This window comes from Enterococcus sp. AZ071, from assembly GCF_050499065.1.
Lineage (GTDB): Bacteria > Bacillota > Bacilli > Lactobacillales > Enterococcaceae > Enterococcus_A > Enterococcus_A ferrettii.
In genome coordinates this window covers 3098186-3213528 of record NZ_JBIPAS010000001.1, presented here as the reverse complement: position 1 = coordinate 3213528, position 115343 = coordinate 3098186, and the positions used below count along the sequence as shown (strand labels likewise).

123 protein-coding genes, 1 pseudogene and 2 other annotated features (1 of these 126 cut by a window edge) are annotated in these 115343 nt (G+C 40.0%); of the genes and pseudogenes, 22 read left to right on the top strand and 102 right to left on the bottom strand.

Features of this window, described 5'->3' with window-relative positions; translation table 11 throughout:
• The first annotated feature begins 750 nt into the window (after window positions 1–750).
• Together IGI49_RS15795 and IGI49_RS15790 are read left to right on the top strand one after the other, a co-directional pair.
• The gene (locus tag IGI49_RS15795) at window positions 751–1512 is read left to right on the top strand and encodes an AzlC family ABC transporter permease (RefSeq protein WP_429962447.1); all 762 of its coding nucleotides are present in this window, start codon (window positions 751–753) and stop codon (window positions 1510–1512) included.
• Window positions 1505–1810 (top strand): AzlD domain-containing protein, encoded by a 306-nt coding sequence (locus IGI49_RS15790; RefSeq protein WP_429962446.1) that lies wholly within the window; start codon window positions 1505–1507, stop codon window positions 1808–1810. Before IGI49_RS15795 ends, IGI49_RS15790 begins: the two co-directional genes overlap by 8 nt.
• A 51-nt stretch (window positions 1811–1861) precedes the next feature.
• On the opposite strand, the gene ftsY is transcribed toward IGI49_RS15790, so the two are convergent.
• The 4 genes from ftsY to rnc are packed head-to-tail and all read right to left on the bottom strand — an operon-like array spanning window position 1862 to window position 8276.
• Window positions 1862–3160: a signal recognition particle-docking protein FtsY gene (gene ftsY / locus IGI49_RS15785; protein ID WP_429962445.1), complete on the bottom strand. Its 1299-nt coding sequence runs from the start codon at window positions 3158–3160 to the stop codon at window positions 1862–1864.
• A gap of 9 nt (window positions 3161–3169) precedes the next feature.
• Window positions 3170–3979 carry a Cof-type HAD-IIB family hydrolase gene (locus IGI49_RS15780; protein ID WP_429962444.1) on the bottom strand — a complete coding sequence of 270 codons (810 nt, stop codon included), beginning with the start codon at window positions 3977–3979 and terminating at the stop codon, window positions 3170–3172.
• Window positions 3957–7565: a chromosome segregation protein SMC gene (gene smc, locus IGI49_RS15775; RefSeq protein WP_429962443.1), complete on the bottom strand. Its 3609-nt coding sequence runs from the start codon at window positions 7563–7565 to the stop codon at window positions 3957–3959. The genes IGI49_RS15780 and smc overlap by 23 nt, the downstream gene beginning before the upstream one ends.
• An 18-nt stretch (window positions 7566–7583) precedes the next feature.
• Entirely contained in the window at window positions 7584–8276 is a 693-nt protein-coding gene (gene rnc, locus IGI49_RS15770) for a ribonuclease III (protein ID WP_207702487.1), read from the bottom strand.
• A gap of 225 nt (window positions 8277–8501) precedes the next feature.
• On the opposite strand from rnc, the gene IGI49_RS15765 reads away from it, so the two are divergent.
• Window positions 8502–9563 (top strand): LPXTG cell wall anchor domain-containing protein, encoded by a 1062-nt coding sequence (locus IGI49_RS15765; protein WP_429962442.1) that lies wholly within the window; start codon window positions 8502–8504, stop codon window positions 9561–9563.
• Window positions 9564–9642: 79 nt separating this feature from the next.
• Here IGI49_RS15765 and IGI49_RS15760 read toward each other — a convergent pair whose 3' ends face one another.
• The 6 genes from IGI49_RS15760 to IGI49_RS15735 all read right to left on the bottom strand — a co-directional run bounded on the left by IGI49_RS15760 (window position 9643) and on the right by IGI49_RS15735 (window position 16241).
• Window positions 9643–10611 carry a dipeptidase gene (locus tag IGI49_RS15760; protein WP_429962441.1) on the bottom strand — a complete coding sequence of 323 codons (969 nt, stop codon included), beginning with the start codon at window positions 10609–10611 and terminating at the stop codon, window positions 9643–9645.
• Window positions 10612–10663: 52 nt separating this feature from the next.
• Window positions 10664–10906 (bottom strand): acyl carrier protein, encoded by a 243-nt coding sequence (gene acpP, locus IGI49_RS15755; RefSeq protein WP_207702484.1) that lies wholly within the window; start codon window positions 10904–10906, stop codon window positions 10664–10666.
• 122 nt (window positions 10907–11028) lie between these two features.
• The gene (gene plsX, locus IGI49_RS15750; protein ID WP_207702483.1) at window positions 11029–12024 is read right to left on the bottom strand and encodes a phosphate acyltransferase PlsX; all 996 of its coding nucleotides are present in this window, start codon (window positions 12022–12024) and stop codon (window positions 11029–11031) included.
• 40 nt (window positions 12025–12064) lie between these two features.
• Window positions 12065–14098 (bottom strand): ATP-dependent DNA helicase RecG, encoded by a 2034-nt coding sequence (gene recG, locus IGI49_RS15745; protein ID WP_429962440.1) that lies wholly within the window; start codon window positions 14096–14098, stop codon window positions 12065–12067.
• A 70-nt stretch (window positions 14099–14168) separates the two neighbouring features.
• A complete protein-coding gene (locus IGI49_RS15740) occupies window positions 14169–15851 on the bottom strand; it encodes a DAK2 domain-containing protein (RefSeq protein WP_429962439.1) in 1683 nt (560 codons plus the stop codon).
• 27 nt (window positions 15852–15878) lie between these two features.
• On the bottom strand, window positions 15879–16241 hold the full coding sequence (locus tag IGI49_RS15735) for an Asp23/Gls24 family envelope stress response protein (RefSeq protein ID WP_207702480.1): 363 nt from the start codon (window positions 16239–16241) through the stop codon (window positions 15879–15881).
• 279 nt (window positions 16242–16520) lie between these two features.
• Here IGI49_RS15735 and rpmB point away from each other — a divergent pair, with 279 nt between their 5' ends.
• Window positions 16521–16709 carry a 50S ribosomal protein L28 gene (rpmB, locus tag IGI49_RS15730; protein WP_010756473.1) on the top strand — a complete coding sequence of 63 codons (189 nt, stop codon included), beginning with the start codon at window positions 16521–16523 and terminating at the stop codon, window positions 16707–16709.
• A 214-nt stretch (window positions 16710–16923) separates the two neighbouring features.
• Window positions 16924–19551 (top strand): YfhO family protein, encoded by a 2628-nt coding sequence (locus tag IGI49_RS15725; protein ID WP_429962438.1) that lies wholly within the window; start codon window positions 16924–16926, stop codon window positions 19549–19551.
• 52 nt (window positions 19552–19603) lie between these two features.
• On the opposite strand, the gene IGI49_RS15720 is transcribed toward IGI49_RS15725, so the two are convergent.
• From IGI49_RS15720 to rpsL, 41 genes and pseudogenes are all read right to left on the bottom strand, one after another.
• A complete protein-coding gene (locus IGI49_RS15720; protein WP_429962437.1) occupies window positions 19604–20185 on the bottom strand; it encodes a hypothetical protein in 582 nt (193 codons plus the stop codon).
• 45 nt (window positions 20186–20230) lie between these two features.
• Window positions 20231–21295, bottom strand: coding sequence for an RnfABCDGE type electron transport complex subunit D (locus IGI49_RS15715; RefSeq protein ID WP_429962436.1), 1065 nt, complete (start codon window positions 21293–21295; stop codon window positions 20231–20233).
• Window positions 21296–21297: 2 nt separating this feature from the next.
• Complete coding sequence (rsxC, locus tag IGI49_RS15710) at window positions 21298–22635, bottom strand: electron transport complex subunit RsxC (protein WP_429962435.1); 1338 nt, start codon at window positions 22633–22635, stop codon at window positions 21298–21300.
• Between the two features lie 199 nt (window positions 22636–22834).
• Window positions 22835–23826: pseudogene (locus IGI49_RS15705) on the bottom strand (hypothetical protein).
• Between the two features lie 228 nt (window positions 23827–24054).
• Complete coding sequence (gene truA / locus IGI49_RS15700; RefSeq protein ID WP_207702474.1) at window positions 24055–24810, bottom strand: tRNA pseudouridine(38-40) synthase TruA; 756 nt, start codon at window positions 24808–24810, stop codon at window positions 24055–24057.
• Window positions 24811–24860: 50 nt separating this feature from the next.
• Window positions 24861–25658 (bottom strand): energy-coupling factor transporter transmembrane component T family protein, encoded by a 798-nt coding sequence (locus IGI49_RS15695; RefSeq protein ID WP_429962434.1) that lies wholly within the window; start codon window positions 25656–25658, stop codon window positions 24861–24863.
• The gene (locus IGI49_RS15690) at window positions 25648–26517 is read right to left on the bottom strand and encodes an energy-coupling factor ABC transporter ATP-binding protein (protein ID WP_429962433.1); all 870 of its coding nucleotides are present in this window, start codon (window positions 26515–26517) and stop codon (window positions 25648–25650) included. The genes IGI49_RS15695 and IGI49_RS15690 overlap by 11 nt, the downstream gene beginning before the upstream one ends.
• Entirely contained in the window at window positions 26493–27329 is an 837-nt protein-coding gene (locus tag IGI49_RS15685) for an energy-coupling factor ABC transporter ATP-binding protein (protein ID WP_429962432.1), read from the bottom strand. The genes IGI49_RS15690 and IGI49_RS15685 overlap by 25 nt, the downstream gene beginning before the upstream one ends.
• A 262-nt stretch (window positions 27330–27591) precedes the next feature.
• Window positions 27592–27975, bottom strand: a complete 384-nt coding sequence (gene rplQ / locus IGI49_RS15680) for a 50S ribosomal protein L17 (protein ID WP_207702470.1) — start codon at window positions 27973–27975, stop codon at window positions 27592–27594.
• Window positions 27976–28002: 27 nt separating this feature from the next.
• A complete protein-coding gene (locus IGI49_RS15675; RefSeq protein ID WP_207702469.1) occupies window positions 28003–28941 on the bottom strand; it encodes a DNA-directed RNA polymerase subunit alpha in 939 nt (312 codons plus the stop codon).
• An 81-nt stretch (window positions 28942–29022) separates the two neighbouring features.
• Complete coding sequence (rpsK, locus tag IGI49_RS15670; RefSeq protein ID WP_207702468.1) at window positions 29023–29412, bottom strand: 30S ribosomal protein S11; 390 nt, start codon at window positions 29410–29412, stop codon at window positions 29023–29025.
• 23 nt (window positions 29413–29435) lie between these two features.
• Window positions 29436–29801 (bottom strand): 30S ribosomal protein S13, encoded by a 366-nt coding sequence (gene rpsM, locus IGI49_RS15665; RefSeq protein ID WP_010756461.1) that lies wholly within the window; start codon window positions 29799–29801, stop codon window positions 29436–29438.
• Window positions 29802–29819: 18 nt separating this feature from the next.
• The gene (gene rpmJ / locus IGI49_RS15660) at window positions 29820–29936 is read right to left on the bottom strand and encodes a 50S ribosomal protein L36 (RefSeq protein ID WP_010742772.1); all 117 of its coding nucleotides are present in this window, start codon (window positions 29934–29936) and stop codon (window positions 29820–29822) included.
• A 33-nt stretch (window positions 29937–29969) separates the two neighbouring features.
• A complete protein-coding gene (gene infA, locus IGI49_RS15655; RefSeq protein ID WP_010756460.1) occupies window positions 29970–30188 on the bottom strand; it encodes a translation initiation factor IF-1 in 219 nt (72 codons plus the stop codon).
• Window positions 30189–30361: 173 nt separating this feature from the next.
• Window positions 30362–31009 carry an adenylate kinase gene (locus IGI49_RS15650; protein ID WP_429962431.1) on the bottom strand — a complete coding sequence of 216 codons (648 nt, stop codon included), beginning with the start codon at window positions 31007–31009 and terminating at the stop codon, window positions 30362–30364.
• Window positions 31010–31068: 59 nt separating this feature from the next.
• Window positions 31069–32370, bottom strand: coding sequence for a preprotein translocase subunit SecY (gene secY, locus IGI49_RS15645; RefSeq protein WP_429962430.1), 1302 nt, complete (start codon window positions 32368–32370; stop codon window positions 31069–31071).
• Window positions 32370–32810 carry a 50S ribosomal protein L15 gene (rplO, locus tag IGI49_RS15640; protein ID WP_010756457.1) on the bottom strand — a complete coding sequence of 147 codons (441 nt, stop codon included), beginning with the start codon at window positions 32808–32810 and terminating at the stop codon, window positions 32370–32372. Before rplO ends, secY begins: the two co-directional genes overlap by 1 nt.
• A 35-nt stretch (window positions 32811–32845) precedes the next feature.
• Window positions 32846–33025, bottom strand: a complete 180-nt coding sequence (rpmD, locus tag IGI49_RS15635; RefSeq protein WP_010756456.1) for a 50S ribosomal protein L30 — start codon at window positions 33023–33025, stop codon at window positions 32846–32848.
• A 14-nt stretch (window positions 33026–33039) separates the two neighbouring features.
• Window positions 33040–33537, bottom strand: coding sequence for a 30S ribosomal protein S5 (rpsE, locus tag IGI49_RS15630; protein ID WP_207702465.1), 498 nt, complete (start codon window positions 33535–33537; stop codon window positions 33040–33042).
• Between the two features lie 20 nt (window positions 33538–33557).
• A complete protein-coding gene (gene rplR / locus IGI49_RS15625) occupies window positions 33558–33914 on the bottom strand; it encodes a 50S ribosomal protein L18 (protein WP_207702464.1) in 357 nt (118 codons plus the stop codon).
• 52 nt (window positions 33915–33966) lie between these two features.
• Complete coding sequence (gene rplF / locus IGI49_RS15620) at window positions 33967–34503, bottom strand: 50S ribosomal protein L6 (protein WP_207702463.1); 537 nt, start codon at window positions 34501–34503, stop codon at window positions 33967–33969.
• A 31-nt stretch (window positions 34504–34534) separates the two neighbouring features.
• Complete coding sequence (gene rpsH / locus IGI49_RS15615) at window positions 34535–34933, bottom strand: 30S ribosomal protein S8 (protein WP_010756452.1); 399 nt, start codon at window positions 34931–34933, stop codon at window positions 34535–34537.
• Window positions 34934–34966: 33 nt separating this feature from the next.
• A complete protein-coding gene (locus IGI49_RS15610) occupies window positions 34967–35152 on the bottom strand; it encodes a type Z 30S ribosomal protein S14 (protein WP_003128010.1) in 186 nt (61 codons plus the stop codon).
• Between the two features lie 18 nt (window positions 35153–35170).
• The gene (gene rplE / locus IGI49_RS15605) at window positions 35171–35710 is read right to left on the bottom strand and encodes a 50S ribosomal protein L5 (RefSeq protein WP_207672743.1); all 540 of its coding nucleotides are present in this window, start codon (window positions 35708–35710) and stop codon (window positions 35171–35173) included.
• Window positions 35711–35735: 25 nt separating this feature from the next.
• Window positions 35736–36047, bottom strand: a complete 312-nt coding sequence (gene rplX, locus IGI49_RS15600) for a 50S ribosomal protein L24 (protein WP_010756450.1) — start codon at window positions 36045–36047, stop codon at window positions 35736–35738.
• A 36-nt stretch (window positions 36048–36083) separates the two neighbouring features.
• The gene (rplN, locus tag IGI49_RS15595) at window positions 36084–36452 is read right to left on the bottom strand and encodes a 50S ribosomal protein L14 (RefSeq protein WP_010756449.1); all 369 of its coding nucleotides are present in this window, start codon (window positions 36450–36452) and stop codon (window positions 36084–36086) included.
• Between the two features lie 75 nt (window positions 36453–36527).
• Window positions 36528–36791, bottom strand: coding sequence for a 30S ribosomal protein S17 (rpsQ, locus tag IGI49_RS15590; protein ID WP_010756448.1), 264 nt, complete (start codon window positions 36789–36791; stop codon window positions 36528–36530).
• Between the two features lie 21 nt (window positions 36792–36812).
• The gene (gene rpmC, locus IGI49_RS15585) at window positions 36813–37004 is read right to left on the bottom strand and encodes a 50S ribosomal protein L29 (protein ID WP_207702462.1); all 192 of its coding nucleotides are present in this window, start codon (window positions 37002–37004) and stop codon (window positions 36813–36815) included.
• Window positions 36994–37428 (bottom strand): 50S ribosomal protein L16, encoded by a 435-nt coding sequence (rplP, locus tag IGI49_RS15580; protein ID WP_010756446.1) that lies wholly within the window; start codon window positions 37426–37428, stop codon window positions 36994–36996. Before rplP ends, rpmC begins: the two co-directional genes overlap by 11 nt.
• A gap of 2 nt (window positions 37429–37430) precedes the next feature.
• Window positions 37431–38087, bottom strand: a complete 657-nt coding sequence (gene rpsC, locus IGI49_RS15575; RefSeq protein ID WP_207702461.1) for a 30S ribosomal protein S3 — start codon at window positions 38085–38087, stop codon at window positions 37431–37433.
• 13 nt (window positions 38088–38100) lie between these two features.
• Window positions 38101–38451, bottom strand: a complete 351-nt coding sequence (gene rplV, locus IGI49_RS15570; protein ID WP_207702460.1) for a 50S ribosomal protein L22 — start codon at window positions 38449–38451, stop codon at window positions 38101–38103.
• Window positions 38452–38472: 21 nt separating this feature from the next.
• A complete protein-coding gene (gene rpsS, locus IGI49_RS15565; protein WP_010756443.1) occupies window positions 38473–38751 on the bottom strand; it encodes a 30S ribosomal protein S19 in 279 nt (92 codons plus the stop codon).
• Window positions 38752–38793: 42 nt separating this feature from the next.
• Window positions 38794–39627, bottom strand: a complete 834-nt coding sequence (rplB, locus tag IGI49_RS15560) for a 50S ribosomal protein L2 (RefSeq protein ID WP_429962429.1) — start codon at window positions 39625–39627, stop codon at window positions 38794–38796.
• Between the two features lie 38 nt (window positions 39628–39665).
• Window positions 39666–39956, bottom strand: a complete 291-nt coding sequence (locus tag IGI49_RS15555; RefSeq protein WP_010756441.1) for a 50S ribosomal protein L23 — start codon at window positions 39954–39956, stop codon at window positions 39666–39668.
• Window positions 39956–40579 (bottom strand): 50S ribosomal protein L4, encoded by a 624-nt coding sequence (rplD, locus tag IGI49_RS15550; RefSeq protein ID WP_207702458.1) that lies wholly within the window; start codon window positions 40577–40579, stop codon window positions 39956–39958. The genes IGI49_RS15555 and rplD overlap by 1 nt, the downstream gene beginning before the upstream one ends.
• A gap of 28 nt (window positions 40580–40607) precedes the next feature.
• A complete protein-coding gene (gene rplC / locus IGI49_RS15545) occupies window positions 40608–41237 on the bottom strand; it encodes a 50S ribosomal protein L3 (protein WP_429962428.1) in 630 nt (209 codons plus the stop codon).
• Between the two features lie 21 nt (window positions 41238–41258).
• Window positions 41259–41567, bottom strand: coding sequence for a 30S ribosomal protein S10 (gene rpsJ / locus IGI49_RS15540; protein ID WP_010742749.1), 309 nt, complete (start codon window positions 41565–41567; stop codon window positions 41259–41261).
• A 416-nt stretch (window positions 41568–41983) separates the two neighbouring features.
• Window positions 41984–43171, bottom strand: coding sequence for an elongation factor Tu (gene tuf / locus IGI49_RS15535; protein WP_207702456.1), 1188 nt, complete (start codon window positions 43169–43171; stop codon window positions 41984–41986).
• A gap of 158 nt (window positions 43172–43329) precedes the next feature.
• Window positions 43330–45417: an elongation factor G gene (fusA, locus tag IGI49_RS15530; protein WP_429962427.1), complete on the bottom strand. Its 2088-nt coding sequence runs from the start codon at window positions 45415–45417 to the stop codon at window positions 43330–43332.
• Window positions 45418–45497: 80 nt separating this feature from the next.
• A complete protein-coding gene (gene rpsG / locus IGI49_RS15525; RefSeq protein ID WP_207672731.1) occupies window positions 45498–45968 on the bottom strand; it encodes a 30S ribosomal protein S7 in 471 nt (156 codons plus the stop codon).
• A 46-nt stretch (window positions 45969–46014) separates the two neighbouring features.
• Entirely contained in the window at window positions 46015–46428 is a 414-nt protein-coding gene (gene rpsL, locus IGI49_RS15520) for a 30S ribosomal protein S12 (RefSeq protein WP_207702454.1), read from the bottom strand.
• A gap of 358 nt (window positions 46429–46786) precedes the next feature.
• Here rpsL and rpiA point away from each other — a divergent pair, with 358 nt between their 5' ends.
• Together rpiA and gpmA are read left to right on the top strand one after the other, a co-directional pair.
• Window positions 46787–47467, top strand: a complete 681-nt coding sequence (gene rpiA, locus IGI49_RS15515) for a ribose-5-phosphate isomerase RpiA (protein ID WP_429962426.1) — start codon at window positions 46787–46789, stop codon at window positions 47465–47467.
• A 115-nt stretch (window positions 47468–47582) separates the two neighbouring features.
• Window positions 47583–48269: a 2,3-diphosphoglycerate-dependent phosphoglycerate mutase gene (gpmA, locus tag IGI49_RS15510; RefSeq protein ID WP_207702452.1), complete on the top strand. Its 687-nt coding sequence runs from the start codon at window positions 47583–47585 to the stop codon at window positions 48267–48269.
• A gap of 43 nt (window positions 48270–48312) precedes the next feature.
• Here gpmA and IGI49_RS15505 read toward each other — a convergent pair whose 3' ends face one another.
• Window positions 48313–49254, bottom strand: coding sequence for an NAD(P)H-binding protein (locus IGI49_RS15505; protein ID WP_429962425.1), 942 nt, complete (start codon window positions 49252–49254; stop codon window positions 48313–48315).
• A gap of 91 nt (window positions 49255–49345) precedes the next feature.
• The gene (locus tag IGI49_RS15500) at window positions 49346–50230 is read right to left on the bottom strand and encodes a LysR family transcriptional regulator (protein WP_429962424.1); all 885 of its coding nucleotides are present in this window, start codon (window positions 50228–50230) and stop codon (window positions 49346–49348) included.
• A gap of 1009 nt (window positions 50231–51239) precedes the next feature.
• On the opposite strand from IGI49_RS15500, the gene IGI49_RS15495 reads away from it, so the two are divergent.
• Together IGI49_RS15495 and IGI49_RS15490 are read left to right on the top strand one after the other, a co-directional pair.
• Window positions 51240–51497, top strand: a complete 258-nt coding sequence (locus tag IGI49_RS15495; protein WP_429962423.1) for a hypothetical protein — start codon at window positions 51240–51242, stop codon at window positions 51495–51497.
• Between the two features lie 154 nt (window positions 51498–51651).
• On the top strand, window positions 51652–51903 hold the full coding sequence (locus IGI49_RS15490; protein WP_429962422.1) for a hypothetical protein: 252 nt from the start codon (window positions 51652–51654) through the stop codon (window positions 51901–51903).
• 678 nt (window positions 51904–52581) lie between these two features.
• Here the strand turns inward: IGI49_RS15490 and udk are convergent.
• The 3 genes from udk to IGI49_RS15475 all read right to left on the bottom strand — a co-directional run bounded on the left by udk (window position 52582) and on the right by IGI49_RS15475 (window position 54685).
• Window positions 52582–53202 (bottom strand): uridine kinase, encoded by a 621-nt coding sequence (gene udk, locus IGI49_RS15485; RefSeq protein ID WP_429962421.1) that lies wholly within the window; start codon window positions 53200–53202, stop codon window positions 52582–52584.
• Window positions 53203–53273: 71 nt separating this feature from the next.
• Window positions 53274–53957: a YjjG family noncanonical pyrimidine nucleotidase gene (locus IGI49_RS15480; RefSeq protein ID WP_429962420.1), complete on the bottom strand. Its 684-nt coding sequence runs from the start codon at window positions 53955–53957 to the stop codon at window positions 53274–53276.
• 11 nt (window positions 53958–53968) lie between these two features.
• Window positions 53969–54685, bottom strand: a complete 717-nt coding sequence (locus IGI49_RS15475; RefSeq protein ID WP_429962419.1) for a 16S rRNA pseudouridine(516) synthase — start codon at window positions 54683–54685, stop codon at window positions 53969–53971.
• 294 nt (window positions 54686–54979) lie between these two features.
• Here IGI49_RS15475 and IGI49_RS15470 point away from each other — a divergent pair, with 294 nt between their 5' ends.
• The gene (locus IGI49_RS15470) at window positions 54980–55783 is read left to right on the top strand and encodes a TraX family protein (protein WP_429962418.1); all 804 of its coding nucleotides are present in this window, start codon (window positions 54980–54982) and stop codon (window positions 55781–55783) included.
• A gap of 177 nt (window positions 55784–55960) precedes the next feature.
• On the top strand, window positions 55961–57322 hold the full coding sequence (locus tag IGI49_RS15465; RefSeq protein WP_429962417.1) for an MFS transporter: 1362 nt from the start codon (window positions 55961–55963) through the stop codon (window positions 57320–57322).
• Window positions 57323–57363: 41 nt separating this feature from the next.
• Here the strand turns inward: IGI49_RS15465 and IGI49_RS15460 are convergent, their stop codons facing one another.
• On the bottom strand, window positions 57364–57891 hold the full coding sequence (locus tag IGI49_RS15460; RefSeq protein WP_429962416.1) for an HdeD family acid-resistance protein: 528 nt from the start codon (window positions 57889–57891) through the stop codon (window positions 57364–57366).
• A gap of 386 nt (window positions 57892–58277) precedes the next feature.
• Here IGI49_RS15460 and IGI49_RS15455 point away from each other — a divergent pair, with 386 nt between their 5' ends.
• The 3 genes from IGI49_RS15455 to IGI49_RS15445 all read left to right on the top strand — a co-directional run bounded on the left by IGI49_RS15455 (window position 58278) and on the right by IGI49_RS15445 (window position 61078).
• Window positions 58278–58895, top strand: a complete 618-nt coding sequence (locus IGI49_RS15455) for a 50S ribosomal protein L25/general stress protein Ctc (RefSeq protein WP_429962415.1) — start codon at window positions 58278–58280, stop codon at window positions 58893–58895.
• Between the two features lie 215 nt (window positions 58896–59110).
• Entirely contained in the window at window positions 59111–59434 is a 324-nt protein-coding gene (locus IGI49_RS15450) for a DUF960 domain-containing protein (RefSeq protein ID WP_010756414.1), read from the top strand.
• 246 nt (window positions 59435–59680) lie between these two features.
• Window positions 59681–61078, top strand: coding sequence for an MATE family efflux transporter (locus IGI49_RS15445; protein WP_429962414.1), 1398 nt, complete (start codon window positions 59681–59683; stop codon window positions 61076–61078).
• A gap of 78 nt (window positions 61079–61156) precedes the next feature.
• On the opposite strand, the gene IGI49_RS15440 is transcribed toward IGI49_RS15445, so the two are convergent.
• The 10 genes from IGI49_RS15440 to rpsO all read right to left on the bottom strand — a co-directional run bounded on the left by IGI49_RS15440 (window position 61157) and on the right by rpsO (window position 73822).
• Window positions 61157–62437, bottom strand: a complete 1281-nt coding sequence (locus IGI49_RS15440) for a PTS ascorbate transporter subunit IIC (RefSeq protein WP_429962413.1) — start codon at window positions 62435–62437, stop codon at window positions 61157–61159.
• 12 nt (window positions 62438–62449) lie between these two features.
• A complete protein-coding gene (locus IGI49_RS15435) occupies window positions 62450–62722 on the bottom strand; it encodes a PTS sugar transporter subunit IIB (protein ID WP_429962412.1) in 273 nt (90 codons plus the stop codon).
• Complete coding sequence (locus IGI49_RS15430) at window positions 62719–63171, bottom strand: PTS sugar transporter subunit IIA (RefSeq protein ID WP_429962411.1); 453 nt, start codon at window positions 63169–63171, stop codon at window positions 62719–62721. Before IGI49_RS15430 ends, IGI49_RS15435 begins: the two co-directional genes overlap by 4 nt.
• Window positions 63172–63286: 115 nt before the next feature.
• Window positions 63287–63517, bottom strand: a binding site (T-box leader).
• 35 nt (window positions 63518–63552) lie between these two features.
• Window positions 63553–63781, bottom strand: a binding site (T-box leader).
• 111 nt (window positions 63782–63892) lie between these two features.
• The gene (locus IGI49_RS15425) at window positions 63893–64597 is read right to left on the bottom strand and encodes a tryptophan synthase subunit alpha (protein ID WP_429962410.1); all 705 of its coding nucleotides are present in this window, start codon (window positions 64595–64597) and stop codon (window positions 63893–63895) included.
• Window positions 64597–65877, bottom strand: a complete 1281-nt coding sequence (locus IGI49_RS15420) for a PTS ascorbate transporter subunit IIC (RefSeq protein ID WP_207702437.1) — start codon at window positions 65875–65877, stop codon at window positions 64597–64599. Before IGI49_RS15420 ends, IGI49_RS15425 begins: the two co-directional genes overlap by 1 nt.
• Before the next feature lie 12 nt (window positions 65878–65889).
• Complete coding sequence (locus tag IGI49_RS15415) at window positions 65890–66162, bottom strand: PTS sugar transporter subunit IIB (RefSeq protein WP_429962409.1); 273 nt, start codon at window positions 66160–66162, stop codon at window positions 65890–65892.
• Window positions 66156–68192, bottom strand: coding sequence for a BglG family transcription antiterminator (locus IGI49_RS15410; protein ID WP_429962408.1), 2037 nt, complete (start codon window positions 68190–68192; stop codon window positions 66156–66158). Before IGI49_RS15410 ends, IGI49_RS15415 begins: the two co-directional genes overlap by 7 nt.
• A 408-nt stretch (window positions 68193–68600) precedes the next feature.
• Window positions 68601–70592, bottom strand: a complete 1992-nt coding sequence (locus IGI49_RS15405; protein WP_429962407.1) for a KUP/HAK/KT family potassium transporter — start codon at window positions 70590–70592, stop codon at window positions 68601–68603.
• Between the two features lie 592 nt (window positions 70593–71184).
• Window positions 71185–73308, bottom strand: a complete 2124-nt coding sequence (gene pnp / locus IGI49_RS15400) for a polyribonucleotide nucleotidyltransferase (protein WP_429962406.1) — start codon at window positions 73306–73308, stop codon at window positions 71185–71187.
• 244 nt (window positions 73309–73552) lie between these two features.
• Window positions 73553–73822: a 30S ribosomal protein S15 gene (gene rpsO / locus IGI49_RS15395; RefSeq protein ID WP_207702427.1), complete on the bottom strand. Its 270-nt coding sequence runs from the start codon at window positions 73820–73822 to the stop codon at window positions 73553–73555.
• Window positions 73823–74092: 270 nt separating this feature from the next.
• Here rpsO and def point away from each other — a divergent pair, with 270 nt between their 5' ends.
• Entirely contained in the window at window positions 74093–74656 is a 564-nt protein-coding gene (gene def / locus IGI49_RS15390; RefSeq protein WP_429962405.1) for a peptide deformylase, read from the top strand.
• A 71-nt stretch (window positions 74657–74727) separates the two neighbouring features.
• Here the strand turns inward: def and IGI49_RS15385 are convergent, their stop codons facing one another.
• The 18 genes from IGI49_RS15385 to IGI49_RS15300 all read right to left on the bottom strand — a co-directional run bounded on the left by IGI49_RS15385 (window position 74728) and on the right by IGI49_RS15300 (window position 93363).
• Complete coding sequence (locus tag IGI49_RS15385) at window positions 74728–75444, bottom strand: GntR family transcriptional regulator (protein WP_207702421.1); 717 nt, start codon at window positions 75442–75444, stop codon at window positions 74728–74730.
• On the bottom strand, window positions 75425–76474 hold the full coding sequence (locus IGI49_RS15380) for an ADP-ribosylglycohydrolase family protein (RefSeq protein WP_429962404.1): 1050 nt from the start codon (window positions 76472–76474) through the stop codon (window positions 75425–75427). The genes IGI49_RS15385 and IGI49_RS15380 overlap by 20 nt, the downstream gene beginning before the upstream one ends.
• Before the next feature lie 2 nt (window positions 76475–76476).
• On the bottom strand, window positions 76477–77877 hold the full coding sequence (locus tag IGI49_RS15375; RefSeq protein ID WP_429962403.1) for a PTS transporter subunit EIIC: 1401 nt from the start codon (window positions 77875–77877) through the stop codon (window positions 76477–76479).
• Between the two features lie 209 nt (window positions 77878–78086).
• The gene (locus IGI49_RS15370) at window positions 78087–78602 is read right to left on the bottom strand and encodes a transcription repressor NadR (protein ID WP_429962402.1); all 516 of its coding nucleotides are present in this window, start codon (window positions 78600–78602) and stop codon (window positions 78087–78089) included.
• Window position 78603: 1 nt separating this feature from the next.
• A complete protein-coding gene (locus IGI49_RS15365) occupies window positions 78604–79440 on the bottom strand; it encodes a chorismate mutase (protein ID WP_429962401.1) in 837 nt (278 codons plus the stop codon).
• Window positions 79441–79450: 10 nt separating this feature from the next.
• Window positions 79451–80149 (bottom strand): NAD-dependent protein deacylase, encoded by a 699-nt coding sequence (locus IGI49_RS15360; protein ID WP_429962400.1) that lies wholly within the window; start codon window positions 80147–80149, stop codon window positions 79451–79453.
• Window positions 80150–80394: 245 nt separating this feature from the next.
• Window positions 80395–80586 carry a hypothetical protein gene (locus IGI49_RS15355; protein WP_429962399.1) on the bottom strand — a complete coding sequence of 64 codons (192 nt, stop codon included), beginning with the start codon at window positions 80584–80586 and terminating at the stop codon, window positions 80395–80397.
• Window positions 80587–80698: 112 nt separating this feature from the next.
• Window positions 80699–81622, bottom strand: a complete 924-nt coding sequence (locus tag IGI49_RS15350) for an Rpn family recombination-promoting nuclease/putative transposase (RefSeq protein WP_429962398.1) — start codon at window positions 81620–81622, stop codon at window positions 80699–80701.
• A gap of 318 nt (window positions 81623–81940) precedes the next feature.
• The gene (gene prdB / locus IGI49_RS15345; protein WP_429962397.1) at window positions 81941–82666 is read right to left on the bottom strand and encodes a D-proline reductase (dithiol) protein PrdB; all 726 of its coding nucleotides are present in this window, start codon (window positions 82664–82666) and stop codon (window positions 81941–81943) included.
• A gap of 23 nt (window positions 82667–82689) precedes the next feature.
• Window positions 82690–83097 (bottom strand): CBO2463/CBO2479 domain-containing protein, encoded by a 408-nt coding sequence (locus IGI49_RS15340; RefSeq protein WP_429962396.1) that lies wholly within the window; start codon window positions 83095–83097, stop codon window positions 82690–82692.
• Window positions 83098–83119: 22 nt separating this feature from the next.
• Entirely contained in the window at window positions 83120–84883 is a 1764-nt protein-coding gene (gene prdA / locus IGI49_RS15335; protein WP_429962395.1) for a D-proline reductase (dithiol) proprotein PrdA, read from the bottom strand.
• Window positions 84884–84925: 42 nt separating this feature from the next.
• Complete coding sequence (gene prdC, locus IGI49_RS15330) at window positions 84926–86224, bottom strand: proline reductase-associated electron transfer protein PrdC (protein ID WP_429962394.1); 1299 nt, start codon at window positions 86222–86224, stop codon at window positions 84926–84928.
• A 67-nt stretch (window positions 86225–86291) separates the two neighbouring features.
• Entirely contained in the window at window positions 86292–87530 is a 1239-nt protein-coding gene (locus IGI49_RS15325) for a glycine/sarcosine/betaine reductase component B subunit (RefSeq protein WP_429962393.1), read from the bottom strand.
• Window positions 87531–88401: 871 nt separating this feature from the next.
• Entirely contained in the window at window positions 88402–88668 is a 267-nt protein-coding gene (locus IGI49_RS15320; protein ID WP_429962392.1) for a type II toxin-antitoxin system RelB/DinJ family antitoxin, read from the bottom strand.
• A gap of 102 nt (window positions 88669–88770) precedes the next feature.
• The gene (locus tag IGI49_RS15315; protein ID WP_429962391.1) at window positions 88771–89436 is read right to left on the bottom strand and encodes an HAD family hydrolase; all 666 of its coding nucleotides are present in this window, start codon (window positions 89434–89436) and stop codon (window positions 88771–88773) included.
• Window positions 89433–90587 (bottom strand): mannitol dehydrogenase, encoded by a 1155-nt coding sequence (locus tag IGI49_RS15310; protein WP_429962390.1) that lies wholly within the window; start codon window positions 90585–90587, stop codon window positions 89433–89435. The genes IGI49_RS15315 and IGI49_RS15310 overlap by 4 nt, the downstream gene beginning before the upstream one ends.
• A gap of 23 nt (window positions 90588–90610) precedes the next feature.
• Window positions 90611–92533 (bottom strand): PTS mannitol transporter subunit IICBA, encoded by a 1923-nt coding sequence (locus tag IGI49_RS15305; RefSeq protein ID WP_429964930.1) that lies wholly within the window; start codon window positions 92531–92533, stop codon window positions 90611–90613.
• 14 nt (window positions 92534–92547) lie between these two features.
• Complete coding sequence (locus IGI49_RS15300; protein ID WP_429962389.1) at window positions 92548–93363, bottom strand: sorbitol-6-phosphate dehydrogenase subunit; 816 nt, start codon at window positions 93361–93363, stop codon at window positions 92548–92550.
• A gap of 229 nt (window positions 93364–93592) precedes the next feature.
• On the opposite strand from IGI49_RS15300, the gene IGI49_RS15295 reads away from it, so the two are divergent.
• On the top strand, window positions 93593–94351 hold the full coding sequence (locus IGI49_RS15295) for a DeoR/GlpR family DNA-binding transcription regulator (RefSeq protein ID WP_207702410.1): 759 nt from the start codon (window positions 93593–93595) through the stop codon (window positions 94349–94351).
• A gap of 100 nt (window positions 94352–94451) precedes the next feature.
• On the opposite strand, the gene IGI49_RS15290 is transcribed toward IGI49_RS15295, so the two are convergent.
• The 15 genes from IGI49_RS15290 to IGI49_RS15220 form a co-directional block, all read right to left on the bottom strand.
• On the bottom strand, window positions 94452–95204 hold the full coding sequence (locus IGI49_RS15290; RefSeq protein ID WP_242704386.1) for a cell division ATP-binding protein FtsE: 753 nt from the start codon (window positions 95202–95204) through the stop codon (window positions 94452–94454).
• Window positions 95205–95670: 466 nt separating this feature from the next.
• Complete coding sequence (locus tag IGI49_RS15285; protein ID WP_429962388.1) at window positions 95671–96438, bottom strand: winged helix-turn-helix domain-containing protein; 768 nt, start codon at window positions 96436–96438, stop codon at window positions 95671–95673.
• 17 nt (window positions 96439–96455) lie between these two features.
• Window positions 96456–97199: a recombinase family protein gene (locus IGI49_RS15280; RefSeq protein ID WP_429962387.1), complete on the bottom strand. Its 744-nt coding sequence runs from the start codon at window positions 97197–97199 to the stop codon at window positions 96456–96458.
• A 197-nt stretch (window positions 97200–97396) separates the two neighbouring features.
• A complete protein-coding gene (locus tag IGI49_RS15275; protein WP_429962386.1) occupies window positions 97397–100657 on the bottom strand; it encodes a hypothetical protein in 3261 nt (1086 codons plus the stop codon).
• 105 nt (window positions 100658–100762) lie between these two features.
• On the bottom strand, window positions 100763–101404 hold the full coding sequence (locus tag IGI49_RS15270) for a TasA family protein (protein WP_429962385.1): 642 nt from the start codon (window positions 101402–101404) through the stop codon (window positions 100763–100765).
• Window positions 101405–101419: 15 nt separating this feature from the next.
• Window positions 101420–102304, bottom strand: a complete 885-nt coding sequence (locus IGI49_RS15265; RefSeq protein ID WP_429962384.1) for a BsaA family SipW-dependent biofilm matrix protein — start codon at window positions 102302–102304, stop codon at window positions 101420–101422.
• Window positions 102301–103059 (bottom strand): LPXTG cell wall anchor domain-containing protein, encoded by a 759-nt coding sequence (locus IGI49_RS15260; protein ID WP_429964929.1) that lies wholly within the window; start codon window positions 103057–103059, stop codon window positions 102301–102303. Before IGI49_RS15260 ends, IGI49_RS15265 begins: the two co-directional genes overlap by 4 nt.
• Before the next feature lie 56 nt (window positions 103060–103115).
• Complete coding sequence (locus tag IGI49_RS15255) at window positions 103116–104387, bottom strand: hypothetical protein (protein WP_429962383.1); 1272 nt, start codon at window positions 104385–104387, stop codon at window positions 103116–103118.
• Window positions 104388–104449: 62 nt separating this feature from the next.
• Complete coding sequence (locus IGI49_RS15250; RefSeq protein ID WP_429962382.1) at window positions 104450–105418, bottom strand: signal peptidase I; 969 nt, start codon at window positions 105416–105418, stop codon at window positions 104450–104452.
• A 13-nt stretch (window positions 105419–105431) separates the two neighbouring features.
• On the bottom strand, window positions 105432–106538 hold the full coding sequence (locus IGI49_RS15245) for a glucosaminidase domain-containing protein (protein WP_429962381.1): 1107 nt from the start codon (window positions 106536–106538) through the stop codon (window positions 105432–105434).
• Window positions 106528–106842 carry a hypothetical protein gene (locus tag IGI49_RS15240; protein ID WP_429962380.1) on the bottom strand — a complete coding sequence of 105 codons (315 nt, stop codon included), beginning with the start codon at window positions 106840–106842 and terminating at the stop codon, window positions 106528–106530. The genes IGI49_RS15245 and IGI49_RS15240 overlap by 11 nt, the downstream gene beginning before the upstream one ends.
• Complete coding sequence (gene lepB / locus IGI49_RS15235) at window positions 106839–107282, bottom strand: signal peptidase I (RefSeq protein ID WP_429964928.1); 444 nt, start codon at window positions 107280–107282, stop codon at window positions 106839–106841. The genes IGI49_RS15240 and lepB overlap by 4 nt, the downstream gene beginning before the upstream one ends.
• A 72-nt stretch (window positions 107283–107354) precedes the next feature.
• Complete coding sequence (locus IGI49_RS15230) at window positions 107355–108509, bottom strand: hypothetical protein (RefSeq protein WP_429962379.1); 1155 nt, start codon at window positions 108507–108509, stop codon at window positions 107355–107357.
• 14 nt (window positions 108510–108523) lie between these two features.
• A complete protein-coding gene (locus IGI49_RS15225; protein ID WP_429962378.1) occupies window positions 108524–109441 on the bottom strand; it encodes a hypothetical protein in 918 nt (305 codons plus the stop codon).
• Window positions 109442–109854: 413 nt separating this feature from the next.
• Window positions 109855–110961, bottom strand: a complete 1107-nt coding sequence (locus tag IGI49_RS15220) for a tyrosine-type recombinase/integrase (RefSeq protein ID WP_429962377.1) — start codon at window positions 110959–110961, stop codon at window positions 109855–109857.
• A 742-nt stretch (window positions 110962–111703) separates the two neighbouring features.
• Here IGI49_RS15220 and IGI49_RS15215 point away from each other — a divergent pair.
• The 6 genes from IGI49_RS15215 to IGI49_RS15190 all read left to right on the top strand — a co-directional run bounded on the left by IGI49_RS15215 (window position 111704) and on the right by IGI49_RS15190 (window position 114587).
• On the top strand, window positions 111704–112438 hold the full coding sequence (locus IGI49_RS15215; protein WP_429962376.1) for a hypothetical protein: 735 nt from the start codon (window positions 111704–111706) through the stop codon (window positions 112436–112438).
• Window positions 112439–112831: 393 nt separating this feature from the next.
• Window positions 112832–113047, top strand: a complete 216-nt coding sequence (locus IGI49_RS15210) for a hypothetical protein (RefSeq protein ID WP_207700555.1) — start codon at window positions 112832–112834, stop codon at window positions 113045–113047.
• A gap of 2 nt (window positions 113048–113049) precedes the next feature.
• Window positions 113050–113292 (top strand): DUF2922 domain-containing protein, encoded by a 243-nt coding sequence (locus IGI49_RS15205; RefSeq protein ID WP_429962375.1) that lies wholly within the window; start codon window positions 113050–113052, stop codon window positions 113290–113292.
• 110 nt (window positions 113293–113402) lie between these two features.
• On the top strand, window positions 113403–113789 hold the full coding sequence (locus tag IGI49_RS15200) for a hypothetical protein (RefSeq protein WP_207700553.1): 387 nt from the start codon (window positions 113403–113405) through the stop codon (window positions 113787–113789).
• A gap of 57 nt (window positions 113790–113846) precedes the next feature.
• Window positions 113847–114416, top strand: a complete 570-nt coding sequence (locus tag IGI49_RS15195) for a DUF2922 domain-containing protein (protein WP_429962374.1) — start codon at window positions 113847–113849, stop codon at window positions 114414–114416.
• Between the two features lie 78 nt (window positions 114417–114494).
• Entirely contained in the window at window positions 114495–114587 is a 93-nt protein-coding gene (locus tag IGI49_RS15190; protein WP_207700551.1) for a type I toxin-antitoxin system Fst family toxin, read from the top strand.
• A gap of 138 nt (window positions 114588–114725) precedes the next feature.
• Here IGI49_RS15190 and mazE read toward each other — a convergent pair whose 3' ends face one another.
• A complete protein-coding gene (gene mazE / locus IGI49_RS15185; RefSeq protein WP_429962373.1) occupies window positions 114726–114956 on the bottom strand; it encodes a type II toxin-antitoxin system PemI/MazE family antitoxin in 231 nt (76 codons plus the stop codon).
• 248 nt (window positions 114957–115204) lie between these two features.
• Window positions 115205–115343 carry the 3' portion of a transketolase family protein gene (locus IGI49_RS15180; protein ID WP_429962372.1) on the bottom strand. 818 nt of this gene lie beyond the right edge of the window, so the window shows 139 of its 957 coding nt (coding positions 819–957); its start codon lies off the right edge, out of view; its stop codon occupies window positions 115205–115207.

Below are 115343 nucleotides of genomic sequence, written 5' to 3'. Positions count from 1 at the left end.
ACCTTTAATATCATTTCACTGATAGGATAGTCCCCTGCACCCAATCTCAAACTTAAACTCCTACTACTTGTATATAACTACGATCACACTGGACGGTTCTTCATCTTAAATAAAATTTGCGATTCATTGTTTGTCTACGATGATAGGACATCCCTTCGTTTCACTAGTGGATGTCTCTTAAGAAAAGTGCTCCCTTACATCGTTAGTTCACAGCTTGAATCTTAATTTCAGATGCTACTGATGTACGAACAAATCTCCAAATAATACATTAATTCCTATACACACAATAATACTTGTGTGTATAGCTAATCCAATTACAAAATTCACTTCTGAAATTCCAATTTTGAGGCTTTAATCATTTGGTGAAAGCAGTGTCTGACTCGCGTCCTACTGTGAATAAAACTATTTCTTAACTCTTTTACCTCTTATTTTTCCTCTGCAAGGTCTGTCCAACTATTGAAATATCTTGTAATTAAGGATTATCATTGGTTAATGTCTATCCATCTTTCTTACGATGCATTAGATCATTCTTAAATCTTGTTCTAGTACTTATGTTCTGTTTTGAGAACAACCACTCTCCTTAATCTGCTGCATAAAGCGACCAACCTTTATGATCCAACAAAATTAGTATAAAAGGAATTGGCTCTCTTCCATTACATTTACTTATGTATCCATAATAATCATTCGTTTTACTAATATAAATGCTATTGATATAATACGTACAATAAAAAATGAAGGGTTCTAGTAGAGATGGAAGAAAAAGAATGGGTATCACAACAAGAAAATATGCGAACGCTTGCTAACAAAACTGTATTTAAAGATGGGGTTAAAGATGGAATACCTATCGGAATTGGGTATTTTGCTGTTGCATTTTCATTGGGGATTACCGTTAGAAATGCTGGGATGTCCGCTTTTCAAGGCTTTTTGATGAGTCTGTTAAATAATGCTTCTGCTGGACAATATGCCGCTTTGGTTGTGATTGCAGCTAAAAGCTCTTATTTAGAATTGGCATTGGTTACATTGATTACCAATGCTCGCTATTTATTAATGGGCTGTGCTTTAAGTCAACGTTTATCACCACAAATGCCCTTTAGCCATCGCTTTTTTTTGAGTTTCGACATCACTGATGAGTTATTTGGCTTAATGATCGCACGTTCTGGTTATTTGAATCCTTATTATATGTATGGTGCTGTAACAGCTGCTGCTCCCTGCTGGGCTATTGGCACTGCAATTGGCGTTGTGTCAGGTAATATCCTGCCGCTTCTACTGGTCAGTGCACTAAGTGTGGCTCTGTACGGCATGTTCTTAGCCGTCATTATACCTCCAACGCGTACAAATAAGGTATTGGGTGCTTTGGTGTTAGGAAGTTTTGCTGCTAGTTATGTTACTGCAAAAGCACCGATTATTGCTAACATCTCTAGTGGTTCGCGAACAATTATCCTAACGGTCATTCTTTGTACCTTGGCTGCAATCTTATTTCCAATCAACAAAGAAGGTGAAAGACATGCCTAACATCTATGTATATATTCTGATAATGTCTGTAGTCACCTACAGTGTCCGCCTATTACCATTAACTCTTCTACGAAAACCCATTAAAAACATTTTTATTCAATCCTTTTTACACTATGTGCCTTATGTCACTTTAGCGGTAATGACTTTTCCGGCTATCCTAGAGGTCACCCAAGTTCCCTTAGCCGGTTTATTGGCTTTGCTAGCTGGAAGTCTTGCTGCTTGGTATCAGGGCAATCTTTTCCAAGTAGCCATTGTTTGTTGCGCTACAGTACTTATAGTAGAAGCTTTGCTCATTTAAAAAAGCTTATTCGTCTAGTCAGCAGCTGCTGTCTGTTCGAATAAGCCCTTTTTAGTCTTCTTTCAATAAGCCTTTGAATAAGCCTACTGCGAAATCATTTGGATCAAAAGTTGCCAAATCATCAATTTTTTCACCTAAACCAACTAACTTTACTGGTAAATGCAGTTCATTGCGAATTGCCAAGACAATCCCCCCCTTTGCTGTTCCGTCTAACTTGGTTAAGACCAGCCCAGTTACGTCAGTAGTCTCTTTAAACTGCCGAGCTTGTGACAGAGCGTTTTGCCCAGTAGTTGCATCGACAACTAACAAAACTTCATGAGGTCCCGTCGGATACTCTCGTTGAATCACTCGTTTGATTTTTTCCAGCTCATTCATCAAATTAACTTTGTTTTGCAAACGGCCTGCTGTATCAATCAACAAGACATCATAATTCTCATTTTTGGCTTTTGCTACTGCGTCATAGACAACGGCTGCCGGATCACCCCCAGCATTGCCCCGAACAACTTCTACACTAGAACGTTGCCCCCAAACTACCAGTTGATCAATAGCTCCAGCTCGGAAGGTATCTGCTGCAGCCAGCAAGACTCTCTTTCCTTCTGATTTATACTGATGGGCCAGCTTACCAATACTGGTAGTTTTTCCCGTCCCATTTACACCAACAAATAGAATGATTGATAAACCTTCAGGCTGCAGATTCAATCGGTTATTCTCATCGATCCCTTCAGCTTCATAAATATCTACCAATTTTTCAATGATAACATTCTGAATTTGAGAAGGCTTCTTCGCGTTTTTCAGCTTCACTTCTTGTCGCAAGGAATCAGTCAACTTGATTGCTGTATCAAAGCCTACATCAGCTCCGATCAAAGTCTCCTCTAATTCTTCGAAGAACTCTTCGTCAACTCGGCGGAAACGAGCAAATAATTCGTTCATCCGGTCGCCGAAAGACTTACGCGTTTTTTCTAACCCTTTATCGTATTTTTCTTGAGCTGAGGTTTCAACAGGCTCCAACAATTCTTCTATTACTTCCTGTGTTTCAGTAGGTGCATCTAGCTCTTCTTCTGGCAAAATTTCCGTTGATTGAGATTCCTCCACAAGTGTTTCTTCTGCGTCCTCAGTCTCTAGCGTAGGAGCCTCTGGTACTGTTTTCTCAAAAGACTCAGTTAAATCCTTCGTATTCGTTGGAGTATTAGCATCTACAGTTTCCTCAGGCGTCTCATTTGTTTCATTTTCCGCAGTTTGGCTATCAATTTCACTGGTTTCTGTTTCTGGCGATTCATTGGATTCAGGTGTTTCCTGCTCTTCCTTTTTCTCACTCATGAAGGCATTTTTTATTCGATCAAATAGTCCCATCGTTTCCTCCTAGTTCAAAACAAATTTTTCGATGGCTAAAGCAACACCATCGGCTTGGTTGGTAGCTGTAACGTGATCGGCTGCAGTCTTTACATCTTCCGTAGCATTTTCCATTGCTACGCCTATTCCAGCATATTCAATCATTGGTAAATCATTGGCTTCATCACCTAACGTTAACATTTCACTAGCACTGATTCCCAACTCTTTGCCTAAAACTTCTAAGCCATATGCCTTCGTGACACCATTGGGCATGAATTCCAGTAAGTTAGGACGTGTTTTGCAAACTTCATAACGTTCGATATATTCTACCGGAATTTCAGCCATTTTTTCATCTAAATAGTCAACATCGATTGCTGCAACTACTTTATTGTACAAAGTATTATCAGTTAATTCTTCAATTACTACCGGAAAGTAAGTAACTTTTTTATTCATAGTTGGGTATAAAGAAGTATGTTTTGGAGCAGTAGCAAGCTGTAGACAACGAGCATCTGACAAAATATCCATCGGTAAAGGCAGCTCAGTGAATAGATCATAAATATCTTGAACTTGTTCTAAATCTAGCGCTGTTTTCCCTAATAAATCACCCGTATTATTTTTTTGAATTAGCCCGCCGTTAAAGGTAATAGAGTAATCTCCCTCTTCCATCAAATTCAATTCTTCTAAATAATCACCAATAGCAATTAAAGGTCGGCCGGTACAAACAACAATTTTTACGCCTTGTTCTTTGGCTTTGGCCAAAGCTTGTTTATTTTTATCAGAAATCGTTTTGGCATCCGTTAGTAATGTGCCGTCTAAATCAATTGCTACTAATTTTATCATGGGACTGTTCCTCTCCAGTTTCAAATTTTCCACCTTCATTTACCTGTTCCAGACGAACCGAGATAATCTTCGATACACCGGATTCCTGCATGGTAACCCCATACAAAACATCTGCCGCTTCCATCGTTCCCTTACGATGGGTAACAACAATAAATTGAGTATCATCTTCAAATGAACTTAAATAGCGGCCAAAACGTGAAACGTTCGCTTCATCCAAAGCTGCTTCCACTTCATCGAGTACACAAAACGGCACTGGTCGAACTTGGATAATTGAAAACAGTAAAGCAATTGCAGTCAATGCTCGTTCTCCACCTGAAAGCAAGGATAAGCTTTGCAGCTTCTTGCCTGGAGGCTGGGCTTCAATTTCAATACCAGTATTCAACAAATCATTTGGGTCCGTCAGCAATAGTTCTGCCCGACCGCCGCCAAACATGTTAGGAAAAACTTGCTTGAATTGTTCACGAATCGCCTGGAAAGTGGTGTAAAAACGTGATTTTACTTCATCATCCATTTCATCCATCGTTTCAAACAATTGTTCCTTGGCTGATAAGAGATCATCTCTTTGAGTGGTTAAAAAATCATAACGTTCTTCTACCTGCTCATATTGCTCAATCGCATTCAGGTTGACGGGACCTAATTTTTCAATTGCTTGCTTCAAGCGCGTTACTTCCTGTTGAGCCGGATCAACATCAATCGTCACATCTGCCATTTCTTCAGCTGCTACAAAGCTCAAGCTGTATTCTTCCTGCAAGTAATCCAGTTCATTATCTAATTGCAATTCTAAACGATTTTTTTGTACGTCAGCCTGTGATTGACGGGCCAACAACTCCTTTTGTTCACGGTTTGCCAGTGTCAGCTCCCCATCAGCCTGATCCACTTGCTGCTGCAATCCTTGACGAGTTTGCTTCCAATCAGTCAATTGATTAACCAATTCTCCATGGGCTGCTTCTAACTCTGTTAAACGCTCATTCAAACTGTCCACTGTTTCTTCATGGGTCGAAGAATCATTTGATAAAGCCAGCAATTGGTTCTCTAAACTTTCCATTTCATTTACCAGCACAGTTAGTTGCTGGTGCTGCATGATTTGCTGCTGATTTAAATGATTCAACTGTTCTTCCATTACTGCGCGATCCGCCTGCAATCCGCTTAATTGGGTAGCCAAAGTAGTACGTCGTTCCTCCAGCAGATCACTTTCCTGATTTAATTGCTTAATTTCCTGATCAATCCGCTGTTGTTCAGCTTGTAATTGTTCAGCTTGCGCTTCTAATTGCGTTTTTTGCTCCTGATATTCGTTCAAAAAATGATCTAATTCTTTTGCTTCATAAGAAAAGAGGGATTGCTCTTTTTTCAAACGAGTTAATTCAGTTTCCAAACGCTCTAGTTCACTTTGCGCCTCTTGATAGGTTAAACGAGTTTGCTCTCCATTGGTACGTAAGGCTTCAATTTGAGCCGCTTGTTCTTGAATTGATTGCTGCATTTGCTTTACCAAGAGCTCTTTATTTTTTAAGTCACGATTGAGTTCTTCATAACGCTTCGTCAATGTGGTTAATTCGTGACCTTGATTAAACAGATTTCCTCGATTCCCTTGCTTAGTCGCTCCCCCGGTCATAGAACCACCAGCATTCATAACGTCGCCTTCTAAGGAAACAATCCGAACTTGATAATGCAGCTGCTTTGCTAATTGGTTCGCACTATCTAAGTCTTGCGCAATAACAATACCACCTAGCAGGTTTTCCATAACTGTTGAAACTTTTTGCTCAAAGGAAACCAACTGGCTGGCTACGCCGATAAAACCCTCGTGCTCTTTGATAGCCTGATAATGATGATTTGCCAGACTACGTGGTTTAATTGTTGTCAAAGGCAAGAAAGTTGCACGTCCGCTGCGCTGCTGACGTAAATAGGTGATTCCCTTACGTGCATCTGCTTCATTCTCCACAACAACATGTTGTGCTGCTGCTCCTAAAGCCGTTTCAATTGCCAACGCATATTTCTGAGGTACTTCCATCAGCTCAGCTACCGCTCCAACTACACCTGAAAGCTTGTCTTTGTGCTGTAAGACACTGCGTACTCCTTGATAGAAGCCACTGTAATTTTCTTGAATTTCTTGCAGGCTCTTCTTGCGGGCACGTACTTGCTGTACTTGATTCATCAGTTCATACATTAATTGTTGCTCATGCTGCAGACGTTTTTGCTGCTTGGCAGTTTCTTCTGTCAATTGGCGGTATTGTTGTTGTTCGTCAGTCAACTGAGTTCCAACTGTTTCTGCTCGCTCCTGAGCCGCTTGTTGTTTTGTCTGTATTTCTTTTAGCTGAGTCTGTAAAGCTTCAAAACGAGAGACACTTTGCTGATTCTTAGCAGTTTCCTGAGTATATTGACGTTCTAGGTACTTCAATTCATTGCTAACATTTGCCTGCTCTTGCATCAGTTCGACATAAGTGCCTCGTAAGTCTTCCAATACTTCTTTGGTTGATTTTTGGTACTTAATCGCTTCTGCTGTTAACTGCTGAATTTCAGCATCTAATGTTGCTTTTTCTCTTTGCTTTTGCTGCTGTTGCACCTCTAGCTGTTGAATTGATGCTTCAACTGCAGCTTGCTTTTCTTGGTTTTGATCCAATGATGCTTGATACTCTTCGCTGGTTTTTTGCGTATTTTTCGATCGCTCACTTAACAGCTCTTTTTGTCCTTCGGTCTGTTTCAACGCTTCAGTTAAATGCAGCAGCTGCTGTTGACCATTTTCCAGCTTTTCATCTAGCTTGCCACGTTTTTCACGCAGTAGTCCTAGTTGTTCTTCCGTTCGACGAATAAACTGGGAGCGTTCCTCAACCGTTGCCGAAAGACTTTCAAATTCCTGGCAGGCAATCTCCCAAGCTTGTTTGTTTGCTTTGATTTTTGCCACTGTTAAACTGACATCCGTTTCAGTCAGCTGTTCTTTTAAGTTCAAAAATTCTTTGGCTGCCTCACTTTGAGCTGCTAAAGGGGTCAATTGATCTTCCAGCTCATAAATAATGTCTTGAACACGGTTCAAATTGTCTTCTGTTTCAAACAATTTTTGTTCCGCTTTGCGTTTACGCTGTTTGTATTTCAGCACTCCTGCAGCTTCTTCAAAAATCCCTCGGCGATCTTCGGGCTTGCTGCTGAAAATTGCCTCAACTTTACCTTGAGAAATGATTGAAAAAGATTCTTTACCTAAACCGGAGTCCATAAACAAATCCTGAATATCCTTTAAACGGCAAGCTTTTTTATTGATGAAAAAATCACTTTCTCCCGTTCGACGGTAGCGCCGGGTAACACTGACTTCGCTAAAATCCAAAGGCAAATAGTGATCTGTATTATCCAAAACAACGGTAACTTCAGCAATATTCAATTGTTTTCTTGCTTCTGAACCTGCGAAAATGATATCCGGCATTTTGCCGCCTCGCAGGCTTTTTGCTGATTGTTCTCCTAATACCCAACGAATGGCTTCAGTTATATTGCTTTTCCCACTGCCATTGGGTCCAATTACTGCTGTTACACCTGTTTCGAATTCAATTTTGGTGCGTTCAGCAAAGGATTTAAATCCAGCTATTTCTATACGTTTCAAATACACGAAAGGTGGTACCTCCAATTATGCTTTAAGAGCTGCCAAGGCCTTAGCTGCAGCATCTTGTTCTGCTAGTTTCTTTGATTTGCCTTTTCCAGAACCGATCATCCGATCATCCACATATACTTCAATCGTAAATGTTCGTTCGTGAGCCGGGCCTTCTTCACTAACTAAGCGATAGTCAATCGTCACATCACCGCTTTTTTGCAAAACTTCCTGCAAACGGGTTTTGTGATCCATTTCTCGGGTAAATTCCCCAGCTTCAATTCTTGGGAAAATAACTGACTGAATAAATCTCAAAGCGGCTTCATACCCTTGATCTAAATATAAAGCACCTAGAAAAGATTCAAATAGGTCGCATAACAATGATGCGCGATTACGACCACCAGAGTTCTCCTCACCTTTACCTAACCATACGTATTGATCAAAATGACATTCTTTTGCAAACTTAGCCAAGCTGTCTTCACGCACAATTGCCGAACGCAACTTTGTTAATTTACCTTCTGGCACATCTGGGTATTGACGATACAAGTAATGAGAAACTTGCAGTTCTAATACAGCATCTCCTAAAAATTCTAAACGTTCGTTATCAGAAAGCTGCATATTGCGATGCTCATTGACATAGGACGAATGAGTAAAAGCTTGTTCTAGTAACGTGACATCTTGGAAGACAATGCCGTAGCGTTCTTTTAGCTCGTTGATCAATTGCGTATCCATTGGCTACATTCCTTTTTTAAAGTTTTACATCACGATCTATTATACTGTTTTTTGGTAAATTTTTAAATGAGAAGTGATAATAGTAAGAAAAACTTGAAAAACGAAGAAATTTTTCTGCTGCGAATAAGTAGTCCCAAATTTTTTTCAAAAAACTACAAAGTTTCTATTTACAATAAAATTACTTATGTTACAATATCATTACAAAAACATTAAGGAGTGGTTACTTTGAAAAAATGGTTATTGTTAGGTGCGTGTGTGTTGGCTTTTCCTATGACTGTTAACGCTGAATCAACTGAAGTAAATGGAAATGGAGCAGTTTTAGCGGCTCAAGAAGAAACGGTTATATCTACAGAGGACAGCAGCCAAACAACAACATCAACTGAGCTCACTAATGATTCAAAAAATACAGGAACAAGCGGCTCTGCAACAGAGCAGGAACCAATCGTACCTGCTACTGAAGAACAAAACCAATCTTCTGTTGAAAAGGTTTCTGGAAAAAAGGCTGAAGATATCCAAAAAGAAGTCATCAAGGGTATTGAAAAGGATTCAGGGATTAAAGCAACTAAAGAACAATCAGCCAATATTAGCGCTCAACAATGGCGTGAAGCTCTATACGAAATTGGTGGAAACTTACTATCTAAAGAAGAAATTGATGGCTACACTGATCAGCAATTATTGGATGCTCAAACCTTATTTGAGCGTTATAACTACGACACCGTTGGTATGGATGCTAGTAGCTTTGCTCGGTTGTTAAGAGCGTTATACCAGGATAAAACAATTTCTTATGATGAAGCGGCTAAGGCCTTAGCTTTTAATCCCAACAATTATAAAAGCAGCCTTGATATGATTTCAGATATCGATCAATTGCAAGCTTACTTAAAAGTAATGTACCCTGCTAACAGTAGCTTTTGGGGAATTCGGGATCTGACAAATGATGAACTAATTGCTATCTTAAAGCAAATTGCACCTTTCCAGCAAAAAATTATTGAAGAACAAGGCAGCTTATGGCCAGGAGTTATTGCCCTAATCTCTAATTATGCTGAAAAAGGATTGCCAGCTACTTCAACTGACCAAAGTGATCATACAAGTACCAGCACATCAGAATCAGCTGGAAACACCGTTAATAATGGAGCTACAACACCTTCCTCTTCTGAAACTCAAACTGTCATTCAAAAGCTGTTGCCAAAAACTGGTGAACAAAAAACAACTTGGATGATTGTTATCGGCTTAGTGATCATTGGGGCTGTAGCCTATATCTGGCTACGAAAAATTCGTCCCCGTCATTAATTTTTTTATTCAACCTAAACAGGACTAGTAGTTGGATAAACCTAAAAAAGATCGTTCACAAGTTGCGAACGATCTTCTCTTATGATAAAAACTCATGGTATAAACGTTCCACGTTTTGATAAAAGATTTTCTCACGCTCACTAGCAGAGAATCCTGCTTCTCGTAAAGCCTGCTCGATTTTTTCAATTGACCGAATATCCGATAACTCCGGATGCTCTTCAATCCCATCGAAATCTGATCCAAGACCCACACATTCTATGCCGCCAATTTGAGTGAAATGTTGAATATGATGCATTAGGCCTTCGATAAGCGATTGCTGACTGTTTGACGGACGAATAAAAGCTTCGTAATAATTCATACCAATTACTCCACCCCGATCACCAATTCCACGAATCAGTTCATCTGATAAATTACGGGGATGATTACAAACTGATCGAGCATTAGAGTGGCTAGCTACAAAGGGGCGTTTAGTATACATTAAAACATCCCGTACTAATTGATCTGAACCATGAGATACATCAATGATCATTCCCAGTTCTTCCATACGTTGGACAATTTTTATTCCGATTTCTGTTAATCCCTTTTGTTTGGTATCCAATGTTTGTAACGCGTCATTCCAATAAAGTGCATTCGGAAACCCAATTTCATTCTCAAAATTCCAGGTTAAGGTCAACATACGTACGCCCAAATCATAGAACTCCTCCAGCCGATCTAAACGGCCAGCTAGCGGCGCCCCCTCTTCCATCGTCAGAAGTGCACTTAAACGCCCTGCTGCCTGATTTTCTTCATACTCAGCCATCGTGGTAATTGGTCGAATCAAGTCAGTATTTTTCCCCATTTCGGTATGATAGCAGGCTATCATTTCGCGACAGACCTGATAGGGATCATCTACCTCGTCCAAAGGAATAAACATTGCAAAGTTTTGCAGAACGGTTGGACTCTCCTTCATCCGAAATAAATCAATTTGAAAATTGTTTTCTCTTAGTTCAGTACCTGTTGCCTGATAGATTTTCATGATCGTATCACAGTGCATATCAATCGCTCTCATTTTTCCTCCTCAACGAAAAAACGCAAAATCCTGCGATTCTGCGTCTTTACTCTTATCCTTGATTTTCCATAATGTAGTCAACTGCAGCACCAACGGTTTCGATTCTTTCTGCATCTTCATCAGAAATTTCTGTACCAAATTCATCCTCTAATTCCAGAACAAATTCCATAATACTGATTGAATCTGCATTTAAATCATCCTTGATGCTTAACTCAGATGTTACTTTGTCTTTGTCTAATTCAAAATGATTTGAGATAATCTCAGCTACTTTGCCGAATACTTCCTCACGCGTCAACAACATTCACCTCCATACGATTAACATTTATTTCCTATTCAAATACCAGAAGGTCAATGTACATTTTACTTTTGTTTCAAGGGTTTGTCTACCTTTTTCGGCAAATTCCCCTGACAGACCACTTATTGCTCTTGTTCAAAGAACTGGACCAATTGACCAACAACGTCGGTTTTTAGCATCGTATGAATCTGTGTAATCGTATGAGAAACCGCTTCAGGACCTGTCGATCCATGCGTTTTAATGACTGGCGCTTTTAGACCAAATAGAACGGCTCCACCATGGGAGGAATAATCTAATTTGTCCTTCAGACCGTACAATGTATCTTTTAGCAGCAGTGCGCCCAGTTTGCCTTTGGTTCCAGCCTCATTGATGCTTCCTTTAATTAATTGCATTAACCCCATCGCTGTACCTTCAATAGTTTTCAAAACAGCATTCCCAGTGAAACCATCCGTTACGACTACATCAGCTGCACCAGTTAATAATTCACGTGCTTCAATATTGCCGATAAAGTTGATACTTTCTTCCGCCTCAAGCAACTGGTAAGCCTGCTTAGTCAGCTCGCTGCCCTTAGTTTCTTCCGTTCCATTATTCAAAAGTCCAACTCGTGGGTTTTGAATACCGCGAACATGCTTTGCATAAAAAGACCCTAAGATGGCATACTGATGCAAATGTTCTGGTTTATTTTCAGCGTTGGCACCAAGGTCCAGCATATCAAAGCCTTGATCACTAGCTAAAACTGGCATAGTGGACATCAAACCTGGTCGTTCAATATTTTTGATTCGTCCGACTACAAACAATCCTGCTGCTAATAGTGCTCCTGTATTCCCAGCTGAAAAAATTGCATCAGCTTTGCCGTCTTTAACCGCTTGTGCTGCTAATACCATTGAAGCTGTTTTCTTGCGGCGAATAGCCTTTACTGGTTCATCGTCACTATTGATTTTTTCATCGGTATGAATAATAGTAATATTCGTTTCATCCGTTACGTATTGACGGATTTCGTCTTCTTTTCCATATAATTGAAACTCAATCTCTGGATGATTTTTCTTTGCCAGCATAACACCTTCCACAATGGCTTGTGGAGCAAAGTCGCCACCCATCGCATCAACTGCGATTTTCATTTGAGCGTCACTCCTTTAATTTTTATTTTAGTATAGCACACTAATCAAAATAAGTTTCATGCGCGCTAGTGGGTTGAATTACTTGATCCAACGGTGAATATTCTGGCTGCTGCTGCCATTTCTCTACGTTCCAGATAGCAGCGGCTTCTTGTCTTGCTACCTCCAGTACATTGGCATCATTCACCAAATCCGCAATAACAAATTGAGGCAGACCTGACTGTCGGAACCCAAACACTTCCCCGGGGCCGCGTAATTCTAGATCTTTTTCACTCAAGACGAACCCATTATTAGTTTCTGTCATAATTTTCATTCGTTCTTTTCCTAGTTCATTTTTCGGACTAGCTACTAGAATACAATAAGAAGCTTCTGACCCTCGTCCTACTCGACCGCGTAACTGATGCAATTGAGCTAAGCCAAAGCGTTCAGCATCCATAATAAACATTACCGTCGCATTTGGTACATTTACTCCAACCTCAATTACGGTTGTAGAAACTAGAATTTGACTTTGATTATCTTTAAATTCTTCCATAATGGCTTCTTTTTCAACATTTTTCATTTTTCCATGCAGCAAGCTGACCTGATAATCAGGGGCATAGAAATCTTTAAGCTGTTCATAAATTTCTGTCGCATTTTGCACATCTAAAGCTTCCGATTCTTCAATCAATGGACAAATAACATAAATCTGGTGCCCCTGCTGCAGCTCCTGCCGTGCCCAATCCAATGTAGGATCCAACTGTTTGGGTTTTATCCAGCTCGTCTTCACCGGAATCCGCCCGGCCGGCATCTGATCAATGATGGAAACATCCATTTCACCATAAGCTGTGATAGCTAACGTCCGCGGAATTGGTGTTGCTGTCATAAATAGAACATCAGGATGAAGCCCTTTTTCCCGTAATACCTTTCGCTGATTGACTCCAAATCGATGCTGTTCATCAGTAATGACCAAACCTAGATGAGCGAATTGAACATTGTCCTGGATTAACGCATGAGTTCCTACAATTACATCAATTTCTCCATTAGCAAGAGCTTCTAAGATCACCTTACGCTCACGAGTTTTAGTGGAACCCGTCAGTAGAGCAATGCTCACTTCCAATGGATCAAATAACTGAGTTAAACTTTCCAAATGCTGCTGAGCCAATATTTCTGTCGGCACCATCAAAGCTCCTTGAAATCCGGCAGTCATCGCCGCATACAATGCAATTGCTGCGACAACTGTTTTCCCACTCCCTACATCGCCTTGTAGTAAACGCTGCATGTGATTTTTACTGCGCAGATCATAACAAATCTCGTTAGTAACCCTTTTTTGAGCATCAGTTAATTCAAAGGGCAAACTTTGGGTGAATTGTTTCAAACGCTGCACATCATAACGAATTGCAATCCCATTTTTTTCACTGCGTTCACTATTTTTCAATCCCTGCATCCGCATTTGGAATAAGAAAAATTCTTCAAAAACTACTCGGCGTTTGGCTTGATGACTTTCTTCTGGATTTCTGGGAAAATGCATCGCATACATTGCTTTTTTGCGGGAAATTAAACGATATTTTTCTAATAAATAGACCGGCAGGTTTTCCGGAACTTCGGCTCCATATTTTTCGAAGGCTACCTTAATTAGTTCAATCAATGTACTTTGCCGTACCGATTTTGATACATGATAAATAGGTGCAAAGTCTTCCGTTTGTTTACCCCCGAGAATTTTCATTCCTGTCAATGATTTACGTCTAGCATCCCATTTGCCGTATACGGCTATTTCTTCACCAACTTCAGCTTTATCTTTTAAATAAGGCTGATTGAAAAAGGAAACCGTAAAAACGGCATGATCCTGCATCATTCGAAATTGAAGCCGGCTCTTTTTGTACCCAAAACGGTTCAGCACTGGGGCAGAAACTACAACTCCCTTTAGCGTAACTTTTTCTTGATCATTAATCTCTAATAAATTCTTTTCTTGGATATCTTCATAACGAAAAGGATAATAGCTCAGTAGGTCTTCAATCGTAAGAATTCCCAGCTCCGCCAGATTTTGTGCCCGCTTCGGCCCCACTCCAGGTAAAACACTGACACTTTCCTGCAAAGTCATGCAATTCCTCCTTTCATAAAGCAATTGGTTGTAAGAGAAAAAGAGACCGGGAAATCCCGGCCTCTTTTGTTTATTCAGCTGAAAGCAAATAAGGATAGACCGGTTGATTTCCTTCATGAATTTCAACTTCTAAATCGTCATCCATAGCTTCGATCGCTTCTGCTAATTGTTGTGCTTGTACTTTGGTTCCTTCTTCACCATAGATGATCGTAATGATCTCAATGTCAGCAGTAATCATCTGTTTTAAGGTGTCCAAGGTCGTTTGGTACAAATCAGGCTCTGACAGAACAATTTTACCATCAATCATCCCCAGGTAATCACCTTCATGGATTTCTACACCATCAATAGATGTATCACGAATCGCATTAGTGATTTGTCCGCTGATTACGGAATCAAGAATATCGGTCATTGCTTTTTTATTATCTTCTAAGCTTTGTTCTTCATTGAAGGCCAGCATTGCGGTCATTCCTTGAGAAATGGTCTTGCTTGGTACTACGGCTACAGGAATATCAGCAACTTCTGCTGCTTGGTCCGCGGCCATAAAAATATTTTTATTATTTGGTAGAACAATTACTTGATCTGCATTGACTTCTTTAACAGCTTTTAAAATGTCCTCAGTACTTGGGTTCATTGTTTGTCCACCACTGATCACGTAAGACACACCTAAACTCTCAAATAGATTTTTAACACCTTCGCCAGCAGAAATAGCAATCACTGCATAAGGTTTGCGTTCAGGCGTTGTTCCTTCGAACTCTGCTACCTGTTCGTCGTGTTCCAGAATATTCTCATGCTGTACACGCATATTGTCAACTTTGATTTTTACTAAAGAACCAAATTTTTGACCATAATTCATTACTTCGCCGGGATGTTCTGTATGTACGTGAACTTTGACAATTTCATCATCGTTTACGACCAATAAAGAATCTCCAATTCCGTCTAGATAATTACGGAAAGTATCATAATCAAATTCGCTGTCTACCGTTGGGCCTTGGCCTAATTGAACCATAATTTCGGTACAGTAACCGAATTTAATATCCTCAGTTGCCATATGTCCTTGAACACTGCGATGATGTTCAGCATTCACCATTTCATCCATCTCAGCAGGACTTGGTTCATAACTCTCATCAGAGAAATATTCGCCGTTTAAAGCACTTAAAAATCCTTCATAGATAAACAGCAGACCTTGACCGCCGCTGTCTACTACGCCAACTTCCTTAAGAACCGGCAGCATCTCTGGTGTTTTATCCAATGCGCGCTTGCCGTACTTCACAACAGCCTCTAATACTTCAATTACGTCATCGGTTTGTTTCGCCTTACGATCGCCGGCTTTTGCTGCTTCACGAGCTACGGTTAAAATGGTTCCTTCAACCGGCTTCATAACAGCTTTATATGCTGTTTCCACACCGTGAACCAGTGCTTTTGCCAAGTCTTGGGCATTTAAAGTTACGACATCAGGAATTTCTTTAGAAAAACCACGGAATAATTGCGACAAAATAACCCCTGAATTGCCGCGAGCTCCCATTAATAATCCCTTGGCTAATACGTTAGCTAATTCGCCAACCTTTTCCGAAGGGGAATTAACTACCGCAGTCGCTCCGCTAGTCATAGATAAATTCATATTGGTTCCAGTATCGCCATCGGGAACTGGAAAGACATTTAATGAGTTGACATACTCTGCATTAGCTTGCAGACGCTTAGCGCCAGCCTCTACCATTTCTTGGAATTGGCTCGCGCTGATTTCTGTTACCTTCACTTAGATAATCCTCCTTAAGAACACTGCCTAGTCTGGCAGTACACGTACACCTTGGACAAATACATTCACTGAGTTGGCTTTGACACCTAGTAACGTTTCAAGATTGTATTTTACTTTTTCTTGTACGTTGCGAGACACTTCAGAAATTTTTGTTCCATAGCTGACGATTGTATACACATCAACCGCGATACCATTTTCTTCTTGACGCACGACAACTCCGCGGGAATAGTTTTCTTTACGTAAAATTTCAGTAATATTGTCTTTGATTTGTTTTTTGCTTGCCATACCGACAATTCCAAAAACGTCGGTTACTGCACCGCCTACTACTGTTGCGATGACTTCGTTTGAAATCTCAATCATGCCTGTTTGGGTATTAATCTTCACAGCCATTGTTGTTAGCCTCCTTAAATAGGCCTAATCGCCCACTTTTTCTACTATAATATTCTATCATAGCCCCCATGCAAATAAAAGGAAGTTCGACTAAAAGCCCTTCATCTGTACTTGCAACTTTTACCTGTTTGAGCTAACATTGTCTAATTTACCTGCAAAAAGCCGTCTTGTCAATCTTTCTTAGAAAATATGCTTGCTATTTTATTTCTTTTGTGCTAAATTATTTTAGTATGAGCCTACGAAGCGCTCCAATATCAAGGCAAAAGGAGGAAACAAAACATGGCAAAAGTTTGCTATTTCACTGGTCGTAAAACAAGCAGCGGCAACAACCGTTCACACGCTATGAATGCTACAAAACGTACTGTAAAACCTAATTTACAAAAAGTTCGCGTAATGATCGACGGCAAACCTAAAAAAGTTTGGGTGTCAACTCGTGCTTTGAAATCTGGAAAAGTTGAGCGCGTTTAATTTCAAATTAATCGAACACAACCAAACCGTTCGACTGAACGGTTTTTTATTTTGTTAAGCAAGCCGCAAAAAGCTGTCTTTATATAGAAGCTTCTTGCGGCTTGCTTTTTTCTTCATAAATTTTTAACACTTCTTTCGGGTGATCTTCTTCTGCATCTGTTTTCATGTATGGTAAACTTTGAGTACTACCTATGTTAGAAATTTGGTGATTTTGTTGAAAAAATATCTTCGTGAAAATCGCTGGTACCTATTAGCCAGCTTTGGTATTCCTTTACTATTAATGATTATTGCTTATTTAACTGTCGGAATTTATCCTGGCTCCAGCCGCAGTGTATTGGCTAGTGATGCCTTTTCGCAATTTTCAAATTTTCATGCTAGCTTTAGAAATATGCTCTTGGGCAAACAGGGTTTGCTTTACACTTGGAACGCCTCAATGGGTTTAAATTACCTTTCATTAGTTTCTTATTATCTAGGCGGTATATTTACGCCACTGGTGATTTTCTTTCCCAATCAGTATATGCCAGATGCCTTATATGTAATCACCTTGCTGAAAATTGGTTCAGCCGGTCTGGCCTTTTGGTTTTATGCTAAAGAGAGCTTTCGTCTACCCGATTGGTCAAAAGTTGCACTAAGTGTCAGCTATGCTTTGATGTCTTTTACTACTGCTCATTCAGAAATTATTATGTGGCTGGACGCCTTTGTTTATCTGCCATTGGTGATTTTAGGAATTAATCGGGTAATGGATAAACGAAAGCCAACTGTTCTTTTTCTTTCCTATTTAATGTTGTTTTTGACCAGCTTTTATATAGGCTTTATGATCGGTATTTTTTCCGTACTATATTTTGCGGCTCGTCTGTTCACCGATTGGAAACGATATAAGAAAAGTCTTTTGCCTTATGGAATCACTTCGTTGTTGGCCGGTTTTGCCTCTATGATTATGATTTTACCAGCTGTGGTGGATCTAAGAACGAATGGGGAAGAACTAACGAAAATAACCCAATTTAAAACTGAAGCAACTGGTTGGTGGGATTTCGTCGCTAAGAATATGGTCGGCGTTTATGATACAACTAAATATGGGTCAATTCCATTTATTTATATTGGTCTGTTTCCGCTAGCACTTTGCTTGTTCTACTTTGTTTCGAAACGGATCCATTGGAAACAAAAAATTCTTTACGGTTCAATTGGCGCACTTTTGATTGCCAGCTTTTATATCGTTCCTATGAATCTGTTTTGGCACGGGATGCATGCACCAAATATGTTCTTATTCCGTTATGCTTACCTACTGTCCTTTTTGATTATTACCTTAGGTGCTTGGGGCTGGGAAAAGCTTACACGGGAAAACAGTATACAGCTAGTTGCTATTTTGTTAATGATAATCGCTATCTTTTCGATTTTTTGGGGCATGAAGGGAAATGATTATAGTTACATTGCCAATCATTCCTTCTATCTATCGTTAGCTTTTCTGGCTGTGTATGCACTTTTAGTTACTGGATATTATCTTAATAAAATACCTGTGAAGATTCTAGCAGTTTTATTCTTGTTACTGATGGGAACAGAAGCCTTTGTTAATGCAGATTCCATGGTTCATGGTATCCTCAATGATTGGAATTACGCGTCCCGTAGTCTGTACACAGATCCCTATCCAAGCATCAAGACATTGGTTAATCAGACACAAGAAGAAAATGACAGCTTTTATCGCTTAGAAAATCTTGATCCAGTTTCTTCGAATGATGCTTTTAACTATGGGTATAGTGGCATCAGCATGTTCTCATCTATTCGCAATCGCCACTCATCTGGCTACTTAGACCAACTTGGTTTTCGTTCGCGAGGAACTAATTTGAATATTCGCTATCCTAATAACACGCTGTTAATGGATTCCTTTACTGGAATTAAGTACAACATTGCTAAAACCGATGATTTAGCTAAATATGGGTTTAACGAGGTAAGCAAAAAGGACGACTATCATTTATATGAAAATGAGTACCAGTTGCCTTTAGCTTTCAAAGCACCTAAAGATGTAACTAAATTGAAGCCATTGCCTAATGATAACTTAGGTACACAAACTCAGTTATATAATGCTTTAGCCGATGAAAACTACCAATATTACCAGTTTCTGCCAATCCAAGAAGTTGGTACAGAGAATGCTATTGTGACTAATACTGGAAATATCATGACTATCGCTGAAGAGGAAAGCAATGTAGCAAAACAGGTTACTTGGCAAGTTCGAGTGCCAGCTAATACACAGGCCTATTTTAGCTTATTCCCTTATGATTTTAGTGAGTTGGAAAGCTCAAGTGCTAGCGTAACTGTTAACGGACGAACTCGGAAAACCCAAATTAATATCAATGGACAATATTATGATTTGGGGTACTACCCGACAGAAACCTACGTAACTTTTACTGCCAGCTTTTATGGTACAAAATCCATCAGCTTCCAAAATCCACAAGTTTTGGCTTTAGATACAGTAGCTTATCATTTAGCCAGCCGCAAGCTTCAGAATAATGGAGTGGAAATGACTGTTGGTAAACACAGTGCCACTGGAACAGTAGAAGCTGATACCGACCAGACATTAGTTACTACCATTCCTTATGACGAAGGCTGGCAAGCAAGAGTAGATGGCAAAAAAGTAAAAATTACCGCTTTTGAAGATGCCTTTGTCAGCATCCCGATTGAAAAAGGTAAACATAGGGTAACCTTTACTTATCTGCCAAAAGGTCTGGCTTCAGGGATTGCTTCTTTCATCATCTCAATTTTACTATTTGTTCTTTATTTGCAATGGCTGAAACGTAAGCCTAAAGTCAAACGCACTAGAGGGGCTCATACAGGACTACCAAAAGAATAATAAAAAGCGGTCAAAGGATTTTTGCCTTCGACCGCTTTTCTATATTTCCACTTTAAAATAAAGAACCAAAAAAAATACCATTAAAGAAAGAAAAACTCATATACATCAAAAACATCGTAATCATACCAATAGGAATCCCTTTTAAGAAAGCAGGGATTGTCGCCATTGACATTCGGTCCAATGCCCCAATATAAGCCAAGCTAAACACAAAGTACATGGCACCATAAATAATTACTTGATACATAAAATCAGCAACATCAACGGCATCTATTCGAGAAAACGTCGCTGTGCTTAACAAGAAAACAACTGTAACCATCATTTTTTTTAACTCTACGGTCAAAAACATTTTACTTTTTGGTGCAAATAACGTGACTCCACTGACTATTAGAGCCAGCCCACCTGCATACACAACTTCCATTACACTTTCAGTTCCTGGAATTCCAACCTCAGTAACTAACAAAACAAATAACAATCCTGCAACGCAGTAGGCCGCATAATTTAATAATCCTGCGTAGGCTACACGAGCCACTGAACTAGGTCTTTCAGCAGGCACGCTTTTTTGCTTGTATTTTTGTGCACAATAACAGGTAAATAAAACACATCCGAAAAATACTAACCGATTCGCTATCATCATTTTACACCCTCCCTGGACTCAATTTTATAAAATTAACCTGCCACTCTATCGATTCCATTTAATATTTAATAACTGATTCCCCTCTTCGCCCAAAACACGATTGCGTAAAAGATAATCAATCAATGGCGTTAAACAATTCATGATTAAAATACTATAGCTGACTCCTTCTTCAGTAACTCCGTAGTAACGAAATAACATGACTAACACGCCGCAACAAAAAGCAAAGAAGTATTCTCCTGCTCTAGTAGATGGGGTAGAGGCATAATCTGTGGCCATAAAGAAAGCGCCAAAAACGGCACCGCCGCCAAAAACATAACCCAGAACAGTCGTTAAATCCGCTGCGAAAAAATTTTGACCATCAAAAACAAAAGCGATTACCGCAATCGTCCCCAGCATAGTCAATGGAATTCGCAAATGAATAATTTTCTTGTACAGCAAGATAGCTCCACCAATCAAAATTAATAAAGTACTTGTTTCACCTAAGCGCCCACCAATATTCCCAATGAAGGTATTGAAAAGTTCTTGACCAGATAAACTGCCTCCTTCATTTAATATAGCCAACGGAGTAGCACTGGAAACAACATCCGGTGTAATTCGACTAAAAGGAGGAGCCGGCCAGCTAATTTCAAACATCTTAGTAAAAAACAGAGCCACCAAAAAGGCACGTCCACCTAGTGCTGGATTAATAAAGTTAAAACCAATTCCACCAAAAAATTCTTTTACCACAATAATAGCAAAAGCTGAACCAATCAGCGGAAAATACCAAGGTGCTGATGGTGGCATGTTAACAGTTAATAAAATAGCTGTAACTACTGCACTCAGATCCCAAGTCAATTCGCGGTTACATAATTTAAACCAAACAATTTTGCAAAGTTGAGCAGTGACAATAGCAATTAAATACAACCCCCAAACACGAATGCCAAAATAATAACCTGCTCCCAACATTGAAGGTACTAAAGCAATAATCATCCACATCATAATATTTCTAGTCGTATTATCTCCACGAATATGAGGATTGGCTTCTGGCGGAGGGAAATTCTTTTGTGCCTCAGCAAAAACTTGAGCACTTTTACCAGAAACATGATCCATCTGTTTTGCATCTTTTTTCATTTTTAAGCCTCCTGTAACAATTCTTCGATTTTACCTGCAGCTGCCGTAATATTTTTTGCTAAATCGCGTCTTGCCGGACAAACGTAGGTACATGCACCACAATTAATACAAGCATCCGCCATCAAATCCTGACAACGTTTGTAATCTCCCGCTCGATAATAAAGATCTAAGTTTTGTGGTTCTAACCGCATCGGACATACTTCAGCACATAGATTGCAACGAATACACGGACTTTCCTCGTAATACATTGCATGCTCTGTATTGATAACCACCAGACCATTGCTTGACTTAGTAATTGGCACTTCCAAAGTATCAATCGCTTGTCCCATCATCGGTCCTCCAACAAATATCTTTCGCGGATCCCCTTCAAAACCCCCACAAAAATCTATCAAATCCCCGGTCAAAGTTCCAATCGGACAAGACACCGTTTGCTTATTTTTGACATCCCCCGTCACTGTACAAAGCCGATTAATTAATGGTTCCTGCCGCTCTACTGCATCTGCCACTGCTGCAGATGTAGCTACATTCATTAAATAGACACCTGAATCTACTGGTAATCCCTCTAGATCTACCTCAACATCTAACAAACCTTCTAGTAATTGCTTTTCACCACCTTGCGGATAACTAGTAGGAACAGCCTCAATAGAAACATCTGTAAACGACTCTGTAACTTCTCGCATTTTTTGAATTGCTTCTGGCTTGTCATCTTCGACAGCGATAATTATTTTTTTAGCACCTAAGATTTTTCTAGCAATTCGGGCACCAGTTAATACTTTTCTGCTTTCCACCTGCATTAATAGATTATCTGCCTCTAAGAAAGGTTCGCATTCTGCTCCATTCAACACAATGGTTTCTACCTCCGCATCATCAACGGTCAACTTAACATGGGTAGGAAAAGTTGCTCCCCCCATCCCTACCACGCCAGCAGCAGACACCCGGTCGATTAATGTCTCCTTAGCCAATGCCTCAAAAGACTCTGCTTGCTTACTTCCCTCAGTTACTTCATTTTCTTCTTTCTTTATCACAATGGTTGGAACTTTATTGCCTGAATTATCTGGCCAGTCCAAAAGATCTATAACTGTTCCAGCTATGGTTGCATGGGTATTCGCACTGACAAAATCTCCTGCCCTTGCAATCAAATCTCCTGCCTTCACACGGTCGCCTACGTCAACTACCAATTCTGGTGGCGCACCAATATGCTGTTGAGTTGGAATATATACCCGTTCAGGGACGAAAGTGACAACTTCGCTTTGTTTAACCTTCCACTTTTCTTTAAACTTTTCCGTTGATGGAGCAAAACTAAATCCCCCGCTAAACTTCCCTGGTGCTGTTCTTCTCATTGTGTTCCTTCCTTGACCTTTTCTCTTTAAGCCAAGAAAAAAAGGCGTTAGATTATTGTTCTACGCCTTTTCCCCATAGGATCTAAAGCGCCGTATCCTTTACCTGCTCCCCTCAGTCTATAGAACTCCAAGAGTATTTTTTAACCTTTTTGGATTACGTGCATGCTTTTTCCTTTTCATCATTTTTATTAAAGCTTTTTTACATCTTGTCTTCAACAACTGGATCTTTTACTAGATTAGCGCCTAAATATCCCGCTGCAAAAGTTAAAACTAATCCCGCTATCATTGTGCAGCAAAAGCTCAGATAGATGCTTGCGAGGTTGCTTGTGCTGCTTCCTCAGCAGTTTGACGAGCTTCTCTAATTGCGTCATCCAATTCACTTTGCGCTTGGTCTAATGAATCTCGGGCATTTCTAATTTGAGATTGTGCTTGACTAGATGCTGTGCGCAATCCATCAACAATATTCCGGGTAGCTTCTTGTGCTTGCTGCTGGTTTAAATCAGTATTAGATTCTACAGCATTAGCAATAGCTTGTTCATTTACTGAGTCGCCGATTATTTTTGAACGATCCTCTAACCTATTTGACAGATTATTAATAACTTGTTCGGAATCATTTGGATCCGTAACAATCTGTTTACTAGCTTCCGTAATTTCATCGGTTGCTTCAGATAATTGATCTCTTAAATAATTTGGCTAAAGCTCTGGAATATCTGTATCTTGTAATACTTGAGATACTTCATTTTGAAGATTTTGGGTATCAACCGAGCTAATATTATCAGAGACTTCCTCAAAGCCTTTAGAAATAGCTTCACCAGTACCAGAGGCAACAGTTTCTACTCCCTCACCAATTGCTGATGTCACATTTCCAAATAAAGAACCCACTGCTGAAAAGGCGCCAATTGTCACATATGATAAAATTGCAATCAACGCAAACACACTAGTAAGCCCAAGTTAAAAAGCCATGCAAGATACCTACTCTTCTTGCTGCAATTCCGGCAACAAAACCGCCGCCAAAGAAAGATAAAACCATAGTCACTACTGTCCAAATAATCACACTCGTTCCAACACCCTTTAAGGGATTGCTGGAAGTTGGCTCAACCACACCGAATCCAATTGCAGAACCGATAAAGAAAAAGTAAATAGAAGTGCAAAGAATGTTACTACTCCTGCAAAAATCGATCCCTACGAAATATTGAAACCAGCTTCTCTTGCATCAGACTGTCAATATCTTCTAAGCCCTCTGTTCATAACAATTCCTGCTCATGTTATTTCAATATATAATCAGTTTAACAATATTTGGATTTTTTTATCAAATAATACGACTTTAAGCATATTTATTGACAAAAATATACAAAAAATGCGCAAAAAAAAGATCAATAGACTATCAATACTATTGATCCTAAATTACGAATAATCCTACTATTTTGTTTTTTTATATTTCACTTCTGCTAAATACAGTCCCTCTGGATGAGCAGTAGGTCCCGCAGCATTTCGATCTTTTTGAGCAATTATTTCAGGGAGGCTGTCAGCCGCTAAACGACCATTACCGATTTTTAGCAGCGTTCCAACAAGAATACGAATCATTTTGTATAAAAAACCATTCCCCCGAAAAATGAAAGTAATCTCACTACGATCAGCGTTTACCTCCATATCTGCCTGATAAATCGTCCGCACCTTATCTTCAATCGAACTACCTGTTGCACAAAAGGAAGTAAAATCATGAGTTCCCAGCAAATCTGGTAAAGCTTGCTGAATTTTATCCAAGTCTAAAGGATACGGATAATAAGCAGCGTAGAAACGTAGAAAAGGGCTACGAGGTTTCTGAATTTGAACTTTGAATTGATACGTTTTTTCTTGTACATCATAACGAGCATGAAACTCCTCAGATACAATTTCAATTGAACGAACGGCAATATCATCCGGTGTCTGAGTATCCAAACCAAAACGCATACGCTCCTCAGGTCGTTCCTGGGGAAAGTCAAAGTGAATCACCTGACCTATTGCATGGACTCCTGCATCAGTACGGCCCGATCCAAAAATCATGATTGGCTGTCCATTATTCATTTTCTGGAGCGTATTTTCAATTTCTTCTTGAACCGTTCGTCCATTCGGCTGCCGCTGAAATCCATGAAAGTTGGTCCCATCGTAAGCAATAACTGCCTTATATCTAACCATTCTTATTCTCCTAATAATTATCATTTAAAAAAGCTTGGATCGCTCCAAGCTTAGCTTCGTAAAAAGATTAATCCTACAGTAATTACTGCGAAAACAACAATAACCGCTGTATCGCAACCAGACCACTTCAGGACACGGTACTTGCTTCGGCCTTCACCGCCTCGATAGCCTCGGGCCTCCATCGCTGTAGCCAAATCTTCCGCACGATTGAAGCTGCTGACAAACAATGGAATTAGCAGAGGAACAACTGCTTTCACTTTTTGAATCAAATTGCCTTCACCAAAATCCACTCCTCGCGCACGCTGAGCATTCATAATCTTCTCAGTTTCGTCCATCAGTGTAGGAACGAATCTAAGCGCAATAGAAAGCATTAATGCAATCTCATGAACTGGAACGTGCACCACTCGAAAAGGCCCTAAAAGCGATTCTATCGCATCTGACATCGATAATGGTGGTGTTGTCAATGTTAGTAAGGTTGACATAAAGATTATCAGAATGAAACGGCAAAAAATAAACAAACCATTTTGAATTCCATATTCTGAAAGACTAAAAATCCCCCAAGACCAATACAACGTTCCTCCACGTGTAAAAAGCATCTGCAGTATAACAGTAAACATAATTAACCAAATCAATGGTCGAACCCCACGAATGAAAAAACGCAAGTCAACCTTGGACAGCATAACCGCCCCCAAGGTAAAAATCGCTAGAAACAAATAGCTTTGCCAATTATTCGCTAAAAAGATAATTCCAATAAAATAAAAGCTAGCAACCAGTTTCGCTCGTGGATCCAGACGGTGAATAATTGAATCTCCAGGAATGAAGCGGCCGAATATCAGCTTATTCATCATGGACAGTACCTCCTGCCTCGTGAATAATCCAATCAGCCAACTCAGATTCAGTTAAAGGAAGCTGTGCAAATTTCGCACCTTTCTCCTGCATCTTCTCAGCGAAGGTACTTGCAGCAGGTACACCTAGCTGTTTTTCCTTTAACCATTCAACATTTTGAAAAACTATTTGTGGTGTTCCACTTTTCACTACTTGACCTTTTTCTAAAACATACATAAAATTAGCAAAATTAGCCACATCATCCATTAAATGAGTCACCAGAACGATTGTCATGTTTCGTTCCTTATGCAACCGCCAAAAGATATCCATCATCTCTTTGCGTCCCGCAGGATCTAACCCCGCTGTTGGCTCATCTAACACTAAAACTTCTGGCTGCATTGCTAATACTCCAGCAATCGCAACTCGACGCATCTGACCACCAGATAATTCAAAAGGTGATCGTTCTAAATAACTCTCGTCTAGTCCGACCAGATTAATCATTTCTGCAGCTAGCCTTAACGCTTCTTCTTCACTAATACCAAAATTTTGAGGACCAAAAGCAATATCTTTAGCAACTGTTTCTTCAAATAGCTGTGCTTCAGGAAACTGAAAAACAATTCCAACCTTCTTGCGCACGGGTTTCAAATTCTTATTATCAGTATCTGGTTTGATCAGACGATCTCCAATCTTCACCTGACCTGCTGTAGGCTTCAACAAAGCATTCAGATGCTGCAAAAGCGTTGATTTACCACTTCCAGTATGACCAACTAACGCGGTGTAAGAGCCCTCCTCGACTGCTAAATCAATATCAAAAAGTGCTCGTTGTTCAAAGGGAGTATTCGGTTGATAAACATAACTTACTTTTTCAAAACGGATGTCCATAACCAGTTCATCATCCCTTCTTCATCTAGATATGTTGTTGGGACATTAACACCTCGAGCTTTTAATGCCATCTTCAGCTTTTCTGGGAAAGGCAAATCAAGTCCCAAAGCAACCAACTCAGGTCCTGCAGAAAAAATCTCTTCTGGTGTCCCCTCTTGGTACAACCTGCCTTCCCGCATAACTAAAATACGGTTAGCACTCGCGGCTTCATCAATGTCATGAGTGATCGAAATAACGGTCAAATCATTTTCTTCTTTAATCTGCTGAATAGTTGAAATTACGTCCTCACGACCCTCAGGATCCAGCATGCTAGTAGCCTCATCCAAAATGATAATATCTGGACGTAGAGCCACCACACCCGCAATCGCAACCCGTTGTTTTTGCCCACCAGATAAGCGAGCTGGTTCTCTAGTGGCAAAAGAGGACATTTTTACTTGTTCCAAGGCATTAGATACTCGATTCTGCATTTCACTACGCTCGATCCCTTGGTTCTCTAAACCAAAAGCCACATCATCTTCAACCGTTGCTCCAACAAATTGGTTATCAGGATTTTGAAAAACCATTCCAACCATCCGACGTATATCCCAAACGGTTTCCTCTGAAAGTGTCATACCTCCAACGGTTACACTACCTTTTTGCGGCATCTGCAAGCCATTAATCGTTTTAGCCAATGTTGATTTACCAGAACCATTATGACCGACAATGGCAATCCATTCACCTTTATTTATAGAAAAAGAGATATCTGTTAACGCTGGTGGTGTATCTTCTTGATAACTAAATTCAATCTGGTTAATTTCAATAATTGGATCCATGACAGCACCCTTCATTTACTTGTATTTCGTTCTCGGAAAAACCTGTACTAAGACTAGCAAAAAAGTTGTCTTTTTTCAATCTGTTCTACTTAAAATGCTTTTTGATACCTTGATGTCTTGACAGGAAATCAGGGTACAAAAAAACACTTTATGATGAGAGCATGCTTCCCAGACCAAACTGGGAAGCAGCGCTGAGCTAGACTCGGAGATATACTCCAACATCATAACACTCTAAAAGAATCATCTATAAAGTGAAGAGTGATTATTTAACAAGTTCTATAACAACCATAGGGGCGTTGTCGCCGCGACGAGGTTCAGTCTTTAAGATACGAGTGTATCCTCCTTGACGTTCTGCATAACGAGGAGCAATGTCATTGAATAGTTTTTGCAAAGCAGATTCAGTAACAATTTCTTCGTTTTCTTCGCGAACACCGGCTACTTCATTACGTACAAAGCTTGCAGCTTGACGACGTGCATGAAGATCCCCGCGTTTTCCTAAAGTAATCATCTTTTCAGTTGTTGAACGAATTTCTTTCGCACGAGCTTCAGTCGTCACGATACGTTCGTTGATAATTAAGTCAGTTGTTAAGTCACGCAACATCGCTTTACGTTGGCTAGATGTGCGTCCTAATTTACGGTAACTCACGTAGGTTTCCCTCCTTTGTCAACAATATTAATCGTCTTTACGTAGACCAAGACCTAAATCGTGTAATTTAGCTTTCACTTCTTCAAGTGATTTACGTCCTAAATTACGAACCTTGATCATTTCAGGTTCAGACTTATTCGTTAATTCTTGAACCGTATTGATTCCAGCACGTTTCAAACAGTTGTATGAACGTACAGACAAATCTAGTTCTTCGATGGTCATTTCCAACATTTTTTCTTTTTGAGTCTCTTCTTTTTCTACCATGATTTCAGCGTTTTTCGCTTCATCTGTTAGATTTACAAAGATATCCAAATGTTCAGTTAAAATCTTAGCAGCTAAGCTTAATGCTTCTTGCGCAATGATTGAACCGTCTGTCCAAATTTCCATCGTTAATTTATCAAAATCATCTCTACGACCAACACGTGTATTTTCAACTTGGTAGTTAACTTTACGTACTGGAGTGTAGATAGAATCGACAGGAAGTACACCAATTGGCATATCTTCTTTTTTGTTTTCGTCTGCTTGAACATAGCCTCGACCAGGTCTTACTGTTAGGCGCGCGTGGAATGTTGCACCTTCTGAAACCGTACAAATGTACAAGTCTTTGTTTAAGATTTCAACGTCGCTGTCAACAATAATATCGCCGGCAGTAACAGTTGCTGGTCCAGTAATATCGATCTCAAGGGTTTTTTCTTCTTCGGTGAACAATTTTAATGCCAAACCTTTAATATTCAAGATGATTTGTACAACATCTTCTCTTACGCCTTTGACAGTTGAGAACTCATGCAACACGCCATCAATTTGAATATTGGTAATAGCAGCACCAGGTAAAGAAGAAAGTAGAATACGACGTAGAGAATTACCTAAAGTAGTTCCATAACCTCTTTCTAGAGGCTCAACAACGAACTTGCCATAATCTCTGTCTTCATCAATTTTTGTGATTCTTGGTTTTTCGAATTCAATCATTCTTATCATTTACCCCTTTCAAAACGAAAAGTGTCTTGTTCAATGACGTTCCTGTAAAACTCATAGTGAGAGGGGCACTCATTAAACACGACGGCGTTTTGGAGGGCGGCATCCATTATGAGGTACTGGAGTCACGTCACGAATTGCGGTTACTTCCAAACCAGTTGCTTGCAATGAACGAATTGCTGCTTCACGACCTGAACCAGGTCCTTTAACAGTCACTTCAACACTTTTCAAACCATGTTCCATTGCAGCTTTTGTAGCTGTTTCAGCAGCCATTTGTGCAGCAAAAGGAGTAGATTTCTTACTACCTTTGAAGCCTAATGAGCCAGCAGATGACCAAGCTAGTGCATTACCACTTTTGTCAGTAATCATGATGATTGTATTGTTAAAAGTCGAATGAATGTGAGCAATTCCTGACTCAATATTCTTCTTCACACGACGTTTACGATTAACTTTCTTTGCTACCATGAAGATTTAACCTCCTTCACTAATTATTTTTTCTTACCTGCAATCGCGCGAGCTGGACCCTTACGAGTGCGCGCATTGTTTTTCGTGTTTTGACCACGAGTTGGTAATCCACGACGATGACGAATTCCACGGTAAGAACCGATTTCCATCAAACGTTTAATGTTTAGGTTAACTTCACGACGAAGGTCCCCTTCAACTTTCAATTTATCAACTTCCGCACGAATAGCGTCTGTTTGTTCATTCGTTAAATCACGTACACGAATGTCTTCAGATACGCCAGCATCAGCTAAAATTTGTTTAGCAGTAGTATTTCCGATACCAAAAATATAGGTTAAAGAAATTACTACGCGTTTATCACGAGGAATATCTACTCCTGCAATACGAGCCATATTTATCTACACCTCCAATTATCCTTGACGTTGTTTGTGTTTCGGATTTGCTGGGCAAATCACCATAACTCGTCCATTACGACGAATCACTTTACAATGTTCACACATTGGTTTTACTGATGGTCTTACTTTCATGATAATACCTCCTGAAGTTTTACGGAGTACAATTTACTTAAAGCGATAGGTAATGCGACCACGACTTAGATCATACGGAGAAAGTTCAACAGTCACTTTATCCCCCGGCAAGATTCGAATATAATGCATTCGAATTTTACCAGAAACATGCGCAAGTACTTCGTGCCCATTTTCCAATTCGACTTTAAACATTGCATTCGGCAAAGTTTCGACGACTGTTCCTTCGATTTCGATCATATCATCTTTTGCCACGCAGAGTACCTCCTTGTTTTTGTTTCGCATTTTCACACGATAAAATGGCGGAAACTGCAGTTCCCACCTTAATTTTTAAGTTTCACTTCCAGTTAGAAGTCGGACTGACATATTCTATCATAAAACCTTAAACTTGGCAAGACGAACTGCATTTTTCAAGTCGGTAGCAAAAACTATTTTTCAATGATTTTTTCTACATCCGCAAATACGGCATCAATGTCACGATCTCCGTCGACTGGATATAACAGACCTGCTTTTTTGTAAAAAGCTAAGATAGGTTCACTAGCTTTAACGTTCACAGCTAAACGATTCTTAACCGTTTCAGGCTTATCATCATCACGTTGATAAAACTCATGACCACCACAGCGATCACAGGTCCCATCGACTTTTGTAGGATTGAATATCTTGTGATATGTCGCACCACAATTTCGACAAATAAAGCGTCCTGCTAGTCGTTCAACTAACACTGATTGAGCAACTTGAATTTCGATCACTGCATCGATCTCTTTGTTCAAGTCTTCAAGCATTTCAGCTAATGCTTCTGCTTGATCTAAAGTACGTGGGAATCCATCTAATAAGAATCCTTTATCAGTATCTTGCTGTGCAAGACGTTCCTTCACAATACCATTTGTTACTTCGTCTGGGACCAAATCCCCTGCATCCATAAAGGATTTTGCTTTCAATCCGAGTTCAGTCTCGTTTTTAATTGCTTCACGGAACATATCACCGGTACTGATATGCGGAATATTGTATGTTTCTACAATTCTTTCAGCCTGTGTTCCTTTACCTGCTCCAGGCAGCCCCATTAAGATGAGGTTCATTGTTTTCCCTCCTTAATCATTGCGAAGCGAGAAGGGTGTTGAGGAAACCCTCAACCCTCTTACTCAGCATCCATGAAACCGACATAACGCCGTTTCAACATGAGTCCTTCTAATTGTTTCGCTGTCTCCAATGCTACGCCAACCACGATCAGCAGGCTGGTACCACCCAATCCAATTGATTGAGGCAAGTTCCAAACCATTTGAGCAATAATCGGAATCAGAGCAATCAGTCCCAAAAAGATAGAACCAACCACACTTAGACGCATTAAGATTCGTGAAACGTATTCTTCTGTCCCTTTACCTGGGCGCACACGAGGAATATAACTTCCTTGTTTTTGCAAGTTCTCTGCTAATTTCTCAGGATTCACCTGAACAAAAGCATAGAAGAAGGTGAAGGCAACAATCAGAACAGTATAAATCGTTGCACCTGGTACCGTGTTATAGCTGAAGAGATTTCTTAAAATATCAAACCAATCTTCAGCGCCGTAACGACCAGCTAAGGCTTGCAGTACCGCATTTGGTGTTGCAATGAACGAACTGGCAAAGATAACAGGAATAACTCCCGCAGCATTAACTTTCAAAGGTAAATAACTGCTGGTTGGTGCTCCAACGACTTGTTTTGTGTATTGAATCGGAATTTTTCTTTCCGCTTGTTGGAAGTAAGTAACAAATACAATGATTAACAGCATTGCAGCCACTAGGATTACAACAAAAATGATAGATTTCCAAATTTCGCTTGATTCAATGTTTACGAAATAGTCATCATAAATATCTACAATACTTTGCGGTAATCGAGAAACAATCCCTGCAAAGATAATCATAGAAACGCCATTCCCAATTCCTTTTTCCGTAATTTGTTCTCCTAACCAAGTAACCACCATCGTACCAGCAGTTAAGATGACACCGATAGTAATGAAGGTTTGCATATCACGATCTGGCACAAAGCCAAATTGTGCAAAATAGTTAAATCCTGCCGTGATAGAAACAGATTGGATGAATGCTAAAACTAACGTCAAGTAACGTGTCGCTTGATTCAACTTTTTCCGTCCTACTTCACCTTGCTTGGACCATTCGACAAATTTTGGCACAATATCCATTTGCAATAATTGAATTACAATGGATGCTGTGATGTAGGGAGAAACTCCCATAGAAAAAATTGAGAAATTTTGCATAGCTGAACCGCTGACCATATTCAACATTCTGAAAAATGGCATCTCGCTTAACCCTTGCAAACCACTGGCATCAACCCCGGGTACAGTAATCTGAGCACCAATTCTAAAAACCAGTAAAATCAGTACTGTAAATAGGATACGAGATCGGATGTTTTTTACCTTAAAAGAATCCTTTAAAAGTTTAAACATTAGATCACCTCAATTGATCCACCTGCAGCTTCAATTGCTTCTTGTGCAGCTTTCGAGAATTTTGCAGCTTTGACTGTTAGTTTTTTCTCTAAAGTCCCTTTAGCTAATACTTTAATTCCAGCTTTTTCGTTGCTGACGATTCCAGCTTCTACTAAAACAACTGGAGTTACTTCTGTTCCGTCTTCAAAGCGGTTAAGAACATCCAAATTAACTACTGCGTATTCTTTGCGATTTACGTTAGTAAATCCACGTTTTGGCAAACGACGGAATAAAGGAGTTTGTCCCCCTTCAAAGCCTAAACGTACGCCTCCACCTGAACGAGAGTTTTGACCCTTTTGTCCACGACCAGAAGTTTTACCATTGCCTGATGAAGTCCCGCGACCGACACGATTGCGTACTTTACGAGAACCTTCTGCAGGTTTTAATTCATGAAGTTTCATTGATTGGCACCTCCTTAACAATCTAAATCTATTTTCTAGACTTCTTCTACGTCCACTAAATGTGAAATAGTGTTAACCATCCCTTTGATGGCTTCGTTGTTAGGCTTAACAACGGTGCTGTTCAACTTTCTCAAGCCTAGAGCTTTCACTGTATCACGTTGGTTTTGAGGACGTCCGATAACACTGCGTCTTAAAGTAATTTTTAATTCAGCCATTATTTTCGTCCTCCTTATGCTAAGTCTTCTACAGAAATGCCACGCAATTGCGCTACTTCTTCTGCACGTTTTAATTGTTTCAAACCTTCAACAGTTGCGCGAACAACGTTGATTGGTGTGTTTGAGCCTAGTGATTTAGAAGTAACATCTGCTACTCCTGCTAATTCCAAGACGGCACGAACAGGTCCACCAGCAGCAACTCCAGAACCTTCTACAGCAGGTTTCATTAAGATACGTCCGCCACCAAATACACCAATAACTTCGTGAGGAAGAGTTGTTCCTACCATTGGTACTTCGACTAGGTTTTTCTTCGCATCTTCAATTGCTTTGCGAATTGCTTCAGGTACTTCTTGTGCTTTACCGGTACCAAAGCCTACGTGTCCGTTTTTGTCACCGACAACAACTAATGCTGCGAAACGTAAACGACGTCCACCTTTAACAACTTTAGTTACACGGTTAATCGCAACTACGCGGTCTTCTAATTCCAAATGTTTTGGATCGATATAAACCATTAATGGTGTTCCTCCTTTTCCTAAAATTCTAGTCCATTTTCGCGAGCTGCTTGAGCTAAAGCTGCTACACGGCCATGGTAAAGGTATCCACCACGGTCAAAGACTACTACTTTAATACCTTTTTCAGAAGCACGTTCAGCAATCAATTTACCGACTTTTTGTGCTTGTTCAGTTTTGTTTCCACCTGAAATTTCTTTATCCAAGGCAGAGGCACTTGCTAGCGTCACACCCGCTACGTCATCAATTAATTGAGCGTAGATGTTTTTGTTAGAACGAAAAACGTTCAAGCGTGGGCACTCAGCAGTACCAGAGATTTTACCACGTACACGCATGTGGCGCTTTTGGCGTGTTTTGTTTTTATCTGGTTTTGTAATCACAATTGTCACCTCTTTAATTAAGCTGGCCTAGGCCGCATGTAGGTCGAGCCTACTATTTACCAGTTTTACCTTCTTTACGGCGTACGTATTCGCCAACATAGCGAATTCCTTTGCCTTTGTAAGGTTCTGGAGGACGAGTGCTGCGGATTTTCGCTGCAACTTCTCCGACTACTTCTTTGTTTGAACCCTTAACGACCACTTGTGTGTTCGCAGGAACTTCGATTGTAATTCCTTCTGGAGCTACAATTTCAACTGGATGTGAGTAACCAACGTTTAATACAAGTTTTGAACCTTGTAATTGCGCACGGTACCCAACCCCGATTAGTTCTAGTGCTTTTTGGAAACCTTCGGAAACACCAACAACCATGTTATTGAAGTTTGCACGAGTAGTTCCGTGGATTGTTCTCATTTCTTTGCTGTCATTTGGACGAGTGAAAGTCACTTCGCTGCCTTCGATATTCATTTTGATATCAGAAGAAAACGCACGTGTTAATTCACCTTTAGGTCCTTTTACAGTAATGTCGTTACCTTTTTGAGTTACTTCAACTCCAGCAGGTAAAACAACGATTTTATTACCAATACGGCTCACTTAAAGACACCTCCTCATGGATTGTTTGAAATTACCAAACGTAAGCTAATACTTCTCCGCCGACGTTTTTAGCTCTAGCTTCTTTGTCTGTTACGACACCATCAGAAGTAGAGATGATTGCGATTCCTAAACCATTTAATACTTTTGGCACTTCGTCAGCTTTGACGTAAGCACGCAAACCTGGTTTAGAGATACGTTTTAAGTTCGTGATAACACGTTCGTCATTTTTACCGTATTTAAGGAAAACACGGATCATGCCTTGTTTGTCATCTTCGATATATTCAACATCACGAATGAAACCTTCACGTTTTAAGATTTCTGCGATGTCACGTTTGATTTTTGATGCAGGTACTTCTAGGGATTCATGTTTTACCATGTTGGCATTACGAATACGCGTTAGAAAATCTGCAATTGGATCTGTCATGACCATTGAACTGTTTACCTCCTTTATGCGAGTTGTATTTTACCAGCTAGCTTTCTTCACGCCGGGAATTTGTCCTTTATAGGCAAGTTCGCGGAAGCAAATACGGCAAAGATGAAATTTACGATAGACTGAATGTGGACGTCCGCAACGTTCGCAACGAGTATACTCTTGAGTTGAGAACTTTGCAGGGCGCTTGTTTTTAGCAATCATTGATTTTTTAGCCAAATTTTTTCGCCTCCTTGATTATTTTTGGAATGGCATTCCAAGTTGTGTTAATAATTCGCGTGATTCTTCATCAGAGTTAGCTGTTGTAACTACTACGATGTCCATTCCGCGAACTTTATCAACTAAATCATAGTCAACTTCAGGGAAGATCAATTGTTCTTTGATACCTAAAGTGTAGTTACCGCGGCCGTCAAAGGCTTTTTTACTGATACCGTGGAAGTCACGTACACGTGGAAGAGATACAGACACTAATTTGTCCAAGAACTCATACATTCTTTCTCCACGTAGTGTTACTTTCGCACCAATCGGCATGCCTTCACGCAAACGGAATCCAGCGATTGATTTTTTAGCTTTAGTGATAATTGGTTTTTGACCAGAAATCAATGCCAACTCTTCAACTGCTTTATCCAAGTTCTTTGCGTTTGATACCGCATCACCAACACCCATGTTGATGACGATCTTGTCAACTTTAGGTACTTCCATGATTGAACTATAGTTAAATTTTTCCATCAATGATGGGGTTACTTCATTTAAGTATTTTTCTCTTAGGCGGTTCATCTAATAAGATCCTCCTTTCCTGTAATTATTTATCTAAAACTTCGCCGGTTTTCTTAGAAACACGGACTTTTTTACCGTCAACTACTTTGTAGCCAACACGTGTAGCTTCTCCGTTTGAAGGATCAATAACCATCACATTTGAAGCATGAATCGGCGCTTCTACCTCCAGAATTCCGCCTTGAGGGGAAGTCTGAGAAGGTTTTTGGTGTTTTTTAACGACATTGACGCCTTCAACAACGACTTTATCTTTTTTAGGAAGGACTTCTAGAATTACGCCTTCTTTATTCTTATCTTTACCAGAGATAACTTTTACTTTATCGCCTTTTTTAACGAACATTACTGTTGCGCACCTCCTTTGGTTGGAACTTTCCGATTATAATACTTCCGGTGCCAATGAAACGATCTTCATGAAGTTGCCTTCGCGCAATTCGCGAGCAACAGGACCGAAGATACGTGTTCCTCTTGGGCTCTTGTCATCACGAATGATAACTGCTGCGTTTTCATCAAATTTAATATATGAACCATCGGGACGGCGAGCTCCTGTTTTCGTACGAACGATAACAGCTTTAACAACTTCACCTTTTTTGACAACCCCACCTGGCGTTGCTTGTTTAACCGTAGCGACAATCACATCACCGATATTAGCGGTTTTGCGACCAGATCCGCCAAGAACTTTAATAGTTAAAATTTCACGAGCGCCTGAGTTATCCGCGATTTTTAAACGACTTTCTGCTTGGATCACTTGTGTATCCTCCTTTCTCAATTTCAAGGAAATAAGTTTTTGAGAAACTTAGTCTTATTAGGAAAGCTCGTGTGATTAGATAATCACTGCTTTTTCAACGATTTCTAATAAACGGAAACGTTTAGTAGCTGATAATGGACGAGTTTCCATAATTCTCACGATATCGCCAATCTTTGCTTCATTGTTTTCATCATGAGCTTTATATTTTTTAGAATATTTCATACGTTTGCCATAGATAGGGTGGTTCTTTTTGGTTTCAACGACAACCGTAATTGTCTTGTCCATTTTGTCAGATACCACGCGACCTTGGTAAACTTTACGTTGATTTCTTTCAGACATACCTGAAATGGCCTCCTTCCACTATTTTACAGTTTGTTCACGCAATACCGTTTTAATGCGTGCAATCGATTTACGTACTTCTTTAATACGTGCAGTGTTTTCTAATTGACCTGTTGCTAGTTGGAATCTAAGATTGAACAATTCTTCTTTTAATTGTTTTTCTTGATCAAGCATTTCGGTAGTGGTTAACTCTCTGATTTCTTTAACCTTCATTCGATTCACCACCCATTTCCTCACGTTTAACGATCTTAGTTTTCACTGGTAATTTGTGAGAAGCAAGACGTAATGCTTCGCGTGCAACTTCTTCAGGAACACCGGCAACTTCAAACATGATCTTGCCGCGTTTAACTGGTGAAACCCAGCCTTCAGGAGCACCTTTACCAGATCCCATACGTACCCCGATAGCTTTGGCAGTATAAGATTTATGAGGGAAAATTTTAATCCATACTTTCCCACCACGTTTCATATAACGAGTCATCGCAATACGCGCTGCTTCGATTTGACGGTTTGTGATCCAGTGAGATTCTACAGCCTGTAAACCATATTCACCAAATGCTACTTCTTTACCGCCCTTTGCTTCTCCGCGCATTTTTCCACGGAACTCACGACGGTGTTTCACACGTTTTGGTACTAACATGATTATTTCCCTCCTTTCTTAGTGTTTTTTTTAGTTGGAAGAACTTCTCCACGATAAATCCACACTTTAACTCCTAGTTTTCCGTATGTTGTGTTTGCTTCTTCCCAAGCGTAGTCGATATCGGCACGCAATGTATGAAGAGGAACTGTTCCTTCAGAGTATCCTTCTGAACGAGCGATGTCTGCCCCGTTTAGACGACCAGATACTTGAGTTTTGATTCCTTTAGCGCCAGAACGCATAGTACGTTGGATGGCTTGTTTTTGTGCGCGACGGAAAGCAACACGGTTTTCTAATTGACGTGCAATACCTTCTCCGACTAATTTTGCATCTAAATCTGGTTTTTTGATTTCAACGATATTAATGTGAACTCGTTTACCAGTTAATTTATTTAATTCTTTTCTTAGGCTTTCGACTTCAGAACCGCCTTTACCGATAACCATACCAGGCTTAGCTGTGTGGATTGAAATGTTCACACGGTTTGCAGCGCGTTCGATTTCAACTGTTGACACAGCGGCATCAGCAAGTTTAGTTGCAATGAACTTACGGATTCTCAAATCTTCGTGTAGAAACTCAGCATACTCTTTTTCGGCATACCACTTAGCATCCCAATCACGGATGATGCCTACACGCATTCCAATAGGATTTACTTTTTGTCCCACTGATTATCCCTCCTTATTTTTCTGATACCACTACGGTGATGTGACTTGTACGTTTGTTGATTGGTGAAGCTGATCCTTTAGCACGTGGACGGAAACGTTTCATTGTAGGTCCTTCGTTAACAAAAGCTTCAGAGACAACCAATTCCTCAACATCTAAGTCAAAGTTGTTTTCTGCGTTAGCAACTGCTGACATTAATACTTTTTCGATTAATCCAGCAGATTTATTTGGTGTGAACTTTAAGATCGAAATCGCTTCTGCTACGCTTTTTCCTCTAATAAGATCGATTACTAAACGCGCTTTACGAGGAGACGTGCGAACTGTTCTTGCAGTTGCTTTAGCTGATGTGATTTGTTGTTCTGCCATGATGATATCCTCCCCTCAAAATTAACGTCTTGTTTTCTTATCATCGGCTGCGTGGCCACGATAAGTTCTTGTTGGTGCAAATTCACCTAATTTATGTCCTACCATATCTTCTTGGATGTAAACTGGTACATGTTTACGTCCGTCATACACAGCAATTGTGAATCCTACAAAATTAGGAAAAATTGTTGAGCGACGAGACCAAGTTTTAATGACTTTTTTCTTTTCAGCGCCTTGTTGTGCTTCGACCTTCTTCATTAAATGATCATCAGCGAAAGGTCCTTTTTTCAAACTACGACCCATGGTGTACCTCCTCTCAAAATGTGCGACACATGGTCAATGATTCTATTTATTCTTACGACGACGTACGATAAGTTTGTCTGATGCAGCTTTCTTGTTACGAGTTTTGTAACCCAATGCAGGTTGTCCCCATGGAGATACTGGAGCTTTACGTCCGATTGGAGCTTTACCTTCACCACCACCGTGTGGGTGATCGTTCGGGTTCATTACGCTACCACGTACAGTTGGGCGTTTACGCATCCAACGAGAGCGGCCAGCTTTACCAATGTTGATCAATTCATGTTGTTCGTTACCAACAGAACCAATAGTTGCACGGCAAGCTGCTAAGATCATACGAACTTCGCCTGAGTTCAAACGAACTAATACGTATTTTCCTTCTTTACCAAGTACTTGAGCACTTGTACCAGCTGAACGGATTAATTGTCCGCCCTTGCCAGGTTTCATTTCGATGTTATGAACCACAGTACCTACTGGAATGTTTTCTAGAGGTAGAGTGTTTCCGATTTTGATATCGGCATTTGCTCCAGAAACGATAGTCATGCCAACTTCTAAGCCTTTAGGTGCTAAGATGTAAGCTTTCACTCCGTCTGAATAGTGAACTAATGCGATGTTTGCTGAACGGTTCGGATCGTATTCGATCGTTTGAACGGTTGCAACTACATCGTCTTTATTACGTTTAAAGTCGATGACACGGTATTGACGTTTATGTCCGCCACCTTGATGACGTACAGTAATACGACCGTTGTTGTTACGACCGGCATGGTTTTTTAATGGCTCTAACAAAGTTTTTTCTGGTGTGCTAGTTGTAATCTCAGCAAAGTCAGAACTTGTCATGTTACGACGGCCATTTGTGGTAGGTTTGTACTTTTTAATCGCCAAGTCTGTTTCCCTCCTATATTAATCGCTATTTCTTGTGCTTACTCAGCAGCGTCGAAAATTTGGATTTCTTTTGAATCTTCTGTTAACGTCACGATTGCTTTACGACGTTTTTTAGTGAAACCAGTGTATTTACCCATACGTTTCGCTTTTGGTTTAGCATTTAGAATGTTTACGTTTTTTACTTTAACGTCAAACGCAGCTTCAACAGCTTGTTTAACTAAAGTTTTGTTCGCGCGAGTGTCCACTTCGAAAGTGTATTTCTTTTCGTCCATGTCTAACATGGCTTTTTCAGTGATCACTGGGCGTTTAATTACGTCTAGTAATTCCATTATGCAAGCACCTCCTCAATTTGGTTAAGAGCAGTTTGCGTTGCTAAGATTTTTTCATTAGCGACTACATCAAGTACAGTAACATTTGATGAAGTAGTAACAGTAACATTTGGTAAGTTGCGAGCTGAAAGAGCCGCAGCCTCGTTATCTGCTTCTAAGACAACCAATACTTTTGAGTCAATCGACAAGTTAGCTAAAACTTGTTTGAATTCTTTTGTTTTTGGTGCATCAAAGCTTAGCGCTTCAACTGCAACCAAGTTATTTCCAGCAACTTTTTCTGACAACACAGATTTGATTGCTAAGCGACGAACTTTTTTAGGAAGTTTGTAGCTGTATGAACGTGGTGTAGGTCCGAAAACAACGCCACCTCCACGCCATTGTGGTGAACGGATTGAACCTTGACGGGCACGACCTGTTCCCTTTTGGCGCCATGGTTTGCGGCCACCGCCACGAACTGCGCTACGATTTTTCACAGCGTGTGTTCCTTGTCTTAATGAAGCGCGTTGCATGATGATTGCATCAAACACAACACTTTCATTTGGTTCGATTCCGAAGATTCCTTCGTTTAAAGTAATTTCACCATTTTGAGTTCCATCTTGTTTGAATAATGCTACATTCGGCATTCCTTAGTTCCTCCTTTCCTCTAATCGATTATTTTGCTTTCACAGCAGATTTAATAGTAATCAATGATTTTTTAGCTCCAGGAACATTTCCTTTAACTAAGATAACGTTGCGGTCAACGTCAACACGTACAACTTCAAGGTTTTGAATTGTTACGCGGTTGCCACCCATACGGCCAGCTAATTTTTTATTTTTAAATACACGGTTCGGTGCAACAGGACCCATAGATCCAGGACGACGGTGGTAGCGAGATCCGTGAGCCATTGGGCCGCGGCTTTGTCCGTGACGTTTGATAACGCCTTGGAATCCTTTACCCTTAGTCGTTCCGGTTACATCAATGATGTCTCCAGCTTGGAAAGTATCAACTTTCACTTCTTGTCCTACTTCATAGTCTCCTAGCTCAACATCTTTGAATTCTCGAATGAAGCGCTTAGGAGCCGTGTTTGCTTTTGCAACATGACCTTTCGCAGGTTTGTTAGACAAAACTTCACGCATATCTTGGTAACCTAATTGAACTGCTTCGTAACCATCATTTTTCACTGTTTTCACTTGTAAAACAACGTTTGGAGTAGCTTCGATAACAGTAACTGGAATTAATTCACCAGACTCTGTGAAGATTTGAGTCATTCCCACTTTTTTCCCTAAGATTCCTTTGGTCATGATTACACCTCCATCTTCTTATTATAGTTTGATTTCAATATTTACACCGCTTGGTAAGTCTAGCTTCATTAAAGCATCAACTGTTTTTGGTGTTGGGTTCACAATGTCGATTAGACGTTTGTGTGTACGCATTTCGAATTGTTCGCGTGAATCTTTGTATTTATGAGTCGCACGGATTACAGTGTAAAGACTGCGTTCAGTTGGTAATGGAATTGGACCAGATACGCCAGCTCCAGTTCTTTTTGCAGTTTCTACGATTTTATCCGCTGATTGATCTAAAATACCATGTTCATACGCTTTTAAACGGATACGAATTTTTTGTTTTGCCATCTTGTTCCCTCCTTCGCCTATTTTAAAAGTAGACATAGCTCCACGAAAATTTTCCGTCACGCTCGTTCGTGGCAAAGCGTCCGGGCGTGTCGCAACCTCTCGTTTCAAAGCCGGTGGATTCTATTAAGAACCCCCCAGTACGTTTACACTTCTGTAAACAGCACCTTTATGATTATATTACATCAGAGTATCCATTGCAAGGATTTTCTCAATAAAGATCGTATTATTTCGCTGATTTTCTGAAATTTTTCTGGATTATGAGAATTCCTCTTTTTAGTTCTCGACTATATAATAGAAGAAACATGGTTTTCTGTTTACTTATAGTTAAGCTATGGAACAAAAAAAGAGCCGCAGTAAGCGACTCTTTACGTCCGAGTATGGGTAAAACTAATTTATAAAAGTAGTCTTAATTCAAATTAAGCGTTGATAGTTGAAACGACACCGGCACCAACTGTACGTCCGCCTTCGCGGATTGAGAATTTAGTACCGTTTTCGATAGCGATTGGGTGGATTAATTCCACTTCCATTGCTACGTTGTCACCAGGCATAACCATTTCAGTTCCTTCTGGTAATTCAACTACACCAGTTACGTCAGTTGTACGGAAGTAGAACTGAGGACGGTAGTTAGTGAAGAATGGTGTATGACGTCCGCCTTCTTCTTTAGATAAAACGTAGACTTCAGCAGAGAATTTTGTATGTGGAGTGATAGTACCTGGTTTAGATAATACTTGTCCACGTTGGATATCTTCACGTGCAACACCACGCAACAATGCGCCAATGTTGTCGCCTGCTTCAGCGTAATCTAACAATTTACGGAACATTTCAACACCAGTAACAGTTGTTTTCGCAGTTTCTTCAGCGATACCTACGATTTCAATTTCGTCACCAACGCGTACTTGTCCACGTTCAACACGTCCAGTAGCAACTGTACCACGACCAGTGATAGAGAATACATCTTCGACTGGCATCATGAATGGTTTTTCAGTGTCGCGTTCTGGAGTAGGGATATAAGCATCAACTTCTGCCATCAATTCAATGATTTTTTCTTCGTAAGCAGCGTCGCCTTCCAAAGCTTTCAAAGCAGAACCAGCGATAACTGGAGTGTCATCACCTGGGAAGTCGTATTCTGTTAATAGGTCACGAACTTCCATTTCAACTAATTCTAACAATTCTTCGTCGTCAACCATATCAACTTTGTTTAAGAAAACAACGATGTAAGGTACGCCAACTTGGCGAGACAATAGAATGTGTTCACGAGTTTGAGGCATTGGGCCATCAGCAGCAGAAACTACTAAGATAGCTCCGTCCATTTGTGCAGCACCAGTGATCATGTTTTTAACGTAGTCCGCGTGTCCTGGGCAGTCAACGTGAGCATAATGACGGTTTTCTGTTTCATACTCAACGTGAGCAGTGTTGATTGTGATTCCGCGTTCGCGTTCTTCTGGAGCACCATCAATTTGTGCGTAATCCATAGCAGTCGCGCCGCCTTGTTTAGCAAGTACAGTTGTAATTGCAGCAGTTAAAGTAGTTTTACCATGGTCAACGTGTCCGATAGTACCAATGTTAACATGGGGTTTTGAACGGTCAAATTTTTCTTTAGCCATTTAAATATGTTCCTCCTAAATGAGTTTGTTTTTTATCTGATAGGTCCGCGATGTTTTTGCATCGCGAGCCCATATCATCGATATCATTTTATCTGAATTGTTCACAAAAATACAGGTCTTTTGGAAAAACAGTTAGAATTTATCCAAGTTTTTTTAGATTACTCAGATTTTCCGCCATTTTTCTTAATAATTTCTTCTTGAACTGCCTTTGGAACAGCTTCGTAATGGTCAAATGTCATAGTGAAGACACCACGACCTTGTGTAGCTGAACGTAGAGTAGTTGCATAACCAAACATTTCAGCCAATGGAACCATTGCACGAACAACTTGTAAGCCGCCGGCACGAGCATCCATTCCTTCTACGCGACCACGACGAGCAGTCACGTGACCCATAATATCACCTAAGTAATCTTCTGGGATAACAACTTCAATTGCCATAATCGGTTCAAGAATAGCTGGATCAGCTTTCTTAGCAGCAGCACGTAATGCCATTGAAGCGGCAACACGGAAGGCTGTTTCATTTGAATCGACATCATGGTAAGATCCATCGTAAAGTTTTGCTTTAATGTCAACCATAGGGTAACCGGCTAATACACCGTTGTCCATTGATGCTTTCAAACCTGCTTCAACAGCCGGAATGTATTCACGAGGGACAACCCCACCGACGATTGCATTTTCAAATTCAAAGCCGCCGCCTTCTTCGTTTGGTTCGAATTCGATCCATACGTGACCGTATTGACCTTTACCACCAGACTGACGTACGAACTTACCTTCTGCTTGCGTACCTTGACGGAATGTTTCACGATAAGATACTTGAGGAGCTCCAACGTTTGCTTCAACTTTGAATTCGCGACGCATACGGTCAACGATAATATCTAAGTGAAGTTCACCCATACCAGCAATGATTGTTTCGCCAGTTTCAACGTTTGTTTCAGCGCGGAAGGTAGGATCTTCTTCAGATAGTTTTTGCAAGGCAACGCCCATTTTATCTTGGTCAGCTTTTGATTTAGGCTCAATAGCAACTTGGATAACTGGTTCTGGGAATTCCATTGACTCAAGGATAACTGGTGATTTTTCAGCACACAATGTATCCCCGGTAGTTGTATCTTTCAAACCAACTGCAGCAGCGATATCTCCAGCATAAACTTCAGAGATTTCAGAACGTGAGTTAGCATGCATCTGTAAGATACGACCAACACGTTCACGTTTGCCTTTAGTTGCGTTTTGTACGTATGAACCTGATTGTAAGACACCAGAGTACACACGGAAGAAAGTTAGACGACCAACGAATGGATCTGTCATTACTTTAAATGCTAAAGCAGCAAATGGAGCATCATCATTAGCTGGACGTTCTTCTTCTTCTTCAGTCTTAGGATTAATCCCTTTAATCGCTGGAATATCCAATGGTGAAGGCAAGTAATCTAGAACGGCATCCAATAATAATTGAACCCCTTTGTTTTTGAAGGCTGAACCACAAAGAACTGGGTAAAATTCAACGTTAACTGTTGCTTTACGAATTCCTTCTTTCAATTCTTGTTCAGTAATTTCTTCGCCTTCAAGATATTTCATTGTTAGATCTTCATCAGTTTCAGCAACAGCTTCAACCAATTTTTCACGCCATTCTTCAGCAAGCTCTAAGTAGTCTGCAGGAATGTCAGTTTCTTCAATTTCAGTACCCAAGTCGTTTGTGTACATTTCAGCTTTCATCTTCACAAGGTCGATGATGCCTGTGAAATCGTCTTCCGCACCAATTGGTAATTGGATTGGGTGAGCATTTGCGTTCAAACGATCATGCAAAGTTTCTACAGAGTATAAGAAGTCTGCACCGATTTTATCCATTTTATTGGCAAATACGATACGCGGCACACCATAAGTTGTTGCTTGACGCCATACGGTTTCAGTTTGAGGTTCAACCCCAGATTGAGCATCCAGTACGGTTACAGCACCATCTAGTACACGTAATGAACGTTCAACTTCTACAGTGAAGTCCACGTGTCCTGGTGTGTCAATGATATTGATACGATGACCTTTCCATGCAGCGGTAGTCGCAGCTGAAGTGATGGTAATCCCACGTTCTTGTTCCTGTTCCATCCAGTCCATTTGTGAAGCTCCTTCATGAGTTTCACCAATCTTGTGGATTCTACCAGTGTAATACAAGATACGTTCAGTTGCAGTCGTTTTACCAGCATCGATGTGGGCCATGATACCAATGTTACGAGTGTTGTCTAGAGAAAATTCTCTTGGCATTTCTTCTGTTTCTCCTCTCTCAAATCAAATTAAGCGTCCTAATATCTTTCTGCCGACAGTTGTCAAATGCAGAGAGGATTTTACCAACGATAATGAGCGAATGCACGGTTGGCTTCGGCCATTTTGTGTGTATCTTCGCGTTTTTTCACAGAAGCGCCAGTGTTGTTAGCCGCATCCATGATTTCTTTAGCTAAGCGGTCTTCCATTGTGTGTTCTCCGCGAGAACGCGCATAGTTGACGACCCAACGTAAACCAAGTGTTGTACGACGCTCTGGACGTACTTCAACTGGTACTTGATAGTTAGAACCACCAACACGGCGAGCTTTAACTTCCAATACAGGCATAATGTTTTCCATTGCTTGTTCGAAAACTTCCAATGGATCATTTCCTGTTGATTCTTTGATTGTGTCAAATGCGTTATATACGATATTTGCAGCAATACCACGTTTGCCGTCAACCATTACCCGGTTGATCAAACGAGTTACTAGCTTTGAGTTATACATAGGATCTGGTAAAACATCGCGTTTTATAGCAGCACCCTTACGAGTCATGCGTAACTCCCCCTTCCGAAAGTATGTCTTTTATCTAATTCGATTTTTATGCTTTAGGTCTCTTAGTACCGTATTTAGAACGGCTTTGTTTACGATCGTTAACACCAGCTGTATCTAGCGCACCACGAACGATGTGGTAACGTACTCCTGGCAAGTCTTTCACACGTCCGCCACGTAATAGAACAACACTATGTTCTTGTAGGTTGTGGCCGATACCTGGAATATAAGCTGTTACTTCGATCAAGTTAGACAAACGAACACGAGCATACTTACGTAAAGCCGAGTTCGGTTTTTTAGGTGTCATAGTACCGACACGTGTACATACCCCACGTTTTTGTGGAGAGTTAACGTTTGTTTGAACTTTTTTGAAGCTGTTATATCCTTTATTCAATGCAGGTGAACCTGATTTTTCCACCTTTGATTTACGAGGTTTACGTACTAATTGATTAATTGTAGGCATTCCTTGTTTCCTCCTTCCTCGATTCGCTTTCTAGTCCCACACATCCTGGTGGTTCTTTTTCAGCGATAAAAAATAATGCAATCTCTGCATTCTCTATCAAGCGTACCTTGACACAGTCAGCACGTCTCACTTGAGAGACCTGTTCACAAAGCACCTCAGATAGCATATCATGATTGATTTTACCTGTCAACAATCTGTTGAAAGTTTTTCTGAATATTTTTCACTCCCTTCGAGCAATCTATATTATAGAAGAAAGAGTCTTTTTGGTCTTTTTGGTCTTTTTTACTCAAAAAGAACTATCTTTTTTTTGTGGTTCCGATTACAATAGAATTAACTTAAACGAAGGTGGGATTTTCCAATGAATCTAAAGGAACTAGTGGGCATTGAAGTTGCAAAATACGTAAAAGATGGCATGGTTGTTGGTTTGGGTACCGGATCTACCGCATATTATATGGTAAAAGAAGTTGGCCGACGCATGAAGGAAGAAGGCATTCACGTTACTGGCGTTGTAACCTCTTCTGCAACTGAACAACAAGCAAAAGAACTAGGCATTCCTTTAAAAGCGATTGATGAAGTGGATTACGTCGACTTAACCATTGATGGTGCCGATGAAATCAGCAGCGACTTTCAAGGAATTAAGGGTGGCGGTGCTGCACTATTATTCGAGAAGATTGTCGCAACCTATTCAAAAGAATGCATTTGGATTGTCGATGAAAGCAAAATGGTCGATAAATTAGGTAATTTTCCTTTACCCGTAGAAGTAGTTCCTTTTGGCAGCCATAATCTTTTTCGTCTGTTTGAAGAAAAAGGCTACAATCCAAAATGGCGTAAAACAGCTGACGACGAAATACTAATCACAGATGGTGGTCACTACATTATCGACTTAGCATTGGAAGTCATTGAAAATCCGCACGCTTTAGCCGATGAGCTCGATAGATACGTTGGCGTTGTAGAACATGGACTATTTATTGATATGATTTCAAAAGTTGTCGTTGGTACTCCGGAAGGTCCAAAGGAAATAGCTGTTCCTGGTAAATAGTTTCTTTTTTTAAATTCCGCGGTTAATAAAGGAAAACAATGGAAAAACCTTTGAAAACATTGTACAATGAATCAGGAATTGAAAATTTCAGAAATGGACTAAAGGAGAGAATAATATGCCAAAATTAGTTTTTTCTCGTCACGGACTAAGCGAATGGAACAAATTAAATCAATTTACTGGATGGGCAGATGTAGATCTAGCTCCAGAAGGTGTTGAAGAAGCAAAAGAAGGTGGACGTAAAATTAAAGAAGCTGGCATCGAATTTGATGTTGCTTACACTTCTGTATTAACTCGTGCCATCAAAACTTGTGACTACATCCTAGAAGAGTCTGACCAACTTTGGGTACCAACCGTTAAATCTTGGCGCTTAAACGAACGTCACTATGGTAAATTGCAAGGTCTTAACAAAAAAGAAACTGCTGAAAAATACGGTGACGAACAAGTACACATCTGGCGTCGTTCATACGATGTATTGCCTCCATTAATGGAAGCAACTGATGAAGGTTCTGCTGCTCAAGACCGCCGTTACTCAATGTTAGATCCTCGTGACATTCCTGGTGGAGAAAACTTAAAAGTCACTTTAGAACGTGCATTACCTTTCTGGCAAGACGAAATTGCTCCTGCTTTGAAAGACAACAAAACTGTTTTAGTTGCTGCTCATGGTAACTCATTACGTGCATTGGCTAAACATATTGAAGGCATTTCTGATGAAGATATTATGGACTTAGAAATTCCAACAGGTCAACCATTGGTTTATGAATTGAATGACGACTTAACAGTAGCGAAAAAATACTACTTATAAAATTAAGCAAACAGCGCTGAGGTTGAAAGCCTCAGCGCTGTTTTTATGCATCTTTCGAATGACGTTCACCGACTTGGAATTCATCCGCATGTTCAAACATATAGCGAACACTAATTGGATCATCACCGGTTAGTTGCTTAAAATCATCTGTGTGCTCAGCCATTTTATTTTCCCGAATTGCTTGAGCAAAGGTTACCATACCTTCTGAAGAAAATGGTGCTTCTGAGCCATCTTTGAACTTCCCATCTGTAGTACGAGGCACACCCATTGCATCAAAAACTTCATAATTTTCCTCATCCGTCACTTCTTTATACGTAACCTTATTCCCGGTTACTTCGTTACCAATCTCAATAAAATCACGAATTGTCATCAATTCTTTGCCGTTAATATTTAGAATTTTGTGATGATAGGTTTCATTGATCAATGCATAAGCGACTGCTTTAGCACAATCTTTACGAGATATATAAGCCATCTTTCCATCACCTTGACTATTGGTCAGTTCACCATCTGCTTTAACATAAGTAAAGTAGTTAGTAACCATTGCTTCTGCATACTGAGAATTTCGTAAGAAGATATAATCTAGACCACTTTCTTTAATGTAATTTTCAGTGAAAGCATGATCAATTTTTTCGATGCTTGGATTACTCGGATCAGCAGCATTTACTAATGAAGTATAAATAATTTTCTTCACACCTGCTGCTTTAGCTGCATCTATAACATTTTTGTGGGCAGTTTGCCGCTTTTCGCCAACAAAAGGCATCGAAATTAAAGCTAGAGCTTCACCGCCAGAAAATTTTTCAGCTAATCCTTCCAAGTAATTGAAGTTTGTCTCCTGAACTGCAACCTCTTGCTTCGCGTATTTTTCCAAAGTAGCTGGAGAATAACCGCAAAATACTAAATGTTTCGTATCAGTTAAAGTCATTAAATACTCTGCCGCTTGGCCACCTAAATTTCCATCTACACCAGTTAAAATTAGTTTACTCATGTAACTTCTCCTCCTTGCTCTTATTGCTTTTATAATATGTGAATGCATGAACAATATCCAATACAAAGATTCGATAGTCTATAAGTAAAACTTATATCTGTCCTCGGAGTAGATCTAACAAATGTTTTATACTGGGATTGTTTTCTCCCTTGCGATAAGCAAGAACTATCGCAAACTGATGGTGAGAGTCTTTAATCGGCAATAATTTTACATCGACTCCATTGTTAACTAGTGGATAATCTTTTGGAAAAAAACCAATCATTTCATTGTTTTGGATCATAAATAACTCCGTTTCAATATCATTGGCTACTTTTGCAATGTTCGGGGTATAACCATCCTTTAGTGCATTCTCTAACATTAGATAATAGGATTTCCCTATCATTTCTGGTGATAACATTACGATAGGCTGGCTGTACAATTCATTGATCGTTAGAGAATCTTTTTCAAAGTATGCATGATCTTTTCCCACTACTGCGCGATAATCTCCATAGTATAAAGGAATCGTTTGAATATTTTCTTCCTCGAAAAATTCAGAGTCAAAGCTGATGGCCAAATCATAGCGATAATTTCGCAGATTTTCAGCCACGCCCTTTAAAGGGACTTTCTCAACATCCAAGACAATATTTTCCTTTTTTAAGTCATGTTTACGAACAACTTGTGATAACTGTTGGATATCCATGATAGAGGTGTATTCAATTCTAATACGGTTTTGTCCTTCATTGAAGTCAACCATTCGTTGGTTCAACTGTTCATATTGCTGAAGCAGCTGTAGCGATTCCTGATATAAAATCTTTCCAGCTTCCGTCGGTGTCACAGGGATAGTGGTTCGGTCAATCAACTGACATTCGAAGTGTTCCTCCAAAAAATGAATCTGTTGCGTGATACTCACTTGTGAGACATAATTCTTTTTCCCGGTCTTGGTAAAGCTCCCCGTCTGAACCAAATCGACAAAATAGCGCAGTTTCTCCAAATTCATTCAACATTCCTCCTGCTTTCTCTAGCTAAAAAACAGACAGCTCCTAAAAGGATTTGCCTGCTTCAACAATAGTACTCATGATTCACATTCTTGCCAATAAATCAATCAACACACGGGCTATAAAACTTTTTTATATCAATGTTTTGATCATAAGATTTATCGTGTTAAATCAGTTTACATGTATACTACCATATTCTTTTATTCTATTAATGAGGTAAACATGGGACAAAATATCTTGTAGATTAGCCATTAAAATAAATATTAATATGAAAGGAAAGTCTTTTAAGACTAGTTTTTTCAGGACTGATTTTCCTCAGTTTCAAAAATACTTTTTCCTCTCAATCAAAAAATAGTATCAAAGATATTTTTAAACCTATAGTCTTTTACAGCCTTCTCATTTTGATAAATAGGAGAACTACTATTCTTAAACAAAGAATTTTCCTGAATTGGATACCTGAAATCGATCCTATTTTTTTTGCTTTTGGTGGAGTCAATACCCTCTATGTTCTATTTATAAATATAAATTATTGATTGAGAATCACTTAGTTATGAGGGTAAGCTTAATCTTATCAAGTATTAATATCAGTGTAAATATTTTTTTAAGCAAGAAGTATTAATACGAGCTTAGTGTAGATAGTGACTCTTTTAATATATTCTCAATATCATTTAGAATTTCTTTCTCTTTGTCTGTTCTTTCCTTCACATCGGTACTAACTCTCTAATTATTGTAGCCAGCCGCTACCAACAGCTTGTGCCTAGCCATTAGAAAAAACTCCTGTTACAGCTTCGGCAGGCGTTTTTGTAACTATGTACTGTATTTGTAGTGTACATTTCTATCACGTGTTAAATACCTATTTGCACCGTTATAAAGAGGACGTCCTCCTGCAAAAGATAGCAAAAAAAGATTCAATGATAAAAGCTCTTATACGAATTTTTTGAGAGGTTTATATTTCTATTTTTTTTGTAAAAGATGTAGAATTTAATTATCAAAGAGAAAGTGGTGTTTAGTATGACAGATTATGAAAAAAAAGAAGCTGCTGTTTTAGAAAATATTGTGGATACCATGACAAATTTAGATTCAGAATTAGATAAACTAGATTCCTTAAATGAAGATAAAACCAAAAAACATGAATTAAAAAAATGGTATGCAGAAAAGAAAGCTATTCATGACATCAAACATATCCTCCATAATGTTGGGAAGTATGAAAAGTATGATGACGATGAAATGAAAAAAATTGATGCATATATTGAAAACTTTATGAGCTAATAAAATCAGGATCCTACGATTATGGGATCCTGATTTTTATTTTGGCCTAATGAATACTATCCATACATTGACACTCCTAGCTAAATAGGTACGGTCAAAGATTTTATGTTATACTTGATTTTCTAGAAAATTCATTCTCATAAGGAGTTATCATATGAAAAAAACTAACTTTGTAGTCGTCTTTTGGCTGCTTTTAACGCTCATTTCATTCATTGTATTTCTGTTTAATTTTCATTCATTCTGGGATTCAATCGCTACTTTGTTCTTTCCTAACCCCGACACTGACTATCTGAGTAAAAATGATATTTATCGTGAGATGGTCACTGTATTACCTATGATGGCAGCAACAGCAGTATTTTTTTATATTGGATTGAAACAAGGTCTGAAAATTTACAATCAAAATTAGCATCCACCAGCTATTTGTATGCCATAATAAATCAGTAAAGTAAAGTCATACTAATTTTAGTTAGTCCTTAGGCACTTCGTTAATAATTTAACGGAAGTGCCTAATTCTATTTATCATTCCACACTATGCTGAGTTAATGGAATTAATCACTAATCAACGTACTTTAATTTAAACAGTACAGCATAATTGTGTAAAATACTATTTTTCGAGGTGTTCATCTATGCAAAGAAACCAAAATAAAAAAATGCTTATAGGCCCCTTCCCTTGTCAGAGATAGTCTATAAGCAAATTGAAAACTGGACTTGTCTTCGCGAAGAATACAAGGTGCTCTGCTCGAATACATTACAAGAATATCATGCCTTATTTTGTAAACGAGGCGGATCACGCCGCGAGATATATCTACGCGTTTCGAGCGTTTCAAAAATTTGATTTCCTTAACACAGATTACGTCATACTTACACATCATTGCTCAAATACAAGCAGGCATTGATCCGAAATCACTGCAGCTTCTACTTGGTCATGCGCGCAAAAACGACATTGAACGTTTTTGCCCACATCACCCGTGAGAAAAAGAAAGAACACATCGCCAATTTCGAAAATCTCATTAAGAATTTATCGAGTGGGGCAAGCCCCAAATTCGCAAGAATCCATCAAGCAAAAAAGCCTTGATGTAGAGCCTCAGGAGAGGTAAGAAGCGACCTTCGTCGCCAATAAATCAATCGCCACGTGGTTTTCGCCACCTTCTGGTACGATAATATCCGCATAACGCTTTGTTGGTTCAATAAATTGATGGTACATTGGCTTTACAACCGTTAAATACTGTTCGATGACCGAGTCTAGGGTTCTTCCTCGTTCCTCCATGTCCCGTTTGATTCGACGGATGATTCGAATATCGTCATCTGTATCAACATAAATCTTAATATCCATCAAATCCCGTAGCCGCTCATCCTCTAGAATTAGAATTCCTTCTAAAATGATGACTTCTTTCGGCTCCTGCACTACTACCGCAGAACTGCGAGTGTGAGCTACATAGTCATATACCGGTTTTTCGATCGCTTCAAAATTCAACAGCTGTTTGACGTGTTCAATTAATAAATCTGTATCGAAAGCAAAGGGATGGTCATAGTTGGTCTCCAAACGTTCCTCAAAGCTTAAGTTACTTTGATCTTTATAATAGGAATCTTGTTCCAGCATCATAATCGAATGATCTGGGAAATGATTGTAAATTGCACGGCTAACGCTTGTTTTCCCGCTGCCTGAGCCACCTGTTACACCAATGATAATTGGCTTGCTTTTCATGAAATAAAACCTCTTTCGTGTCTTTTGCTACAACTATTATAGCGAAAATCGCTTCAATTGCTATTGATTTATCAAAATTCTTGCAAAATTTTGTAAAGGTCGGTCAATTGACGAATTTGATACGTCGGTTGAATCTCTGCTGATGGTTTGTTTTGTGGATTCATCCAAACTGTATCAATTCCTGCCGTTTGTCCCCCTTTAATGTCTGAAGTTAAAGAATCCCCGATGATAACCGTTTGCTTTTTATTGATATGAGGAATTTCATCAAACACGATGTCAAAGTATTCCTTCATCGGCTTATGGACACCCATTTCCTCCGAAATAAAAAATTTCTGGAAATAAGGAGCCAATCCAGATTGCTTCAATCTTTGATGCTGCGTTTCTGAAACTCCATTAGTCACAACATACAATTCTTTAGTCTGGCTGAGACGTTTAACGACATCTAACCCATTTTTTATCAATTTGTGGCCTTGATTTAAGTAATAGCGATAACGTTCTTCGGTTTCTGGACCGTCTACCTTTTTGCCAACAGTATCAAAAAAGAGACTAAAACGCGTGTTCAGCAATTCATGACGGGAAAGCGTTCCATGTTCATGTTGGCGCCAAAAACCACGGTTCATTTCTTTGTAGGCGTCCTTGACCTTTTCATCCAAAGGTACACCCATTTCTATAAATAGCTTGTTCAAAGCTTGCTCTTCAGCATCTTGAAAATCCAATAACGTATCATCAATATCAAACAATAAAGTCGTATACATTCTTTTTCCCTCTATCTAAAGTATTTTTTTAACTGCCGCAATTCTTCTAGAGTCAGTGACCGGTAGCTGCTTCCTGCTAAATCAGCCGGTAAAGTCAAAGGCCCCATCGTCAAGCGCTGAAGATCTACTACTTTTTTACCACAGGCTAAAAACATTTTTTTCACCTGATGGAACTTTCCTTCATGAATTGTGAGTTCCACCGTAGAAGCTTTCTCACTGGCAAAAAGAATCTTCAGTTCTGCGGGCTGGCAAATAATGCCACCATGAAAGACAATCCCTTCGGAAAAAGCATTCACATCTTCTTCTGTCACCAGTTCGTTGACCACTGCTCGATAGGTTTTAGCTACCTCTTCCTTTGGCTGCAGCAAATCATAACCAAGCTGACCATTGTCAGTCAGCAAAAGCAAACCAGTAGTATCTCGATCCAAACGTCCTACAGGATAAAGCTCCGACCGTTGATCCTTCGAATTAATTAAATCCAGCACTGTACGATGATGAACATCCTGTTTGGCTGTCACTACACCCTTAGGCTTATTCAATAAATAGTAAACCTGATTTGTTTGTAATCGCTGTCCAGCTACTACGATATCATGCAGCTGACTATCCACATTTCGCTGTGGATTCAATTCAACTTCATTATCTACTGTTACCCGCTTCATTAGAAACAGACGCTTCATTTCTTTTCGAGTAGTCTGCAAACGAGTTTCAATCAATTTATCCAAACGCACTATGAAAACTCCTTTAGGCTTGTCGGATACATTATACTGGAATTTTTAACGAATGTAATTAGGCTGCTTCTATCTTTAAAGAAAAAAGGGAGAATTAAATTCTCTATTCCTAAACTAGGCAAGGGAACTCGGCTTTCTCTAAACTACAGAGAAGCGAGAGTTATTCTTTTCATTCGAACAATTTTGTAAGTTCATTGACAGCCAGATAAATGGTGAAATTTTTTTAATTTTCTTATACTAGTCAGCAGAAGAGCAGCTTGCTGCTCAAAATTTTATAAAATGAGGAGTATAACTATGCAAAAAGGCTTAACTGGATTTCAACTTAAAATAATCGGAGTCATCACCATGGTCATAGATCATTTAGGACAATTTTTTTCTTTTCTAGGTGTACCGTTGTGGTTCCACTGGATTGGACGAATTGCTGCACCGATTTTCTTGTTTGAAAGCTCTGAAGGCTTTGTTCATACAAGTAATCGTAAAAAATATATGTTTCGCTTGCTGATCGGCTTTTGGATTATGGGAGCAATTGACTGGATTTTAAATACGTATTTCAGTGTCGGTAATGCTGTAGTCATCAATAATATTTTCGGCACCCTCTTTTTAGGTACGGTTTTCATGCAGGCTGCTGACTATTTGATTACTGGAGTTAAAAAAAAGCAGGGTCGGATTTTTGGCAAAGGCCTACTTTGGTTAATCCTTCCTTTGATTCTTAGTGTTTTTCCTTTGCTTGTCCTTTCAGGAGGCGTAATGAACCCTGCTTTGATGATCAGTTTTCAAGTCTTCGCCTTTTTGGTACCCACATTGTTATTAACGGAAGGCGGATTTTTGTTTGTCCTTTTAGCAGTATTATTCTATCTGTTCCATGGTAAGAATAGCTTACAGGTGACAGCACTAGTGGGTGTTGCTTTAATTTCACTAATCTTCGGCGGAATGCAACATCCTTTTGCCGAAAATTTCCAATGGATGATGCTGCTTTCAGCAATTCCAATTATCTTGTACCACGGTGAAAAGGGCCGAAGCATGCGTAACTTCTTTTACTACTTCTACCCTGCACATATCGCAATTTTTGCAATTATCAGCTTTTTCCTGCAAAAATAATCCAATTTTTCCTTGACTGGTTCACAGAAAAGTTTTACAATCCGTTTTGTGAACAAATCGTACAGATAACGCGGTTTAATACGCGTCGAGAGAGAGGCGGTTTCTATTAATTTAGAGACGTCTCTCTTTTTTTGTCTTGAACTATTTGTTCTGCTAACAAAAACTGAGGTGATATTTATGAAAGAAAAAACTATTCGTTTAATTCCTGCCGTTCTGGCTACCGGAATTATGTCCTTTTCTGGTGTACTGATTGAAACGGCCATGAACGTGACTTTTCCAACCTTGATTCATCAATTTGGGCTGTCAACTGCTTTAGTCCAATGGGTCACGACTATCTATTTACTGATTATTTCTATTATGGTACCCTTTGCTAATTATTTATTGAAAAATTATTCGATCCGTCACTTGTTTATTGCAGCTAACTTATTCTTCATTGCAGGTCTTATCATTGATTTTTGGTCCCCTACTTTTAGTGTACTGCTGCTGGGTCGCTTATTTCAGGGGATTAGTACGGGAATTGCTCTGCCGTTAATGTTTCATATTATCTTGAATTTCACCCCAATGCATAAACGAGGAACTATGATGGGTGTAGGTACATTGACCACTTCGATTGCTCCAGCAATAGGTCCAACCTATGGCGGATTACTGACATCGGCGTTATCCTGGCATTATATTTTTCTTTTTTTAGTACCGGTTTTATGCGTTTCTATGATTATTGGCTTAGTTACAATTCCTGAGATGGCCATCAAAAAGACTACTAAGTTGGACTTTTTAGGTTTATTAGGAGTTGGATTGCTATTTAGTGGTCTGCTGCTCTTTTTAAATCAGTTAGGTTCTTGGTTTAGTCTGATTCCTTTATTGATAGGATTAGCTGGGGCAGCCTTATTCTACCGCCAGGCAAACCGGGCGGAATACCCTTTAGTACGACTAGCTGTTTTGAAAAATAAAACCTTTCGACTATTCCTATTTGGCTTTCTCGTTTGCCAATTTCTACTGTTAGGGATTTCTTTTGTCTTGCCGAATTTTCTACAGATTATTTTAGGTAAGGATGCCTTTGTATCTGGGTTAGTGATGCTGCCAGGTGCAGCTGTAGGGGCAATTTTAGCACCTGTCTCTGGTCGTGTTTTAGATAGTGTAGGTCCGAAAAAACCGATCTTATTTGGCTTAACTTTTGCGACTATCGGCTGGATCGGGTTAACGACTCTATTGAAGTCTCCAGTTTTATTAGGCTTTGTTGCTGGACACGTTTTTTACATGATTGGCATCGGATTTGCTTATAGCAACATGATGACTGCCGGTATGAATCAGCTGTCAGAAAAAGACTATGGTGATGGTAATACCTTGTTTAACACGCTACAGCAGTTTTCCGGAGCAGTAGCCACTGCCATTGTTGCGACCATCATTAATTTGGCACAGGTGCACCAAGGCAATTTTCGGCAAGGGACGGTGTTGGGATCCCAATTATCTCTGATCTTCTTATTGATCTTACTAATTATCATCTTCGCAGCAACAATTATTCATTTTAAAAAGAAAGCGTAAAAAAGACCTGACAATTTTTTTGTCAGGTCTTTTCTATTCAATTAACGAAATGCATAAATGATCTCGGTAATTCCTACTAGCATAAAGTAAGCACCAACCAGGAAACTCAAAGTTAGAACTGAAGATAGTGGATTGAACAATAGATAGATTCCTAGAAGAATCCCGATAACGTTCACCACTACTGTAAACCAGTAGTAGCCATTGCTATAAACTTTTGCAGTTCCGGCTGTCATTAAACCTACGATAGAATCCAATAAGAACCAAAAAGCAAACACAAATGGTAAAGTGATTACGCCTGCACCGATATTAAACAGCAGCAGTACCCCAATCACAATATCAATAATTCCGATAACGATCGGCATTTTGCTTTGGTATCCAGTGAATTCCTTCACCTTGTTCCGTACAAAAATTTCAAATAGACCTTTAATAATAGCAAAGGCACCAATTACAATTACAATAGCTACAAGATTTCCTACCGGATCTTGAAACGAAAGTAATGCAACCAAAATAAAAAGTATTCCTAAAATAAAAGAGCCCCAATTGAACCCTTTTTGTTGTCGAGTATCCATAATTACTCCTCCTCTCTTTTAAAACACTAGCATAAGAAATAATTTTCGTCAGGTCTCACGCCTTGAAAATGCTTTTTCGTATTTTTTGTAAAAGTAATGCAGACGTTTTCAAATTAAAAGCGTTTTTCCTTGCAATTTGCTGAAAAACACGTTAATCTTTAATTAGATCGTAAATTTCTGCGATCTGCTAAGTGAATCAAAGGTTTCTCATACACAGCGTAATGACCTGGTAGAGAAAGTTGAACCTAGACTTTTTTTAGACAGTTGCGCTCGCGACTGTCTTTTTGCGTATTTTCGCAAAACCATTGTGCTGAGAATAACCCGTCACTTTAAGAGCATCTGACTGAAAACCAACGGTCAGTGACATTTTAAGGAGGAATTTGGTTATGGCAGTATCATTGAAAGTAGAAGAAAGAGCAACCCGTCCCCGATCCCTACGCAACAAGCTACGTCACGAAGGTAAAGTACCAGGCATCGTTTATGGATACAATGTGGAAAGCACACCTATCTCAATCGATGACCATGAATTCATGCGTTTATTGCGCGAAAACGGATCAAACACAGTCTTCACAATGGATTTGAATGGTAAAAAAGTAAATACTTTGCTTCACGATTATCAAGCAGACACATTTACTCGCGAATTGACTCACGTTGAATTCTTGTCAGTAAATATGACAGAAGAAACTGAAGTTGAAACTGAAATCGTACTAGTTGGGGAAGCAGTTGGTGCTAAAGCTGGCGGCGTATTAACTCAAACATTGTACACAATCGTTGTTTCAGCAACACCAGACAAATTGCCTGAAAATGTTGAAGTAGACGTTACTAAACTAGAAATTGGCGACTCAATTACAATTGGCGATTTAGCTGCACATGCTGATTACACTATCGTTACTGATGCTGAGGAACAAATCGCAGCAGTTCAAGGAGCGCAAGAAGAAGAACCTGAAACTGGTGAACCTGCTGAAGCAGCACAACCAGAAGTAATTGGTGAATCAGAAGAATAAGATTACAAGTAAATTAAGTAGGGACTGGCTCTTAGGAGTCAGTCTCTTTTGCTTACTAAATTTATAGGCCTCGCTGACAATGAAAATTCCTTTTTACTAGTAGCAAATAATTGTCTTTTCTTATAAAAAGTTTTACAATAAGGCACTACAAAGGCAAGGTTCAGTAAATTGCGCTATAATTAGCTATAGACCTGTTCCGCAAAGGAGGACAAAACATGTTTGAAACATTTGATGCAAATAGAAGTCGTTATGCCTCTGTCGGTGTAGTCTCCAGCTTGCCTGGTGAATTGATAGACAGCATTTGGTTTATCATCGATTTGGATTTGAAGGGCTTGATTCCGTTAGACAATATGCTGACATTTGATCTTGTAAACAAGCAAGGACATGTCACAATGCACTTCTCACAAGAAGGCAGTGAGGTAGAGATGGATATTGACCTTCCTTTTGTCTATTCTTCCGAATTCCCAGCAGAAGTTTATGCTTATGATGACGGCAATCGCCAAACGATCTTATTACCTAACGAAATTAGACAACGTTAAAACAAACAATAAACGCTTTGCAAATGATTTTGTAAAACCAAACAGCAACTAAACGGAATACTAAAAGTTAAGAATTTTCGTTAGTTTTACCATTTCTTTACCTATCAAAAAGGCGTACCAGTAGCGGTTTTGACCGTTTCTGGTACGCTTTTTTTGTAAATACTTTTTATTTGCAAATTTCCTCTTGCATTGTGTGCGTTCTGTGGTAATATCTAGTGAGCAATTTTCATGAAAGGAATGAAAACGATGAAAGAACTTACACGAGGAAATCCCGCAAAATTAATTTTGTTTTTCACAATCCCATTGTTAGCTGGTAATGTTTTGCAACAATTTTATAATATGATAGATATGATCATCGTAGGCCAAACACTTGGCAAAGACGCACTAGCTGCGGTTGGAGCTACTGGAAGTGTTAGCTTTCTAATTATTGGATTCGCCCAAGGTTTAACGTCAGGTCTCTCCATTATTACCTCTCAGCGCTTTGGTGCCAAGGATACCTTAGGCGTTCGTAAGAGTTTTGCAACTTCTGTTTTGATCAGTACTGTTGTCACTGTTGTTCTTACTGCCCTGAGCCTGCTGTTTTTACGTCCGTTACTATTAGTGATGCAAACACCGCCTGAGATTTTAGATCAAGCTCAGACATTTATTTCAATCATTTTAGCAGGTATTTTTGCGGCGATGATGTTCAATTTGTTGTCCAATATGATTCGTGCACTTGGCGATAGTCGAACACCGTTAATCTTTTTAGCCCTGGCTGTCCTTGTGAATATTGTTCTGGATATCGTTTTTATCACTAAATTTAACTCTGGGATTGCTGGTGCTGGTTATGCAACCGTAATTGCCCAAGTAATTGCCAGTCTATTATGTCTAATCTATATTCGCAAACGTATCCCATTACTACAAATTGGCTGGAAACATTTTTCATTCGATAAACAAGAGATTCGTACTCACTTAAATGCTGCTTTACCCATGGGTTTCCAATCTTCTATTATTGCGATTGGTGCTGTTGTTTTACAATCAGCATTGAACAGCTTAGGAACCGATGTAGTAGCTGCCCAAGCCGCTGCAGGACGAATTGAGCAATTCGCTATTTTGCCAATGATGTCCTTTGGTATTACCATGGCTACCTTTACCGCCCAAAACTTTGGTGCTAGAAAGTATAGTCGCATTTTAACTGGAATCAAGCAAAGTTTGATTATGAACGTCCTGTTCAGCTTGTTAGCTGGTTTCTCAGTTATCTTTTTTGGTCACTACTTGATTGCTCTGTTTGTTGACAAAGGGGAAACTCAAGTCTTCCAATTGGCTCAGGTCTACTTCAATATTAGTGGAGCCTTGTACGTAATTTTATCTGTATTGTTTATTCTACGCTACACTTTGCAAGGCCTTGGCCAAGCAAAAATCCCAACCTTCGCTGGGATTATGGAGTTGCTAATGCGTTCCTTCGCCGCGATAATTTTGACTGGTTTATATGGTTACCCTGGTGCAGCCTTTGCTTCACCACTGGCCTGGATTGGTTCCGTATCTGTCCTATTGCCATCAACGATCAAAGCCATTCGCAAACTGAAAGAATTGGAACGTCAGCAACAAGTTGAAGAACTTGGTTTACCAGAAGAAGAGCGCAAGCCACTTCCCACAACCAATTAATTTGAAGGCCTAAAGATTAGCTTTAAAAGTTGATCTTTAGGCTTTTTTGCGATTTATTTCTTTGTAGCAAGTCATTCCTCAGGCGCCACCAAACAACTGCAATATCCATCCCAGAATGGGTCCGTAAACTGCATAATCAGTTTCGCTTAAAATACGCATAATTGGTGCATAGCTGCCCACCATTGGTAATAATAATGCCTGTCCAAAAATCAGGATGAAGCCATTTGCCACTGAACCAATAATCGCACCCCTGCGTCCACCATGAGCATTGCCAAAGATTGCTGTTGCCGCTCCTGTGAAAAAAGTTGGAATTAAAGCAGGAAAAACTACAATAGGATAATTCATTGCGCCTAACAGCAGCATACCCACCAATCCCGCAATCAAACTGCACAAAAAACCAACAATCACTGATGTAGGATAATTAGGGAAGAGCAGTGGTATATCTAGCCCTGGTTTTGAATTAGGAATAATTTTATTTGCTATCCCATGAAAAGCCGGGATAATCTCTGACAGCATCATCCGTACACCCGTAATAATGACAGTAATCCACATTCCAAACTCAATTCCCCGCAACATAGAAAAGACAATAATGTCTTGCCCTCCGGTAACATTTTCCATCGTCCAGCTTGGTGTTGCAAACAAACACACCATTAAAAACAGCACGGTCATCACTAAGGTTAAGGCAATCGTCATTTCTCGTAAGAAATTGAATTCTTTGGGAATTTTCAACTCTTCAAGGTCCTGATTTTTGTTTCCAAAAGTTTTTGCCAAAAATGTTGCTGCTAATAATCCCGAAGAACTCGAATGGGCCAAAGTAAATCCCTCACCACCCTTTACACCCTTCATGCAAACAGCTACATAAGCACACGAACCGGTCATGTATAAACCTAATAAAATCGAACCAATCACAATAATTCCTATAAACGGCAATGATGTATTAAATTTCAATAAAGCTGCAATTAACCCAGCAAAGAAAAAGGAAACGTGCGCAGACAAATGAACATACTTAAAGCGGGTGAATCTAGCCAGCAGCAAGTTAATCAGAAAACCAAAAGCAAAAATAAGAGCCATCTCTGTTCCAATATCCGCTAAACTTTCTGCTTGAGCAGCACCAATATCCGCTGAGAAAGCCTGCATATTAAAAATTTTGGAAATGATCTGCTGAAGAGGCAGCAAGGCCGTACCTAAAGTCTGTCCTCCAACATTAATCATCGTGAACCCAATCATTGTCTTGATTGTACTAGGTAAAATTTGATTCCAAGACTTCTTTTGAGCAAACATACCTATAATAACAACCATTCCGATAATGAATACAGCTTGGCTCAGTACGTTATTCACGATATATAAAAATACAGCCATCTTCGAACCCCCTTATCCATTAATCGTTTTTAGCAATTGATTTTTTAAATACGCTTTGTCCATCATATTATCAATACGTATAATTTTAGCACTTGTTTCTCGCAAGGTTTCTGCAAAATCAGACGTGGTGATTAAGATATCATAATTATTAGGATCCACCGATCCTATATCTGAGGCATCAACCTCTGCCTCAATTCCTTCCGCATCTAAAATCTGTTGAGCAAACAATCGCATCATCATACTGCTGCCTACCCCAGCTCCACAAACCGTTACAACCTTAATCATTTTTTATTTCCCCCTTTAATAATAGTCAAAATGTCTTTCGCTTGTTTAGCTGCTAAAAACTGTTCAATTTTTCCTTCCTGTGACAAAATATCTACTAATGACACCAGTGCTTCCAAATGAGTCTGCTGATCAGTTGCACAAAGTCCCATCACGATCTTCACCGGATCGTTTTTAGGATGGCCAAAAACAACTGGCTTTCTTAACGTTACTAGGCTGATTCCCGCTGCTAAAGCACCCTCCTCCGGTCGCGCATGAGGCATTGCAATTCCCGGTGCAATCACAATATAGGTGCCATTTTCTTCTACATTTTTCAACATACCTTCAATATAATTAGCGGTTGCGAAGCCATTTTCAACTAATAATTCGCCACTTCTTCGCATAGCTTCTTCGCGATTGTTTGCTGAGAAATTAAGGTCAATTAACGTCTCAGTTAAGATGTCTTCAAGCATAAATCGTTCTCTCCTTTTTCCAAGTTTGTTGATTGCTTACCTATTCTTTTAGTTAATACTTCTCGTGATTCATCTCAACCCAATAAAAAAGCCCTCAAACCAGACGATTGTCCAGCTTGAGGGCGCATTACACACGGTACCACCTCACTATATGCTCCATGAAGCATCTCTTGATCGATTATCCAACAATAACCTTCCTCTATAACGGGAGTTCCCGTCATCCCCTACTAGTATTCAAGGATGCTCCAACAAGTCCATTCATCAGGTAAAAAATGCTTCATTCTCATCGCTAGAAGCTTTCTGTCATTTTTATTATCCCAATTACTTCTCTTGTTTATGATTTTTATTCAAAAAAAGCCCTCAAGTCAGACCATTGTCCAACTTGAGGGCGATCAATCCGCGGTGCCACCTCATTGTATGCTTTATCAAGCATCTCTTTATCAGCCGTCTATCAACAGCCTTTCTCAATAACGGGAGTTTCCGGAAGCTCCTACTTAGATTCAAAGCTTCAGTCCAAAAGTCCATTCGCATTATTTCTCTTACTGATTCACAGTCCCATCAGCTCCCTGGAAAGAAAAATCATGTTACTACTCTTTTGTATGACATGTATTTTTTTAAAATAATACGCTTGTTTGCTGAAAGAGTCAATCGATTTATGAAAGAAAATTTTTCTTTTTTTAATCACAAAGCCATTTATTTTTTCTTTTTCTGACTGTAGTCGTCAGTTTCTTCTATCAAATGCACCTTGTAATGCCTGCAAGTATTTCTTAATCCCTGAAATTCCATCCGCATCGTATCGTTTGATGAATTCCGATCCAATGATCGCTCCGTCAGCCCCTTCATTTAGTATACTAATAATATCCTCCGATTCCTTCACTCCAAATCCGACAAATATCGGCAGCTTAGTCTTTGGTTTCAGACAGGCGAGCAAAGGAATATATTCGTTTGGCAACTGGGTAAATTCTCCAGTTTTTCCTTCACCAGATACTAAATAAATAAATTCCGAACTGCTAGTTAATTGCTCCACCAGTATTTCTTGGTCTAACTTATGGGTAAAAGTGTGTACAAGACCTGTATAGTTCTTTTGATCCAGACATTTATCCACACATAGGATCGCATCGTAAAGTGTACGGGCTATCTGAGAAAGTTGAAAATGTTCAACCCCTTCATGATAAGTCATCAAAATTACCCGAAATGAATACTGTCGGCGGATTTCTTCTAGTACCGAAATAATTTCTTGTTGCGTTAACGTGGGATACACTTGCTCATGGGTCTTTCGCACTACACCACCATCAACATAAGGATTTGCTACAGGTATTCCGATCTCCACATAGCCCACGTTAGACTCTTCAATGACATCAAGTATTTCAAAAAACTTTTCCCGCGTCGGGTAATTAATCGTCACGTACAATACTAAGTTATTCATCATGCGCCTCCAAACAATTGCAGGAACCAACCTAGAATTGGGCCATACACCGTATAATCCGTTTCACTAAGAATCCGCATGATTGGCGCATAGCTTCCTACCATGGGCAGTAAAAAGGCTTGGCCAAAAATTAAAATAAATCCGTTTGCTAAGGAACCCATAATTGCTCCTCGGCGACCGCCATGTGCATTTCCAAAGATCGCAGTTGCAGCGCCAGTAAAGAACGTAGGAATTAATGCGGGAAAAACGACTACTGGATAATTCAACGCACCTAGAATCAACATACCTGCTAAGCCTGAAACTAAGCTGCATAAAAAGCCGACAATGACTGATGTTGGATAGTTAGGAAACAGTAAAGGGATGTCTAAGCCCGGCTTAGAATTCGGAATAATCTTATTGGCAATTCCATGGAAAGCAGGAATAATTTCCGAAAGCATCATCCGAACCCCGGTTATAATGACCGTAATCCACATACCAAACTCAACACCACGTAATAAAGAGAAGACAATGATATCTTGGCCGCCAGTAATATTTTCCATCGTCCAACTTGGTGTTGCAATTAAACTGATTAATAAGAACAGCACCGTCATTACTAAGGTTAAGGCGATCGTCATTTCCCGCAGAAAATTCAATTTCTTGGGAATCTCCAGCTGCTCCAAATCATGTTCCTTGTTGCCAAATGCTTTCGCTAATAAAGTTGCTACTAATAGACCTGAAGAACTTGAATGAGCTAGGGTAAAGCCTTCCGCACCTTTTACTCCCTTGATACAGACTGCCACGTACGCACAAGAAAAGGTCATGTATAAGCCTAACAAAACAGAGCCAATCGCCACAATACCAGTAAATGGCAAAGCTGTTCCAAACTTTAGTAAAGCGGCAATCAAACCTGCAAAGAAAAAAGAGACATGGGCAGATAAATGAACATATTTAAAACGAGTAAAGCGAGCCAACAATAGATTAATCAAGAAACCAAAAGCAAAGATCAAGGCCATTTCGGTTCCGATATCTGCCAGGCTCTCTGCTTGTGCAGCTCCAATATCCGCTGAAAAGCTTTGCATATCGAAAATTTTAGAAATCATTTGCTGCAAAGGTAATAAGGCCCCACCCAGCGTTTGACCACCCACATTAATCATCGTAAATCCAATCATTGTTTTAATGGCACTAGGTAAAATTTGATCCCATGATTTCTTTTGGGCAATCATTCCGACAACTACGACCATTCCAATAATAAAGACTGCCTGACTCAGTACATTGTTTACAATATATAGAAATACCGACATAGTATTACCCCCTTAAGCTTTGATGGTTGTTAATAATTGCTCTTTCAAATACGCTTTATCCATCATATTATCAATGCGGATAATTTTTGCAGTTGAATCCCGCAGGGTATCTGCAAAATCAGACGTGGTGATCAAAATATCATAGCTGTTAGGATCAACAGATCCAATATCTGCCGCATCAACCGTGGCTTCAACCTTTTCATCATCTAAAATCTGCTGGGTAAACAGACGCATCATCATACTGCTGCCAACCCCAGCCCCACAAACGGTCACGATTTTTAACATGTTTCTTTTCCCCCTTCAATGATGTTCATAATTTCTATTTTATTAGTGGCACTTGTAAAAGCTGCTACATTTTCCTCATGGGACAAAATTTCCACCAATTCAGCCAACGCTTTTAAATGGGTTTGATGGTCAATCGCACAAAGTCCAATCACGATTTTCACTGGATCATTTTTTGGATGGCCGAAAACAACCGATTCTTTTAAGGTTACAATGCTAAAGCCTACATCCAATGCCCCTTCCTCAGGACGAGCATGAGGCATCGCAATCCCTGGTGCAATCACTATATACGTTCCATTCACTTCCAAATTTTCAATCATACCATCTACATAATTGCTAGTTGCTAACCCGCTATTCACTAATAATTCTCCACTTTTTCTCACGGCTTCGTCTCGATTTTCAGCTGCATAGTTGAGCTCAATCAAGTCGGGAGTTAGTATTTCTTTAAGCATAGGCTGATACTCCTTCTTTTCTTGGGATTTGGGTAAATTCAAATAAGTAGTTAATTCATCAGATAGGCTTTTGGTCGCCTGAAAAGATAACGACGCGTAATTTTCTACAATTGTAAGTAACTGGTCAATCGTTACCTCGCGAAAGATCGGCTTAACAAATCGATGAATACTCTCTCTGTCTTCTTCTGATAAATAAGGATTTACTCGAACGACCGGGATACTTTTCAGCTCCAAAGGGATTGTGGTAATTACTAGATCTACTTTGTTTTCTGTTAACCACTTGATTCCTTCCCGTGCGCCAAAGGTTCCTACTACCTCTACATGAAAGGTATTTTGAATTTTACTCTTTAATATTTCTGAGGTGCTGATTCCGGCATTGCAGATAATCACAATTTTGGTTTTGTGAGGAACAAAGAACTTATTACGCTCCAATGATGCTGCAAAGAAAAGAGTAAAGAAACTGATTTCCTGATCAGTAAACGTCACCTTTAATTTTGTTTCCAACAATGGTACATAGGTGCGGATTGAGGTGTGCAGCTCTTGATAATTTTCCAACACGTATTCATACATGGGATTTTCAATAGATTCACCAGCCAAGGTTCGTTTGTAGGCAGGACGCAGATGATTTAACAAACCTTTATAAAGCTTTTGGTCAGTCGTAAAATCGATTTGGGGAAAATCTTGATCGACTGCCGTAATGAATTGTTCAACGATTAGATTAAATGTTAACCATTTATCGGTTAGCAGCTCCTGATAGTTAGTAATCGAGGCTTCTGATAACTTGTTCGCTAGATATACCAGCTCTGCTTTTGTTATTGGTTGTTTGAACCGATCCTCTATTGCCTGTTTGTTCGCAAATAGAACTTGTTCCTCTTTGTTATAGATCTCTTTTTTTGGCCACTGCTTAAGAGATTTATTTATTTGCAAACGTTTCTTGGTTACCCAAAAATGCAGAATCATTTTTTGGAAGGATTCATCACTTAACTGAATACCGATCTCATTGCAAATTTTCTCAATCAGCTCATCAATCTCCACCAAGCTGTTTCTCTCTGCTTGAAAGCTTTCGGTTTCAAATAGCAACGGGTCTTGCTCTAAGGTAGCTGCTAGGAAGTTTCGGATCCTTGCTTCCTCTCCCACCACTCGGTAGCCGCGAAAAGGAATAGTCTCAAGAATAATTTCATTATTCTCCAGTTCCTTACGAACAGCTCGTAAATCATTAAGCAGTGTATTTCTAGAAACCAACGTCCGCTGCAGCAATGTTTCGGAGCTGAAATTGTCCGGCAGCAGCAGGACCGACTCTAGCATACGAATTTTTCTGATGCGTTGATCGCTGTTGATGAAATCATTGTTCTTAAACAGAATTTTTTCAATATCTATCGGTGCTTCACACTTATATTGAATACGTCCCTTTTCGATGACTATTTCTGTCGCACCGACTGTTTCCAACAGCTCATTCAGCTTATCGATGTCATTGTAAATTGTTCGAGTGCTGACGTGAAAGTGAGCGGCCAACTCACTAATTTGAAATCTTGCTTGTTGCTTCGCTAGCAAGCTATATAAATTTGATAATCGATTATCCATAGGTCTTCCTCCTGCCTTTAGTATAAAGGATGATAAATAGCGTGAAAAAGAACAGTTCATTTCAAATTTCTTGAAACAAACTGTTCTGGTGATCCAACCTAGATATCTTCTACTTTACAATAAACTTTTTCAAAATAGAAATTTACTTAAAAACAAAAGGTCTTTTGATACATATCTTATTAAGGGAGAACCCCTCACCAGTCCCACCGCCTTATGAAAAAACTGGTTGGCGCTCCTTATTATTCAAGAAGGATCAACGTTAAGCACCGTTTAGTCTATAGCGCCCCTAGAAGAAGATCAACTGATCAACCTTAAAAGGAAAATCGAATCCGCATGCCTCATTCATGTCAAAATCATCCGATACAAAAAGGCTGTCGCAGAAATTTATTTTCCCACGACAGCCTTTTTTTATTTTCTTTCCTTCAGCCATGTCTTGCGAGTTTGTCCAACAATCAGCGGAACAGACTCATAAACTACCTCGCTGTATTCCAAGCCAAACCAGCGCTCAGGAGATACTGCGTAACGCTTAATAGCCAAACGAGCTTGCATGATTTGACGATCCCATTTTGCAACTTCTGTTGTCGATGACAACTCTTCTTGAATCAATACAAAACGGAAATCACCTACTTGCCGGCCCGGTGTTAAAGAATAATGTTGAGGCTGTTTTGGCAGCCGTCCTTGCTTCATTAAATCATGAATAATTTGGCGCAAGTACACATTCACATCCTGCGACATGCGGAAACCTAGATACAATTTTACTTTTACAATAAAATCAGTCCCCATCATATCAACTGAAAATTCTTCCGTATACGGTTCATCGGTCACTTCAACATTCACAAACCAATAGGCCTTGGCCCGTTTCAACCGCTTGTCTAAAATCGAATAAATAAATTGTTGAGGAATTTGGTCCTCCTCAAGTTTCGGTACCAAAAAGACCACGTTGGTTTGATAGTAAGGAATTCGATCATCCTCATGCAGCTCTTTCAACTGCCCCATATAATCTTGGAAATTGACTTCCTGGCTGGTGTTTTCTTGAATTTGATTGCTGCGATACCAGATATACATCAAAGCCAAAATGATTAAAGCCATACCTACTGCCACGAACCCTCCATGGAAAAACTTCGTCACACTGGAAATGAAAAAGAAAGTTTCTAAGAAGCCGAAGAACAGAACCATCAAATAAGCTAAGAAGCGTGAAACATTCTTCTGAATCATGTAATGATACAACAAGAATGTCGTCATCAGCATCGTTACAGTAATAGACAGACCATATGCTGCCTCCATATGGCTAGATGTTCTAAAGGTCAGTACAATCAACGAACATGCTGCCCATAAAATGAAGTTCACAGCGGGGATGTACATTTGTCCAATCGAGCTTCCTGGATAAAAAATACGCATTCTTGGCAACAGCTTCAGCTTGATTGCTTCAGAAACCAAAGTAAAGGAACCTGAGATCAATGCTTGAGAGGCAATAACTGCGGCAACTGTTGCAAATACAACACCAAATACAATCCAGCCATCTGGTAAGATTTGGAAGAAGGGATTCAAATTTTCTAGATTTTCATAAACTGGATTTCCTTTAGCATGCATAATCCATGCAGCTTGCCCAGCATAATTCAACATTAAGCAAGCGAAAATATACGGCCAGCTAAAACGGATATTCTTTTTACCCACGTGTCCCATATCCGAATACAACGCCTCCGCCCCCGTTGTTGCCAGAAATATACTTCCTAAGATAAAGACACCCATTTTATTTTCAGGACTAAATAATAAGTGAATGGCATAATAAGGATTTAAAGCACGAATCACTGAAAAGTCATAAGGGATATTGATTAGCCCCATGACACCTAAGAAAGTAAACCACAGCAGCATAATTGGTCCAAAAGCTTTTCCTACAAAGTCCGTCCCAAAACGCTGAATTAAAAAGAGAAATAGTAAAATGACCAGCGTAATAATAACAATGATATTTTGATTATTGCCGAATCGATCATAGAAATTAGGAATTCCTCGTAGCCCTTCAATAGCTGTAGTAACAGTTACTGCTGGTGTTAGAACGCCATCAGCTAGTAAAGCCGCTCCACCAATCATCGCAGGAATGATTAAATATTTCCCGCCCTTACGCACCAAGGTATATAGCGAAAATATCCCGCCCTCACCATGGTTATCTGCGTTCAATGCGATAATCACATATTTTACTGTGGTTAACAGCATTACTGTCCAAAAGACCAGTGAAACAACACCGATAACAAAATCGTTAGTTACCGATGAAAGGCCACCGTTTTCCATCAAGATAGCCTTCATTACGTACAGCGGACTTGTTCCAATGTCCCCGTACACCACGCCCATCGCCACTAATAATCCCGCGACTGATAATTTTTTGACATGACTTTTCTTTTCCATTCTTACACTCTCCTCTTGCAAATCACTCGTATATAGGAACTCAATTCCTCCTAATAATCAGGGAATCAAGGGCTGTTTGTTTTTTTATATAATACGTAAGGGATTCGGCTGATAAATTTAGAATGCGCCTTTATTTCGCAACCCTATCCCTGCTAACCTTATAGGTCTCATAATTTACTATACCTTTAGATTTAGCAAATACCTACTAAATAAGCTTTGCGGAACCAGTTTGGCAGTTAAAGTACTCTCTTCTCGTCTACTCTTAAAGACGGAACTGACAGTTGACTCCTTTTAGGGGTTCATTTTCGTACGCATACCATCCTGCTAAACTTCTCAGTACCATGATTAGTTATACTTTCAAGTTTAACTGGTACTTTTAAACGAACTACGAAAAGCAGGAGTGGCAAAAAAAGACCTAAACAACAGTTTTCCTGTCGTTTAGGTCTGGCAAATTATCTCTTAGACCAGTGCTGAGCACTAGATGTTGATCTAAAAGCATAGAAACTCTATGTCGCTACTCCCCTAAAACATATTCGTATTATGGGCGTAGTTTGGTCATTTGTCAAAGAAAATATGAATGAATTTGAAAAAATTATTTTTCTTCTTTTTTATTCTCATCATCTTTTAACAATATCTTTCGAGAAGCATTCACACGGCCTTGACGATCGATCTCAGTAACTTTTACTAAGACTTCATCACCCATTTTCACGACATCCTCTACTTGTTTCACACGTTCGTTCGCAAGTTGAGAAATGTGTACCAATGCGTCCTTGCCTTTGATCAGGTTGACGAAAGCACCAAATTTTTCAATACGGACAACTTTACCTAAATAAACTTCGCCGACTTTGACTTCTTTGGTTAATTCTTCAATGATCTTGATTGCTTTTTGGATCATTTCAGCATCAGAAGAAGCGATACTTACTTGACCTTCTTGGTCGATATCGATCTTCACGCCAGTTTCATCAATGATGCTATTGATCGTGTCTCCACCTTTACCAATAACTGTTTTGATTTTATCTGGATCAATTTTGATCATTTCAATCTTAGGAGCATACTCACTTAGCTCTTCACGTGGCGCAGCCAGAGTGCTAGTTAAGTTTTCAAGGATTTCCATACGCGCTTTTTTCGCTTGGTCTAAAGCTTCTTTTAGGATTTGTTCAGTGATTCCTTGGATCTTGATATCCATTTGTAAAGCAGTAATACCTTCTTTTGTTCCAGCAACTTTAAAGTCCATGTCGCCTAAATGATCTTCTAGTCCTTGGATATCAGTTAAGATAGTATAGTTTTCACCATCAGAAACCAATCCCATTGCAATACCAGCTACAGGAGCTTTGATCGGCACACCTGCATCCATTAATGCTAACGTTCCAGCACAGATACTGGCTTGTGAAGATGAACCGTTCGATTCTAATACTTCCGCTACCAAACGAATAGTGTAAGGGAAATCTTCTTCACTAGGAATAATTTGAGACAACGCACGTTCACCCAAAGCTCCATGTCCAATTTCACGACGACCTGGACCAAAGGCGCGGCCTGTCGAACCTACTGAGAATTGAGGGAAGTTATAATGATGGATGAATCGTTTAGAATCTTCAATTCCTAAGCCATCAATAATTTGATGTTCTCCTAATGGTGCTAATGTACATACTGACAAAGCTTGAGTTTGTCCGCGAGTGAATAAACCTGAACCGTGAACGCGTGGTAATACGCTAACTTCAGAATCCAATGCACGGATTTCATCCAATTTACGGCCATCAGGACGAATTTTGTCAATGGTGATCAATTCACGTACGACATCTTTTTCAAGATCTTCTGCGATTTGTTTCACTTCTTTAGTTAATTGATCCGCATCTTCATGATCCGCAAATTTCTCTGCGTAAACTTCTTTAACGGTATCTTTCACTTTATCAATTTCGTCTTCACGAGCTAATTTTTCTTCTGTCATAACAGCAGTTTTCATTGTTTCGTAGTAACTAGCAAAGATTTCTTTCTTCAAATCAGCATCTACTTGCAACAATTTAACTTCCATCTTAGGTTTGCCCACAGCTGCAACGATTTCTTCTTGGAAGGCAACCATTTCTTGGATTGCTTCAAAACCAAACAGCAACGCACCTAACATATCTTCTTCAGAAACTTCTTTAGCACCAGATTCAACCATGTTGATAGCTTTTTTCGTACCAGCAACTGTTAAGTTGATGTCTGAAGTTTCGTTTTGTTCAACAGTTGGGTTCAATACGTATTCGCCATTTACACGACCTACATCAACACCAGCAATTGGCCCGTCAAATGGAATATCTGAAATAGCCAAAGCCAATGATGAACCAAACATTGCGGCCATTGAAGGTGAGCAATCTTGTTCCACACTCATCACAACGTTAGTTACTTGTACTTCGTTACGGAAACCATCCGCAAACATCGGACGAATTGGACGGTCAATCAATCGTGCAGTCAATGTTGCATCCGTACTTGGACGACCTTCACGTTTGATGAATCCTCCAGGGATTTTACCTACTGCATACATTTTTTCTTCGTAGTTGATAGTCAACGGGAAAAAGTCAGTATCTCGTGCTTCCTTTGAAGCGACTGCTGCACTTAATACAACCGTATCACCATAACGAACCAAGACTGCACCATTGGCTTGCTTCGCTAATTGACCAACTTCGACTTGCAAGGGACGGCCGCCCCAAGTGGTTTTGAATACTTGTTTTTCTGACATAATTTCTCCTTTTTCCCTCTGACAGGTGCGACGCTACTAAACAAATGGAAACAGCGAACAGCTTCGCTTCTTGCATTTGGTTAGTAGAGTGACGGCAATCTGCGGGAGGGGGTTAGTTTTTTGTAAACACTAAATGAATGTTTCGATCGTTACCATTCATTTTGTTCATTTGACGACAGCATAAGCATAACTGTCCACCTAGTAAAAAAGTGAGATTCCTAGGAACCTCACTTTTAGGCAAAAATTAACGACGTAGTCCTAGACGTTGGATTAATTCACGGTAACGTTGTACATCATTCTTACGTAGGTAAGCTAACAAGTTACGACGATGACCAACTTTTTTCATTAAACCACGGTATGAATGGTGGTCTTTCTTATGGACACGTGCATGCTCATTCAATTGATTGATTTCTTCTGTTAGTACAGCAATTTGTACTTCTGGAGAACCAGTATCTCCTTCATGGCGAGCAAAATCTGTGATGATTTCGTTTTTGCGTTCTTGTGTTAAAGCCATGTATTTCACCTCTTTCTCTTATTTTCCCTACAACTGAGTAAAGCGTTGGTGAAGCGCCCAACCAAGTAATAGGCGATATACGCATAGCGTACCTTAATACTTTACTTGATTTCATTGAAAAATGCAAGATTTGCCAAGAATATTCCCCTTATTTCAGTAAGGTATAGGATTCTTTAAAAAATCGCAAGTTTTAAGCAAGCCGTTTGCCTACGTCTACTTTTGTGATAAACTATCTTGATGTATGAATTCCTTTGAGAGGAGACCTTTTTAATGATCACAATGGATGATATTATTCGGGAAGGACACCCCACCTTACGCGAAGTTGCAAAAGAAGTTCCGATTCCGTTAGCGGAAGAAGACGTGAAGCTGGGAGAAGAAATGATGGAATTTCTTAAAAATAGCCAAGACCCAGTAAAAGCTGAAGAAATGCATTTACGTGGAGGCGTCGGTTTAGCCGCTCCCCAATTAGATATCTCAAAACGAATTATTGCCGTTCATGTGCCTAGTCTTGACCCTGAGAAACCAGATTCCGGTATCAGCACCGTGATGTATAATCCGAAAATTTTGAGCCACTCTGTACAACAAGCCTGCCTTGGAGAAGGCGAAGGCTGTCTATCTGTGGACAGAGAAGTTCCTGGCTACGTTGTACGTGCTGCTCGAATCACTGTTTCTTACTACGATGCAGAAGGCACCAAGCAAAAAGTTCGCTTGAAAAATTACAACGCAATTGTCGTGCAACATGAAATTGACCATATTAATGGCATAATGTTCTACGACCACATCGATGAAAAAACACCGTTCACTTTGGATGACGGCGTGTTGGTGATTGAATAAGAATTTCTAACTAAAAAAGGATTTCTCAAGGTTTTAACCACTTTGAGAGATCCTTTTTTGTAACTCCTTTATTATCTTGGTACTTGCAGCTGCACATTGTAGCGATAGCGATCGCCACGATAATAAATTTCGGCATACTCGATCAAGCGGTCTCGCTGATCGCGGGTTACTCGCTGAACGTACAGCAGCGGTTTGTTTTCCTCTACCTTTAGATCTTTTGCTAACTGCTTATCTGCAACAATCGATTCAATTGTTTCTTTAGCATTCGTCACCACAAACCCTTTTTCACGCAACAGCTTGTACAGCGAAGCATCTGGATCGTCCAGTTCCTCAGCCGCAAGTGTGATAAAGGATGGACAGTACACACGCTGAAAGCCTATTGGTGTATCGCCAATCCAACGCAGCCTTTCGTGACAGCTGACGGTTGCCCCCTTTGGCAGCTCCAATTGAGAGCAGACCATAGGATCAGCTGCAACTGTCTCCTTAAAAGAATGCAAGGTGGAATGTACGCCACGATCCCCATTTTCTTCAGAGAAGCTAAGCAGCGTCTGTAATTGCAGCGATTCTTTTCTGCTTAAAACAATCGTCCCTACTCCATGAATACGTTGGACATAGCCTTCATCTACTAAAAGTTTCACTGCATTTCTAACTGTAATCCGGCTTACATTAAAACGCTTTTGCAAGTCAGGTTCAGCTGGAAATGGATCACCTACCGGATAGTTGCCATGGATGATCTCCTGCTTTAATTCCTCATAAATTGCTAAATATTTAACACTGTTTCCTTTCATGAAACCTCACCACATCTGCTAATGAATTTGATAATTCTACAATATTAAAATCATTGGCCTTTTGAACAGTTTCAAATAAGGAAAGGAATTCTGGATCAGATAAATCAATAAATGCCCCCACCATTGAACCAACAATAGTTGCGATTGTATCTGTATCGTATCCAATATTTACAGCATCAATGACTGCCTGTAAAGCATTCCCTTTATTTAAGGACACGATTCCAAAAGCACTAGGTACGGCTTCTGAAATATGCAGTCCGCTACCAACGATTTGTGAAAGTCGACGTAGTTTTTCTTCCTTCGTACCTACACCGTCTACAATATTATACGCTAGTTGTATGCGCTCTACAACACTAGGTCCGGCCACTTCTCGAGAAACTTCCTTCGCTAGTGCTTCTCCACGAACCGCACCATAATAACCAGCAGCTAATACAGCTTCAACAGTCGCATGCTCAGCTAACGAAGCACTTGTTGCAGCTGCAACAGCACAGGCTCCTGAAATTGCCAAGGAATTATCATGAGTCACCTGAGTAATGGTGATGGCTGTATCAATTGCACCAGCTAAATCGTCTGGATTTAAAATGCCAGCTGGAGCAATTTTCATCGCTGCACCATTCGTTGCTTTGGACGCATAGTCTACAGTGACTGCTCCAGGTAAAGGCTTCATCTTTAATGAAGGATCTTTGTACATTGCCACTGCACTTCTAGTAGTCGGTCCAGCGAATCGATCAAAGTACCATGAAACATCTGACCATTTTAAGATGGCTTTAATCACCGTTTCTTTGTCCAGCGTTCCGCCGTTTTCTAAAACTGCTTGGCACAGAAAATAGATTTGAGAAAAGTCGTCGGTAACCTGTCCCGCTTCATTTCCTAAAGCAAAAGCCGTTTCACCAGGTTTTTGCAAATCAGTAACTGGTCCTCCAAAGTGTTGACGAATCTGATCAAAGGATAAGTTCTCTGTTGCCGCTCCCATAGCATCACCAATTGCTGCTAAACCTAAAATTCCTTGAATTTTTGTCTGTACTGTCATAATTATTTTCCTCCCTTATTATCAATAGCTGACATTTCTGCTTCTGGATCCTTAACGCCTAAAACAAATGTTAGAAGTAGTCCACCCAGAAATGAAATGGTTAAACCTACGATATATGCCCATAATGTTGGCCCCGCAAAAGCCGGAATAGTTGTTAGCCCTCCAAACACAAAGGCATTACCAATTACATTAAAAGCACCCATAAATGCTCCACCTAAAGCAGCCCCTACACAACCAGCAATCAACGGCGTTTTAAATTTTACACCTAGTCCATAAATAGCTGGTTCAACAATTCCTGACAGAAATACTGAGGTAATTGCTGTTAAAGAAAAGTTTCTCAGCTTTTGATTACGTGACCGTAGAAAAATAGCAAAAGCGGCACCTGCCATGCCAAAGTTGGCATTAGCTCCATAGGCGATAAATGGCGAAGAGCCTGTTCGAGCGATTTCTGGGATGATTACCATTGTATTCGGGGCCCAATGAACGCCAAACATAATGAGAATGTTCCAAATCCCTCCAATTACTGCTCCAGTAACAATCTGATTAATACTTGCTAACCAGCCCACAACATTGGCAATGCCAATACTCAAATAGTTACCAATCGGCCCAAAAATGCCCGCAGCAACTGGTACTAAAACCAACAATAAAACGGTTGGAATGATGATCATGTGTAGACTATTAGGCAATTTTTCCTTCATAAAATGCTCCATTTTTGACTGAAGCCAAATCGTTAAAATAGCCGGAATAACTTGACTCGTATAGTTAAATACTGGAATAGAAATACCTAAAAATGATACCATGTTTCCTCCATCACCTTGGATCAACTCTATAAAACCAGGCATAATTAAAGCGCCCATAACAGCCATTGCAATGAAGGGACTTGTTTTAAATCGATTGGCAGAGGTTACTGCAACCAGCAAGGGTAAAAAATAAAATACAGAAGTAGCAGCTAAGGTGAGAACTAAATTAGTCGTACTTTCCGTCGATAACCAGCCTAATTCATTTGCCAAAATAGTAAAGCCGCGAAGTAATCCTGACCCAGCAAGCAGCGGCAGCAAAGGGGAAAATATACTGACTACCAAGGCAACAAAATCATTTAATAAATGACGTTCATTTTTAGTCTCTTCGACAGAATAATCCTCTGCCTCTTTTCCAGTTCCCAGCTCCTTCAAAAACGAATCATACACATCACCTACCGTGGTTCCGATGACAACTTGAATTCCTGACTCTTTATCTACAACACCTGTGACCCCCTCTAATGTTTCAATCTGCTTTACATCGACCAAAGCCCGATTCCTAAGTTGTGGGCGTAACCTTGTAGCACAATGAGTAACCGAAACAATATTGTCAGCACCTCCCATAAAATCAAGCAATTGTTTAGACAAAGCCTCTGTCTTCCCCATCTTCATTGACTCCCTTCCATTTATAAAACAGAAACACGACGTACTGCTCGATAAGACGTTATAACGTCTTATCCTCAATACGAGTATACCTCAGTTATTTTAGAATGTAAACGCAAACATAGAAATTTTTTACAAAAAAAAATGCTCTCATTGAGAAAGCATTTTTCCTAAAATCTCTATTTGATTAATTTATTGTACTGCTACGACCCTTATTCTTTATACAAAATTCCTTTATCTGACAAAGCTTCGGTAATCCGTTCAAAGTCTTCTTGGGTGTCATAAGCAATGGTATGCAGATGAATACCATCCGTTAATTCTGATAAGAAGCTAGCATTGGATGTCTGATAGTTTTCCAGAAAGCCATTCACATCTTCCTGAGTTGTAATATGCAATCCACCAACCAATTCTCCATATAATGGATGTTCGACAATTACATCGACAACCTCTCCACCTGCTTCTACAATCGTGCGCAATTCTTCTTCCGCTTGACTTTTATTATGCTGAACTGCAATTTTACTGAACAGTTGGCTAGACCTGCGCTCTAATAAATAGCCACGGGAGGTTGCAATAATATTTTCACCAGCTGCTCTTAACAAGGCAACGTCACCTACTATAATTTGGCGGCTAACCTCATATTTTTTAGCGAAGTTGCTGGCACTTAGTGGGTTTTCTGTTTCTCCCAGTTCTTTTAGAATTGCTTTTCTGCGTTTGTTTCCATCTTTCATCTCATTCACCTAACTCTTTAGATTGAAAATTTCTGGATTGCTTCATAATATCTTGAAAAGTTGCTACCATTGTTTCTTCAAACAGAGGATTTTCTACTCGTTTGGCAACTTTTTCTAAGACTGCATCTTCTCTACCTTGGTCTAGAATATCTTTTTGTGTTTCCTTTTTATACGCCGTGACTTCGGTAACTGCCTGTAGTCGTTTTTCCAGCAATGCTACCAACTGTTCATCAATGGCATCAATTTTTCTACGAGCGGCTTCTAGCTTATTGCCGTTAGCATCTTCATCAATGGTGCGGATTATACGAGCTGGATTCCCGCCAAGCACCACATTATCCTGAAATGATTTGGTTACTACTGAACCGGCTGCGACTACAACGTTATTCCCTAGGGTAACTCCCGGTGCAATGACAACTGACCCACCTAGCCAGACATTATCACCAATTGTGATTGGCTTTCCAAATTCCATCCCGCTATTTCGTTTGCCAGCCTCAATTGGATGAGTTGCTGCATACAACTGACAATTAGGGCCAAACATACAATTATCTCCGATCGTAATTGGACAAATATCTAAAAAGATATTGTTGAAATTACAATAGAAGTTCTCACCGACTAAAATATTGTATCCATAGTCAAAAGAAACGGATGGCTCCACATGAACTTGTTCCCCAGTTTTACCGAATGTATTTTTAACTAACAGCGCTCTTTTCGCTGAGTCAGTTTCCGCATTAATTGCTCGTAACTTTACTCGGGCATCTTTACGATCAGCTGATAACTCAGGATCTCCAGCAAAATATAAGTCTCCCGCAATCATTTTCTCTTTTTCTGTACGTTCCATCAAAATCCTCCTATAGCTGTTCGAAAACAGTGCTGCCATCGACTTCTACAAACTCATGCAACGTCGGAATGTGGATCGGGGTCCGATTAATTGCCAGCACTGCTGCTTTTTCGTTCTTTTCATAAATTAAATCACAAAACGGATGGACTTGAAAGCTTGTTCCAACGATTACTAACAAATCTGAAACATTTACCGCTTGAATAGCTTGACGAATGGTGTCATCGGTAAAACCCTCACCATACAAAACAATACCTGGTCGAATCTGCCCACCGCAATTTTCGTGCCGATCACTCTTCAAATACTCTTGCCAAGGTACCGTTTGCTCACACTTTCGGCAATGGCAGTTATACAGTGAACCATGGAAATTCACCAAGTGTTGGCTGCCTGCTGCTTGATGCAGACCATCAATATTTTGCGAAACAATCCAGACCGGTTTACGCCTCTCCAAGGCTGCCATTTTTTGATGAATTACATTTGGTTCAGCAGTCGGATGGTACAACGTTTTAACAAAGGTATAGAATTTCCCCGGTTCTTGGTTTAAGCAATCAATACTCAATAAATACTCCGGTGCTTCTATGCCATGATAAATACCTTTCAAGGATCGATAATCTGGCACTCCCGATGGCGTTGAAACACCTGCTCCAGTTAAAAAAGTAATGCTTTTCGCTTCTTGTATTTTCTGTACTGCTGCTTGAATTGTTATCTCCACCTTTATCACCTCATATCCATTATACTGCAATGCAAAACAAAAATACCTCCCTTAATGAGGAGGCATAGATACATTCACCAATAAAGAGGCCCTTCGAATTTTCTTACAGAAGAATTTGCAGCAGGTTCTATTAGACACCTAAACTCTCCTGTACGAGGGTTCAAATACTAGTCAAATCGCTCTTATGTAGGCAATCCTACTTTAGCAGCTTCTGATGCTTTGGCATCTACGGTGTTTCTTTTTCCTTATTCTAATTGTCGTTTCAATTCTTTTACTTGTTCAATAGACAAGCCGGTTCCTTGAGCTACTTGTTCTGGGGATAGACCCATTTTCAAAAAATTAACGGCCGTTTCGACTTTATTTTCTTCTCTGCCTTCTCTTCTAGCAGTAGAAAGTTCAGCATTCCGGATCGCTCGACCTTTGTCGATCTTTAACATTAGCACTTCCCCCTTCGCTTTTAGATATTTACATGCAACACCTTAAAAAGGAACACCACAATCTTCTATTGACAACTTCTAATGCTTCAGTATATATGGCATTCCTATTTCCTTATTCTAATTGTCGTTCCAGTTCTTTTACTTGTTCAATAGATAAGCCGGTTCCTTGAACTACTTGTTCTGGAGATAGACCCATTTTCAAAAAATTAATTGCCGTTTCAACTTTATTTTCGGACTTACCTTCTTGTTTACCTTCATTTCTACCTTCATTTCTACCTTCTTTTCTACCTTCCTCTAAGCCTTCTCTTCTAGCAGTAGAAAGTTCAGCATTCCGGATCGCTCGACCTTTGTCGACTCGCATAATCATTTGCTTCTCCTCCTCGTTTAATGAGTAATAATTAACCTTATTCTGGGCGTCTTTTAAATACTGAGGGGCATGCTCTGCCACTTGGCCGGTTTTGAAAAATTGCTGCCAGTGGTAAACAGGGCCGTCTTGTTCAATGTTTCTATTTTTCAGACTAAGAAAACAGATGCGATGGATTTTTTGGCCTTGGCTGCCTAAAAAAGGTTTACGGGTTTTGTCATTGTGGTAGCTAATATTTTGCAGAGCGTCTTCATCTTTAGGAAACATGTGGAAATCAATGATATTTATCCCATACGCAGCGTGTAGAGTAGAAAATTGGTTGTCATCTTCGTAGGCTTCAGCATCTTCGTCACCATAGGGAGAAGCATAGGCAGCGGACAAATAAAAGACTGCTCGTTCTCTGAAAAAATCATGGCTGCGGACCTGCATCTCGATGGTTACCTGAGTGCCATCATTGCTAGCAGCCAGCACATCCACTTCCGTATATTTCAGCTTGTTCTCATCTTCCAAAGATTGTTTGTAGCTGTCAATGTGATACGTGTCTCTGGGCGTCAGGGTCTCAAATTCTTCACCAAGGACATCTCTGACAAAGGCTTTTAGAATGTGATTGGTGTCTTTTGAAGTAAATAATTTTCGAAAAAGTAGATCGTTAGTTGGTAAATAATTAGGCATTTTTTTACGTCCTCTCTGGCTAGAGAAGGATTCACCTTAAGTATAGCACGGGTTTCCTTGCTCTATCAAAAAATGGTTATTCATTCTATAAAGTACGCAAAAAAGAGCCATTTTGATTTGATTTTAAAAAATTAATATCCAGATAAGATACTATTTGCCTCTATTTAATAGGCACATCTAACTTTCTGTTTCTATTATTTGTTGAAGGAATTATCAAAAAAACTAAAAAGCCTCAACCGCTCTCCTCTCCTGCCATTAAAATCATGACAAGAGAGGAAAAACGGTCGATGCTTTTTTTATTATATAGAAGAAAAAACTCTATACGTTGTGGCGATATTCATATGGCAGAACTTTGGTATTGTTGTAGCTCGGGCAATCGCGAACCCATTCTAGAGATTCTTTCAGGATCGCTGTTTGTTGTTCTACGTTGTTTGGTTCACCTGCGTTTGATCCGATCGGCACATGCGGCGCAGTGATCCGCGGCGCGCCTTGTTGACGGGCGATTGGTGGAAGTGCAGCAATCACTACACAGCTCATTCCTTCCGCTTCACAACAGCGCGTCACGATCGTTGCGGAGCGGTGACAGGTTCCGCAGCCCCCGGTACAAAGAACGATATCAACATCTTGTTCTTTTAATTTTTTAGCGATTTCTGGTCCGGTTTCGTTTTGGAATTTCTCCACGTTTCCGCCGCCACCCATGAAGGCGTAGGTTTCTTTTGGTAATGATCCAATAAAGCCTTCTTTTACCAGTTCATGCAGCCGATCAATCGGGAACATCGCATTCACATCTTTATTGATATCAGAGTTATCAAATCCTCCGTGTGTTACCATCAATTCAGATGACGGTGTATCGAAAGGAATCGTGCGATAACCAAAATCCCCTGAGGTATTAAATGGTACATCGCTTTTCTTGTGGATACCGCCAGCCGTGATAAACGCAACTTTACATTCATTCAAAGGTTTCTTTAATTCCGTAAAAACAGGTTTTGGTGTGATCGGTACAAAGATTTCTGATCTCATACCTTCAACTGTTGTCAAACTCATTGTTATAGCCTCCTTAAGCTAATCTATTTTTTCTGAATAATCATTTTACTGAAATAAAATTCGACATCTAATCCTTCAACGATCTCCACCGAAGTGAAAACCCACCTTCTAGGCACATAGATCGTTCCTAATTCCTGAGTGATATTCACGCGAACAGCGGTATCATCAACATGAGAAACTTTCCCACCAAGCAGACAAGGAAATAGCTCCTGTTGCTGTATCAATTCTGTATCGTCATAATCCAATGGTCGTGAGACCGTTTGTATATAGCTGAAGTAAAATTCCAGCTTAGTCCCGGCTTCAATCCTCTCTTCAGCCATAATCATTTTTTCCGATACGGTAATCAGTCCCAAGCGTCCTCGTAGATTAATGATCACTTGACCTTCTTGATTGGATTTGACGGTGCCCATCATCAGGGTTGGATTGATCATGTATTTCTCTTTCGCTTCCATCTTAGTGAAGGGTGCCGCTTTCGATCAATTTATTATCGCCCAAGTTCAGTAAATGATTGTTGTCGTTAATCACGTCATTGCTCCATTTCTTCGGTGCTGTTTGAATGGATACACCAGCCATTTTATTTTTAAGCATTTGGACAGAGCGTTCCGCAGCTTCTTTGGTCACACAAGAAGTTCCAGCGATATCATTCTCAAATCCGCCTTCGTCCATGTTCAATTCAACCATTGCATCCGCGTACTTGTTACCAACGACTAATTGTCCTTGATATGCACAGTAAGAAACGCCGACTACTGGAATATCCCGCATGCCCGCTTGACCGATATGTTCGATGAAGTCGATATGATTATTACCAAAACCTTCTGTTGTGATGATACAGCCATCGATATCTAATCCTTCAAATAATGAACCTAATCTTTCAGATACCCACATTTTTTCATCATTTACTTGTGGTGAACCAACAAAGATTACACCGACCAAATCTAGTTCTTCATCTGCTGCTAAACGTTCTACCAGCGGTTCGCGAATATAATGACGGGTCATTTCCTTCGTTGCAGGCCCAATACACGTCAAGGCATGGATTGATCCATCTCTTACTTGGTTTGGTGTTAGGATGATCGGCACATTTCCGCAGTCCACGTTCATTCGGCCGCCTGCGATTCCACATGGTTCTGAAGGACAGATAACATTATCATGCATCGCCCCTTGTCCCATGATTTCTTTCACCAAGACGATCCGCGGATTGCCTTTGCGTCGAATATCTTCACAGATTTCTTCCTGAACGATCTCGCCTTCGTATCCCTTCAATTCTTCACGTATTGCTTGAATCACAAAGTCTTGTGCTTTATGCGCAGCCAATGGTCCAGGACGAGACATTCCTGAAAGCTTTTCGATCACTGCTTCACAGCGAATGATAATATCATTTTCATCGGCACAGCCGGGATGTCCATAATACATTTTTTCATCTAAATAGCCTTCAGATGAACCAAACTCATGGACTTGCGTACCTTCTTCGTCGACCCCCGTCAGCATGAAGACCACGCCATCACAAATCTTGGTGATACCGCCGCCTAGTTCCCCTTCAACCTTGGTGGCGATCGGACAAACATCCATGATCGTGTCGGTATAAATATGTCTCTCATTCGGTTTGATGACATCTAGCTTAATTTTCTTCACTAGCTTGTCTTCTTTGATCGCACCTTCGATCAGTTTGCGATCAATCGTAATCTTACCATTTTCGATGCTGGTCTTATCACCGATTTCAGCTTCCGTGATTTTAATGTGTTGTTTCTTAAGCTGTCGAATCACTTTTTTCTCGCCGATATTTTTTTCAGCAGGAGGTGCTGGCGGGCCAGCTGGTGCAGGTGCGCCTGCAAATCCTAAGTTAGCTGGTAATTTCAGTTTTAAACCTTCTAGCTTTTCGATCTCTACTTCGATCATCCCGCCACTCATTGGCGGAGCCGTTGGTGCTGCTGGTTTGGGCGCAGGTTTGGGTGCTTCAGCTTCCACCTTATTCAGTCCCTCAAGCAGATCAGAGGTCAGTTGAATCAATGCTTCACTGTCTTTTGCTAAGGTTGCCCCAACCACTTGTTCGATCGTCAATCCATCATCGCTCAGTGTAACTAAGCCTGCATCGACCATGTCGTCAAACAAAGACGGGTCTTCTAAATCTTGCGCACTAATGACCGTTCCTTTCTCTCTGCGACAGCACAAAACTGCAGGGTCCTTCAGATGTTGCTTCAATGTTTCTTCAGTGATTGACATTATACTCTCTCCTTTGTATATAAAAATTTTTTATAACCGTTTTTAAGTGGTGCTTTTCATTCTGCGAACTAATTTCAAATTACAGGCACGCATCGAACCATCCGTTGCATGGTACACCGGTAATTTCAGCTGCGGCGCACAAGACATCACCGTGTTGGAGCAATCCGTACAATTGCTGATCAGAACCGCTTCTGCCCCAGCTTTTTTCAATGCCATAACTTTTTGAACCTGTCCTGGACAGATTCCCGGATTAGTGCATTTCAGCGTCCCTTTAACTTCGATCGCCTGCTTGCAATATTCGATTCCGGCGATTTCTGATCCCATACTCTCGGCAATTTGTGACAAGCGCTCTTTGTGAGCCCCGCAGGCGCAAACAAGTAAGCCCAGTTTTTGCGGGCCGTTCCAGAACACCTCTGACGCAATCAGCCCACCAGTCGTTTTCTGAAGATAATTGTCTAAGCTAGCACGTTTCCCCATAAAGGGACCGCCTTCGATAATTTCCCCATATTCTTTCCCGATCCCGCCTGCCAAATCAAACATTTCAGAGAATTTCATTCCCAAAGGCATGTCAAAGTAGGTCTTAATCGCACCAGAATCCATTAATTTCCCGGCAACGGTCAAGTCCTTATCAATCAGCGGTTTTTTCAAGTCAACCGCTTGATAGATTCGAAAAACTGTTTCTAGATTAATGACGATCGCATCTGCCGCTAATGGCAATTGATCGACCTCCAAAAGAATATCCAAACATTCACGAACCACAGCGCGCTCGTCTCCGACTGGATAAATATTGGGCAACTTGTGAATACTGATTTTGTCAGAAAGCTCACTATCCAACGCTGCGATCGCCGATTCATGATAGCCCTTGATCGCAATGATCGCTTCAGTGGCATTTGTGAGTTCCATTGCGATTTTAATTCCGCGAATGATTTCAGCGGGATTTTTCTCGGTACGTTCAATATTATGGCTCAAGACAGGTTCACATTCTGATGCATTGATCAAAATCGTTCCCTTATTTTCAAAACGATGACCCAGCTTAACAGCGGTTGGAAAGCCAGCCCCGCCTAACCCAATAATTCCAGCTTCGCGAATACGATCCATCGGTGATTCTGCAGAAAGCTCCACATATTCCGGGCTTTGCACCTCGTCTGGCTCAATCATGATATACGTTTCGTTTATTTCTGCAACGGTGCCAGAAACACTGCTGTGAATATTATTTCCCAGTTTTCCATCTGGACAGCGAGCAATCAATTGTCCGCGAACTACACGATCTTTCTCTGTTACCGCTGGTTCACTTGAAGCACCGATACCCTGTTTTAGTGCAAATCCGTATAATTCCTCCATGCTCATATCTCCTTTGATTTTTCACTCGTACTTGATACCTAAATCTGCCATTTATTATTTAAGCCGTTTACAACAGCGAATGGATCACTCCGTCTAACACTTGGTTTGTGGAGACCACGACCGGCATATTCATAAAATCCATTGTGGAGTAGGCACCAATATAACCGCTGGGCTCACTAGGAAACAGTGCTGTTTCATACATATTTCCTAAACCAGAAACACTTTTCACCAACACGATTTTCTGACTCGCAGCTTCATGATCTTGGGTATATTTTTCTACTCTTGTTGGTTCAGTCTCTATTTTTTTCAGCTCACTTCGGATCTGGTTAATTATCTGATCGGCAATTTTATGGGCTACGCGTATGCCTTCTTTTGTCCTCGCTTGACCTTCCTTGAATAGAAAATCAATCTGAATGATCGTATCGTTTTCTCCTGGAGTTCCTGGAGTACCCAAAGCGACTTGTTCCGCTAAAGTACCCTCCGAAGAACCGATATTTGCTGGTTCAAAATGACTGCTTTGCTCTACTCCTGTAATCATCGCCGTGACACCCTGAATAACATGCGTGATCCCTTCCCCGAGCACACCATCAACCTTGCAGGCAACTGGGAAAAAATCCAAATTCGAATGAACAAATTGGTCCCGCTCATCCGGACGAATCAGTGATACTTCAACCTTTTCGATCCATTCCTGATAAGTTGAAAGATCTGGCAGCTCTTGAGTCAGCATCAATTTTTCTCCGTCAATCATTGTCTGATCGCCAAATTCAACTTCTTGGATCGAGAAGAATTTCCTTGTAAAGTCAGGTTTATGAGAATACTCAGAATGATAGTGACCGGATGATTTCTTTTTAGCTATTTTATTTTTCAGGATGGAGACTGCTTTATATGCGTCCAGCTTAGATAAATGGTTTTCTCCGATAATACAAGATTCATAACCCGTCGTTCCCTTGTTCAAATCAATCAGGGTATCCAAATACTCACTGGTATAAACTAAGCGACCCTGCAAGCCAAAGAAACTCATTCCCACTGACGGAAGCCCGCGTCTCCCGACTTCTTCAATCACACTGACAAAGTCTATGTGATGATTGCCCCACGCATCCGTGACTACGATCACGCCATCCGGTTTTAATGAATCTAATAAATCACCCACTCGTTGAGCCGTAAATACCTTTTCCAAGTAATTCTCCGAAACACCCGCGACGATCACACCCGGTACTTCAACATCGGGATGCTTCATCAACTCCTTAACGACCGGACAATTGAAATGAAACAACGAAGTCATCTTCGTGCTTGGCCCAAGTCCCATAGTATTCTCCCTTTCCAAACCCCATTACGATTTTTTCACGACAAAAAAACATACCTTTTACAAACAGTATGTTTTCCTCGTCATATTCTTTTAGACACACTCATCCCTTGGTGCCACGCCTAAATAAGCTTTATTTTTGACCATCACAAATAAGGTGGCGGTTATTCCTAAATACACACTTATCCCTTGGTCAAAAGCACACAAAGAACGCTCACGAAAAATGAGTTCGTCTATTGCTATAGAATATGGTGAGAAAATGTTGGTGCACATACTGTCTTAGAACACGCTAAGATTGGTGTGCGTACTCAGGAATCTAAAACTATGCGATTGTATTCCTTTACCAAAGTCATTTCCTCACCCCATTCCTATGTAAAACAAATCACAAGATTAAGTAATCGCTTACACATGGATGTTAACACCCAAAAATCTTAATGTCAACCAAGTTTCTTGATATCTTAAAATTATAAATTGAAGAATAAATAACTATAAATCATCCATTTTAAAAAAAGAATTTTCATGTTTTTTCTGATAGTTTTCATCTAATCGGATCCCTCTTATTGCAAAGCTAAATGCGCTCTTTGCATTCTACAGGAAAATATGAAAAACAGACGTATGTGTTTTCATGCCTATTTAAAATAAACCAACTTATACTTATCATTTCTCTCAAACAAAAAAATACTCTATTCTATACTCAGACTTTTTTCGTTCTATTTTATATTTACGTTTATTAGTCCTCTCAGTTCGAGAGATGTTAAGCACAATATTCTGATATTCCGGAGAAGAGTAAGGACTTCTTTTAACTTAACTAAGTCTTTACCTTATTTCTTTGCCTTCTTATTAATCTTTTTTGAATTGGGAGGTGTAAAATACTTTAAGTATCTAAATCCTCCAGTAAAGAATCTATAGAATCAAAACCTCCGTGCTCGTTTCCCGCCTCAATATCTTTTAAAACCTGTAGCGTCTCTTTATTTCCTCTGCTAATCTGAAAAGGGCTTGATTGATTAGTGACAGACTGTTTCAAGAAAGTAGTTATTGCAGTTGTCATGTTTAAACCTGGATCGTTAAAAAGTTTATCCGCTTCTTCTTTTAACTTTTCACCAACAGTAATATGTATTGATTTCTTCTTTGTCGTTGCCATCTTTATTCCTCCTCGCTAGTATAATTATACTAAATTTGAATACATGACAATAACATAACAGCAACATCAAAAACACCTCCCAATTCGAGAGGTGTTCCACTATTAATTTGCTGCTTTCAAGACTTGATTCTCCAAAAAGGCGATAACCTCGCTGAAAGAATCAAAAAGTCCATCAGCCTGTTCTTGTGAGAAGGGGAATCGTTCTTCCCGTTTGGCTAAGGTGTACATCCCTGCTCGAGTTGCGGATTCAATGCCATAATTCGAATCCTCAATTACCAAACACTCCTCTGGCGCAAGACGCATTTTTTGTGCAACTGTTTGATAAATCTCTGGATGTGGCTTAGATGCTTTAAACATGTCGCCACTCAAGATCAGTTCAAAATAGTCTTTAATCTTGCATTGTGTCAGCGCAGCTTCAATCTTCTCAGGTGCGCCTGAAGATGCCAAGGCTAAACGATAGCCTTGAGCCTTCAACCACTCTAAGGTTTCGATGACCCCTTCATTCAGAATCTCAGTAAAGTCAATTGGACGATCAGCATAGTAAGCGGCAAATCGTTTATAGTACTCTTTGAATGAGATTTCCTCCTTATAATAGTTAGAAATAATCTGAAAGGTCATTTTCTTGTTTCCACCAACCATTTCCATCAGTGTCTCTTCAGGAATAGCTACACCCAAATGCTGCAAATATTCTTTTTGTCTAGCGAACTGCAAGGGTTCAGTATCAACAATGACCCCATCCATATCAAAAATTACGGCCTTAAAAGTCATTTAGCTTTTTCCTCTTGCAGTTTTTGATACGCATTAACGATCTTATCAACGACTTCATCGTCAGAATCTCGGGCAACATATTTCGCAACAGTAACTCTTACGCCATCTTTAACAATATCCTTTTGAATGGTTCCTGCACTTTCATCCGCTGGTTCACTATAGGCAAAAGCACAAGCTAATGCTTTAGCAATCCCATCATAATTGATATCATATTTTTGACACAGACGAATGACGCCCATGAATCGATCCTGCGGCCCAACTTTTCTGATTGGATCATAGGCTACGCGATAAATCGCATCGGGCATTTCATTTTTAGCTTTTGGCAAATATTCCAGCTCACGAATTTCTTCACGGGTAACGGGATATTCAAATAGAACTGCATGAACCGTTGCATCGTGTACCGCTTTGATTAAGGCAGCTACCGCTGGATCTGCTTGAGCGGTAACAATGTCATCATACCCTTTCAGATAACCATAATAGGCTGTGGCAGCATGCGGACCGTTAATCGTAAAGACCTTAATATCCTTCAGCATTTCTACATTTTCCCGTACATCAAGCCACTTAACATCGCTGAAATCTGAATAAACGGGTCCTTGAATAATCAACGCTGCCACTGCTGTTGTTACTAAATCAGTAGAATACGTAGTTTCTGCGTCCGTCGAGCGGCGAACGATCGAATCACGGACAACCACATTTTTGTCAAACCAGTTTTTAGCTTCTTCAGATCCTAAGTTGTCTCTGAAATATGCTGTAATTTGATCAATAATATGGTTTTTATTGGTTAAGCAAATCAAGGTTTTTTTGCCTTCAGGATCTACTTCGTACTGCTTGTCAAAACACTTAGCCAAATATTTAGCCGACTCTTCAAAATCTTCTGGATACAATGGAAGCATTAGTAAATCAGCCGCAAGAAAACTGTCCATTACTGAGTAGTCCGCATCGGTTACAAAAGCTTTGTACCCATCAATCTTATTCATAAATACATCATCGGTTGTATGAACCCGTACGTCAAAATGACCCTCTTTATTTAATTCATCAATCACTTGAGGATCATTATCTAAAAAGGTGATGTTCCAGCCTGCATTAAAAAATGTTTCCCCTACAAATCCTTTACCCAATCTTCCAGCACCAACAATAAGTACATTCTTCATCCTGCATTCTCCCATCCTACTGTCTATTTTGCAAAAACATCCATAATTTCCTTGGCGGTTGTTGCCCTACGAATACGCTGTACATTTTCTTCATCAATCAGCGAGCTAGTAATCACACTTAAAATCTCTAAATGACTATTATTTTTACCAGCAATTCCGATAAAGACATAGGCAATTTCACCATCTGGAAAAGCCACGCCTTCAGGCACTTGTACCACAGAAACCCCAGATTCCTTAATGGCCCCTCGCGATTCTTCTAAACCATGGGGAATAGCCACATGATTGCCTACATAAACTGGTAAGCGCTGATTCCGCTCAATCATTTGATCGATATAATCCTTTGTCACATAGCCCTTATCGACTAAAATCTGACCAGATACTACAATTGCTTCTTCAACATTGGCGAAGCTCTGATTAAGCAAGATATTCTCTTCATTCAAAATCTTTCCATCAATAATTGCAGCAGCTTCTGGAGCCTCACTTATTTTCTCCACCTGAGCATGCTGGTTTCGCTCTTTGACAAAAGCAATAGCCTCATCATAGTCACTTTCTTTTAAGAAATTATTGATTGGAATGTACGCTATTTGATCATTCGCTCCACTGATTTTGGCTCGTTCAATCAACGAATCCAACGTGATGACTAAGTCCGCATCCGAATCAATCTTGTTGGCTGAAGAATTCAAAACAGTAATACCTGCAAGGTTTTCCTTTTTCAGTAAATTCTTTAAGACAGAAGCCCCCATCGCACTGGAGCCCATGCCAGAATCACATGCAACAACAATCTTTTGTACTGCTGCATCCATTTCCTTCAACAAAGATGTTTGTTTAGCTGACCGCTTAGCAAAATCCGCCACACTTTTCACCTTGCGATTGCCAACTGAATACTCTTTTGCCTCTTCACCAGAACCGAAAGTCTTTAATAGGAACATTCCAATCAGAGTCGACACAATGAATCCAGCCAGAATCGAGACAAAGTTGGCAAATATTGCGTCCTTTGGTGTCATTAACGCTATATTTATCAAGCTCCCCGGAGAAGCAACACCAATCAATCCACCCCCTAGCAATACCTGGAGGTACAAGGAGACTGACAGACCGCCCATTGTAGCGAAAACCATGATTGGATTTCCTAATACAAATGGGAAGTATACTTCGCCAATACCGGCAATTCCTGCAATAAACATGGCCATCGGCGCAGTGTTTTTGGATTTTCCCTTGCCGAACAAAGCAATTGAAAACAACGTTCCTAATAGAGGACCATTATTCGTATCCACTAAGAACATAATGGATTTGCCTAACTCAGCTGCTTGCGCATAGCCAATAGGAGCCAAAATTCCATGATTTACTACATTGTTCAAAAATAATACCTGAGCTGGTGCCATGAAAATAGACAAGGCAGGAATCATCCGATTATCGGTCGCCCACTGAACTCCAGCTGTTAAAATAGCCACAAGACCGCGGATCGTTGGGCCTACTGTTAAGAAGGCAACGATCGTAAAAATTGCCCCAATAATTCCTAAGCTAAAATTATTCACAAACATTTCAAAACCAGGTTTGATCTTACCATCAATAGCCTGATCAAACTTTTTCAAAACCCATGCTGCTAACGGTCCCATAATCATGGCACCACTAATCATTGTAATGTCCGAACCGACAACCACGCCCATACTGGCAAACAAACCAATGACTCCACCCCGTTGACCATGGATATTGTACCCAGCTGTATAGCCAATCAACAACGGAAAAACATAATTAAGGATTGGTCCTACAAGTTCATTTAATTGTTCATTTGGCAGCCAGCCATTAGGGATAAACAAGGCTGCCATGATTCCCCACCCAACAAAAGCCCCTAAGTTAGGCATTACCATCCCACTCATGAATCCGCCAAAACGTCGAATTTTTGCTAAAACACCTGAGCTGCTTGAGCCTTCACCGATATTCATCTCCATCACTTTAATCCCCCTTAACGAGTTGATTTTGCCCCAGTAATATTAATTGTTGTTCCTGAAATATAGGAAGCATGATCTGAAGACAAATACGAAATCAAATCAGCAATCTCTGTCATTTTCCCAGGTCTTCCTAGTGGAATCGTTGCTGCATAATTTCCGGTATAATCATCATTTGCAGCTTCTGGATCGACTCCTCTGGTGTAATTCAAAGCCTTAAAGTTCTCTTCACTGTTCATAGGTGTCCGTTCATTTATCCCAGGAGCTACCCCGATCACTCGAATGTTAAACGCTCCCAACTCTTTTGCCCACGCTTTGGTAAAGGCATGCACTGCTGCTTTGTTGCCTGAGTAGCAGCTTTGTCCTTTCGAACCTTCTAGCCCTGCTTCAGAAGACATATTAATGATCACACCTGATTTTTGTTTAACCATTACACGTGCAACGGCTTGCGAGCAAAGAAAGACACCTTTTTGATTCACATTTGTCATAAAGTCAAAATCCTCTTCACTTAGTTCGTATTCAGGCTTTTTCCCGTAATAATCGACTAACATACGAGGACGACTTACCCCAGCATTATTGACCAGTACATCGACATGTCCATATTTTTCAACCACTTGCTGAACCATTGCTTCAACCGACTTTTTATTCGCTACATCACATACCATTGAATCGACATTGGCTTTTCCGTCATGATTGCTTGTTTCAGTGACATCTGCTGAAATAACTTGTGCACCATTCCCTGCTAACCCATCCACCATCTTTTCGCCTAATCCCATACTTCCGCCTGTGACAATCGCAACCTTGCCCGTCAAATCTAACCATTTTTCTGACACTTTCGACACCTCACCATTTTTATTTGATAACTCAGGAGCTCTACTAAGCTATCTCGACATCCTGAAAACGTTCCCCATGTCTTTGACATCATTGTAAACGGTTGATGTGCAAAAATCAACATATTTTTTGCACATTCGTTCATATTTTTTGCACGAATTGCATATAGCGATGTATTGACCATCGATTTTGTGGTAGAATAGACAGGAAAATTAGTAGTTGGAGGGGCTTATGTTAAAAAGAGAAAGACAACGCCTAATATTGGAAGAATTGAATGTTAAAAAGAAAGTTCTTGCTTCAGATTTAAGCGAACAGTTCCATTGTTCCGAGGACACCATTCGAAGAGACTTTAGAGAATTGGATCAGCAAGGATTACTGAGAAGAATTCATAGCGGAGCCATCAGTCTAGGTCCAGCAGTAACAACCTTTGAACAACGTTTGGGAGTGAATATGGACCAAAAGCAAGCCTTAGTTCAGCGGACACTGCCTTTATTAACCGAGGATAGTATCTTAATGATTGATGGAGGGACTACCAATTTAGAATTGGTTAAAGCTCTGCCGGAAGATTTTTCGGCTACGATTATCACCAATTCACCGTATATCACCATTGAAGCAATTAAAAGAAAAAACATCGAAACCATTGTTCTAGGTGGAATTATGGCCAAACGTGCGGCAGTTAGTCTTGGGGTAGAAGCGTTGGAGGTCTTGGATACACTTAGAATAGATACTTACGTGATGGGCATTTATAACCTTGATCCAGAAAAAGGAATGACTGTTCACAGTCAGCAGGAAGCACAGGTAAAAAGAAAGATGACTGAGGTGTCTGATGAAGTGATCGGGATGGCTTCTGCTGATAAGCTAGGTGTTTACAGCAACTATATCTGCTGCAAACCAGAAGCAGTCAATATCCTAGTCACCGATTCAAAGGATGAAATACTGTTGAAAAATCTAGAAAAAAAACACCTATCCATAGAAAGAGTGCAAAGATAGGAAAAAAATAAAACCAAGTTTATTCTTTCAAAAAAGAATACGCTTGGTTTTATATGTACGTTCATTCTGGTTGCTAGAACAAAACTTTTTATTATTAGCCTTATCTACCGTACATCCGTTTCTGGGTCCTCTTTTTAGCCAAATGTTTCACCGGCCGAGTATCGTGAATCAGTTTTCCTTTTTCCAGATGGACCACCCGATGAGGAAAACGCCGAATCAACCCATGATTATGAGTAGTCATTACCACCGTAACACCCTTGCGATTAATTCGCTCCAACAACTGGACAATTTGCATCGCGTTGGCTGCATCCAAATTTCCAGTGGGTTCATCTGCCAATAAAATTCGCGGCTGGTTGACAATCGCTCGTGCAATAGCTGCCCGCTGTGCTTCCCCACCCGAAAGCTTCATCGCATGTCGCTTATGCGTTAAGCCTACTAATCGAAGAATTTGATTCACCTTCTTAGGAATCTGTTCTGGAGGCGTATTGACAATATCCAGTGCATAGACTAAATTTTCCTCTACCGTCATTTGCGGCAGCAATCGAAAATCCTGGAAGACTACGCCAATGTCCCGTCTTAAATAAGGGACCTCTTTGCGTTTTAGTGTACTCAGCTTATGGTGATTAACAAAAACTTCTCCTCGCTCAGGGACCAAATCTTTGTATAAAAGCCTTAGCAAGGTCGATTTACCTGCTCCAGAGGCTCCAGTAATATAAACAAATTCACCAGAAGGGATCATCAGGTTCACTCGTCTTAAAATGGGGATCTGCTGCTTCTTTATTTTTACCGCTCCATCGATTTTTACTCGGCGCGGCTCAGTGATGAATTTGCTCACATTTCGCATTTCAATCATGTTTTCACCTCACTACTTGGGATGTTTTAAACTCTTTTCAGCTAGGTGAAGAGACACTCCCCATTTGCTGATCGTCGAAAACTACTAATAAAAGTATAACATATCCCGTTAGTTGGTTAAACGTCATCCTAGAAAAGCAGCACTACTCCATCTTCTAAATCAAAAAAGTTATACCGTTTTAATGCTTTCTAAACAGTCTGTTCACAATTCCATCATATCTTTCATTTACTATATATGTATACCAACAAACAACCCTAACACTTTTTCATTTTTAACTCCTTTGCTAGTCGGCCACCCACCGACTAGCTTTTTTTGTCTTCTCTCGATTATTGTGGAATACGTTCTGATTTAACATCCTTCTGTACTTTTAAAAGAAGTACTTCATAGTGAAATATTTTTTTTGATGAGACTCATTTTTTTATTTTAAAAAAATACCCAATCATAATTGATTGAGCATCTTGTTTGGCTAGTTTATCGCTGAATAGTACTTTAATTCTTCCAGCTGCTGTGAACCTTCCAACCAATATTCATAAAAAGCACTACTTAACTTGTATCCTCTCCCCCATAGTGTCGTGATGGTTTCACCAGTGATGCCCTGAGTCTCAAATTTATGCTTCAATTTATTTATCAAACAAGATAATTGGCTCATATTCGAAGATGTGCTGCCATCCTGCCATAAACAGTCGCACAGTTCTTGTCGAGATAGAACGCCACTAGTGGAGTAAGACTGGATTAAACATTCAAAGACACGCTTTTCGGTTTTGGACAGACTCTTGATTAATAATTTCAGACTATTTGGAGTTGTATCTTCTCCTTGCGTAGTAGGAAAAGTCAGAATTTGATTGCCTGTTACTACATCTTGCTTCACTTGTTGTTGAAGCTCGTTCATTTTTTCTCGCAGAAGTTCATAGCTGGTTTCTTTCGCTACCCAGTCTACTAAACCTCGCTCTTGCCAATAGCCTTGTTCTTCCTCATTCGGAATATTTTCCACTACTCGCAAAACTAATAGAGGGTGGTTTTTCAACATTTGCAAGATCTGTTCCACTTCTGAATTACATAAACTTTCGCTCAAGACAATCCATTGAAAGTAGGAAAGAAATGGACTAACTGTGCCTGTTTTCAGACGTTTGAATAAATCTGTCGAACATAAAATTTCACAATTCATCCGCTGTAATTTCTGGACTAATGGTTCTTCTGCTAAGGAGTTTTTCGTTAAAATAAGTACATGTTGCATGGGGATTCACCTTCTCTTCAAATTTTTGGTGTTTTCTTCTCTTTTATAAGCGGCTTTGCCTCGGTTTCTTCCGTATCAATCAATACATTCCACAGGATAACCAACGTTACAACCACACAAATAGCGACTTGAATCCATAACTGATCAAAATATGATTCAGCCAGTTTGATACTGAAAATTGCCAACAGGAAACAAATCACTAAAATGATTGCTAGTTGAACCTGCTTTAGTTCTTGTTGCACACGATAGGCTGTTTCAATTGGTACTCGCTTTTGTTGGGCGACTTGTCGAACGGAATTCTTTTCTACCAAGAGCCAGATCATTTCGCGATAGAGTTTTCGTGCCTCCGGCTCTTTACTAAATAAAGAATAAGCATCTTTACTGCGGTCTCTTTCTTTCCCTGCTTTAACCAACACTGGATGAAGCAGGCGATCATTACGTAGCGACCAGCGAAAAACTTGGCGCCATTCTTCGATAGTTAGTTGAGGCAAATTCAATACATCTAAGGTTAATTCATGTATTTCTAATTGATCTAAACAAGCTAACAGCTGGCGATAATCACGGGATACGATTTCCCAAGAAGCAATCACCAAATGGTCCCCAGGTTGGGCAAAATTCATTAAGGCTTGAAATTCACTCGTCGGTGAATGTAAGGCTTCAACCTCCTGCGCCCCATCAGAAAAGAGTTCATCCACTGGGTAATCTTCCAGCATATCCAATTGTTGGGTCAGTTGATACCCGCGCGCATAGCCTAGATTCATCGTGTCCTTCCTCTTTCTGTTGGAGTTTTTCGTCGGTCAGTGCCCGATTGTTTAGTATTTCGTAACAACCGAGTCACCTTTTCCTGCAAGTCCTGTTGGCTTCGCATCAGCGAGAACAGCAGATAGCTTTGAACTAATACAATCAGGCCTAACACTAGTAATAAGAGATAGACCATATTCTGTCTCGCCTCTTTCATCTATTTTGTTTTTATTTTTCCTAAATCATTCTTTTTGTAGTCCCAGCTATAAGGTTGTGGTCCTTCTTGATTCAGTTTTGGTTTTAGATAAATGGTGATAAAGTATTCATCGTCGTTGTAAAGATCATCTCGCTCGAAAATCAATGAAGTTTTATTGCTGTTTGCTTCGGTTTTCCCTGTGTGGCTCGCGCCATTTGCATCCACATTTCCCAACGTCAGGTAATTCCCAACCGATTCATAATATTCAGGGATAATCAGCTTCAATTCCAATTCATCTAGCGCATCATCCATATGTTCTGCATTTACAGCAATCGTTTCAAAAGCTAGATTATCGGTATTTTTTCCTGATGATATCCTTACCTGTCGTAACTGATCCGCATTTTCCGTTGTTGTTCCTAAAAGTCCATCGTAATCATTCGTCGCCATTCTTAGATAGCCTTCTTCTGGTACGACCAATTTATCCGAATCTCCCACAATTACTTGACGTACATGCAGAAGAATATCCCCAGTCAACGTAACATCTAGCCCGCCAAGAGTAGGTTTTGTCGTTCCTGATTGGTGATTACCATCCACAGGTCCACCCCATTTATATTGAATCATTTCAGTTCCATCTTTGGGACTGAACGTAATCAAACCCGGTTGAGTAGCGGAATTGATTGTGTTAAGTTTAAGGACTGTTAGATCGCCAGGGTTAGTCGTCTTATCAGCCAATACCGGCAATTCCGCATTTGTTTCATGACTAGAATCGTAATAGTCATAAACACGGATATTTCCCCGATCTAAAACATCAGCATCAGTATGAGCGCCTCTTAAACGGAATGGCAAAGAATAATCATCTGCATAGTAGACCACACCATTCGTATCAGCAGGGGTTACTTTTGGATTTATTTCACTGTTCGGCACTGTATTTTTTGTCGTAACAAAAATCCAAACTCTATTTTTAATTTCAATGCCACTTTCTGGTTTATAGGTCACATCCACTGGATAAGGTTTTGCTACAGTGGATTCTCTTAAGGCTTTTAACTGACCAGTATCTACTGCTACCTTCGCTGAAAGCTTGCTGGAATCAGTGCCATCTTCATCTAACCCATTACCTTGATCACCAGCTGTACTTTCATGCTTGGTTAAACTCCAAGCCATTGTTTTTGCCAGTTCTTTAAATTTATTTTCATCAGGAATAGCTGTGGCGATTCCAGTTAGAGGAACATGAAAGTTTTGTGCATCTAACGCATACTTATCATCTTCATCAACAACGGTTTCTTCACTCTTTTTATTCACCCAGCGAGAAGTGACACCAGCTTGATTTTGAGAATCAGTAACAAAATAAGTGATCAGTTGTGGTCCTGTAGTAGTGATATCGAATCCAAATTTCTTCCATTCAATGGCTGCATTAATGTTTCTAGGATTTCGATTGATTCTTTTTTCCAACCACTTTTGCCTCTCTATGGTAGTAGGTGCTATACTTAGATTTTTAATGTCCGCACTGTCATAAACTTTTATTGCTAATGGATCATTTAAATTACCGTTTTTTGTTCCTGTGATTAACCAATTGTCTAATATGGTCCACCCATGACTATTTATTTCAGTTTTTTTGATGTCTGGATCGTCAATATTAACAAGGATATCTCTTGTCAAAGTACCTTTAGGAGAGATTATTGGAGAAAAATCTTCATCTTTTCTTACACTTCCAAAAAACAGATCTTTATCCCCGAGATGTTCCTTATGTTTTTGCCAACCATCCTTGGGTACATTTGAAAATGTTTTACTATTTGTAAGCCCGTAAATAAAATATTGATTAGTTCCAGGAATAGCAATCATTTCTTCAACGGACACTTCAGCATCCGCATTGATAAAGTTTGCACTACTTACAGAATAGTCAGTGTTCATAGTCCCCATTGCAACACCAGGACCATTTAAATATCCTGCAAAATCCCCTTCCATATTTTGAACAGTTCCATAAAAATCAAATTCGGAATCGTAAGCTGTACTAGGATTTCTGATAATTGAAATATCTGTACCTTGTGGAAAATTTCTCAATACTGTTAATGTTCCATTACTGGTATCAATACTAATTAATCGATTACTAGTGGGAGTCTTTTCCAAACTTATAATGTTATCTCCATCACTTAAATCTCTTTGTAATCTGTATGTTCCTCCCACTACATTATGAGACCACTTATAAGAACCTGCAGCGTCAAATTTTATTATATGTTGAGATTGGGTTATCTCTGAGGCCCCTATTGTCGAATGGTATATATACCCATAAAATATAAGTCCTCCATCCGTTGTTTTGGTAACATTCGTACCTTGAATACCTACGTTTCCTGCAGTTATATTTGTAACACCACTATTTAGTTGGTTAAGTGTGGGATACTTCAACGTAATATCTTCTAAAACTGTTCCTGTTTGATTGTCTATATTTAATAAACTGTATTGTGGCTGATAAGTATCCTCTTGATGAAGTGGCACATTAGAGTTTCCTGTATACCACGTATCATCATTAACAATATCCCTTTTAAAAAAGTATCTTGCTGAGTTAGCAGGAGTAGTATTTCCGCTAAAATCTCCATCTGTATATGAAGCTGAAGCCGGATCAAGATTTTCATCAAGAGTCACACGCCTCAATGTTGTATTTTTTTTATTTGGGGAATACCCTACATACCACATCGAAACCTTTCCAGCTGCTACTACCAAAGCTCCCCCATCTACAGCTAATCGAGAATCGGCATCAGTATTGTCACTTGAAGCAAAAAAATCTTCACCGCTTGCAACATTATATATCTTTAATATTTCTCCATCAGTTTTCATTTTAACAATATACTTTTGAAATGAACTTGGGTATCCATGCTGAGCGTACCAATCTTGTCTGAAATTGATTCCAATTATCCAATTTCCATCGCTTGTTCTTTGAACTGATTCAAAATGAAGGTATGACTGTTCTGAATAACTTTCCAAATTCAACTTGCTCAATGCTCCAGCGATTTTTTCCCCTTGTAAAAATTCTTGATAACTGGGATCACCAATTAAGGCCTGCTCTTTAAGCCTGTGTGCATCAATAGGGACTTTAAATTCATTTGTACCTCCTTCATCCAATGTTACTGTATTTGCTGGATGTGCAGATACTTCTTCTTTTTTCTCTTTAAAACTATTCATTCCGAACACTGACCCAATACCTATGACTACTAAAATCAAAAATATCCCGATACTTTTTTTTACTCTTTTATTGGCAAACAATGTATAAAACTTCCTCTTCTTGTTCACTGTTTTGATCCCTCCCCACAATACTCATCAAATCAATGCTTTAGTCGTAAAACACTCACCTCATGAGTGTTGATCTAGTTAGAAAGGACATAGGTTCCTATGTCCTTATGTTTTATTTTCTACTTTCATTTTCAATACATCATCAATTGCCTTTAACGGTTGATCGGTGGGTGTGTTTCCTTGCCACCAGGCATCCCGGTAAGCGAATTCTGCACAATTGACTGTCTCTACCTTTAAATAAATAGAGAACGCTGTTGCATCATACTGTTTTGATAAACTATCTGATAACTTGATGGATTCGAATAGTTTGGTGGTCTTTTTTTTAGGTTCCACAGCATCTTTGATGTAGTAGTAATAACCATCGCCACCATCTTTCCAATCAGTTGTTGCCATGTTCTCTAAAACAAGGTCTTTGCCAATTACTAATGGCAATACTTGTTTATTAGTATCTCCAGCAATCGGTGCCCGAACTTCCGGTAAAACCATCACTCGAATGAATTGCTTGATCGTTCCCGTATTTTCAATCAATACTTCCTTCTTAACAGTTTGACCTGTTTCTATTTCAGTAATGCCTGTAAAGTCTTCCAATAGCTTGGTTTCTATCTGTCCAACTTGAAAATCGTTAGCCTTTTGATCCTGTGCTGTCATTGCCGCATAGACAAAATACCCACCACCAATCAATAGAAGGACAAGAGCAATAGTAAATGCTACATAAATGAGTTGCAGTTTCTTTTTTCGATTTCTCATCTCTTCCCTCCTAGATTAGTGCAGCTTAGTTTGATACATGTCGTAGGCAAAGTCTGTGGATGTGATTTCCCAATCTGAGATTAGACTTTTCGTGATATCATGGGCATCCATCAAAGGAACCAGCTTGTATAAAGCGCCTTTATATTGGTTAACATAAGCTGGATTCAGCGTAACACTTTCCAACAAATCCTCGGTACTTTCGTTTGGTTGGAGAATCTCTGAATAGTAGAAATAACCCTTTTCGTAATACCAATAACTCGTATCTCCAGCAATCGGTTGTTTGGCTTGATCAAACAGCTTGGTTGTTTGGAAATTTAACTCCATTGCTTTTAACGGCATGGTTCGACTAATGTCGTTATACACGTAAGCCAAGGAATGATCATCCAATGGATTGCAGATCACTTGGTTTGCCTTATAATACTTGTTTGCATAAACACTATAGTAATTGTTCACTTTCCATGTGGTAGTGTCTTTGACCTTGATTGTATTATTCGGTAAAACACTGGTAGCTGGATAAACGATCAAATTACCGTTTCCCACTTCAACAGCGGGATTTTCCCGATGATTGTCTACTACGCTGGTTTCAAAGCTGACAAAAAATTCATGCAAGGAAAGCCGAACAATGGCAGGTATTTCACCATTGTTTTTAACTCGTATTTTTTTCTTTTTTGTTGTTCCTGGTGACCAATCGAAAACCTGAACAAAGTCTTCATCAATCACTGCTGATATCCTTTTATCGTTTCTTTCTGCTCGATTGACTCGTTCATCGGCAGAAGTAATCCAAGCATAGGTACTGCCGAGAATTAATAAGAAACTTAACAAGAGAGAGAAACAGGCAAACAGGCCCTTACTGCGGACAAAGGTCTGAAACAAATGTTTTCGTTTTTCCTTTTGGTTCATTCCTGCTCCTCCTCTCGTCGTTTTTTCCATAAGAACAGTACGATTAGTACAAGTAACAAACCTGTGAGGAATAGATAGACCAGTTCTTCACCGGTTTGCGGCAACAGTTTACGTGTAGTCGGTGTTCCCTGATCGGTAATCGGCAGTTTGCCTGAACTATTGGACGTACTTGGTATCGTTGGCTCTTCTGGTGCTGAAGGCTCGGTTGGTTTCGTTGGTTTAGTAGGTGGTGTAGGATCCTTGGGATGATCTTTAGTCCCCACAAAGGTCCAGATAAAATCCAACGTGCTTCTCGTTTTCAAATTCTCATTGGTCAAGTCGGCATCCACGGTAAAAGTGGCATGCATGAGTTTGTCCGTTCCATAGGTGCAAACACCCAATTCCAGAGGTATTTTACTCCAGTCTCGACTGACATCTCCTAACAAAGGTCCTTGGTAAATTTCTTTTCCATCAAGGATCAATGTTAAGGTGATATGGTTCTTCCAATCCACTGAACCGCTGGACTCAATTTCTTCCACCAACATGCCTAATGAGAATGGTTCTTCTAAATCCAAACTACGAATCGTGATCTCTTTTTCATACACCTCTCCTGGGAGAATCCCAATCAGATCGATATAGTATTCTCCCTCAGAGGTGGCATACATGCCATCAGAATCGCCAATCACCATGCCGGGAGGAAGTGCTTTGGCGGCTTCTGCGATGCTTTCCTCTCCAAACCCAATGAAAAGGCAGGCTAGAATGCCAAGTATTGTCATGAGCTTACGCAAAAGTTTCCACTCCTCCCTTTTTCATGGTTGTGCTTTTCTGAAAATTATGGCGCCAATTTGTCACAGATCGCTTTAGTGGTTACATTGGTTGCTGTGGTTGTATCCAGTTTCCAACCTGCTGCATCCGTCAACGCTTCTTTAGTTGCTTGAATAGTTTCTAATTTTACAACTAGGTCGTAAGTAGCATTGGTATACTCTTTGCCTAAATCACTTTCAAAAACTAAGCTTTCCATCAAGTTTGCAGTGGTTGTTCCACTAGTTAATGGTTGCGTATAGTAGAACCAGCCATCTTCTGGATTGTAAATCCAGTTGTTTGTTGCTGCAGCTAAACCAGCTGAGTCTACAACGGCAGCCGTATATTTCACTTTAATCGCACTCTTGCCTAAACCACCAATGTCTGCTTGAACTGAATTCTTGCCAGCACCTGTAGGAACTGGGTTTAGAAGTGGATCGATATTTGAAGCCGCTGGTGTTTTGCCAGGAATAGCCGTTAATCCCAATGCAGCGATGCGATAATCGTAGTCCACCCCATAGCGTAAGCCGTTTGTGCCAAGCAATGCGTTCCCAGTTGGGTTGCCTGCTTCATCTTCTAATGAAGATTCCGCCCAATTGACTACTTTGTTCGTATAGCCTTTGTCATAGTAACCATACTCCAACTTAGAAACAGTAAATTTCCAGTCCTTCGCATTTAAGCTGGTTTCACTTTGCCAATCATCATCGATCTTACATTCCATGGCTTGGTATTTTCCAGTGTCATACTCATGTACAATAATTTTTTCGTAGCTTTTAGCGTAACCACCTGTTACAGGTACAGGAGATTTTCCGCCTTTAACATATAGTTTGGTGTCCGTCTCTAAACCAGTCACATTTATAGCTGGTACTTCTTCAAACCCATCTGCAATCATTTTTGACATATTGTAGTTGATCGGCATGTGTTTATCTAATCCTGGATCGTTGGCAACATACGTATACTTTGCGCCTGCAACTGCCCCTGTACCAGTACTTGGCGCAGACTTTTGTTCACCCTTGTCAGTTAAGTGCTTCAATACTTCCTCATAAGACAATCGAACGAATACGCTGGCCGCTCCTGTATTACTTACTGCGACTTCCTTCACTGCTTCCGTACCCGGTACTAATGGTTTCGGTTCCCATTTTTCGATGATGGTTGTACTGCCATCAACGACTGCTGCTGATTCCACTCTATTGACCCGTTGATCCTGTGACGTAATCCAGGCAAACGTCCCGGAGATGGCTGCGATTAACCCTAAAGCCGCTGCAGCAGCCATCAGCTTTTTCTTCTTGTTATTCTTTTTCATTCCTTTTTCCTCCTATTTTTTTCCTTTTTTTGTTTTATATAAATACTTGCAAAAACAAGTAGTTATACCCCTCTTGGATAGTTCGTTCTTTTGATTGGCCGTCTGACTGGTTCTGACTGTAGAAAGTAAGCTTTCAGCACTAGAAAGAAACCGAAAGTAGATAAGATACATACCAGACATAACCAGAGATTCTCTTGAACAAAGCTTAGAAAACTGCCCATTTTTGGAATGACGAACGTCACCTTGCCATGAACCCTTGACGCTTCAATTGGCGGGTCCTTGCTTGCATTGGCATCCCCTTTAGTGACGATGTAATCGCCTTTTTCCCCATTAAGTTCGTCTAATCGCTCCACCATACGGTGAGTCAAGTAACGGTCCCCATCACCAACCTGGAAGGTGACAATATCCCCTTCTTTGACTTGGCTGCCATCGGTCATTTTTACCAACACGATGTCGCCAGTGTAGAAACCTTTTGACGAAGAGTCAGGTTGTGGCGCCATGGAGTTAGTCAGAACTCGGTAGAAGCGATGCCCAAAAATCGCCGCATCAGACTTTTCACTAAAGGCAAACATTAATGAACTAAGCAAAATACCAATTGTTAACGTGTAGAAAAACAAATTGTAGAGAAACAAAAAGATTTTCCGGTTGGTCGATTTCTTTGCCTCTTGCAACGGCTGCGCTGTTTGTGGCGGAGCCATTGGCCGTTGTGGTCGTCCTCCTCTGGGTGGAGGCATTCGCTCACGATCATATGTGTCATAAGCTGGCCGCGGGTTACGTGGTGGCATCCGATTCGGCGGATAGTCTTCGAGGTATCTCCCTCTTGGATTTCCTCGTTGTGCATTTATTCTTCTATCCGATTCACCATAATAGCAGTCCTCTGATCGTCTCGGATAAGATCTTTCACGATCCGAGTATTCTTCTTCATAGTTAACTCTGCGAGGGGGGCGACGATTAGCAGGCGATCGTTCACCACGATAAGGCGGTTCATCATATTCGTAATCCCGCTCACGATACTCTCGTTGTCTTGGCATAGCTCCCCTTCTTTCATTGTGCCGTTCGATTGCCTGCCACCTCTTTTGCTGGTCGCTGAGTAATTGGTGGAAGGAATACTACTGATTGCTTGGTCTCGCTTGTCAGAATCTTTGGTTCCTCCGTTGTACTTGATTCATTTGGTTCATTTTCTTTTTCAGTTTGGGTTGCAGGTAGTTCTGCACTCTCGGTAGGCCTTTCCACCGGTGTACTTAGTTCTTCTACACTTGGTTCTGCATCATACGAAGTTAACTGATAGGTTTCAATCAATGCATTCAACTTTTTATCGTACGAAGTATCGGTCGCATACTTTCCTGTGAGTGCTTTAGTTGCCGCTTGGTAATTTTCTGCGTTTCCTTTCCAGGTTGCTTGGTAGAAACTTGCGTTGCCAGAAATTCCTTTTTTCAGTAAGGCTGCATAATCTTCTAAGGACTCTTTGTAACTTGGATACTGTCGAAAGTCCGATTGAATCGTATACAACTGACCATTTCCTTTGTCTTCTTGAGTATTAAATGACACGTTTTTCCCTTGATAACTTCCTTTGATCCCAAACAAATTATGATGAGGTGGTCGAGCGAGTTGGCTGTCGCCTGATCCTGTTTCTAAAATAGCTTGAGCAATCATCACCGAAGCATAGAGCCCTTCGTCCCAAGCAATGATTTGTGCATCTTTCCCTATAGAGTGGATAAACTCTTCCGTCGTTTGATTCTTTACTAATGAAAACTGATAATTTTCCTCCACTTTTGCGTCTGGCAATGTTGTATGAACCTTGGGAACTGCTTCTGGAATTTTCGATTCAGAAACAGTAGATTCTGTTGTAGACTTTTCCACTTGTTCTTCTAATTCACTCCATATGACGCTTGAAGAAGTTGAAGCTACAGTGTTGCTATTCTTACTCTTTTCTATAGAAGAAAAAGATTCGTTAGCCACAGTTGACGTTGTGAATGCCTCACTTGCTTCGACAACAGTGGTTGAACTACTTTCTATCTTTGGTACCGTTTCTCGTTGATCAGAAATGGACTCTCTCATTTCAGCCGATACCGTTTGCCGCACTTGGACCTGATTACTTGTGACTAAACAGAGTCCAAGGATGAAACACCCCAACAAAACTTTACCCTTCACCTTGTTTCCGCCTTTCCTGCGGTCGTGGTTGTGGATGTTCTCTTGGTCTTCTTGGTCGGGTTGCTGCCTGCTTCAGCTTCAACAAAATTGAGTGATAGTGTAGTGCCGTCATTCTCAAATAAACAGCTAGTAACATCAATAACAGTAGAAGGAAAAGTTGACTGACCGTTACCACATCTTGGAAATCTGTGAAGTAGAAAAAGATACCTAGTACCAACACACCCAGCAAAATGACTAGCGAAAAGAGCCAATAAATCCAATACCAGAAGGTGTACCATTCAATTTTTTCCTGCAGTGTCTTCATTCAATTCGTACTCCTTCTTTGACGACGCCTAAAATTTGTTTTTCGGTAATCAAACCGAAATGGCGGCTGTCTTTAGAAATGGCGCGATTGTCGCCTAAAATAAAGTAATAGCCTTCTGGAATCTTGTCTCTGGAGAACTCATTCCAGTTAAAGTCTTCCGTTTCTTTGGCAAATTCATCTGAAACAAGTTTTTTATTTACGTATAATTGCCCATCCCGATAAGTAATTCGTTCATTGGGCAGTCCAATGATTCGTTTCAAATAAAGACCCTCTGGATTTTCTGGCGGATGCAGCACCACGACATCAAAGCGTTTGGGTTTACGATGTGATATGATCTGAATCACCTCCTGCTCCTTAAATGTTGGATTCATTGATTCGCCACTGACTGAATACTTTGGATACATCCAGTGGTACATACGGAAAGAACTGAAAAAAATCAGATAGCATAGGACAAAGATAACTCCAGCCTTTGCTGGGAGTGTCCAGCGATAAAAAGGAGCGAATCTGCGACCTCAGCCAACCTCCTGAGCTTCTTTGACAGGCGCATCTTTTTGTTCGCGTACCATTCGTTCCAACAAGGCACTTTCTCCTTGTAAAAGGTCAAAATAGGCGGACTTACTTAACAGATTGTCGTAATCCATCTTCATCAATTTCACGTATGGTTTTCTAAACCACGGACGAGCATGGACTTTCGCTCGTGATTCAATTACTTGGCATTCATATAAGACAAAGTGAATGTCTCTGGCCGAAAGATTGGCTTTGATTTGTTTGACTTGATCTCGTTCGTAAACTAATTTATTACCGGTCACAGTCATTTTTTCGGTTTTATTAATCAACTCACCGTTCAAATTCCACATCTGTTCCAAAAAACGGGCCTTCTGAAGCAAATACGTATATTCCCGCAAGCTGATCTTGATTCGTTTATCCCAATCGTTTTCTTCTTTGTTTTCTCGTTCAAAGTATTGGATCCCACTGTAGAGCATGGATACTTCCAGCTTTTCAATCACCATTTCTAGCTTCTGGTTCACAGCTCTCAGCCGGGCCTTGCTTTGGCTTTCCTGCTTTACTTCTTCCTGTTGAACTCGCGCAACATCCCTCGCCTGTTCCTCTGCTTGCTTAAGGGGAACGCCTGCACTCGTTTCTGATGCTTTCTTCGATTTAGGCGGTACATCCGACAAGTGTTGTCCAGCTAATTCCAGTAATAACTGTTCTGCCCGTTCCAAGGACTCTTCGGGAGACAATGGGAATTGTTGAGTCAAACTGTCTTCTAGATGAATGCCGAAAGGAAAGCCGATTTCTCGAAAAACCAATGGAATAAAATCAAAGCGATAGACTTGTCGACCGTATTTCGGCTCTTCTGTTTGCGCCTTAATCCAAGCAAATTGGGGAAAGAATTGATGCAGCGATTGCCAAAAGCTAGACCAATCGAAATAGCCAGTTGGCACTAACAGCTCCACATGATAACTGCTGTTCATCAGTCGAAATAATTGTTCAAAATGCTGGTAAATCTTTTTCCGCTGTTCCTCCGTCAAAGTGCCATGCTGTGCATACAAATACTCACACGCTCGTTCAATTTCCTCTAATAACGGCTGTTTACGCAACTCCTCTTGCATAATGGGCGCAGGAGTGGGGTATAAGGCGAGTTGATTCTGTGCTTGCTTCACCAAAAACCACCCCTCTTCTATTCGTCATCCAATAAATTGTCGCTTGTCGCTAACAAACGTACAAAAAATTGAGTTGTTTCTTCTTGTACCGAACGTAGACGCTTGCGGTAATTTCTAATTTCCTGCTTCATCACGCGTAACTCTAATGACGCATCATGAATCACCTGATGTGCTTCCTGTTCAGCTTGGCTGCGAATCCCTTTGGCTTCGTATTCTGCTCGTTCCAATGTAGCCCGTTCCTGTTTTTTCGTTTCGATCAGGATCGTTGCCAGTTCTGCCTTCATGTCTTCGTTTTCTTTTTGTGTTTGTTTCAGTGACTCAATTTGTCGTTTCGCTTGCACCAAAGCCTCGGTTTGATTGGTTCGATCGTCTTGCAGCTCCGTGTTCAATTGGGCCACTTGGTTTGTCAGTTCTTGGATCTGACGATCTTTTTCTGCTTGCAATTTCTTCTGCTCTTCTTCTTTTTCTTCACGAAAAGCTTCTAATTGTTGATCAGATTTCGCTTGTTGTTCGTGTAATTCTTGCTCCTTTTCGGTCAGGGTAGTAGCCATCCCCGTCATTTCTGCTTGTTTGACTTCCAGTTGATGTTTCAACTGAGCAACAGTTTCTTCCAAGCGCTCCACTTCCTGTTGCAGCTGAGTATCTGGTTCTCTTCGAGATTCTTTTTCAGCTTTTTGTGCTGGAAAGGAATCCATGTCCTCTTCGTATCGGGCTTCGTATCGTTCATCTACAGGAGCAGCTGTCCGTCTTCTGGAACGATGTTCCCCGCGATCATACCCATTGGGGCTGTCCACAGGACGTTCGTAGCCTTCCTCTTGATATGAGTCATACCCGTAATCTTCTTCATATCCTTCGTTGTCGTATTCATCGTAATAGTAATCATCTTGAATTGATTCCTGATAAGCATCCTTCTTTTGCTTGCCCAAACCGAACATATGGCTTTCCTCCTCTATGCGATTTCTCTATCTATCCCTCTATCTATTCATCTATACTTTGATAAATATTGTTTATTCCTCTATACTTTCTTAAAAGCACTACGCTCGTTTTGCTTTTTTACTTGGTATTAGAAATACTAAGAACCCCCTCTGAACTCCTTTTACAGCAAGGAAGAACGCCCTCCTTTGACGGAGAATGACGGTAAAAAAGTTTGTGAAGTGGTCAATGAAGAAATTTTATTAAATAACAATGACTGCAAAATAGTGATGGATAATTAAATAACGAGTGTTATGTAATAAAAAGAGCATTTATCTAGTTAAAATTCCATTAGTAACCGCTTACTTCGTTAAAGCAAACTGTTTTCCTCCGAAAAATAAGTATTACTTTTTTAAAAACGTTTTAAAAAAGTAACTTACTTCATCGACTGTTCCATTTGGGCAACCACTTGAATTTGTTGCTCCATCAGTGAGCCGGCATACGTGTCTAACGTCATTTGAGTAGAGCTGTGTCCCATTAAAGCACTGACACTCATAATGTCACCCTTGCTTTCCAAGCAACGTGTCGCAAAAGTATGGCGCAATTGATGGAAATGCGTGGTTTCCAGTCCTGCTTTCAGACGAAGCTTATGAAAATGATAGGTAAGCAATCTTGGTTCTAAGGGTTCACTATTATTCGTCAGAACAAATTTCCCCGTTGCTTGTTTCTTTTGCTTCAACAAAACCCGTTTTAACAAAGCACTCATTGGAATGGATCGTAGGGAAGAAGCGGTCTTTGAGATCGTGTAAATCAACGCGGTCTTCTTTCCTGAATACAGACCAATAATCCGTTGAAAGGTGGACCGTACATGGATGAGATTATTTTCAAAATCAATATCTTGCCAAGCTAGAGCCGCAGTTTCACCAATTCTAAGTCCCGCATGCAGCGCCAATAAGGCTGGCAGTCCTCTCCCATTTTTTTCTGATAAAGCGAGGGTTTCCAACTTTTTTTGTTCTTGTCTTGTAATGGCTTGATTTTTCGTCTTTTCCACTTTGGGTAACTTAACCTGTGTGAACGGATTTACTTTGATGCGTTTCTTTCGCATCGCAATGGTCAAGCACTGATTGGTAATACGAAAGATCACTTGAATGGTAGAAGGCTTTAACTTGCGTTGCTGCAAAACTGCTAATAGTTCTTCTCCTACTGATTCATCCAGTTCGTTCAAGCTATAATCACCAATAGCGGATAAAACATAATGGATCAGTTTGTGTTCATAGTTGGCATATGTCGATTGTTTGACTGTTGGTTGCACTTCATGCAGCCATAGATAGCCCCATTCTCGAAGGGAAATAGTTGAATCCCCCTGGATTTTTTGAATCAATTGATACTTTACCTTCAATGGATACAGCTTTTCTCGTACCTGGGTTAAGGTTTTTCCGTACACTGAACCATATTGCGTCGTACCATCCGCTTTTTTTCCCTTCGGATACCTCCCTTCCCATCGTTTGTCCTTCCGCCGATAGATGTTTTCTCCTCTGCGCATCCTGATACTTCCTTTCTATAAAGTACGGTTTTTTTGACGGTAAATAGGATAGCCCTGTTTTTTCGTATTTCCAGGCAAATACAGCCGGTTAAATAATTACAAAAACGAAATAAAAAATTCACTTTAATTATTTTGTTAAAAGATATTGCGTATTTTTTTATCGTATTCTATAATTAGACTAGTAAATAGCCAATGAAAAATAAAAAACATAACGATCTTATCGACAGTCCTTTGAAGTTTCTTGGTATTTCTAATACCAAGAAACTTTTTTGCTCTTTAAATAACGATCGTCATCTAATCATTTCATCTTCTTACTAAAAAAGCTCCCACAATTACTGCTATCGCGGTTTCTAATTATATAGGAAAAATTACGCAATAGATTAAATTAGATTAAGATGATTGTGAAATAAAACTTAAATCTAAAGTTTATATCCTTACCAGGCAGCGTTCTTTTAACATTTATCTTTTAAATTGGTTTATACTTAGGGTGTTATAACGGAAATGTAATTATTCTCTTATAGCACTCAATTGTATTTAGATGTCATCGTCAAATGATTGAAAATGGATAGAACCGTGCAGCGTTTCAGCAACAGGCATTTATGGGGCCCGATTAGATAGCCAATTGTTCATGAACAGGTGTTTTTTATTCGCGATAAAAAGAATCCTTGATGGATCCACTTCTTACTCATTTCACTGACATCCCACTAAAAACCGAAAAAAACTCGTAGGGGTGACAAACAACATGTATAAATTAATTTCCTCTTTTGAATTACCAAATGAAAACGATTTAGTCGAAAAAAATGATCAAACCACAGAAAATCACGTACTTTCTTTAGTCTTTCCTGTCCCAGATCGGAACGAAAGTATGCTCTTTTACCAAAACAAACAGTATCATCAGCCAAATCAAACACTGACCACGTTACAAAAATACGCTAAACAAAATAATTTTTTAGATTATTCTTCACTTACCCATTCACTCAAGCGATTCAATCGCTTCAGCAAACGAAATAGTCCAATCGCTAGTTTGTCTGCCGTTCTTTTTCCATTAGGGCATCCGCAGCATAGTCCTTGGATCAATCCTGCAGAAATTTATGAACTGAAAGAATCTGGAGTATTCACGATGATTCACCTGTTGAATGGCTTAACCATCCAGACGACCTTAACGGTTCGTACGATACGGAACCGGTCGGAGGAAGCTTTATCGATTTTATCGATGCTTAAACGTGATTATTTGCAGTCTGGTTTCACTTGTTCCACTGCTCCCTTAACCCTATTGCAGTTACCGGATACTCCTTTTCTGCGCTCCATTAGTAAACGAGCCATGTTGCAGGACTTTCCACTTCCGATTTATGCCTTGAAGGAAGCCTATGAACAGGACCATGCGCTGCAAACATTCCTGCGGCTTGGTCGTTCAATCGATCCAGCAGAATGGAATTATGAGACCTTTTCTGATTTATTGACTAAATTAATTAACTAATAGTATCGCTTTATACAGGTTGTCTTCGTTATCTTATTCCCGTTTCGGGAAACGAAGGCAACTTTTTTTGTCTGCTATTTCTAGTCATTTCACATTTCAAATTCCTTTTGTACGAACCTAAACAGCACCTATTTTCACAATAGCCCCTCTTTTTTCCTTGGAAACAATACTTTTCTTTGACCCCACAAATACGACACTTTTTCTTTGACTGAAACAAGAAAAACCTTATTAAATTAGGATTCTAAAAAAATTGCATAGTCGTATTTGTAGGGTCAGGTGCGTATTTGTACAGTTTTCAAATTTTTGTTATTCAAGTATGGTTTAGTCAGCGGCCGGGAAACACAACAAGCATCACCAAATAAACCAAAAACAGAAAACGGAGGAATGAAAGCGATGATTCAAAAGCTAGGCACAAAATTACAAGTACAAATCGAACAAGCAGGTGAAGACAAACAGAAGAAAGTGAATTTTTCAAATGTGATTGATAACCCACCAGAGGAAGATGTGGTGAAATTAGGAGAAATCATGGCAGAGCTGTCCCAGCAGGGCAGCTCACTGGATAGTGTGATTATGACTGTCCAATCTCGTATTACGAAGGAGGTTGAATAAGGATGAATCGAGTTGTGAAGTTAGTTTCTATTTTTAGAAATGGTGCAGGCAAATCGCAGACGTGGAGCTTGAGTAATCCAGATACAACTAAGACTTCCTCACAGATCAAAGGTCTATTAGGAGAATTGGCTCAATTGAATTTGTTTCAGAAGGATGGGATTCGTCTCTTTGAAACAGTCGTTAGTGCGAAGTATGTCGAAACCATTGAAACAACGATCTTTGAAGAAGAACTTGTTACACGGTAATTGAATTTTTGAGAAGCTGCGGCAGACGTGCCACACTTCTCTTACTTATTTATTTAGCCAAGCTGGACTTCTGGCTTGAGTGCATATAAAAAAATTAGGAGATGAATACAATGGCAGAGCAACCCTTTACACACCAACAACTATTTAACCTCAAACTCGAAACCATTGAGCAAAGACTCATGGAATACTATCAGGAAACCCAAAATGGCACCATGACCATTAAACTATTGCTTGCTTTACGTGTACGTTATCAGCTTGGTGCGAAGGAGTTCGCTCTGGTATTGCAGGATTTAGTTCGTTACTTATTTATGAATACTAAAGCTACGAAAACTATGAAGCAATTTTTCTGGTATTTCGTGGATTATTTTGAAACCAGTGAATTGCGGATATTAGGCTTAAAACTGAATCCTGTTCGCAAGTTTATTGAAAAAACCAAGTCTCTTATAAAATCAGCAGCGAAGATTTTCCAAAACGTTACCGACTCTGAAGCCACCTGAAAATGATACTTATTGTCTGTCCCACCTACGCGAATAAAAACCGAAAGGAGTCACAAAATGATCAGATTAGTTTCCACCTTCCTAAATAGTGAAGGCAAGAAGCATAGTTTTACCTTTAAAGATCCGGATACTACAAAGAGTCCGGAAGAAATCAAAGAATCATTGGAATTGTTAAGCAGTTTGAATCTATTTGAAAAAGATGGCGTTGGCCTATTCCAAGAAGTGGTGAAGGCCAAGTATGTAGAAACCATTGAAAGACCAATTTTTGAGGGGGATGAATTATTTGGGATGCCTGTTCCAAAAGAAAAACCGGAGCAGCTGACAGCACTTCGTTGTACTTGGCAGGAAGCGCCAAAAGTTCCTGAAGTATCCTTAGCTTCACCCATCAGAAGTGAGGTGCACGACGCACTACGTTCAGCATCTGAGAAAGGTGCGGTGGTTGAAGATACTACAACTACTTGTCCATCTATTGAAGGAACAACGACTTTAGAGGAAGAAAAGACTTTCTCTCCACCTACTGGCAGTCCTTACGATGTCGTTAAGGAATTGGTGCGACGCCGAAAGCGGAGGAAAGCCAAAGAAAAAGAGCGTCAGAAGCGAAAAGATCCGCCTGACGCCCCTTCTTGATACTAATCTGATCATTTACCAGCGTAGGTAGACAAACCTCGTCTGAATCATGATCCTGTACTGAGAGGAGGTGATAAAATGCACTCTCTTGTACAGTATATCTTAGCCCCGATTTTTGTCGGATTGGTTATCGCATTAGTGAACCATTGGCTGGACGATCATGATCCATGACAATACAGCAGATACCTGTGAGCAGGGCCCGTTCACAGGAGCTTCTGTGGATTTGTTCTTTGCTGTGAAAATGGCAGGCGTAATGGAGAATCTGCTCTTTGACAACAGAATATTTTTACTGGAAAAACACTTCCATCATTAGACGAGCTCTCTTCCTTCAGGCTGCATGTCACTCCATTTGTCTTCTTCATAGAATTCACCAATTGTCGCGGCAGCAAATGGATCGGCAATTCTAGGGATCAGCAGAATCGTGCCATCTTCGGAGTATTCAACAAGGTACTCTTTATTTGGCTCTGGATTTTCCCCATCTTTAGGCGGTAGAGTTATCACAACAGCGTTTCCTTGCAGTCTTGACTTTGCAATTAACATATCAAATCACCTCTTTATGTGTATTATAGTACAATTCGACTACTGGATTGTCTCAAATTAATCATACATATACCACAGCATCCAATGTTGTTGATGCATTTATAACTTGATTTTTTTAAACAAAGAACTTAGCGAACTTCTATGCGTGACAGCAACGCAAACAAAAAAGACAGAAACCTATATCCCGCAGGAAATTTTGGCTTCTGTCTTCTCTCATTGATCATTTTCGGATCGTATATTTACCTTATTTACTTCAAAAATTTGGCTAACTGCTTCAGCATTTTACCTGTCGTTAACCCAAACTCTTCTTGCAAGAATTCTGGGGTACCTACTTGGCCGAAGCGATTATCCACACCGATTCGTTTCAACGGAACTGCCAGCCCGTTA

Bases quoted from the DNA above. Each gene is read 5' to 3' on its own strand.
- IGI49_RS15795 (WP_429962447.1), top strand. From the start codon at position 751: ATGGAAGAAAAAGAATGGGTATCACAACAAGAAAATATGCGAACGCTT.
- IGI49_RS15790 (WP_429962446.1), top strand. From the start codon at position 1,505: ATGCCTAACATCTATGTATATATTCTGATAATGTCTGTAGTCACCTAC.
- ftsY (WP_429962445.1), bottom strand. From the start codon at position 3,160: ATGGGACTATTTGATCGAATAAAAAATGCCTTCATGAGTGAGAAAAAG.
- IGI49_RS15780 (WP_429962444.1), bottom strand. From the start codon at position 3,979: ATGATAAAATTAGTAGCAATTGATTTAGACGGCACATTACTAACGGAT.
- rnc (WP_207702487.1), bottom strand. From the start codon at position 8,276: ATGGATACGCAATTGATCAACGAGCTAAAAGAACGCTACGGCATTGTC.
- IGI49_RS15760 (WP_429962441.1), bottom strand. From the start codon at position 10,611: ATGAGAGCGATTGATATGCACTGTGATACGATCATGAAAATCTATCAG.
- plsX (WP_207702483.1), bottom strand. From the start codon at position 12,024: ATGAAAATCGCAGTTGATGCGATGGGTGGCGACTTTGCTCCACAAGCC.
- recG (WP_429962440.1), bottom strand. From the start codon at position 14,098: ATGACTTTGCAGGAAAGTGTCAGTGTTTTACCTGGAGTGGGGCCGAAG.
- IGI49_RS15735 (WP_207702480.1), bottom strand. From the start codon at position 16,241: ATGGCTGTGAAGATTAATACCCAAACAGGCATGATTGAGATTTCAAAC.
- rpmB (WP_010756473.1), top strand. From the start codon at position 16,521: ATGGCAAAAGTTTGCTATTTCACTGGTCGTAAAACAAGCAGCGGCAAC.
- IGI49_RS15720 (WP_429962437.1), bottom strand. From the start codon at position 20,185: ATGATGATAGCGAATCGGTTAGTATTTTTCGGATGTGTTTTATTTACC.
- IGI49_RS15715 (WP_429962436.1), bottom strand. From the start codon at position 21,295: ATGAAAAAAGATGCAAAACAGATGGATCATGTTTCTGGTAAAAGTGCT.
- rsxC (WP_429962435.1), bottom strand. From the start codon at position 22,635: ATGAGAAGAACAGCACCAGGGAAGTTTAGCGGGGGATTTAGTTTTGCT.
- truA (WP_207702474.1), bottom strand. From the start codon at position 24,810: ATGGTTAGATATAAGGCAGTTATTGCTTACGATGGGACCAACTTTCAT.
- IGI49_RS15695 (WP_429962434.1), bottom strand. From the start codon at position 25,658: ATGATGAATAAGCTGATATTCGGCCGCTTCATTCCTGGAGATTCAATT.
- IGI49_RS15690 (WP_429962433.1), bottom strand. From the start codon at position 26,517: ATGGACATCCGTTTTGAAAAAGTAAGTTATGTTTATCAACCGAATACT.
- IGI49_RS15685 (WP_429962432.1), bottom strand. From the start codon at position 27,329: ATGGATCCAATTATTGAAATTAACCAGATTGAATTTAGTTATCAAGAA.
- IGI49_RS15675 (WP_207702469.1), bottom strand. From the start codon at position 28,941: ATGATTGAATTCGAAAAACCAAGAATCACAAAAATTGATGAAGACAGA.
- rpsK (WP_207702468.1), bottom strand. From the start codon at position 29,412: ATGGTAGCAAAGAAAGTTAATCGTAAACGTCGTGTGAAGAAGAATATT.
- rpsM (WP_010756461.1), bottom strand. From the start codon at position 29,801: ATGGCTCGTATTGCAGGAGTAGATATTCCTCGTGATAAACGCGTAGTA.
- rpmJ (WP_010742772.1), bottom strand. From the start codon at position 29,936: ATGAAAGTAAGACCATCAGTAAAACCAATGTGTGAACATTGTAAAGTG.
- IGI49_RS15650 (WP_429962431.1), bottom strand. From the start codon at position 31,009: ATGAACCTCATCTTAATGGGGCTGCCTGGAGCAGGTAAAGGAACACAG.
- secY (WP_429962430.1), bottom strand. From the start codon at position 32,370: ATGTTTAAACTTTTAAAGGATTCTTTTAAGGTAAAAAACATCCGATCT.
- rplO (WP_010756457.1), bottom strand. From the start codon at position 32,810: ATGAAACTTCATGAATTAAAACCTGCAGAAGGTTCTCGTAAAGTACGC.
- rpmD (WP_010756456.1), bottom strand. From the start codon at position 33,025: ATGGCTGAATTAAAAATTACTTTAAGACGCAGTGTTATCGGACGTCCT.
- rpsE (WP_207702465.1), bottom strand. From the start codon at position 33,537: ATGGTTTATATCGATCCAAAACATTTGGAATTAGAAGACCGCGTAGTT.
- rpsH (WP_010756452.1), bottom strand. From the start codon at position 34,933: ATGGTCATGACAGATCCAATTGCAGATTTTCTAACGCGTATTCGTAAT.
- rplE (WP_207672743.1), bottom strand. From the start codon at position 35,710: ATGAACCGCCTAAGAGAAAAATACTTAAATGAAGTAACCCCATCATTG.
- rplX (WP_010756450.1), bottom strand. From the start codon at position 36,047: ATGTTCGTTAAAAAAGGCGATAAAGTAAAAGTTATCTCTGGTAAAGAT.
- rpsQ (WP_010756448.1), bottom strand. From the start codon at position 36,791: ATGTCTGAAAGAAATCAACGTAAAGTTTACCAAGGTCGCGTGGTATCT.
- rpmC (WP_207702462.1), bottom strand. From the start codon at position 37,004: ATGAAGGTTAAAGAAATCAGAGAGTTAACCACTACCGAAATGCTTGAT.
- rplP (WP_010756446.1), bottom strand. From the start codon at position 37,428: ATGTTAGTACCAAAACGTGTGAAACACCGTCGTGAGTTCCGTGGAAAA.
- rplV (WP_207702460.1), bottom strand. From the start codon at position 38,451: ATGGCAGAACAACAAATCACATCAGCTAAAGCAACTGCAAGAACAGTT.
- rpsS (WP_010756443.1), bottom strand. From the start codon at position 38,751: ATGGGTCGTAGTTTGAAAAAAGGACCTTTCGCTGATGATCATTTAATG.
- IGI49_RS15555 (WP_010756441.1), bottom strand. From the start codon at position 39,956: ATGGAATTACTAGACGTAATTAAACGCCCAGTGATCACTGAAAAAGCC.
- rplD (WP_207702458.1), bottom strand. From the start codon at position 40,579: ATGCCGAATGTAGCATTATTCAAACAAGATGGAACTCAAAATGGTGAA.
- rplC (WP_429962428.1), bottom strand. From the start codon at position 41,237: ATGACCAAAGGAATCTTAGGGAAAAAAGTGGGAATGACTCAAATCTTC.
- rpsJ (WP_010742749.1), bottom strand. From the start codon at position 41,567: ATGGCAAAACAAAAAATTCGTATCCGTTTAAAAGCGTATGAACATGGT.
- tuf (WP_207702456.1), bottom strand. From the start codon at position 43,171: ATGGCTAAAGAAAAATTTGACCGTTCAAAACCCCATGTTAACATTGGT.
- fusA (WP_429962427.1), bottom strand. From the start codon at position 45,417: ATGCCAAGAGAATTTTCTCTAGACAACACTCGTAACATTGGTATCATG.
- rpsG (WP_207672731.1), bottom strand. From the start codon at position 45,968: ATGACTCGTAAGGGTGCTGCTATAAAACGCGATGTTTTACCAGATCCT.
- rpsL (WP_207702454.1), bottom strand. From the start codon at position 46,428: ATGCCTACAATTAATCAATTAGTACGTAAACCTCGTAAATCAAAGGTG.
- rpiA (WP_429962426.1), top strand. From the start codon at position 46,787: ATGAATCTAAAGGAACTAGTGGGCATTGAAGTTGCAAAATACGTAAAA.
- gpmA (WP_207702452.1), top strand. From the start codon at position 47,583: ATGCCAAAATTAGTTTTTTCTCGTCACGGACTAAGCGAATGGAACAAA.
- IGI49_RS15505 (WP_429962425.1), bottom strand. From the start codon at position 49,254: ATGAGTAAACTAATTTTAACTGGTGTAGATGGAAATTTAGGTGGCCAA.
- IGI49_RS15500 (WP_429962424.1), bottom strand. From the start codon at position 50,230: ATGAATTTGGAGAAACTGCGCTATTTTGTCGATTTGGTTCAGACGGGG.
- IGI49_RS15495 (WP_429962423.1), top strand. From the start codon at position 51,240: ATGACAGATTATGAAAAAAAAGAAGCTGCTGTTTTAGAAAATATTGTG.
- IGI49_RS15490 (WP_429962422.1), top strand. From the start codon at position 51,652: ATGAAAAAAACTAACTTTGTAGTCGTCTTTTGGCTGCTTTTAACGCTC.
- udk (WP_429962421.1), bottom strand. From the start codon at position 53,202: ATGAAAAGCAAGCCAATTATCATTGGTGTAACAGGTGGCTCAGGCAGC.
- IGI49_RS15480 (WP_429962420.1), bottom strand. From the start codon at position 53,957: ATGTATACGACTTTATTGTTTGATATTGATGATACGTTATTGGATTTT.
- IGI49_RS15470 (WP_429962418.1), top strand. From the start codon at position 54,980: ATGCAAAAAGGCTTAACTGGATTTCAACTTAAAATAATCGGAGTCATC.
- IGI49_RS15465 (WP_429962417.1), top strand. From the start codon at position 55,961: ATGAAAGAAAAAACTATTCGTTTAATTCCTGCCGTTCTGGCTACCGGA.
- IGI49_RS15460 (WP_429962416.1), bottom strand. From the start codon at position 57,891: ATGGATACTCGACAACAAAAAGGGTTCAATTGGGGCTCTTTTATTTTA.
- IGI49_RS15455 (WP_429962415.1), top strand. From the start codon at position 58,278: ATGGCAGTATCATTGAAAGTAGAAGAAAGAGCAACCCGTCCCCGATCC.
- IGI49_RS15450 (WP_010756414.1), top strand. From the start codon at position 59,111: ATGTTTGAAACATTTGATGCAAATAGAAGTCGTTATGCCTCTGTCGGT.
- IGI49_RS15445 (WP_429962414.1), top strand. From the start codon at position 59,681: ATGAAAGAACTTACACGAGGAAATCCCGCAAAATTAATTTTGTTTTTC.
- IGI49_RS15440 (WP_429962413.1), bottom strand. From the start codon at position 62,437: ATGGCTGTATTTTTATATATCGTGAATAACGTACTGAGCCAAGCTGTA.
- IGI49_RS15435 (WP_429962412.1), bottom strand. From the start codon at position 62,722: ATGATTAAGGTTGTAACGGTTTGTGGAGCTGGGGTAGGCAGCAGTATG.
- IGI49_RS15430 (WP_429962411.1), bottom strand. From the start codon at position 63,171: ATGCTTGAAGACATCTTAACTGAGACGTTAATTGACCTTAATTTCTCA.
- IGI49_RS15425 (WP_429962410.1), bottom strand. From the start codon at position 64,597: ATGAATAACTTAGTATTGTACGTGACGATTAATTACCCGACGCGGGAA.
- IGI49_RS15420 (WP_207702437.1), bottom strand. From the start codon at position 65,877: ATGTCGGTATTTCTATATATTGTAAACAATGTACTGAGTCAGGCAGTC.
- IGI49_RS15415 (WP_429962409.1), bottom strand. From the start codon at position 66,162: ATGTTAAAAATCGTGACCGTTTGTGGGGCTGGGGTTGGCAGCAGTATG.
- IGI49_RS15410 (WP_429962408.1), bottom strand. From the start codon at position 68,192: ATGGATAATCGATTATCAAATTTATATAGCTTGCTAGCGAAGCAACAA.
- IGI49_RS15405 (WP_429962407.1), bottom strand. From the start codon at position 70,592: ATGGAAAAGAAAAGTCATGTCAAAAAATTATCAGTCGCGGGATTATTA.
- pnp (WP_429962406.1), bottom strand. From the start codon at position 73,308: ATGTCAGAAAAACAAGTATTCAAAACCACTTGGGGCGGCCGTCCCTTG.
- rpsO (WP_207702427.1), bottom strand. From the start codon at position 73,822: ATGGCTTTAACACAAGAACGCAAAAACGAAATCATCACAGATTTTGCT.
- def (WP_429962405.1), top strand. From the start codon at position 74,093: ATGATCACAATGGATGATATTATTCGGGAAGGACACCCCACCTTACGC.
- IGI49_RS15385 (WP_207702421.1), bottom strand. From the start codon at position 75,444: ATGAAAGGAAACAGTGTTAAATATTTAGCAATTTATGAGGAATTAAAG.
- IGI49_RS15380 (WP_429962404.1), bottom strand. From the start codon at position 76,474: ATGACAGTACAGACAAAAATTCAAGGAATTTTAGGTTTAGCAGCAATT.
- IGI49_RS15375 (WP_429962403.1), bottom strand. From the start codon at position 77,877: ATGGGGAAGACAGAGGCTTTGTCTAAACAATTGCTTGATTTTATGGGA.
- IGI49_RS15370 (WP_429962402.1), bottom strand. From the start codon at position 78,602: ATGAAAGATGGAAACAAACGCAGAAAAGCAATTCTAAAAGAACTGGGA.
- IGI49_RS15365 (WP_429962401.1), bottom strand. From the start codon at position 79,440: ATGGAACGTACAGAAAAAGAGAAAATGATTGCGGGAGACTTATATTTT.
- IGI49_RS15355 (WP_429962399.1), bottom strand. From the start codon at position 80,586: ATGTTAAAGATCGACAAAGGTCGAGCGATCCGGAATGCTGAACTTTCT.
- IGI49_RS15350 (WP_429962398.1), bottom strand. From the start codon at position 81,622: ATGCCTAATTATTTACCAACTAACGATCTACTTTTTCGAAAATTATTT.
- prdB (WP_429962397.1), bottom strand. From the start codon at position 82,666: ATGAGTTTGACAACAGTTGAAGGTATGAGATCAGAAATCTTTGTACCG.
- IGI49_RS15340 (WP_429962396.1), bottom strand. From the start codon at position 83,097: ATGATCAATCCAACCCTGATGATGGGCACCGTCAAATCCAATCAAGAA.
- prdA (WP_429962395.1), bottom strand. From the start codon at position 84,883: ATGTCAATCACTGAAGAAACATTGAAGCAACATCTGAAGGACCCTGCA.
- prdC (WP_429962394.1), bottom strand. From the start codon at position 86,224: ATGGAGGAATTATACGGATTTGCACTAAAACAGGGTATCGGTGCTTCA.
- IGI49_RS15325 (WP_429962393.1), bottom strand. From the start codon at position 87,530: ATGGGACTTGGGCCAAGCACGAAGATGACTTCGTTGTTTCATTTCAAT.
- IGI49_RS15320 (WP_429962392.1), bottom strand. From the start codon at position 88,668: ATGGCAACGACAAAGAAGAAATCAATACATATTACTGTTGGTGAAAAG.
- IGI49_RS15315 (WP_429962391.1), bottom strand. From the start codon at position 89,436: ATGACTTTTAAGGCCGTAATTTTTGATATGGATGGGGTCATTGTTGAT.
- IGI49_RS15310 (WP_429962390.1), bottom strand. From the start codon at position 90,587: ATGAAGAATGTACTTATTGTTGGTGCTGGAAGATTGGGTAAAGGATTT.
- IGI49_RS15305 (WP_429964930.1), bottom strand. From the start codon at position 92,533: ATGGAGATGAATATCGGTGAAGGCTCAAGCAGCTCAGGTGTTTTAGCA.
- IGI49_RS15295 (WP_207702410.1), top strand. From the start codon at position 93,593: ATGTTAAAAAGAGAAAGACAACGCCTAATATTGGAAGAATTGAATGTT.
- IGI49_RS15290 (WP_242704386.1), bottom strand. From the start codon at position 95,204: ATGATTGAAATGCGAAATGTGAGCAAATTCATCACTGAGCCGCGCCGA.
- IGI49_RS15285 (WP_429962388.1), bottom strand. From the start codon at position 96,438: ATGCAACATGTACTTATTTTAACGAAAAACTCCTTAGCAGAAGAACCA.
- IGI49_RS15280 (WP_429962387.1), bottom strand. From the start codon at position 97,199: ATGAATCTAGGCTATGCGCGCGGGTATCAACTGACCCAACAATTGGAT.
- IGI49_RS15270 (WP_429962385.1), bottom strand. From the start codon at position 101,404: ATGAGAAATCGAAAAAAGAAACTGCAACTCATTTATGTAGCATTTACT.
- IGI49_RS15265 (WP_429962384.1), bottom strand. From the start codon at position 102,304: ATGAACCAAAAGGAAAAACGAAAACATTTGTTTCAGACCTTTGTCCGC.
- IGI49_RS15260 (WP_429964929.1), bottom strand. From the start codon at position 103,059: ATGACAATACTTGGCATTCTAGCCTGCCTTTTCATTGGGTTTGGAGAG.
- IGI49_RS15255 (WP_429962383.1), bottom strand. From the start codon at position 104,387: ATGAAAAAGAATAACAAGAAGAAAAAGCTGATGGCTGCTGCAGCGGCT.
- IGI49_RS15250 (WP_429962382.1), bottom strand. From the start codon at position 105,418: ATGCCAAGACAACGAGAGTATCGTGAGCGGGATTACGAATATGATGAA.
- IGI49_RS15240 (WP_429962380.1), bottom strand. From the start codon at position 106,842: ATGAAGACACTGCAGGAAAAAATTGAATGGTACACCTTCTGGTATTGG.
- IGI49_RS15225 (WP_429962378.1), bottom strand. From the start codon at position 109,441: ATGTTCGGTTTGGGCAAGCAAAAGAAGGATGCTTATCAGGAATCAATT.
- IGI49_RS15220 (WP_429962377.1), bottom strand. From the start codon at position 110,961: ATGCGCAGAGGAGAAAACATCTATCGGCGGAAGGACAAACGATGGGAA.
- IGI49_RS15215 (WP_429962376.1), top strand. From the start codon at position 111,704: ATGTATAAATTAATTTCCTCTTTTGAATTACCAAATGAAAACGATTTA.
- IGI49_RS15210 (WP_207700555.1), top strand. From the start codon at position 112,832: ATGATTCAAAAGCTAGGCACAAAATTACAAGTACAAATCGAACAAGCA.
- IGI49_RS15205 (WP_429962375.1), top strand. From the start codon at position 113,050: ATGAATCGAGTTGTGAAGTTAGTTTCTATTTTTAGAAATGGTGCAGGC.
- IGI49_RS15200 (WP_207700553.1), top strand. From the start codon at position 113,403: ATGGCAGAGCAACCCTTTACACACCAACAACTATTTAACCTCAAACTC.
- IGI49_RS15195 (WP_429962374.1), top strand. From the start codon at position 113,847: ATGATCAGATTAGTTTCCACCTTCCTAAATAGTGAAGGCAAGAAGCAT.
- IGI49_RS15190 (WP_207700551.1), top strand. From the start codon at position 114,495: ATGCACTCTCTTGTACAGTATATCTTAGCCCCGATTTTTGTCGGATTG.
- mazE (WP_429962373.1), bottom strand. From the start codon at position 114,956: ATGTTAATTGCAAAGTCAAGACTGCAAGGAAACGCTGTTGTGATAACT.